Raw genomic sequence first — 109,969 nt, 5'->3', positions numbered from 1 at the left:
GCGGCCTTGTCGTTCACACCGCTGTAGATGACGGTCGGGGCGCCGGGCCACATGTGGCCGGGGGCGCGGAGGGTGAAGCCGCCGTGCTCGCCGTCCATGGCCGCGCGCTTGCTGTCCGGGAACGCCGGGTCGTTGTTGCCGTAGTCGTGGTGGTCGATGATGTCGCCCGCGCCTGAGTCACCCTTGGAGGCGCAGCAGTTGACACCGCTGTGGGCGTTGACGATGCGCGACGGGTCGGCGGCCTTGACGGCCTCGGTGAGCTTGCCGGTGTCCTCGCGGTTCCACTCGCCCCAGCCCTCGTTGAAGACGATCCAGCCGATGAGGGACGGGGAGTTGTGGAGCAGGTCCATCTCCGCCTTGCCCTCGGCGATGAACTCCTGCTGTCCGGCGGTGGTGCGGAAGTCACCGGAGACGAAGTCCTGCCAGACGAGCAGGCCCAGCTTGTCGGCCTGGTAGTACCAGCGCGGCGACTCGACCTTGATGTGCTTGCGGACGGCGTTGAAGCCGAGGTCCTTCTGCGCCTTCAGGTCGAAGGTGATGGCCGAGTCGGTCGGCTGGGTGTACAGGCCGTCCGGCCAGAAGCCCTGGTCGAGTTCGGCGAGCGAGAAGATCGGCTTCCCGTTGAGGACGATCTTCTGGTAGCCGCCGACGTCCTGGATGGCGACCTTCCGCATCCCGAAGTAGCTCTTGACCGTGTCGGTCTGCTTGCCGCTGGTCAGCGTGACCTTGAGGTCGTAGAGGTACGGGTCGTCGGGCGTCCACAGGTGCTGGTTGCTCACCGGCAGGTGGAGCAGGGTGTTGGCGGGGCCGCTGACCGAGCCGACCACGTTGCCGTCGGTGTCCTTGGCGACGGCCTTGACCAGCGTGCCGGCGGGTGCGCCGGGTGAGTTGACGGTGACGGCGAGGGTGCCGCTGTCGATGTCGGGGGTGGTGGTGACGGTGTCGATGGAGGTGGTGGCGACCGGCTCCATCCAGACGGTCTGCCAGATGCCCGACGACTGGGTGTAGACGATGCCGCCGGGGTTGGCGGACTGCTTGCCGAGCGGCTGGTCCGGGCCGGCGGTGTCGGTGGCCGCGACGACGATCTCCTGCGGGCCGGTGCCCTTGAGGGCGTCGGTGATGTCCGCGGAGAAGCCGGTGTAGCCGCCGGTGTGCTCGGCGACCTTCGTGCCGTTGACCCAGACGGTGGCCTTGTTGTCGACGGCGCCGAAGTTCAGCTTGAGGCGCTGGCCGGAGCCGATCTTCCAGCCCTTCGGGACGGTGACCGTGCGCCGGTAGAACATGTGGTCCTCGTGCCGCTCCAGGCCGGAGAGCATCGACTCGACCGGGTACGGCACGATGATCTTCTCGCCGAGGTCCTTGCCGAAGACCGGCTGCTCACCTGCGGCGGCGCCGGCGAACTGCCAGGGGCCGTTCAGGTTCACCCAGTCGTCGCGCACCTGCTGCGGGCGGGGGTACTCGGGCAGCGGGTGGTTCTTGTCGACCTTGTCGGTCCACGGGGTGGTGAGACGGTGGGCGGAGTTGTTGGTGGCGGTGCGGAAGATCTCCGGCACGGTCTGCCCGCCGGAGGTCAGGCCGCCCGTGCCGTCGTAGCGGACCCGGACCTGCTGGCCCTTCTGGATCGGCTCGGAGAGCTTGACGATGACCGAGCGCTTGTCGTCGGAGGCGGTGGCGACCGACTTGACGGGCATCGGCGTGGTGTCCGACTCGATCGTCAGGTGGCTCGCGACGCCCTGGACGTTGCCGACCTTGGCGTCGAAGGTGGCCTGGACCTTCAGACCGTCCTGGGCGACGGACAGGGCGACCGGGTAGACGCTGAAGCCGGCGGGCGGGGTGAAGGCGCTCTCCGGTACCAGCTGCTTCGGCAGCGCCGGGCTCGACCAGCGGAGGAACATGTTGGCCCCGCCGATGTCCTGGAACATCTCCAGGCGGAAGTCGTGCCGCTCCCCGGCCTTGAGGTGCACGACGGCGCTGGTCTGCTCGTTGTCCCAGTCGGGCACCCAGTGGTCGATGACGGGCGCGCCGTCGATGAAGAGGCGGAAGCCGTTGTCGCCGATGGCGTAGAAGGTGTAGTCGCCGTCGGCGGGGGCCTCGATCTGACCGGTCCAGCGCGCGGTGGTGTTCTCCTGCCGGCCGGTCGTCTCCTGGAACGTCGACGCCAGCCCGGGGAGGCTGATCTGCGGGTCGAGGGCGACGCCGCCGAGCTCGGCGAAGTCACGCGCACCCGGGGCCGACATCCGGTAGTACTCGCCCTTCAGGCCGTGCACCTGGGTGGCGGGGTCGGCGGCGGCGGCGAAGGTCGCGGTTCCGTCGGCGGCCTCGGCGGCCGAGGTACCGGGGACCAGGCCGACCACGGGCAGCGAGAGTGTCGCTGCCAGCAGCAGCGCCCACATCCGGCCTCGGTGTCGGGTGGCTGGCTGTCGTGTCATGCGGTGGCTCCTCACACGGGGGGACTGGAGGGTGGTGGGGCATTCCCGGGCGGTGGTCCGCCCGTCCCGGGGATGCAGAGGTTTCGCCGGTGGACACCGGGTGCGCTCCGCCGGGCGGGGTGCCCGACGTGCGGCTGCGGCACGGTGATTCCGGCGGGGACACGGCAGGGACGGGCTCGACCACGGTGGAGGCGGGGTCGGAGGGGGCGTCCTTCCAACGTTGGAAACGTTGCTGCCAACGGCATAAGAGCACGCGTCAGGATTCGTGTCCAGGGGTCTGACACAGTTCGCCCGAAACCGGCACCGACGCGCCGCCGAGGCCGCACCCCTGACCGGGAGGGCCCGGGCCAGCGCTTACGCGGTGCTCGGAGCACTCGCCGCAGTGGTGTGACGCCGGCCTCCGAACGGCGGCTCAGGTCACGGTCGGGAAATGTTCCGGAAACCGGGAGAGCGATCCCTTGGCACACTCGCTCCCGATGTGTATAACGTTGTAAACGCCAGCGACCCGGCACCCCGGAAATCGCCCGGCGGCACTCGGAACCACCCGAACCATCGCACTGTCAGCTGGCATCAGCACAGGTCGACCACGTGCCACCCGACGTACAGCCGCCGCCCGGATCAGACCGGTCGGCGCCGAAGACGGCTCCAGCCCCTCAGGACCGAACCCACCCTGCGGTCCCACCCCCGCCTCCAAGGAGTGTCGTGAGCATGACCATTCGCAGATCTCGTACCCTCACCGCCGCCTGCCTGCTCACCGTCGCGGCCGCCCTCACCGCCTCCGGCTGCGCGAAGCAGGAGAGCACCAACAACTCGGCCTCGAACTCCAGCGCGGGCGCCCAGGTCGTGGCCTCACCGAGCGCCGCCGCCGGCGGCGACGCGGCAGCCGGCGGCGGCTGCAACCTCCAGGCCTACGGCGCCGCGAAGCTCGACCTCAAGGACGCCGTCGTCGGCTTCTCGCAGTCCGAGAAGGAGGCCAACCCGTTCCGCATCGCGGAGACCCAGTCCATCAAGGACGAGGCCGCCAAGCTCGGTGTGAAGAAGCTCCTCACCACCAACGCGCAGTCGCAGCTCCCCAAGCAGATCAGCGACATCCAGGACATGCTCAACCAGGGCGCCCAGCTCCTGATCATCGCCCCGCTCAACTCCGACGGCCTGGAGCCGGCCCTGCAGGCGGCCGCCGCCAAGCACGTCCCGGTCATCACGATCGACCGCAAGCTCAACGCCACCGCCTGCAAGGACTACCTGACCTTCATCGGCTCCAACTTCGTCGAGCAGGGCAAGCGCGCCGCCGACTCCCTGGTGAAGGCCACCGGAGGCACCGGCAAGGTCGCCGTCCTGCTCGGCACCTCGGGCAACGGCGTCACCACCGACCGCACCAAGGGCTTCGTCGACCAGATCGCCGCCACCGCCCCGGGCCTGCAGATCGTCGCCCAGCAGACCGGCGAGTTCGCCCGCGACAAGGGCCAGCAGGTCACCGAGCAGCTGCTCCAGTCCCACCCCGACATCACCGCGATCTACGCCGAGAACGATGAGATGGGCCTCGGCGCCGTCACGGCGATCAAGGGCGCGGGCAAGAAGCCCGGCACCGACATCAAGATCGTGTCGGTGGACGGCACCCGCAACGCCGTCGAGGCCCTGGCCGGCGGCGAGTACAACGGCGTCATCGAGTCCAACCCCCGCTTCGGCCCGCTCGCCTTCGCGACCGCGCAGAAGTTCTTCGACGGCACGGGCATCGCGGACAACGTGATCATCACCGACCGCGCGTACGACCCGGACAACGCCAAGTCCTCCCTCGACGGCGCCTACTGACGGGAAGCCGCCGCACGACCGCCGTCCGGGTGGTCGACGAGCAGCCGGGCCGTACGCGTCCGCACGGCGACGTACGGCCCGGCCCCTCCTCTCCCGAACCCCCAGCCCAGCCCTGGAAGGCCATCACCATGGCACCACCCCCAGCCGTCCCGGCGAAGACCGCACCGGCGGCCACCGACTCACCGACCGCCCCCGTCCTGGAGGCGATCGGCGTCAGCAAGCGCTTCCCCGGCGTGGTGGCGCTCGACGACGTCTCCTTCACCCTGCGCGCCGGCGAGATCCACGCCCTCGTCGGCGAGAACGGCGCCGGCAAGTCCACGCTGATCAAGGTCCTCACCGGCGTGCACCGCCCCGACGGCGGCGAACTGCGCCTGGGCGGAGCGCCGGTGGCGTTCGGCCGCCCGTACGAGGCCCAGCAGGCCGGCGTCGCCACCATCTACCAGGAGGTGAACCTCGTCCCCCTGATGAGCGTGGCGCGCAACATCTTCCTCGGCCGGGAACCGAAGACCCGCTTCGGCCTGATCGACTTCAACCGGATGCACCGGGAGGCCGCCGAACTGCTGGCCGGCCTCGGCGTGACGGCCGACGTCCGGCGCCCGCTGGACACCCTCGGCGTCGGCACCCAGCAGATGGTCGCGCTGGCGCGGGCCGTCTCGGTCCAGGCCCGGGTCGTGGTGATGGACGAGCCCACCTCCTCCCTGGAGCCCAGGGAGGTGGAGACGCTCTTCCGGGTGATCGGCGAACTGCACGAGCGCGGGATCGCCGTCGTCTACGTCAGCCACCGGATGGACGAGCTGTACCGGATCTGCGAGCGCGTCACCGTGCTGCGCGACGGAAAGCTGGTGCACACCGGCCCGCTGGCCGAGCTGAACCGGATGCAGCTGGTCGCGATGATGCTCGGCCGCGAGCTCACCGAGGTCCGCCAGAGCGGCGTCACCGCCTTCGGCGACGGGCACCACTCCGAGCGCGAGCCCGTGCTGACCGCCACCGGCCTGACCCGCGGCCACGAACTCCACGACATCGACCTGGCGTTGCGGCCGGGCGAGGTGCTCGGCCTCGGCGGCCTGCTGGGATCCGGCCGGAGCGAGACCGCCAAGGCGCTCGCCGGAGCCCTGGCCCTGGACGGCGGCGAGATCCGGGTCTCCGGGCAGCCGCTGCGCCGGCACAGCCCCGCCGCGGCGATCCGGGCGGGCATCAGCCTGCTGCCGGAGGACCGCAAGGCCGAGGGCATCGTGCCCGGCCTCTCGGTACGCGAGAACATCGTGCTCGCGGCGATGCCCCGGCTCTCCCGGCTCGGCGTCGTCTCGCGCGCCAAGCAGGACAAGATCGTCGAGATCTTCATGAAGCGGCTGCGGATCAAGGCCTCCAGCCCCGAGCAGAAGGTCGGCGAGCTGTCCGGCGGCAACCAGCAGAAGGTGCTGCTGGCCCGCTGGCTCTGCCTGGAGCCCAAGGTCCTGCTGCTGGACGAGCCGACCCGCGGCATCGACGTCGGAGCCAAGGCCGAGGTCCAGGCCCTGATCGACGAACTCGCCCGGGAGGGACTGGCGGTGCTGCTGATCTCCTCCGACATCGAGGAGCTGATCGAGGGCGCCGACCGCCTCCTGGTGCTGCGCGGCGGCGCGGTCGCCGGCGAGCTGACCGGGGAGCAGGTGACGGAGGACGACCTGCTGGCCGTGCTCGCCGCCCACTCCCCCGACGCCGCGGCCGAACCCACCGCCCACCCCTCCCCCGCCCGTGACGGCCACGACGCCCCCGACGGCCAGGACGGCCCCCGATGACCCACGCACCCCTCACCCTCCCCCGGACGGCCGCCGCCCGGCCGGACGTCACCAGGCTGCTCCAGCGGTACGGCGTCTACCTCGCCGTCGCCGTGCTCCTGGTGTTCAACGCGCTCTTCACCGACCACTTCCTGACCGTCGCCAACCTGCGCACCCAGCTCGTCCAGGTGTCGCCCGTGGTCATCGTCGCGCTCGGCATGGCCCTGGTGATCGGCACCGAGGGCGTCGACCTGTCGGTCGGCTCCACGATGGCGCTGGCCAGCTCCCTGCTGCCGCTCTACCTCGGCTACGGCCTGGTACCGGCGCTGCTGGTGGCCCTGCTCGCCGGGGTGGTGGTCGGCGCGGTCAACGGCTCGCTGGTCTCCCTGGTCGGGCTGCAGCCGATCGTCGCCACCCTCGCCCTGTTCGTCGGCGGCCGGGGCCTGGCCCTGGTGATCGCCGACGGACGCCTCAAGCAGATCGAGAACACCGACCTGCTCGGGCTCGGCACCGACAGCCTGCTGGGCGTCCCGCTGGTCGTCCTGATCGCCGGGGTACTGGCGCTGGCCGTCGCCTTCCTGGTGCAGCGCACCACCTTCGGACGGCAGTTGGTGGCCGTCGGTGGCAACCGGGCGGCCGCCGCGCTCGCCGGCCTGCCGGTGCGACGGGTCCTGATCGGCGTCTACGTCCTGTGCGGCGCGCTCGCCGCGCTGGCGGGCGTGCTGGCCACCGCGCGGCTCACCGCCAGCGACCCGTCCGCGCTCGGCAATCTGATGGAGCTGTCCGCGATCACCGCCGTCGTGGTCGGCGGCACCCCGCTGACCGGCGGCTCGATCCGGGTGCTGGGCACGGTGACCGGCGCGCTGCTGATGCAACTGCTGCACGCCACCCTGGTCAGCCACGACCTGCACGACTCCACCGCCCAGATGGCGCAGGCCGCCATCATCCTCGTCGCCGTCTACGTCGCCCGGGAGCGTCGATCCCGATGAACCTCCTCTCCACCGCCACCGCCAGCGCCACCAACGCTCCACGGCCGGGCCCGCGGCCGGCCGGCACCGCGGCCAGGGCCGCCGGGCTGCTGCGCCGCCAGGGCGTGCTGGCCGTCCTGCTGCTGGTCGTCGTGGTCTCCTCGTTCGTCTTCCCGGCCTTCGCCAGCGTGGACAACGCCCGCAGCATCACCGTGCAGGTCTCCTTCCTGTCGATCGTCGCCCTCGGCATGACCATGGTGATCATCACCGGCGGCATCGACCTCTCGGTCGGCTCGGTCTTCGCCCTCGGCGGCGTGCTGGCCGCCTGGGCCTCCCAGTGGGGCCCCGTCCCGGCGCTGCTGGTGCCGCTCGCGGTCTGCGGCGCGATCGGGGCGGTCAACGGACTGCTGGTGGCCAAGGCCGGGATGGCTCCGTTCATCGTCACGCTCGCCTCGCTGCTCGCCGCCCGCGGCCTGCTGCTCGCGCTGACCGACGAGGGCGCCACCACCTACCTGGTGCCGCGCGGCTCGGTCTTCGCCGAGCTCGGCCAGGGCACCGTCGGCGGCTTCGGCTACCCCGTCCTGATCGCCCTGCTGCTCTTCGGCGTCGGCGGCCTCGTCCTCCAGCGGACCTCGTTCGGCCAGGCGATGTTCGCCGTCGGCGGCAGCAGCGACGCCGCCACCCTGATGGGCCTCCCGGTGGCCCGCACCAAGGTGCTGGTCTACGTGCTGAGCGGGCTGCTCGCCGGCCTCGCCGGGGCCCTCAACGCCGCCCGCCTCTCCTCCGGCGTGACCATCATCGGCGTGGGCATGGAGCTGGACGCCATCTCCGCCGTCGTCATCGGCGGCACCCTGCTGGTCGGCGGCGCGGGTTCGGTCTCCGGCACCCTGTGGGGCGTGCTGCTGCTGGCCGTGATCCAGAACCTGATCAACCAGATCGGCTCGCTCAACTCCTCGTACCAGTCGGTGGTCAGCGGCGGGTTCCTGATCCTGGTCGTCGTCACCCAGCGCTATCTGTCGAAGGTCCGCCGGACCTGAGCCCGCCCGGCCCCGGCACCGAGGACTCCCGGCACCGGCCCCCGACGCCACCGGCGGCCGGGCCGGTGAGCCGGACCGGGGCCGGGCACCGCCGCGCCGCCTCGACGGCCGGCCGAAGGAAGGAAGTTTGTGGGCGCCAGCCTGAAGGACGTCGCGCAGCACGCGGGCGTATCGGTCAAGACCGTCTCGAACGTGGTGAACAACTACCCGCATGTCACACCCGCGATGCGGGAGCGCGTCCAGGCGGCGATCGACGAGCTCGGCTACCGGCCCAATCTGATCGCCCGCCACCTGCGCAAGGGCCGGACCGGCATCATCGCACTGGCCGTGCCCGAACTCGGCAACCCCTACTTCGCCGAACTGGCCGGCGCCGTGATCGACGCGGCCGCGCGCCACGACTACACGGTGCTGCTGGACCACACCGGCGGACGGCGGGAGAAGGAGGTGCTGGTCTCGCAGGGGTTCCGCGCCCATGTGATCGACGGGCTGATCCTCAGCCCGATCGAGCTGGAGGCCGAGGACCTGCTCGGCCGCTCCGAGGACGCGCCCCTGGTGCTGCTCGGCGAGCGCGAGTACGACGCGCCGTACGACCAGATCGCCATCGACAACGTCGCCGCCGCGCGCAGTGCCGTCCGCCACCTGACCGGCCTCGGGCACCGGCGGATCGCCTTCCTCGGGGCCAGGCGGGAGAGCGCTCGCCGCCCGGCGCACCTGCGCCTGCGCGGCTGGCGCGAGGAGCTCGCCGGAGCGGGACTGCCCTGCGACGACTCGCTGGTCGCCGCCACCGACGGCTACGGCCGGGTGGACGGCGCCGCCGCGATGAACGCGATCCTGGACCGGGGCGAGCGGCCCGACGCCGTGTTCGCCTACAACGACCTCGTCGCGCTCGGCGCGATGCGGGTGCTGACCGAACGCCGGCTGCGGGTGCCGCAGGACGTCTCGGTGGTCGGCTTCGACGACATCGAGGAAGGCCGCTTCTCCCCCGTCGCCCTCACCACGGTCTCGCCCGACAAGCAGGCCATCGCCAGACTCGCCGTCCAGCGGGTCGTCGCCCGGCTGGCCGGCACCCCGGGGCTGGAACCCGAACACATCCAGCCCGGCTACACCGTCACGGTCCGGGAGTCGACGGCCCGCCGCACCTGACACCCACCGCAACCGACCACTCGCCGCTCACGGCGTACCGCCCCTCCCCGAGGACTGACGATGCCCCAGCCCGCACCCCACCGTGAACCGTTCGGCAGCACCCCCGACGGACGTCCCGTGGACCTCTGGAGACTGGAGTCCGCCTCCGGCGTGAGCGCCGAGATCCTCACGTACGGCGGCATCCTCCACCGCCTGTCGGTACCGGACGCGGCCGGACACAGCCGCTCGGTCGTGCTCTCCCTGCCGGACGCTGCCGCCTACGCCGCGCCCGGCCCGTACTTCGGCGCCCTCGTCGGGCGCTTCGCCAACCGGATCGCGGACGGCCGCTTCAGCATCGACGGCCAGAGCCACCAGGTGCCCGCCAACGACCAGGGCCACACCCTGCACGGCGGCCCGGAGGGCTTCGACAGCCGGCACTGGCTGGCCGAACCGGCCGAGGACCGGGCCGCGCTGCGGCTCACCCTGCTCAGCCCGGACGGCGACATGGGCTTCCCCGGCGCGCTGTCGGTGAGCGTTCGGTACGCGCTCGACGAGGCGGGCACCCTGTCGGTGGCCTTCGAGGCCGTCACCGACCGCCCGACCGTCGTGAACCTCACCAACCACGCGTACTTCAACCTGGGCGGCGCCGGCTCCGGCGACGTCCTCGGGCACCTGGTCGAGGTGGACGCCGCCCACTACCTGCCGGTCGCGCCGGACGCCATCCCGTTCGGCCCGCTCCAGGCGGTGGCCGGCACCCCGTTCGACCTCACCCGGGCCCGGCAGGTCGGCGAGGCCATCGCGGCCGAGGACCAGCAGCTGAAGAACGCCGGCGGCTTCGACCACTGCTGGGTGCTGCGGCCGGCGGCCGAGCCCGGCGCCCTGCGCCCGGCGGCCCGGCTGAGCGACCCGGCGAGCGGCCGCGTCCTCCAGGTGTGGACCACCGAGCCGGGCGTGCAGGTGTACACCGCCAACCGGCTGGACGGCACCCTGGCGGACGCCGACGGCCACCGCCACCCCCGGCACGGCGGCATCTGCCTGGAGACCCAGCACCTGCCCGACTCGCCCAACCGGCCGGAGTACCCGAGCACCGTCCTGCGCCCGGGAGAGCGCTTCACCAGCCGGACGGAGTTCCGCTTCCCGCACCTGTCGCAGGCCCGGCCGGAGCCGGCTGACGGCTGACGGGCGGCCGGACTGACGGGTGGCCGGATGACGGGCTGCCGACTGACCGACGGCAGGCAGGCAGCGGGTGGGTCAGCGCTGGTCCGGCTGCGTGCGGAGGTGCCCGGCCGGACGGCCTGCTGCGGTCCTTCCGCGGCGGGCCGGCGTGGGGTGAGGGCCACCGGTGCGGCTGCGGGGCGCGACCCGTCCGGCCGGCCGAGGGGCAGTCTGCGGCAGAGGTTCTGTCAGATCCTTTGACAGCGGGTCGAGTTGGGATTGTTGACGCGGACATTCAACGATGTAAAACTACCCAGCGCGGTCTAGACCCGTAGTTCAGAGAGCGCTCTCTCCCCGTAAGGCAGCCCCCACTCGCCACGGATCAGAGGAGATCAGCGGTGCGACACACCCTTGCCCGGGTGGCCTTGGCCACCCTCCTGACCCTGTCCACGATCGGCCTCGGCGCCTCGGCCGCCACGGCCGCCGACCGCACGGGCGAAGCCCCCGCCACCGGCACGGCCCAGACCCTGTCACCGGGACTCACCGACGCGCTGCGGCGGGACCTCGGCCTCACCGCCGACCAGGCCGCCCGCCGGCTGGCCCGGGAGGACCGCGCCGCCCGGCTGGCCCCCCAGGCCGAACGCCTCGCCGGCCAGGCCTTCGCCGGCTCCTGGTACGACGCGGACCGGGAGTCCCTGGTGGTCGCCGTCACCGACGCGGCGCGCAGCGGCGCCCTGCGGGCGGCGGGCGCCGAGACGGTCGTCGTCCGGCACTCGCAGGCCGAGCTCGACACCGCCAAGGCCGCCATCGACACCCACTCCCGGGCCGCCGCGGCCCCGGCGGGGGTGAGCAGTTGGCGGGTCGACCCCCGGCGCAACAGCGTGGTGATCGAACTCGCCCCCGGCGCCGGCCAGGACGCCCGGGTGGCGGCCTTCGTCGCCGCCGCCGAGCAGGCCGGCCCGGTGGCCGTCGAGGAGCAGACCGCGGACCACACGCCGCACACCCTGTCGGCCGGCGTGGTCGGCGGGGACCCGTACTACATCAACGGCAACACCCGCTGCTCGATCGGCTTCGCGGTGCAGGGCGGCTTCGTCAGCGCCGGGCACTGCGGCGGCGCGGGGAGCAGCGTGGTCGGCTGGGACGGTTCGGCGATGGGCTCGTTCGCCGGCTCGTCGTTCCCGGGCAACGACTACTCGTTCATCCGGATCGGCAACGGCTGGTGGACCGTCCCCGTGGTCCTCGGCTGGGGCACCGTCAGTGACGTGCTGGTCCGCGGCTCGTGGCAGGCTCCGGTCGGCTCCTCCGTCTGCCGCTCCGGCTCCACCACCCACTGGCACTGCGGCACCGTGCAGGGCCTCAACGAGACGGTGAACTACAGCGCGGGCGCCGTCTACCAGGTGACCCGCACCAGCGTCTGCGCCGAGCCCGGCGACTCCGGCGGCTCCTTCATCACCGGGGACCAGGCGCAGGGTGTGACCTCCGGCGGCTGGGGCAACTGCAGCAGCGGCGGCCAGACCTGGTTCCAGCCGGTGAACGAGATCCTCTCGGTCTACGGCCTCTCGCTGGTCACCGCCTGACCTGCTGAGGCCCGGGAATCCGGGTCTTGAACCCTTCGTGCCTTGAGATCACCGGACCTTGACGTCCTCGGATCTTGAGGTCCCCGATCCCCGGCTGTGGCGGACCCCCGGAGTCCGTTCCCACGACAGCCGGTAGGAACGCCGGGTGGGCCCGCCGATCAACCGGCGGACCCACCCGGCGCGCCATCCGGCAACTAGTCTGCCGCCTGAGCGACTTGCGGCGATGACCTGGGACAGGATCTCCGGGTGCGAACGGCGGGTGTTAACGTCCCTCCCGTGGCGGAGCACCAGGATCAGACCAGAGCGGCCTACGACGAGGTCGTCGAACTGTACGCGTCGATGTTCGCCAACCAACTGGAGACGCAGCCCTTCGCGCGGTCCATGATCGCCACCTTCGCCGAGTTGGTGCGCGGGACGGGCAACACGCGGGCGGCCGACCTCGGTTGCGGGCCCGGACATCTGACAGCCATGCTGCACGACCTGGGACTGGACGCCTTCGGGCTCGACCTCTCCCCGGCCATGGTCGGCCACGCCCGGCGGGCCCATCCCACGCTGCAGTTCGACGAGGCACGGATGGAGGCCCTGCCCGTGGAGGACGACGCGCTCGGCGGTGTGCTGGCCCACTACTCGATGATCCACACCCCGCCCGGGGAACTACCGGCGCTGCTCGCCGAGCAGGCGCGCGTCCTGGCACCGGGCGGCCTGCTCCTGGTCTCGTTCTTCGGGACCGAGGGGCCCGAGCCGGTCCGCTTCGACCACAAGGTGACCCCCGCCTACAGCTGGCCGGCCGACCGGTTCGCCGAGCTGCTGACCGGGGCCGGGCTGGTCCCGTTCGCCCGGCTGCTCCACGACCCGGCCTCCGAGCGGGGCTTCCTCGACGCCCACCTGCTGGCCCGCCTCGGCTAGCGCCTGGCCTTCGTACGGATCGGCTCACGTCGGCGGTGTTCATGGTTTCGCGCTTCGGGAGGTGCTCCGGCAGCAGCACGGCGACGGGCGCGTCGGCCGGTGCCCTAGCCGTACCAGCGCGGTGCTGCCGTCACGGATGACGTCGTCCACGCCGAGCCGATGAGACCCGCCGTCCGACCCGGTCTACAGGCGGCGCAGGAGCGAGACGACCTTGCCCAGGACGGTCGCCCGGTCGGCCGGGATGGGGTCGTAGGCGGGGTTGCGGGGCATCAGCCAGGTGTGGCCGTCGGCGATCCGCAGCTGCTTGACGGTGGCCTCGCCGTCCAGCAGGGCGGCCACGATGTCGCCGTGCTGGGCGGTGTCCTGGCGGCGGATGGTCACGTAGTCGCCGGGCAGGATGGCTGCGCCGGTCATGGAATCCCCGTGTACCTCCAGGATGAACAGCTCCCCTTCGCCGACGAGGCTCCGGGGGAGGGTGAAGATGTCCTCGGTCTCCTGTTCGGCGGTGATGGGAGCTCCGGCGGCGATCCGGCCGAGCAGCGGCAGGTCCACGGATGCGGACCGCAGCTGCGAGTCGTCCCGGGCAAGGGCGTCCCAGGGGTTGTGGCGGACGCGGTAGGCACGGGGGGTGTGCGCGTCGCGGACCAGGTGGCCCTTCTTCTCCAGGGCCAGGACCTGGTGCGAGACCGAGGAGACGGAGCTGAGTCCGACGGCATCACCGATCTCCCGCATGCTCGGAGGGTAGCCCCGCTGCTCGATGGTCGAGTCCACGAACTGCAGGATCCTGGTCTGCCGGTCGGTCAGTCCGTCACTGTTCTGCCGGACACCTGCGGGGCGGCCGGCTCGGCCGCCTCCGGTCTGGGCGCTCGCCATGGCTCCTCCTCCGTTCGATCTTGGTCGGAGACTACCCCCGCCCTACGACATCGGCGCAGCGCACTGGCGCGGTTCACGGAGGCCCGCCCCGCGTCGACGCCGTCGAGGTCCGCGCCGGCGGTGTCAGGCGGCACGGTGTCCCGGAGGGTGTCGCCGCCCGGTGCAGCGCCCCAGGTCGGCGGGCAACGCGGACGTGGAGCGACCACATGGCAGCCACATCAACGGACGAGCAGGGGCCACTGCGGCCAGGACATCTCGACCCGCCGGTTACGCTCCGCCGGACCTGTCGCGGTGCTTGGCTGTCTCCAGGCCGACACAGGCCGACACATCGGTGCCGACCGGCCTGGCCTACGGCTGACCGCACTCGGAACCCAACCAGTCAGACCGAGTTGCCTGACCGCCGATGTCGCCAACGGGCTATCACCACGAAGGAGTTCACACCATGACTGCCCTCCCCTACGACGCCGTGCTCTGTGACATCGACGGCGTGCTGCGGCATTGGCCGACGCCCAGACACGCCGACCTCGACCATGACCATGGGCTCCCACCGGGCACCCTCGCGGCAGCCGCCTTCGCGCCGCCTCGTCTGCACCCCGCCATCACCGGGGAGATCACGGATGAGCAATGGCGCTCGGCGGTGACGGCGGAGCTCGCCGGCGCATGTGGATCGATGGACCGCGCCCGGAACGTGGTCACCGCCTGGTCCGATCTCATGCCACGCGTCGATCAAGAGGTCGTGTCACTTCTCGCCAGGGTCCGCGAAGTCGCGACGGTGGCCCTGGTCTCCAACGCGACCACACGACTGGAGTCGGATCTGGCCCGGCAAGGGTTGGGCGACCTCGCCGATGCCGTGGTGAACACCTCCCGCATCGGTGTCGCGAAGCCCGATCCGCGGGTCTACCTCATCGCCGCTGAACGGGTCGGCGCCCCGGTCCACCGCTGCCTGTTCATCGACGACAGCGCCGCCAACGTAGTCGCGGCCCGCGAGGTGGGGATGGCTGCCCACCACTACCGCCGGATCGAAGATCTCCAGGATGCCCTGTGCCCTCTCCTCACCACAGAGACCGCCCACCCGCAGAAGGGGTGAACAGCAGGGACTCGACCCGCTCGCCCGCCGAGCCGACACCCTCGGGCTCACCAGCCACTCTCAACTGCTCGTGCCCGCCGCCCCGGAGAGGGCGACGGGCACGGACGGGCCGAACAGCGGGTCAGGTCAGGCCTCCTCCGGGTCCGGGCCCGGCCGATCCGGGGCGGGGGCGGGTGCTGGTGCCTCGTGGCCCCGGTCCTGGGCGGGGACGGCGGCCGGGCTGCCGGGCTCCGGAGCTACGGTCGGCGGCTGCTCCGCGCCGGGGTACGGGGAACCGGGGTACGGAGAGCCGGGGTAGCCGGGGTAGGCGGGGGCAGGGTAGCCGGGGCCGGGGTGGAAGCCGGCGGCCTGGGCGAGTGCGACGTCGAGGCTCTCTCGGCGGATCCTGCGGTCGACGTACAGCAGCGCGTTGGTCACCGGGATCAGCGGTGCGCCGGCGACGCCCGCCACCAGCAGACCCGTGCAGAGGCTCGCCGACAGGCCGATCAACGATCCGGGGCCGGGATTCCACACCCCGTCCGCCCCCGTCCCGCCGAAGGCGAACAGCAGCACGACGCCGAGGGCGACGAACGGCAGCATCAGGAGCTGGGCCGCTGCCGAGCCGACCAGGCTCACCAGGTACGGGATGCCCAGGCTGCGCCACCAGGCGCCCTCGTTGAGGTGCCAGGCCCGCCGGAGGGCGGCCGTCGGGCGGATGTCCTCCAGGATCAGGACGGGCATCTGGAGCACCAGCCTGACCTGCGCGTACATCGCCAGCCCGGCAGCTACCGCCGCCAGCGGGAGCAGCAGCAGCGAGAGCGTGTCGGCTCCGGCCAGGCCCGCGATCACGGTCGGCAGCAGGCCGACCGCCAGCACGCCGACCGCGGTGAGCGCCAGCAGCAGGAAGGAGCCGAACACCCGCCACAGGTACGGGCGCGCCTCGGCGGCCAACCGGCGGGCGGTCACCGGGCGGCCCAACACCGCGTGCTGCACCACCTTCGTCCCGGCGGCCGTCGCGACGACCTGCGTCGCCAGGGTGAGGACCACGAGCAGCAGCCAGCCGCCACCGGCCACCCCGATCAGCGTGGCCAGCTCTCCGCCGGTCACCGCACGGTCCGGATCCCGTTGGGCGTCCTCGATCAACCCGGACAGTGCGGCATCGGCGAATACCGCGTAGGCCGGCACGACCAGCAGCGCAGCGACCGTCACGCCGATCAGTTGGTGGTAGAGGACTTTGCCGTACCGGCTGACCACGGCGACGACCGCGCGCAGGATGTCACCCACCCCGAGCGGGCGCAGCGGGATCACCCCGGGCTGCGGTGCGGCGGGGGTGTAGGGCGGGCCCTGGGGGCCGGGCCATCCCCAGCCGGGTGCGGCCGGCGCGCCCGGCGGGCCGACGGCGCCAGGCGTGGGTTCCCGGTCGGCATGGTTCACTGCGTCATCCCCCTCTTGATCAAGCACGTGGAGCGCCGCAGCCTACCGCTCTGCCGAGCCCCCTCGACCACTCGGCCCCCGCCTGGTCCGCATACCGTCCGACCGGGCACGAACGCACCTCGGGCGGGGGCGTACGACCGCCGTGACCAGCCGCACAGCGGTTCGCCGCACCGGTGCCCGCGCCTTGGCCGAGGACTCCACCGACGTACGCGGGCGGACGGGGCCTTCCCCCGGCGCTTCGCGGATCTCGTCCATGAAGTCCTGGCTCGCCCCCCCCGGGCCGGTGTCCGTAGGGCGGACTGCGGCGACGTGGAGGGCCGGTCGGCCCGCGGACAGCGGCGCCGGACGGGCCTTTCGGGCGGGAGCTGACGCCTGGTAAGAAGGTCGGCATGATCTCGAACTCCCTTTCCTCAGGCGCCCAACGAATGGCGGCCGCGGGCCGCCGGCTGCTCGGGTTCGGCTACTGGGGCCCACTCCTCCTGGTGGTGGTGGTCGGTCGGATCACGATGACGCCGCGGGACTCCGGGCACGAGTGGCTCGTGTTGGCGGCGGCGGGTGCTGCAGTCCTGGTGCCGATACTGACCCTGCTGTTCGGCGCGGCCAGGACTCCGGCAACGGCGGTGCCGGCCGCGGGTCCGACGGAGGCGGCCGAGTCGCCCGCTGCCCGATGGAGCCTGCGGCGACCCCAGCGGCCGGGCAACAGTGTGCTGGTGGGCTGCCTGCTGGCGAACGGCGCGCTCGTGCTGGGGTCCAGCGTGCCGGGCGGGGACTACAGCCTGCTGGGGGTCGGCATGGCAGCACTCGTACTGCTGCCCTTCGCCTGGCTCGTCTGGCAGGTGGTGCAGATCTGGCAGCCGGCGCCGGCCGCACCGCGTCCGGCCGGACGGGCAGGCGCGAAGCAGCGGCTCGGCCGGTGGCGTTGGGCGGCCGCGCCGTTGCTGGTCGGCGCCACTGTGCTGCTGATCGGCAGCGGTATCCCGCAGGAGGCACGCTTCGCGGTTGCCCGGCCCGCGCTCACCTCGTTCGCCGAGCGGGCACTCGCGACGGGCTCGATCGGCACTGCTCCGGCCTGGATCAACGGATACCCGCTCCAGGATCTCGAACTGGCCGACGGTGGAGTGAAGTTCGCCGTCAGGGGCGCCGGTCTCCTCGCCCCCCACGGCTTCGCCTGGTTCCCGCCGGCTGGCCCCACCAAGCACCGGATCGAGTACACCGAGGTCGGCGGCGGATGGTACAGCTGGTCGGGCGCCGACCACATCTGAGCGGCCCGTTGTCGGACCGGTCCGGTGGACGTGGGTCGGGCCACAACGGTTTCGTCGGGTGATGACACCCACCCCCGGGCACGTCATTCGCCTGCGGCGTCCTCGTTCTCCCAGCGCAGCAGGTCGCCCGGCTGGCAGTCGAGCACCTCGCAGAGCGCGGCGAGCGTCGCGAAACGCACCGCCTTGGCACGGCCGTTCTTGAGTACCGCCAGGTTGGCGGGGGTGATCCCCACCCGGTCCGCGAGTTCACCCACGGACATCTTCCGCCTGGCCAGCATCACGTCGATGTCGACGGCGATGGCCATCAGATGACCTCGTCCAACTCGGCCTGCATCTGCACCGCTTGGACATCGCGCGCGACGGCCTGGACGAGCAGCATCCGCAGGACGAGCACGATGAGCGCGACCCCGAGGATGGCCACGCCGATCCCGCCCATGATCACGGTGACCCCCGGGTCCTCCCGCTGGCCCGGGGCGTTGATGGCCGTGACCGCGAACCACACGAGGGCGGCCGCCACGATCGCGCCGATCACGCCGTCCACGTACCGGAAGGCGGCAGACGAGAACACGGTTCCGCGCCGCACCATCGCCACCAGCCGCCATACACAGACCAGGGCGACCTGGGCGGACGCCAGTCCCAGGATCGTGATCAGGCGCAGCGGGGTCAGCGGGAGCGTCCCGTCCTCCGGGTCGGTGGCCAACGCCCACACCATCAGCGCCTGTACGAACACGGTGCCAGCGAGTACCACCACGAGCACGGCGCGCAGCGCACGCACGGTCAGTTTTCCCATGACCCATCCCTCCATCGAGTTACGATGGGAATCTATCGAATATCGATAGGCAATGCAAAGGTCGGAGCGGAGGGCGAGCGGGCAGGCGGGCAGGCGGACAGGCGGACAGGCGGACAGGCGGACAGGCGGACAAGCAGGGGCGCCGGCCGGACGGGCCGTACCGGGCACCGAGTCAGCGCACGCAGACGCCTTCGATGGCGATCGCGATCAGGAGGTCGGCTTCGGCCGGGCCGTCGACGTCCTGTTCGGTGGCCAGCGCGATGGCGCCGACGAGCTTCAGCAGCCGGCCGATGGTGATCTCGGGACGTACGGCGCCGGCCTCGCGGGCGCGGGCGAGGAGGGCGTCCCCCGCCTCGGTGATCATGTCGTGGCAGGTCTCGCCCAAGGCCGGCTCCTCCGCGTCGCGCATCAGCGACGTCCCCAGGCCCCGGTTGGCCACGGCATGCGCGCCGACCGCGTGAAGCCACGTGGACAGCGCCCGGCCGGGATCCTGTTCGGCGAGCAGATCGCGGGCCTTCGCGCACAGAGCCTGCACCCGGTCCCGGAAGACCGCCTCCAGGAGCGCCTGCCGCGAGGGGAAGTGGCGGTGCAGGGTGGCCGAGCCGACCTGCGCCCGGCGGGCGACCTCCTCCAGGGAGGCGTCGGCGCCATGCTCGGCGATCAGGGCCCCGGCGGCCGCCACGATCCGGTCGACGTTGCGGCGGGCGTCGGCGCGCAGCGGCCGGCTCGGCGGGGCGGCGGCATCCCTGGGCACGGGCGCTCCTGACGGGTTGAAAAACGGGGTGGTCCTCCATATCGTACCGAGGAGAGAAATGGAGGACCACCCCACTTATGGGCGGCCCCCTTCCGCGTGGACGCGACGGAGAACAGGCGTGAAGCAGACGCAGAAGACCGCCCCGGCCTCGGAGGCGACCGGCCCGCAGGGCAGGACCGAGACTCGGCACCTGCTCAGCGGTGCGGGACGGATGAACGCCCGCCGCACGCACGGCCTCGGACGCATCGGCATCTGGGCCGAGGACTTCGACCACCTCCCGGCACCCGGGATCCGCCGGGCAGCCGCCATGATCGAGGACCTCGGCTACGGCACCCTGTGGTTCCCCGAGACCGTGGGACGCGAGGCCATGGCCCAGGCCGCGATCCTCCTGACGGCCACCCGCCGCATCACCGTGGCCGCCGGCATGACCGACATCTACGCCCGCGACCCGGTCACGGCCGCAGCCGCGCAACGAACCCTGGAGGAGGCCTTCCCCGGACGGTTCCTGCTCGGCCTGTGGGCCGGCCACCCCAGCCTGGCCGAAGACGTCCGCGGCCACCGCTTCGCCCCGCCCCTGGCCACCATGCGCGCCTACCTCGACGCGGTGGACGCCGCCCCGTTCGGGCCGCCCCACACGGCGGCCTCACCGCATCGCGTCCTCATGGCCCTGGAACCCGCCATGGTCGCCCTTGCCAGCGAACGCGCCCGGGGCGCGACCGTGCTGGGCATGCCCGTCGAGTACACCCGCACCGCCAGGGCCGCGCTCGGGGACGACCGCCTCCTGGCCGTCACCCAGTTGTGCGTGCTCGGCCGCAACCGCGCGGACACCGCCGACCTGGCCCGCAGCACGGCCGAGGCAGCCCTCCCCAACCGCCGGGACCTGCTGCGAGAACTCGGCCACGAGACCCCCGAGGCACTCGACGACCGACTGGTCGACGCCCTGGTGGCTCACGGCCCCGCCCAGGACATCGCCCAGCGCGTCCACGAGCACCTCGCCGCCGGAGCCGACCACGTCAGCCTCCACCTCACGACCGCCGCACCCGATTCACCGCCCGAACGACAGTGGGAGAGGCTCGCCGCCCACCTCCCCGTCTGAAGCGGCACAGCGGCGCCCTGGCCTTCCGACCGTGGATGAGCCCTCGCGGATCCCGTACGAGCTCCCGCGTCCCCCGTCCAACAGCTTGCACAGCCCCTCGTCGGGCGGAGCGTTCGGGCGTGACGGGCCGTCAGGACAGCGCGGTGTGCAGCCTGATGGTGGTGCCGGCCTCGGGGGTGGAGCGGATCTGGACGAGGTCGCAGAGCTGCTGGACCAGCCAGAGGCCGCGGCCGCCGACCTGGTCGATGGTCGGCCTCGTCCGGCCGACCAGGGGGTCCTCGATGTGACCGGAGTCGTGGAACTCGCAGATCAGGTCACGGCCCTCCACCCAGGTACGCAGCGTGCCCCGCCCGCCGCCGTACTTGATGCTGTTGGCGGCGACCTCGGAGGCCGCGGTCAGCAGCTCGCGAAGGCGCGCGCCGTCCAGGCCGTGCTCGGTCGCGCAGGCCGTGATCTTGGCCCGCACGGCCGCCAGCCCGCCCTGCTGGTAGGAGAGCTCCTCGTAGGGGTCGCACGGGGAGGTCAGCTCGGCGAAGGCGTAGGGCTCGTCGACGAAGGCGCTGTTCGGTCCGTGGGCGCCCTCGTTGAGGAGCAGGGGGTGGCAGCGTCCGGCCGCTTCCAGCACGGTGGGCTCCAGTGCGGCGGTGTCGTAGGGACAGAGCAGCCACCAGGCGGGCGACTGCGTGAACGCGAGGTTGAGCAGCCACTCGTGGTAGTGGAGTTCGCCACTCTCCGCGGCGGAGCGGTCACTCCACGGGGACTCGCTGATCCCGCGGATCGAGTGGCCCTCGGCCGCGTGCTTGGCGAGCCAGTCCCGCCAGGCGGGGATCAGCCGCCCGGGGTTGCGGCCGAGCGCCGCAACGTCGAGGAAGGAGACGCCGGCCGCCGCGTCGGTGCCCTCCAGCTCGGTGCGCAGCATGCGTTCCTTGGGTTCGGCCACCGACACCAGGACCAGCTCGCTGCCGGCGTGGGCGTCCTGGATGAAGGACATGGCGCCGGTGAGGAACTGCGCGTCGCCGTCGTACGGGTACAGCTCGTGCCGGAAGGCGGAGTCGCTCCCGTCCGTCCCGGCGGTCGTGGTGCCGCTGTCGTTCATGGCGCCAGCTCCACCGGAATCTGCGGGGCGTCGTACCCCAGCAGCGACCAGCACCGCCGGAACGTTTCGTTGGCGCTCTCCACCACGATCCTGCGGCTGGGGTCTTCCCGCGCCACTTCGGCAAGGGCTCGCATGCCTGCGGCGTCCATCAGGTCCAGGTCCTCGCATTGCAGTCGCACGGTGGCAGATCGGGCGACGAGTTCGCCGAGGGCCGTCCGGAATGTCGCGGCGCCTTCCGAGTCCACCACGCCACTCACTTTCCAGCAGTCCGTTCCCGCGCTGAACATCCGAAAATCTGGCATCAACGTTCGCATGCCCAGTTGCTGCGGATGTACACCGGAGGCCTGCTGGATGGATTCGGTGTGGAAGCTGTCCCGGTGGTAGGCGCAGACGACGACGGCCGTCCCGGAGGACACCAGGTCGTCCAGCCCGAGTTCGTGCCGGGCGATCTCCTGCGGGCTCGCCCCGGCGGGCCACACGCGGTCCATCCGTGCCAGCACCCGCAGGGCACGGAAGCCCTCCCGGCAGGCGGTGTCCGCCTCGCGGCGCACCACCCCGAGCATCATCGCCGCGTCCCACCCGGCTCCGGCCGCCCGCTCGACCGCGGGATCGACGACGGTGCCCTGCGCCACACCGCCCAGCAGCCAGCGGGTCTCGGGCGCTCCGATGACCAGCACCTTGTCACCGAAGAGGGCGCCGTCCGCGGCGAAGGCGCGGGCCGTGCCGGTGAAGTCGTCCTCCGGATCGACCAGCCAGCAGACGTGATCGCCGGTTTCGAGCGGATCGAGGGTCGGCACAGCACGTGCGCTCCTCATCCCTGACCTCCTCCACCCCGTTCCGGCGGCAGCCTACCGGAGGCTTCCGTCACCGCGCCGCGTCGGGGCGGTGACGGAAGCCCCGCGTCGGCCGGATCTGCGCGAAGCCGGGGGTGACCGGGCGAGCGCGCCCCGTGACCGAACACCTGCGCCGCCCGGCAGGCCGGACGTCTCCGGATCGGACGCTTCCCGGGCCTGCCGGGCGGCCGGGTCAGCCGGCCTTCAGCAGCAGTTCGGCCAAGCGGTCCGGCACGGTGATCATGCAGTCGTGGCCGCTCTGCAGTTCCCAGACCTGCGACGGGGTGCCGTTGGGCTGGGTCGCGGGAACGGGGCGGCGGGCGACGCCCTCGGGCGTGCTGCCGACGCAGTGGATGTGCGTCCGGTGGACGGCGGCCGCGGCCGGGTTGTCCAGCCGGACCGGCTGCTCGAAGCAGCGCGCCGACTCGTCCGAGAGAATCGTGCGCAGCCAGGCCGCGTCCGCCGGGTCGGTGACCCCGAACAGGCCGACGGGTGCCGGCCCCTCCGGCAGAGGCGGGACACGCCAGGGGGCGTCGGAACCGGCGGCGAGGTCGAGCAGGTGCCGGGTCAGGGGCATGACGTCGAGCACGGACTCGCCGTCGGCCGGAACCATGGCGTCGAGATAGACCAGGCCGGCGAGACGGTCGGGCACCCGGTCGGCCACTGCGGATATGACCATCCCGGCGTAGCTGTGGCCGACCAGCACCACGTCGGCGAGGTCCTCCCCGACGAGGAGACCGACGACGTCGGCGACGTGGGTGTCGAGTCCCACCTCCGGGCCGAGCAGGTGCTGCTTCTCGCCGTGGCCGGTGAGCGAGGGGGCGAACACCCGGTGCCCGGCCCCGGTCAGCAGGGGAACCACCCGGTCCCAGGCGCGCCCGTTGTGCCAGGCGCCATGGACAAGTACGAAGGTCTTCTTTCGCGGTGAACTCATGAACAGGACGCTACTGAGCCGACAGGTACCTTTTGGTACCCTTCGGCTCATGCGCGACTCAGCGGGCAACGTCTACCTCGCCGACTGCCCGGCCCGGCTGGCCATCGAGGTCATCACCAACAAGTGGGCCGTCGTCGTCCTGTTCGCGCTCAGCCGCAGACCGTGCCGGCACGGTGAACTCGTCGATCTCGTCGGCGGCATCTCGCGCAAGGTGCTCACCCAGACCTTGCGCAAGCTCCAGGGCTACGGCCTCGTCGAGCGCCGCGCGTACGCCGAAGCACCTCCACGGGTCGAGTACAGCCTGACCGAGCTCGGCCTGACCCTTGTCGAGCCGATCGCCGTCCTGACGGACTGGGCGAGGTCGAACGGCGAGGCCATCGTCAGCTTCCAGGAAGCAGCGGAGGGCGGACCGGCGTCCGCCGGGTGACCGCGACGGCGACGGGCGACGGCGATGGGTGACGCCCGTCGAGCCGGACCCGAGCGGCCGGAGAGCCTGCCCTTGACACGAAAAAGTGTGAGTGATTGAGTACTCACACAAGACGGCCGCCACCAGCCTTCTTGCGACAACCCTCTCGACCAAGTACCAATGGGCCAACACCAATGGGCCAACGACTGCGGCCCCAGCCCTTCGCGCAGCAAAGAGTGAGTGATCAATCACGCATTCTTGTATCGATCGGATCCCGTCTGCCGCACCGTCGGCCGACCCCTGATGAGGAGCATCCCCATGAACGACGCCCAGGACCGCACTCCCGCCGCCGCCTCCCAGCCCCGCCCGGCGGACGTCGTGTCGCCCGTGCCCTCCACCGTCACCGAGGCGGTGCTGCCCGGCATCGTGGACCCGGACGGCATCCAGCTGCGCGTCCGGCCCGCCCGACCGGCCGGTCCGGGGCAGGTGGTGCTGGCGATGGAGGCCGCCGGAATCTCGTTCGCCGAGCAGCAGATGCGTCGCGGCAAGTACTACGACCAACCGCCCTTCCCGTTCGTCCCCGGCTACGACGTCATCGGGCAGGCCGTCGACGTGGGAGAGGGCGTCCCCCGTGACGTGCTGGGGCGGCGCTTCGCGGTCCTGACCAAGACCGGGGCCTGGGCCAGCCACGTCACCGTCGACGCCGGCGACCTGACCGAGGTGCCCGGCTCCGTCGACTCCGCCGACGCGGAGACCTTCGTGGTCAACGGCATCACCGCCTGGCAGATGCTGCACCGCCTCGCGAAGATCCGCCCCGGACAGAGGGTCCTCGTGCACGGGGCCAACGGCGGCGTCGGCTCGACCCTCGTGCAGCTCGCCCGCATCGCCGGCGCCCGGGTCGTCGGCACCGCATCGGCCAGGCACCACGACGCCGTCCGGTCCCTGGGCGCGACCCCCGTCGACTACCGGGCCCCCGACCTGCACGACCGGTTGCGCGCACACGCCCCGCAGGGCTACGACGCCGTGTTCGACCATGTGGGAGGCGAGGGCATCATCACCTCCTACCGCCTGCTGGCCGCCGGGGGAACCCTCGTCTCCTACGGCACCGCCTCGACCCGGGACGCCCAGGGCTCCTCGAAGGCCCCCGTCCTCAAGCTGTTCGCCCGCCTGATGCTCTGGAACGCCCTGCCCAACGGCAAGGGCGCCCACTTCTACAACATCTGGGCCGGCCGACGCCGGCTCGGTGCCTTCCGTACCAAGCTGCGCGCCGACCTGACCCAGGTCTTCACGCTCCTCGCCGACCGGGAGCTGACCCCTCAGGTCGCCGCACGCCTCCCGCTCACCGAAGTCGGCCGAGCGGTGGCCCTCGCCGAGTCCGGCACCGTCGTCGGCAAGGTCGTCCTGGTGCCGTAGACGGGCGAAGGCCCGGAACAGACGATTCGTGTTCCCCGGTGCGATGAGTTCCGGCAGTCGGCCCGGTATGTACTCGTGGGCCCGCCGAAGGGCCCGCAGACGCAGACCGACGAGGAGCAGACCATGACCACCCACCGGAGCACGACCGCGGCCATGCCCGTAACCACGACCACGACCACCGACGAGTCCCGAGCAGCCGACGAGGCGGCCATCCACGCCGTACTGGCGGGCATCTACCACGCGTGGGACTCCGGCGACGCCGACGCCTTCGTCGCGGCCTACGCCGAGGACGCCAGCGCGATCCTGCCCGGCAGCCACCGCGGCGGCCGGGAGGAGATCCGCCGGAACATGGCCGACGGCTTCGCCGGCTTCCTCAAGGGCTCGACGACCACGAACCGGGTCGGCCGGCTCCGCTTCCTCGGCGCCGACGCCGCGGTCGTGGTCAGTGAGAGCGGCATCCTCCTCCCCGGCGAGACCGAGGTGCCGGCCGACCGCATCGTCAACGCGACCTGGGTGTTCGAACGGCGTGACCGCGGTTGGCTGGTCGCGGCCTACCACAACAGCCCGGCCAGCGCGGGCTGACCGGCCCCCTCGGGTTGGCGCCCCTCAGCCCTGGAGCTCGGGCGCCAACCCGAACGCGGCGAAGATCTCGACGTCCTGGAACACCGAGTTGCGACTGATCCCCTCCGCCGTGACCGTGAACACCTGCAGCGTGTGCATCTCGTAGGCCCCACCCGCCCCGCGCACGTAGGCGGCCACCGCGGGCTGCCCGTTCGCCGAGACAGGGAGCACCCGCCAGTCGGTGCCGGCCTTCGCGAAGACCCACTCCATGAACCGCCCGTAGGCCTCCCGGCCGACGAACCAGTTGACCATCGGCGGCATCTCCATCAGCACGTCGTCGGTCAACAGCCGCTTGATCGCGGCCACATCGGCCCTCAGGAACGCCTCCACGTACCGGTCGACCATCACGCGCCGCTCCGCCTCGGACGGCTCCTCGATCCGTGCCTCGGACATCCCGGCCTCGCCGAGCCGGGCGCGGGCCCGCTGCAGCGCGCTGTTCACGGCCGCCGTCGTGGTGTCGAGGATCCGCGCGGTCTCGGCGGCCGGGAAGTCGAGCACCTCACGCAGGATCAGCACCGCACGCTGACGGGCCGAGAGCACCTGCATCGCGGCGACGAAGGCGAGCCGCAGGCTGCCCCGGGCGGCCAGCGCAGCCGCCGGATCGGCATGCGAGACCCACGCGTCCGGGAACGGCTGCAGCCAGGTGACGTCCGCGCCGAAGACCAGTGGCCGGCCGGGGTCGCTCGGTTCGACCAGACCGGACGGCAGTGGTCGGCGGCTGCGGCCGTCCAGCGCGGTCAGGCACGCGTTCGTGGCGATCCGGTACAACCAGGTCCGGACCGAGGCCCTGCCCTCGTCGTACTGCTCCCGCGCCCGCCAGGCCCGCAGGTAGGTCTCCTGGACCAAGTCCTCGGCATCGTGCAACGAGCCGAGCATCCGGTAGCAGTGAGCGAGGAGCTCCGACCGGTAGGGGTCGATCCGCCGGCCGAACTCCTCCGTCGTCGCGCCTGACAAACTCGTATCCTCTCTCGATGGACCTGACCCGGCCGGACAGCCGTACGACGGCGACCCGGCAGCCCGGCGGAGCGCGGGCAGGGGGCCGTGGGCAGGGGGCAGCGGACCTGCCCCGGGCGATCAGGCGCGGGCGATCAGGGCGTACCGCTCGTCGTCGACCGGCCCGCCCCACAGGTCGGCGTCAGCACTGAGCGGTTCGACCCGCAGATCGGTGACGAACGGCCGCACGACGGCTGCCAGGTCGTCCGCGCCGATCCCCCCGCTCCAGGGCAGCACCTCCGCCCCGGCCACGTACGGCGGGCCGCTCTGCCCGGACACCCGCCACCGGCCCTCGACGAGTACCAGCCGCCCGCCCGGCCGAAGCCGCCCCAGCCACTCCCGCAGCGCGGCCGACGGGTCGGGCAGGGTCCAGACCAGGTGCCGTGACAGCACGACGTCGAACATTTCGTCACCGGTCGGCGGCGCGGCCGCGTCACCCACCAGGAACCGCCCCTGCAGGCCCGCGTCCGACAGCTTCCGCCGGGCCCGCTCGACCATTCTCGGCGCCAGGTCCACACCTGTGACCCGCTGCCCGGCCTCGGCCAGCAGCAGGGCCAGGGAACCGGTTCCGCACCCGACGTCGAGGACGTCGGCGGGACCGGCCGGTACCCACGCCTCCAGCCGCCGCCTCCACGCCGCGCGCGTGGGCCCGGCCCGCAGACCGTGGTCGGGCTCATCGTCGAAGGACGCCGAGGCCGCGTCCCAGTAGTCGGCGATGGCAGCGCGGTGCTCACTCATGGCCGGCATCCTCGCACCCCCGACTGACAGTCCCGCACATCCGGGCCCGAGGACCCCGGGGCTGCGGAGGGCACCGGTCGGGACGGCGGCGGGCAGGGAACACCAGGTGCAGGCAGGCTCGGCAGCACCTTGCCCTCATCCGTGGCACGGATACCACCTCTACCCAGCCGGACACACGTTCCTCGACGCCCAGCACGCCCGGGCCGCGCCGGCATCCCACCCGGCCCGAAACGACGGCCACCCACGGGACGGGGCCGGGCAGCGCGCGGCGCGCCTACGCAGTGACTGCCTCGACGCCGAGTGCGCCGCTGAGCAGCTCCAGGTCCATCGCGTTGATCCGCAGCCGCAGTTCGCTCTGCGCGCCACGAACGGTGATCACATCGGTGTACCGCCGGGTGACGGGCGGTGCCACCTGCTCCCACACCAGGGCGACCGGCCCGGCGAGCGGCTGGGACTTCCCGCTGATCCGACGGTACGTCAGCTGGGCACCGCCCTGGCCGTCCGGGCCAAGGAGCAGGAATCCGGGCGCGGGACGCGCGCCGCCCTCGAACTGCACCAGCAGGTGCAGTCCGGCACCCCGGCGGAACCGGGCCAGATCCTGCGCGGCGGTGTGCGGCTGCGACAGGCGCAGCACCCGGGCGAGGCGGTCGAAGCTCCCCTGCCGCGCTGCCGCCGTCGGCTGGGTGCCTTCGACGTGTGGCATCGCGCTCGCGGGCAGGGTCGCCTTGGCGAGCATCGTGGCGGGTATCCAGAGCGCCATGAACACCAGGGTGAGCAACACCCCGAGTCCGTAGCCCTCGATCGCTCCGCCGACTCCGAAGCCGAGCGCGACGACGAACAACGTCCCCACCAGCACCGAAAGTTGGAAAAGCCTGCCGTTCGCCATCGCGCCACTCCTCGGTCAACGGCGCCGATCTCCGCCGACGCGCGCGAGATCCTACGCTGGTGCCGTTCCCATCCGGCCGTCGGGGCGGGGCAGTCCGGCTGAGGTCGCCTCACGGACAACGTCCGACGCGCCGACCGCCGACCCTCGTCCCGCATGCCCGGGACTCCTCCAGGGAGGACGGGCGGACCGAAGGGAATACCGTGCCGGGGGTGTGGTTACCTCAGTCGACGTACCAGGGGGTGAGTGATGGCGAGGGCCGCCGGGCCGGCCGTGGAGCCGACGCTGCGCGGGCGCGCGGGCGAGCTGGAGGCCGTCCTGGGCGAGCTGCGCCGGGTCGCGCGGGGCGGGGGCTCGCAGCTGGTCGTGGTCGACGGGGAGCCCGGCATGGGCAAGACCGCGTTCCTGCGCGCCGTCCGCGAACAGGCCGAGCGCGGGGGTTTCGCCGTGGGCGCCGCCCCGGCCGGGGAGGGTGACCGCACCACCCCGCTGGCCACCCTGGGGCTCGCGCTCCGGGCGGGCGGCCGGGTGCCGCTGCTCGACGCCGAGAGCTTCGGGGCGCTGCTGCCGCTCGTCGGGCAGCCGCTGTGGCTCGCCGAACGGCTGGCCGCCCTGCTGAAGGACGCGGCCGCCGCCCGGCCGTTGCTGGTCGTCCTCGACGACGTCCACTGGGCGGACCCGCTCAGTGTGTTCGTCCTGCGCATCCTGCCGGCCCGGCTGGCGGACTCCCGGGTCGTGCTGCTGCTCTGCGGCAGGCCGGTGCCCGGCGGGCCTGCCGACCAGGTCGGCTCGGCCGCCGAGGAGGGCGGCGCCCCCGTGCTGCGGCTGGTCCTGGGGCCGCTCACCGAGGAAGCCGTCCTGGAGGTCGCCCGCGACCGGCTCGGCGGGCCCGCCGACCGGCAGCTCGCCATGCGGCTCTCCGAGGCCCGCGGGGTCCCCTTCCTCGCCGTCCAGATCGTGGCGGGCCTGGTGGAGGCCGGCGGCGCCGGCCCGGACGGGGGCGGGCTGCCGCCCGGTCTGCTGGCGGGAGTCCGGCGCCGCCTCGCCCCCGCGTCGGAGCTGTGCCGGTCGCTGCTGCGCGCGGGCGCCGTCCTCGGCCCGTCCTTCGCCCTCGCCGACGCCGCACACCTGCTGTCCGAGCCGGCCGTACGCCTGCTGGCGCCCCTGGAGGAGGCCCTGGCCGCCGGGCTGCTCACCGACGACGGGCAACAGGTCCGGTTCCGGCACGACCTGCTGCGCCGCGCCGTCTACGAGGACGTACCGCCGTCGGTACGTCAGCACCTGCACCGGAGCGCGGCGGAGCGCCTGCTGTCTGACGGCGGCGCCGCCGCGCCGGCGGCCCCGCACGTGCTGGCCTGCGCGCGGCCCGGCGACACCGAAGCCGTCGAGGTACTGCGCCGGGCGGCGTTCGAACTGCTCGACACCATGGCCGTGACGTCCGCGGGCCTGATCCGCCAGGCGTACGACCTCGCCGGGGACGATGCGGGACTGCGCGACACGCTCGGCCGGGACGTGGTCGACGTACTGATCCAGGCCCGGCAGTTCGGCACGGCCGAGGACTTCGCCGCCACCCTGCTGGCGCAGGCCGCGCCGGAGACCGAGGCGGGGGTGCGGCTGCTGCTGGCCCCCCAGCTGTGGGCCGACGGACGCCGCGCCGACCTCGCCGCACTCGCCCGGGACGTGCCCTCGGCGCCGTCCGCACTGCGCCGACGGCTGGCCGCCTACCGGGTCTGGGCCAACGAAGGCCCGCAGGAAGGCCCGCAGGAACCGTTCGGGGAAGCCCCGGGGGAAACCCGGCCGGACTCGGCGGCGCCCGACCCGGTCGCCGCCGCCGTCGCCGCCGCGGTGCGGGCGCAGCGCGCCGAGGCCGCAGGCCGCTATGCCGAGGCACTGGCCGGCTACCGCCGGGCGCTGGAGCTCGGTGCGGGCCGCTCCCGGGAGGCCGGCGCCCTGCCGGCCGCTCCGCTGCTGGTCCGCACACTGGTGATGCGGGCCGTACTCGGCGAAGTGGACGAAGTCCTCGCCGAGACGGAGACGGCCGGGGGCGTGCCGGGGCTGGACTCCTGGGCCGCCGCGCGGCTGGCCGCGGGCCGGGCCCAGGTGCTGCTCGGGGCAGGCCGGTTGGCGCAGGCCGCGGAGTCCGCCTCCCGCGCGCTGCGACTCGCCGGGGAGATCGGCGACCCTTCGGTGGCACCCGAGGCGCGCCACGTCCTCGGCCGGATCGCCCTGCTCCAGGACCGGCGGTCGGACGCCCGCGCCGAACTTGCCGCCGCAGGCGGCCGCGCGGCCCTCCCGGTACTGGCAGCCCTGCTCGCCGACGCCGAGGGGCGGCCGGACGCGGCCGCCCGGCTGGTACGTGCGGCGGCGGACACGCCGCTCCCGTGGCGCGAGGAGTTCCTGGTGGAGGCCGCCTGCTCGGCCCACCATGCGGGCGACCGGGCCACGCTGGAGGAGGCCGTGCGGCAGGTGGACGTCCTGGCCGACCGTAACCCGGGCGCCGGCTGCCTGTCCGGGGCCGCCGCGCTGGCCCGCGGCCTGGCGTCCGCCGACTTCGACGCGGCCCAGCGCGCCCTGGCGGTGTCGTCTCGCCCGCTGCTGCGGGCCCGGGCGTCGGAGGAGGCGGGCCGGGCCGCCCTGGCGACGGACCGCGCGGGCGCGCTGACACTGCTGGAGGACGCCCTGAACCGGTACGAGGAGGCGGGCGCGGTGGCGCCCGCCGCACGGGTCTGGCGCCGGCTGCATACCGCCGGAGTGCGCCGCCGGGGCCGCCGGGCGGCCACCCGGCCCGCCACGGGCTGGGAGTCGCTGACCGCCACCGAACGCAAGGTGGCGTGGCTGGTGGCCCAGGGCCACACCAACCGCTCAGCAGCCGCCCGCCTCGTGGTGGCGCCGAGCACCGTGGGTACGCATCTGCGGTCGGTATTCGGCAAGCTGGGTGTCACCTCGCGGGTCCAACTCACGCTTCAGGTGGTGGGGATGGACGGTCCGGCGGCGGGTGTGGACTCCTCGACAACCGGCGCGGACGCCGGAGCGACGGGCGCGGACGGCGCAACGACGGCGTGAACGGCGAAGGGCCGCCCGGTCCGCGTCCCGTGCGGGGCGTGGACCGGGCGGCCCGTTCGGCGGGGCGGGTCAGCGCGGGTTCCGCGCCGCCTGCTCGACCACCGAGGCCACCAGCGCCGGGTGCGTCGCCGTGATGTCGTGCGCCGAGCGGACCCGCCAGGTCCTGGCGTGCGCCCGGTCGGCCATGAACTCCTGGACGGCAGGCGGGATCGCCTTGTCCTCGGTGGAGATGACGGCGTAGGCGGGGACGGACGCCGGGGCACCGTACTCCGCCCGGTCGCTGAGCGTGTTCGCCGCCACCGGACGCTGCCCGGCAGCCGCCACCGCCGCGTCCCGGGCGGTGCGGTCCCCGGCGAACACGGCACGGAAGCCGGCCGGCTTGACCAGGAGCTCCGGCCCGCCGGTCGCGTGGAGAAGCACGGAGGTGGTGTCGGGGCCGAGCAGACTGCCGGGGTAGAGGGAGTTGAGCTCGCCCACGCTCTCACCCTTGGCCGGGATGAAGGCGGACGCGTACACCAGGGCGCGCACGTCCGGGACCTGCGCGGCGACCTGACTGATGACCATTCCCCCGTAGGAGTGCCCCACCAGGACCACCGGCCCGCCGACGGAACGGACGACGTCGGCGAGGTAGGCGGTGTCCTCGGCCAGACCGCGCAGCGGGTTTGCCGGAGCCACGACCTGGTAGCCGAGGCGCTGGAGCCGCTCGACGACGCCGCTGAACGCGGAGGCGTCCTCGAAGCCGCCGTGCACCAGGACGATCGTGGGCCGGGGCCCCTCGCCGGCGGCGGGCGCGGCCGCGGCGGTACCGCCGAGCACGGCGGTAGCGGCCACGAGCGCCCCGGCCACCACGGTGCCCACGGTGGCCTGCAGCAACTTCGTACGGTTACGGGTGTGGTTGCGGGTTTGGTTGCGGGTTTGGTTGCGATTGCGGTTCATGAGTCGTTCCTTGATCGTTCGATGCTGTCTGAGGATGCCGGAGGAAGCGCCGGCGGTTGACTGACGGGACCTGCCGATGACCGGGACTCGGGCGGCTTTGCCCCGCCTGGAGGTTGACGGCTCATCAGTTCCCGGCCGCCGTCGTGGCCGAGCAAGGCCGCAGGAGCGGCGCCACTGCCGGGGGTTGCCCTGCCGGTGGCGCCGCCCCCGCCGGGTGCCGGTCACCGTCGGCGGGGTGAGCACAGCCAATCGCCTGCGGACCGGACACGGCATCGGACGAATGCGGGAACCCTGCCGACCGGCCTGAACGGCCCGGCCGCCCCGGCGCTCCGTTTCCTCATGCATTCGTGGGAGGGCCACGCCACGACCGCACTCGCGCGACGTCGCCGAGGTCGGGCGCGGACGATCGTCTGCCGACAGCCGAGCCCCAGGAGACGTGGTTGCGTGCGCGGTGGAGTGGGGGTCGGAGGACGGCGCGCCGGTGGCTGAAGTAGCCACGGAAGGAGCTGTCGGGCTTCGGCACGTGGTGCCCGCTGACGGGGTGGCGGCGGATGCCGGTGGCCATCGAGGACTCGCCGGCTGTCCGGACGGGGCCGATGAGCGGCCGGACGCGTCGATCTCGTCGAGCGGCCCTCGATGGCGAACGCCGATTCCTGCGGCCCGAACCTCCGGACCGTGTACGTCCGGACCAGCGGGCGACGCTTGCCGCCCTGCTGCAGGGCGAGTTGCAGGATCCACCGTTCCGGCCCGGCCGGGACGTGCAGCGGGCGCAGGGCGGCGACCGTCACCGGACCGGCTGGTTCAGCGCATCCAGCCGGGCTCCCTGATGCCACCGAACCTGTTCCAGGCCCGGCAGTGCGCCCGGGATTCGGGGCCCATCTCCTCCCAGGCCGGCCGCAGATCGAACCCCTGGTCCCAGGCGTTGAGCAGGGCCTCGAAGAATCCGGTGGCGATGGCGGCGACCGTCTCCTCGCTTCCGACGGCCAGCTCCCGCTCCAGGACCCGCAGCACCAGCCGGCGCTGGGCCGGCGTCAACTCGTCGGCCCGGTCGGCGAACGACTGCCCGATGCGGCCCAACCGGATGGTGCCGGGTAGCCAGTCGGGGTCGCGCAGTGCCGCCACGTGATCGTCAGCAGCCAACGGTTCGACCTCGGCGAGCAGTTCTCCCAGCCATGGCGGCGCGAAGATCACGAACCTTCCCCTCCTCGTAGGAGGCCAGCATGCCGCAACCGCCGGTCGACCGACCAGGGCTTATCGGCGGGGCCATGACGGCCGGCCCCGGCGGCCGGCCTCAAGGAGAGTCCGGTCTCAGGGAAAGTACAGCGCCGCCTTCTCCAGGACGTGCCTCGTGAACAGCCCGCCGACCGTCACCCCGCCCCGGTACATGCTGACCCGGTCGACACCGGGAACCGCCGTCTGCACCGTGATCGGCCGGCCGTTCAGGGTCGTGCCGAGGAACCGGGCGTCCAGTGCGGCCCACTCCGCAGCGGACTGCTGGACGCTGCCGCTGACCAGGGCGGGCAGCACCGAAGCCGCGTTGCGGGCGCCGGGCAGACCGCTGCGCAGGTGCTTGCTGTAGTCCATCGCCCACCCCGTGAACCCGGCGATCGAGGACTGGTCGACCTCGGGAACGGCGGCGGCGAGGACGAACAGCTCGACCTTGGTGCCGAGCCACCGTGCCCGGCGGTCCGAACGGCTGCCGATCAGCACGCGATGGCCGCCCCAGGAGGTCGTGGTCACCACGCAGCCGTCGCCGCGCAGCCGCTCGCCGAGCCCTGCCAGGTACGTGGCGGCCGCATCGGCCGGCGACTCCTCGTCGATCTGCTGCTCCGTCATGTACTGATCCTGCATCACGAGTACGACATCCGGAAGAGCCGGACGTGACGGGCGAGCGGATACCGCATCGGCGGCGTTGCCCGACCGCTCGTGGTGGTGGATTACCGCGAAACAAGGTGCACGACGCCGCAGGGGCCGTAGATTCGTTGCTACAAACGGTGATTGACGAAGCGGTGGGAGTACCTGTGGGAAGCAGCACCTTCGGTTCGGACAGCGGTGTGGAATCGACGATCGCCCTGCTGGGGGCGCGACTGCCCGCGGTGCGGGAGCAGCGGCGGCGGCTGGAGGAGGAACTCGCGGCCGTCATCGCCCAGGAGAGCTCGATGACGAGTGTCCTGGACGGCCTGCGGGCCCTGTCCGGCACGCCCCTCGACGGGCAGGACGAGCCTCGGGACACCGCACAGCCTGCGGTCGAGGCCGAGGAGGCTGCGGCCGGTGCCGGGGAGGCTCCGGTCCAGAGCACTGCGGCGGACAGCCTCTCCGACGGCCCGGCCGACGCCGAGACGGCCTCCCCCGAGCCCGCCGCGAAGCCCGCGCGCAGGACCACCGGACGGGCCGCGACCGCTCGCCCGGCCGCGAAGAAGGCGACCACCACGAAGGCCACCACGACGAGGGCCACCGCCAGGAAGGCAACCGCCGGAAAGGCGACCGCCACGAAGGTGGCCGCGACGAAGACCGCCGTGCCCGGGCCCGAGCAGGACGCGACCCCCGAGCCGTCCACGGAAGCCACAGCCGGGAAGGCGGCGCCGAAGGCCACCGCACCGGACACCGCCCCCGAGGCATCGAAGCGGAAGGTGCCCACTCCCCGGAAGGCCGCGCCCGAGCAGGCGGTCGATGCCGACGTCCCGGCGCCCGCCAAGGCCCCGGCGGCGGGCCGCCGGCGGCTGACCGACGTGGACGAGGTCCTGTCGGTGCTGTCCCGGGCGACGGACCCGCTGCGCGCCCGCGCGGTGACCGAGCTGCTGGGCCTGGATGCCGTCGACGCGAACATCAAGGCGATCCGCACCAGGCTGGAGCGCCTCGCCAAGGGCGGCCAGGCGCAGCGGGCCGGGCGCGGCCTCTACACGGTGGCCGGAGCCGCGGGCTGAGCAACCGGTGGGTGGCCGGTGCCGGCCGGTGCGAGTCGCCGCCGGCGTCGGCGGTCCCCGGCCGGGGACGGCTTCGCCCCGCCGCCTGAAGACCGGTGACAGCGTCCGCGGATGTGTGCCGTGACCTGCGACGGATGCCGCCTCACAGCCACGGGACGGTGGCGGAACAGCCGCGGAACAGTGGCGGGCGGGGAACAGGTGCCGTCCGGGTGGCGGGCACGGCGCGTTGGCAGCGTCCTGGCCGTGCCCGCACGGCAGACTGTGAGCGGCACGCGAGGAGGTCGTATGGCTGAGGGTCCGTTGCTGTCCGTGCGGGGAATCTCCAAGCGTTTCGGCACGGTGCAAGCTCTGACGCACGTTGATCTGGAGGTTTCCGCAGGCGAGGTGGTCGGCCTGGTGGGCGACAACGGCGCCGGTAAGTCGACGCTGGTCAAGGCGCTGGCAGGGGTGTCACCGGCGGACGAGGGTGCCATCACCTGGCAGGGCCGGACGGTCGGGATCCTCAGGCCGCACGACGCCCGGGCGTTAGGGATCGCCACCGTCCACCAGGACCTGTCGCTGTGCGACAACCTCGATGTGGTGGCCAACCTGTTTCTCGGCCGCGAACTGCGCAGGTTCGGGCTTCTCGACGAGCTGGAGATGGAGAAGCGCTCCCGTGTGCTCCTCGACAGCCTGTCGATCCGGATCCCCAGTGTTCGGATCCCCATCGCCTCGCTCTCCGGCGGGCAGCGCCAGGCCGTGGCGATCGCGCGCTGCCTGCTGGGGCAACCGAAGCTGGTGATCCTGGACGAGCCCACCGCGGCTCTCGGTGTCGAACAGGCCGCGCACGTTCTCGAACTCGTCCTGCGCCTGCGCGAGAACGGCCACGGCGTGATTCTGATCAGCCACAACCTCGACGACATCCGGGCGGTCTCCGACCGGATCGCCGTACTGCGTCTGGGGCGCAACAACGGCGTGTTCAGCGCGAAGTACACCAGTCAGGAGCAGATCCTCGCGGCCGTCACCGGCAACCAGGCCATGGCCGTCGCCCTGCAGCACAGCCTGCTGCCGCAGGCCCTGCCCGAGCAGAGCGCCGTCGAGGCCGCCTCCCGCTACCTGCCGGCGCACGCGGGCGTGGGCGGGGACTGGTTCGACGTCATCCCGCTGCCCGGCGCCCGCGTGGCCCTGGTCGTGGGGGACGTCGTCGGCCACGGCCTCAACGCCGCGGCCACCATGGGCCGCCTGCGCACGGCCGTCCACAACTTCTCGGCGCTGGACCTGCCGCCCGACGAGATCCTCAACCACCTCGACGACCTCGTCAGCCGCATCGACCAGGACCAGGAGGCCACCGCGGGCAGCGCCGCCATCATCGGGGCCACCTGCCTGTACGCGGTCTACGACCCCACCGACCGCACGTGCGTCCTCGCCCGCGCGGGCCACCTCCCCGCCGTGCTCGTCCATCCCGACGGCACCGTGCACATCCCGGAGACGCCGGTCGGACCGCCCCTGGGGCTGCGCGGCCTGCCGCACCAGAGCACGGAACTGAGCCTGCCCCAGGGCAGCCGGCTGGTGCTCTACACCGACGGGCTCGTGGAGACCCGCACCCGAGACATCGACGTCGGCCTCTCGCTCCTGCGCGGCGCCCTCGCGGACACCCACGGCACACCGCAGGAAACCTGTCAGGCCGTCCTCGACGCGCTGCTGCCCGGACAACCGGCCGACGACGTCGCGCTCCTCGTCGCGCGCACCCGCGTGCTGGCGCCCCAGGACATCGCCGCCTGGCAGGTGCCCGCCCAGCCCGAGGCGGTCGCCGAGGCCCGCGCCAGAGCCGTCCGGCAGCTGAGCCTGTGGAATCTGGACCAGCTCGCCTTCGCGACCGAACTCATCCTCAGCGAACTGATCACCAACGCCATCCGCTATGCCACCGGCCCGATCGGCATCCGGCTGGTCCGCGACCGCTCGCTGATCTGCGAGGTGTCGGACGGCAGCAGCACCACCCCGCACCTGCGCCACGCCGCCGCCACCGACGAGGGCGGCCGCGGTCTGTTCCTCGTCGCCCAGCTCGGTGAACGCTGGGGCACCCGCTACACCAGCAGCGGCAAGATCATCTGGTCCGAGCAGCGCATCCCCCACACCGCCACCTGAGCCGACCCGGGAGACCCGGACGGCCCGCGCGGGGGCTGCCGCACGGGGCCGCACGGCACTGCGGCGGGAGTCGCCTCCCGCCGCAGCGTGACGGTCCGTGGGGTGGGCGTCAGGCGATGGTGCAGGGCGAGCCGTTGAGGCTGAACGCGGTCGGCTTGCCGGTGTTGCCGGTGTGGGTGGCCTGGAAGCCGATGCCGGTGGAGGCTCCGGGTGCCAGGGCCGCGTTGTAGGCGAGGTTCCGGGCGCTCACGGCGCCGGAAGCGGGCGAGAAGGTCGCGTTCCAGCCGGAGGTGATGGTCTGCCCGGCGGGCAGGGTGAAGGCCAGCGTCCAGCCGTTGACCGGGGTGGCACCGGTGTTCTTCACGGTCACGGCCGCCGTGAGACCGGTGTTCCAGGCGCTCGTGGTGTAGGAGACGCTGCACGCGGCGCCGCCCGGGGGCGTGGTGACCGGCGGCGTGGTGGGCGGGGTGCTGGTCGGCGGGGGCGTGGTGGGCGGAGTGCTGGTCGGCGACGGGCTCGGCTGGCCGGCCGAGTCCAGGCCGAGGAAGGCGATCGCCGCGGCCGCCATGCCGGTGGCGGGCAGGGTGTGCCCGGCGCCCTGCACGCTGACGGCCTCGAACGGCGCCTGGACGGTGTTGGCGCCGTAGCGGGTCCGGGTCCAGGCGGACTGCGGGTGGTCGGTGAGCACGGGCGTCTGGCTCAGGCCGAGGACGTTGGTCCACTGCTTGATCTCTTCGCCGAAGTTCGGGTAGCGCAGGGTGGTGTCCTCGGTGCCGTGCCAGACCTGCATCCGGGGCCGGGCGCCGGTGTAGCCCGGATAGGCGCCCCGGACCAGGTCACCCCACTGCGCCGGGGTCCTGCTGACGGTGCCGTCCGCGCAGGGACCGTTCCAGCTGGAGCCGTCCGTGGTGGCGAAGCAGCCGAACGGCACGCCCATGAAGGCGGCGCCGGCCTTGAAGACGTCCGGGTAGTCGCCGAGCAGGACGTTGGTCATCATCGCCCCGGACGACGCACCGGTCACGTAGACCCGGCCGGCGTCGGCGGAGTGGCGCTGGACGGCGCTGCGCACCATCGAGACGATCCCCACCGGGTCGCTGCCGCCGTCGTGCGTGAGGGCCTGCGGCGAGGAGACGTCGAAACAGCCGCCGCTTCGGGTCGCCGACGGGTACACGACGATGAAGCCGTAGCGGTCGGCCAGCGAGGCGAACTCCGTCCCGGAGAAGAACGCCGGCCCGGTACCCGTGCAGTAGTGCACCGCCACCAGGACGGGCGCGCCCGAGGCGGGGGCGCTCGCGGGCACGTACTCGTACATCCGCAGGTTGCTCGGGTTGGAGCCGAAGCCGGTCACCTCGGTGAGCTGGGCGGCGGTGGCCGGGACGGCGAGGGCGAAGAGCGCCGCGATCAGCGGGGCGACGCCGGCGAAGAGCACCGTGAGCAGCGTCCGGAGCGGCTTTCGGCGCCTCGTGGGGGGTGTGGCGGGGGTACGGCGTTCGTACATGTCCCTGTCCTCTCTCGATTCTCGGTGGAGCCGGGGCCGCCGGGTGGGGCGGCCGGGTGGGCCGGCTGCTGGACGGGAGGGTGGGGCCGGCGGGTGGGGCCGCCGGCCCCGGCATGGGGGGCCGGGCCGGGTGGGCGCTGCACCCGGCTTCGGGCGGGGTCAGCCGCGGCGGGCCGGTGTGTCGAAGCGCCAGCCCCGGGCCCGGAGCCGGGGGATGATCCGGTCGACGGCCTCGACCGTCTGGCTGCGGTCGCCGCCGCCGTCGTGCAGCAGCACCACGGCACCGGGCGTGATGCCCGCCTCCACACGCCGGACGAGCTCGTCGGTGCCGGGCGGCTCCCAGTCCGCGATCGCCAGCCGCCAGCCCAGCGGCTGCATCCCGAGCTGCGCCGCAACCGCCGCAGTGGCACCCCAACTCCCGTACGGGGCGCGGAAATAGCGGATCGGTGCGCCGGGGGCGACCCGTCGCAAAAGGGCGCTGGTCCGCTCCAGATCCGCGCGGATCCGCTCCGGGGCCCAGGCACCCATGTCGTCGTGGTGCATGGAGTGGTTGCCCAGGAGGTGGCCGTCGGCCACGATCGCGCGGACCAGCTCCGGGTACTCCTGGACGTGGTCGCCCCAGAGGCAGAACACGGCCCGGACGCGGTGCTCGCGCAGGACCTCCAGCAGCCGGGGGGTGTCCACCGGGTTCGGACCGTCGTCGAAGGTGAGGGCCGCCGAGTGACCGCCGTGCCCGGTGGAGTCGACGATCGCGGCGGTGGTCCGGGCGGCCCCGGCGGGAGCCGCCGCCGTCGCGGGGCCCAGGCCGAGGGACGGCCCGGCGGCGAGCGGCTGCGCTGCGACGAGCGTGGGAGTGCGCGGGTCAGTGGACAAGAAGGGTCCCAGGATGGTGAGTCGTGAGGAGCGGGCGAGCCGCTCCGGGCGGTCCGGACGGCGTCTGCGGCACCGTGCAGACACCGTGACACGGCGCAGCGGCGCGAGGCATCCGACAGGCGTCGGGACAACGGCGTCCGCCGTCCGACCGGCGCGCGTCGGGCTCCCGGCGGCACGGAATCCGGACACGGACGGGGTCCCCGGGCCCGGCGCGTCCCTATACTCCGCCTGTGAAGGGCTTGCTGCTGCGCCTGTCGGCGCTCGATCCGGACGCCGCCAGTGCCGTCCGGGTGATCGCCCATTTCGAGGCGCTGCTGCGCGGCGGGGCCCTGGACCCGGGCATGCTGGCGCGCTCCACCGCCGGCCTGGCCGAGTGCCCGGCCGGGGTGGAACTGCCGGATGGGCGCATCGTCCGCCACGGGCCCGACGGCGCGGCGCTGGCCGGGGCACCCGAGCGGGTGTCGGGAGAGGCCGTGCCCGGCGACGCGGGGCGGGTCTGGCTGGAACGGCCGGGCGGGCCGGGCCCGTTCGACGACCTGGTCCTGGAGTGGATGGCGATCGCCGCCCGGTTGCTGGGCGGTCCGCCGCGCAGCGCCGAGCCCCCGCACGTGGCCGATCCGGCCCTGGTGGAACTGGTGCTCTCCGAACGTGAGGCGGTCGAGGACCGCGCCCGCGCCCTGCGGCTGCTCGGCCTCTCGCCGGACCGGGCGCTGCGGGTCGTCGCGGTCACCGTCACACTGGAGGCGGGCGAGCGGTCGGGACCGGCCGATGCCGGGGTGGAGGCCGTGGCGCTGCTCGGCCGGGGTGCGTTGGCGGGGGCGGTACGGGTCGCCAGGGTGGGGCGGCTGGGTGTCGTCCTGGTCCAGCCCCGGGACGGCGGCCTGTCACCGGCCGGGGAGCTGCGGACGGTGCTGGGCGAGCGCGCCGCGCTGCGGGAGTCCGCCCGGGCGGTGCGGGTGGGGGTCGGGGGCGCCGCCGAGCCGATGGCCGCCGGGGTCTCCTGGGCGCAGGCCCGCTCGGCGTTGCGCTTCGCCGGCGCCGGCGGGACGGACGAGGCACTGGTGGACCACGACGAGCTGGGGCCGGTCGCGTTGCTGTCGCGGATCCCCGTGGAGGACCTGCGCGCCGAGCCCGACGTACGCGCGCTGGCGGACCTCGCCGGACGGGAGGGCGGTGCGCTGGGCCTCGCGGCGCTGGCGGCGTTCTGCCGCACCGGCTCCCTGCGGCAGGCAGCGGCCGGGCTGCACCTGCACCACAGCTCGGTGGCGGCCCGGCTGGCCCACGTGGAGGACGCGCTGAGCTGGCGGCTGCACGAGCCGCAGGGCCGCTTCCGTGCCCAACTGGCCCTGTACGCGCTGCGGCTGAGCGCCGACGTGGAGGACTGAGGCGCCCCCGCGCCCTCGCCCGCACCCGCACCGGGCGGCCCTCAGCGGGTGAGGGCGTCGCCCAGCACCGCGAGGGCCTCGGCCGTCATCCGCCGCACGACGGCCGCGTGGCCGACCATCGCGGCGCCGTGGAAGGTGCCGGGGAAGACGTGCAGTTCGGTGGGCACTCCGGCGGCCAGCAGGGCGCGGGCGTAGTCGACGCCCTCGTCGTGCAGCGGGTCGTGCTCCATCACGGCGACGTAGGCGGGCGGCAGCCCGGTCAGGTCGGCGGCGCGGGCCGGTGCGGCGTACGGCGGGACGTCCGTTCCGCCGGGCACGCCGGGGCCGAGGTAGGCGTCCCAGCCGATCCGGGCGTTCTCCCGGTTCCAGACGGGTGTGTCGGTGCAGCGCAGGGCGCTGGGGGTGGACTGCCGGTCGTCGACGGCGGGGCTGTGCAGGTGCTGGAAGCAGATCGCCGGGCCGCCCCGGTCGCGGGCGAGCAGGGTGAGCCCGGCCGCGAGGCCGGCCCCGGCACTGTCGCCCCACAGGGCGATCCGGTCGGACCGCAGACCGTCGGCGGCGGCGCGGCCGGCCACCCACTCCAGTGCGGCGTAGCAGTCCTCCAGGGCCGCCGGGTAGGGGTGTTCGGGTGCCAGGCGGTAGTCGACGGCCACCACGAGGACTCCCAGCTCACGACAGAACCGCAGGTTGTCCCCGTGGTCGACATCGAGGTCCCCGATGACGAACCCGCCGCCGTGCAGGCTGCACAGGACGGGCAGCGGGCCGCTCACCCCCTGCGGACGGTAGGTGCGCAGCGCGACGTCGGGGGCGCCGGGCGGGCCCGGCACGAGCAGGTCCTCGACGGTGACGCCGGTGTGGTCGGCCCGCTCCACGGTGCCGGCCAGCTCGGCGGCCTGGGCCGCGCGGGCGGCGCCGAGGTCGGTGAGGTCGACCTCCACGGACATGGCCAGGGCGGCGGCGAGCTCGGGGTCGAAGCGGTACCGCATGGTGGCTCCCTCGCCGGCGGGGCCCGGCGGGCGGGTTTCCCGGGCCGGTGGGTGCCAACCGTACGCCGCCCGCACCGGTTCCACGGCCCGCTCGGGGCCGGTGCCCGTCGTCCTGCGGCCTGCGGATGCCGGGCGACGGGAGCTACGTTCCAGGGCTGTCGGAAGCCCCTGGACGGGCGTCCTCCGTGAGCGCCGCCGTGCTCGACGGCGAAGCCTGACCTCCCCGCGCGCGGGAGCCCCTCCCGGCAGGAGGGCGTCCGGGCCCGGGCTACGCGGTCTCGTCCGCGTTGAGGCGCTGGAGCAGGCCGAGCAGGGTGGCGCGGTCCGGGGCGGCCAATGCGGCGAAGCAGGCGGCGAGCACCTCGTCGGCGATCCGGTGGCCGGCCGCGAGGACCTGCTCGCCGGCCGGGGTCAGGTGGTGCGCGATGCGCCGGCCGTGTCCCGGCCGGCGTTCGACCACGCCCTGGGCCAGCAGTCGGCCGACGAGCGTGCCGAAGGCCTGCTCGGTCTGGAAGGTCGCTGCGGCCAGCTCGCGCGCCGAGGCGCCGGGTGTCCGGCTGATCGCACGCAGGGCGTCCCACTGGGCCAGCGTGGTGCCGGCGGCCGAGAGGGCACTGTCGAGGGCCCGGTGCTGCCGGTACTGGGCCTGCTTCACTGCTCTGCCGAGTTCTTGCAGCTCACCGTTCATCGGACCAGTCTACGACACAACCAAGCTAGCTTATATAAAGATATTTAGTTACTCTCGGGGCATGACCACCGATCATCACGCGGCATCCACGCACCCCGAGCTGTCCATCACCCGGTCCGAGGCCGGCGCCGGCCGGCCGGTCCTGATCCTGCACGGCGGCGGGGGCCCGGCCACCGTCGCCGGCCTCTCCCAGCACATCGCCCGCACCGCACACGCCATCACACCCGTGCACCCCGGCTGGAACGGCACCCAGCGCCCCGAATGGCTCACCGGCATCGACGACCTCGCCCTCGCCTACCTCCACCACCTCCAGGACCGCCGCCTGCGCGACGTCCTGGTGATCGGCTCCTCGCTCGGCGGTTGGATCGCCGCCGAGATGGCGGTGCGCGACACCGCCGGAACCATCACCGGACTCGTCCTGATCGACGCTGTCGGCGTGCACGTCGAAACGGAGCCGATCACCGACTTCTTCGCCCTCGACGCACGCCGGGCGGCCGAGCACTCGTGGCACGACCCGGACCGGTACCACGTCGACCCCGCCGATCTTCCGGCCGACGAACTCACCCGGCGGCAGGGCAACATGGCCACCATGCGCACCCTCGCGGGCGCCCCCTACATGCACGACCCCAAGCTGCTTCGACGACTCGGGCGCGTGCAGGTGCCGGCCCTCCTGGTCTGGGGCGAGAGCGACCGCATCGTCACCCCGGCATACGGTGCGGCGTACGCCGACGCCTTCGCCGACGGCACACTCGAAATCGTCGCCCGGGCAGGCCACCTCCCGCAGATCGAACAGCCGGAAGCCACAATGGCCCTGATCGACGCCCACTTCCACCGGACGGGCGCCGCTTCAGCGGTGCCCAGGTGAACCAGCACCGCAGGCCGGCCCGATGACCCGTCGCGGCGTCGATCCCGGCCGCCAACCGTGCCGGTCGCAGCCACCGCCGCCGACCTCGGCCGGCCCTTCGGTCACAGGGCCGCGAGCAGGTTGCGGAGCGGATCCGGTACCCGCCCGGGGTCCAGGGCCTCGGTCAGGAGACGGCCGTAGCGGATCTTGCGGCCCTTCTTGGTACCGAGGAAACGCCGCATCTGCCCCTCCGGCTGCCGGCCCCGGTGGGCCGGCTGGCGCACGAAGGTCCGCCAGGCCGGGAGATCGCCCTCGGCCTCGACGACCTCCTCGACCTGTGCCACGCCCAGTGCGCGGATGAGTTCGTCCTCCAGATCCGACACACACACGAAGAACCCGTGGCGCGGCGCGCGGGCCCGCTCAAGGGCGCGGTCGAAGAAGCTCTGCTCGCCCTCGTCGCACAGTCCGGCCAGGCGCAGGCCCAACCCCGGCGGCCCGAGGAGGCCGGCGTAGCGGCCGACGTTCATCGCGCCGCCCATGGACACGATGCACACCCCCTCCGCAGCCAGGTCCCGGCCGTGGCGCGCGGCCAGCGCCTCGACGGCCGCGACGTCGCTCGGCCCCTCCAACAGCACCGCGGTGCGCACGCACAACCGCACCGCCAGCTCACCGGCCAGCTCACCCGGGCCGCCCGCCACCCAGCCGGTGACCGCATCCCGGAACCCTCGCATATCCGCCATGGAGTGATCCTGCTCCTCGTCGGGCAGCCGTCGCACGGATTAATCGTCAGGCCGCCCGCCCGCCCCCTCCGGACGGGCGGGCCCCTGCGGACCGCCGCCCGGCGGGTGCAACGCCGCTCCCGGCTACAGAAGGACCAGCAACTTGGTACCCGTCACCAACTTCCGGTTCACGGAGGTCGACTGGACGAACACGGTGTACGCCGGGTTGTCGCCCGGCTTCACCGAGACCTCCGACTCCGGCAGGCCGAGGAGCCGGCGGGCTGCCGGACCGGAGAACACCCTGCCGGTCATCCGGCCGGTGGCCGGGTCCTTCTCCGCCACGGCCAGCTGCTTGCCGCCCTGGACCTTCTCGCGCTTGGACAGCTCGTAGAAGGCGCAGCCGGTCTTGTAGGAGTGCCCGGCGCCGGTGACGAATTCCCGGATCGGCGTCTGCTGGTCGACCGGGATCAGGATGTACTTGCCGGTGTCCAGGGCGTCCAGACTGGCCTTCACCTCGGCGGTGCTCAGGTCCTGGCCCATCGCGAACAGGTTCCTGGTACCGCGCACGCCCTGTTCGCGCCCCCGCAGGAAGCTCGTGGCAGCCGTCTTGACCGTGCCGATGGCCTCCTCGACGCCCTGACTGGAGTCCGCGTCCCAGATCGCGATGTTGCCCGCCGGGAAGCCGTACTCCTGAGCGGTGCGCTTGGCCAGGGAGTTCGGGACCAGAATCGCCGAGGTCCAGTGCTCGGGGAGGTCGTCCATGGCGCTCTGAATGCGGCCGAGCCACGTCTTCAGGACCGCGCTGCCCTGGCGGCCGCCCATCCGGATGTGCATCTGGCCGGTCTCCGAACACCCCGAGGCGTTCTCCTCGCCGTCGGTGACGACGACCTGGAGGAAGGAGTGCTCGCCGTACCCCTCCCAGATGTTCTTCAGGTCGTCGACGGACTTCACGGCGGCCTCGATCAGCGCCGTCGCCCCGTTGTCGACCTTGTAGAGGCCGCGCAGGGACGGCAGGTGCTTGACGTCCATGTCCCAGACCAGGTTCTTCACCTCATGGTCGAAAGCGTAGAGACTGATCCGGGTCTCGTGACCGAGCCGGTCGGACTCCTCCTGAAGGCCCTTCACGAACTCGTCCACCACGCGAACAAGCTGCGCCTCGTGCTTACGCATCGAGCCGGAATTGTCGACCACGAGCGAGACGTGGTTGACCTTGTGCTTGATCCTGCTCGCAGACATGTCCCTACCCCTTTTCAACGCCGTTCCGACGCCATTCCGGCGCCCCCTCCAACGTTGTTCCCACCCTACGAGGCGGCACTGACAATGCCCTCCGGCCCGGAGTCCGACGAGGTGGCGCTCCGCACCGAACGGCTCACTGTCCTCCCCGCTCACCTGCCGAGCACGAGCGCTGACCGGCTCGCAGGGCCGCCGTGACTCAGTCCCCCGTGAATCGCATGACCAGGGAACCTTCGAGAAGGCACGACTTCCCCATGTTCCGGAGCTTCACGAAGATCTCGGACTCGGCTGCCGTCAGCCCGGAACCCTCGATTCTGTCGATCTCCGCCAGCATGAGTTCTATCCAGTACGAGTCGAAAGTGTGGGACGAATGCGAATCGAGCCTGAACAGGGTCGGGAACCGGTCCGGCCCCAACCTCCGCACAGCGGCCCAGATCTCACCGTCCTCGCAGAACTCATCCAGAACCTCGTCCCGCGAAATCCTCTTTCCCTTACCCCGACGCCGGCCCTCCTTCCTTTCTCCAACCGTGTGCGGTCTGACAAGCGCCACCGCGAACCCCAAGACGAACTCCAACGGTCAACAGGTCGAACAGCGAGGTCGGACGGAGCCTGTCCCTGCCGAGGTACGCGGCCCACGACTGTCCGACCCGACGCCCAGTACGGCGGCGAGCAGCCCGCGCGGTGCCCGCGGTGCCGAACCAGCGGCCACACCTGAGTACGGGTACTCAGGACAGGACGCTCCCCGGCGGGGCAGGATGCTGACGATCACTCATCGACCGTGCTGGAGTCCACCCGTGAAACGCGTTCTTCTCGCGGCCGCCGCAGCCCTCCTGCTGACCGCGACCGGCTGCGGCAGCGTGCACACGGCCGGCTCCGGCCCCGACGCGGGGGCGAGCCGGTCCGCACAGGCCGAGCAGGCGAAGCAGGCCGCCGGGGAGAAGGCGCAGCAGGTCCTCGCGGAGCACGACCAGCACTACCCGGAGGTCGCGAAGGGCTGCGCGACCGCTACCGAGCCGCCGAGCCCGTCCCCCGCCGCCTCCGTCTCCGTCTCGCTGGACCCGGACGCCGCCAAGTACGCCGAGAACCACGCCTACAAGCAGACCGCGCAGCTGACCGCCCCCGCCCGGTGCCGCGGTGACGCGCACGCCGCCCGGATCCGTGCCGCCCTGAGCGCCCGGAAGGCCGAGGACGCGACGGGCGTTCAGAGCGTCCTGGTGTCCCTCGGCTACCCGAAGGAGTCGATCAGGGTGACCGCGTCCGGCGGCCCGGCCGGTTTCACGCTGGAGGTGCCCGGCGCCGGCCCGTGCATCGAGGGCCGGGCCGGTGGCGGGGTCCTCTCGGTCGAGGCGCACGGGTACTACCTGGAGGGCGGCTGCACCGAGCCCAAGGGCGGTCACTGAGCCACCGTCACCGCGTCGGCCGGCCGGCCGTCCCCGTCGCCGCCCCCGCCCCCGCCCCCGTCCCCGTCGCCGACGTTCACGACAGGCAGGGCCCGCGGTCGCCTGCCTGCGTGCTGTCCACGGCGGTCAGCGGCGGTGCCGGGCCACCGCGTCCTGGCCGGCGGCGGCCCGGACCAGCTGACGGGAGCCGCGGTGACGTCCGTGCGCGCCGAGCCAGACGATCTCGACGGCCGCGAGGAACAGCAGAGCCAGGAGCAGGAGCATCATGTTCGGGGCCCTCCACAGGTGACTGGATGTGCCGTCCGCCTTCCCCCGATCGTTCGCGGCACACCCCGGTGCGGCTGGATGAGCGGGCTGAAGCGCCCGTTCCGCCCTGGGGCAGTCGGGCGGCGGTCGCTCGGCGTGCGAGGGTGTCGTCATGTTGATCGCGATGGCGGGACTGCCCGGTGCGGGGAAAAGTTCGGTCGCCGAGGCACTGGGGCGGAAGCTGGCCGCTCCGGTCGTGTCGGTGGATCCGATCGAAGCGGCGATGTGGCGCGCGGGAGTGGCGCGCGGCGGGCCCACGGGCCTCGCGGCCTATCTCGTGGCCGAGGCCGTGGCCGGCGGTGTGCTGGCCCTGGGCCAGGCAGTGATCGTGGATGCGGTGAACGCTGTGGAGGCGGCGCGGGGGCAGTGGCGGGCCCTGGCGGATCGTCATGGCGTGCCGGTGGTGTTCATCGAGGTGGTGTGCTCGGATCCGGTGGTGCACCGGCGTCGGCTCGAGGGCCGGTCGCGCGGGATCGAGGGCTTCGCCGAGCCGACGTGGGAGGTGGTGGAGCGGCGGCGGGCGGAGTTCGCCCCGTGGGCCAACGAACGGTTGGTGCTGGACAGCGTGGCCGACCTGTCCCTGAACGTCGCGACGGCCTCGGGGTTCCTGGCCTCGGTGCGGTGACGGACCGGGCGGACACCCCCGCGCGGATGGCTCCGCCTGTCCTGCGGTCCGGGACAGTGCTCCGGTGACATTGCTCCGGGACCGCGGTCCGGTGACGGCGATCTATGGTGGCAGCGAGATGCGGATCACCCGGTGATGCCGAGTGCGCGGCACCCGAGCCCCGGGGACGAGATCGGAGCGAACGATGAAGGCAGCCCGGTTCAGCGGGTTCGGAAGCCCCGATGTCCTGGAGATCGCCGATCTCCCCGAACCGCACCCCGGACCGGGCCAGGTCCGGATCGCGGTGCGCGCGGCCGGCGTCAACGCCAGCGACTGGAAGAAGCGCCAGGGCCTGATGGACCAGGAGCTGCCGCAGACCCTGGGCCACGAGGCGGCGGGTGTCGTCGACGAACTCGGCGAAGGGGTTTCCGGTGTGGCCGTCGGCGACCGCGTCTTCGGCCTCTCCGGCGGGGGCGCGGCCCAGGCCGAGTCCGCGGTGCTGGACCACTACGTGCGCATTCCGCCCTCGCTCGACTTCGCCACGGCCGCAGCACTGCCCTCCGCACTGGAGACGGCCGCCCGCGCTCTCGACCAGCTCGGCGCGGGAGCAGGCTGCACGCTCGTGGTCAACGGTGCCTCCGGCAGCATCGGCAGCGCCGCCGTCCAGCTCGCGGTGGCGCGCGGGGCACGGGTGATCGGCACGGCCGGACCGGCCAACCACGACTACCTGCGCTCCCTCGGGGCCGAACCTGTCAGCTACGGCGAGAGCATGGCCGAACGGGTCCGCGCGCTCTCCCCCGGCGGTGTCGACCTGGCCCTCGACGTCGCCGGCAGCGGCGTACTGCCCGAACTGATCGGACTCACGGGCGCCGCCGCGAACGTCGTGACGATCGCCGACCACACCGGCGCGCTGGAGCACGGCGTCAGGTTCAGCCGGGGCGACACCGGCCGCGCGCTGTACGTGCTCGACGAGATCGGCCCGCTGATCGAAGCCGGGCGATTCACACCCCCCACCGTACGGACCTTCCCGCTCACCGACATCGCCACGGCGCACCGCGTGGGTGAGGCAGGCCACGCGCGTGGCAAGCTCGTCCTGCTGGTGGACCGGGCCGACGCCGGCGCCTCCTGAGGCCCCCGGGCGTACGCCGCCCGGGCCGGGGTCCACACGCTCCGCCGGCCCGCCGGGACGTCTGCCGTCGCCCGGCGGCTCAGGGCCGGGTTTCGGGACCACCCGTGAAGACGTCGATCAGTCCGAACGGTGCGCGGTCGCCGAGGCAGAGGTCCAGGATCTCGTGCGCGTCCGCGTAGAAGGCCTCGCTGCGCGGGAACAGCGCCTTCTCGTAGGCGGCGAGCGCCGCTTCGGTGTCGTCGGGGTGGGCCGCAATCGCCTTGCCCAGTTCGGCGCCGTCGAACATCGCCAGGTTCGCGCCGTCGCCGGACGGCGGCATCAGGTGCGCGGCGTCACCGAGGAGCGTGACCCCGGGCACGCGCTCCCACCGGTGCCCGTCCGGGAGGGTGTGGATCATGCGGGCGACCGGGGCGGTCTCACCGTCGGTGATCAGTGCGGTGAGCTCCGGGGCCCACCCTTCGAACTCGGCTGCGATCCGGGTGCTCGCGGCGGCAGCGTCGGTGAAGTCGATGCCGGCGATCCACTCCGCCGAGCGGTTCAGCTCGACGTAGGTGTGCAGGATGCCTCCCGCCTCCCGGTGGGCGACGATGCCCTTCCCCGGGGTGAGTGCGTACATCGCGCCCTGCCCGACCGCTGCGGCCGTCGCGGGGTGCCGGTCGTCGACGTCGTACAGGTAGGTCTCGACGAACGTGGTGCCGGCGTACGAGGGCGTGGCGTCCGAGAGCAGCGGCCTGATCCTCGACCAGGCGCCGTCAGCACCGACGAGGAGGCCGGTGACCGTGGTCGTGCCGTCGGAGAGGGAGAGTTCGTGCCGCCCGTCGCCGAGGGACCGGACACCGGTGACCTTGCAACCCCACCGGACCACCCCGTCGGGCAGGGAGTCGAGCAGGATCCGGCGCAGATCTCCGCGCAGCACTTCGGGACGGGCCATCGAGTCGCCGCCGGGGATGCCGAGGAGCAGTGCGCCGTGCTGGTCCAGCACACGTGTCGCGTCGGCGCCCTCGTGGATGATCGCGTGGAACTCGTCGGTGAGGCCGGCGTCCGCGAGCGCCCGCTGTCCGTCGTCCTCGTGGATGTCGAGCTGGCCGCCCTGCGTGCGGGACTCGGGCGAGGGGTCGGCCTCGTAGACCGTGGCGGGGATGCCGTGGACGTGCAGGACGCGCGCGAGGGTGAGACCGCCCAGGCCCGCGCCGACGATCGTGACGGATGTCGTCATGGTGGTTCCTTCCCGAACATGAATGGAACTCTGTTCCATTCCTCCATGTTGGAACGCTGTTCCAGATGTGTCAAACTTGGCACCATGGCGAGCAGGGCTGAACGCGCGGACCGGCGCACGGACGCGCTCTCGAAGGAGCGCATCGTCGAGACCGCGATCGAGATCCTCGACGCCGGCGGCGAGGGCGCGCTGACCTTCCGCGCGCTCGCGGCCCGCCTGGCCACCGGGAGCGGGGCGATCTACTGGCACGTCGCCAACAAGGACGACCTGCTCACCGCGGCCACCAACGACGTCATCGCCCGCGTCGTGACGGAGACGGCCGGGGACGCGCACCCGCGGGAGGCGATCCGGGCCGTCGCCCTGGGAGTCTTCGACGCGATCGACGCACACCCGTGGGTGGGCGCCCAGCTCTCCCGCGCGCCGTGGCTGGTCGCGATGCCGCAGATCTTCGAGGGCATGGGCGGCCGGCTCCAGGCGCTCGGCGTCCCCGAACGGGCACAGTTCGACGCCACCCTTGCGCTCGTGAGCTACACCCTCGGCGTCGCCGGGCAGAACGCCGCGAACGCCCGCCTGCACGCGCCCGGCACCGATCGAACGGCCGTCCTCGGCGCGGCCGCCGCCCAGTGGGCGCAGCTCGATCCCGCGCGGTACCCCTTCGTGCACCGGGTGGCGGCGCAGCTGCCCGAACACGACGACCGTGAGCAGTTCCTGGCCGGCATCGACCTCATCCTGGCCGGCATCCAAGCCCCCCGGCACTGAACCGACCCGGGCACGCCCGCTCGGACGCGTACGAGATCGAAACATCAACTACGCCTTTTGAGGCTGCCTTTGGGAACTGTTAAGGGTCTAGACCTATTGGTCTGGACATATTGGACTAGACCCTTGACGCGGATCTGAGTGACTGTCAACGTACGAATGCCAAGTAGGACAGCCTTCAACGAAGCGCCCGGAGGACGTCGCCCGCGCGGACACCCCAACCTGTCCCGAGGTGGCGCACCTGCCAGCGCTTCACGGCTGCGGGCACCACTTGCCCTCGCGGCACCCCCACCGGCCACGCGGGATTCACCCCCGTGGCTCGTTCGCGATCGAAGGGATCTCCACCATGGACGCGAAGTCCACCAAGCGCGGCTTCGGAGCAAGCCTCGCCACCGTGCTGCTGCTCGCCGGGATTGCGGCCCTCGCCAACGGCACCTCGGCCCAGGCGGACGCCAACACCACCTCGGCGGTCAGCTCCGGCCCCACCGCCTTCACCCAGGCGGTACCCGCCGGCCAGCCCTCGGAGTACAACAAGCCGCTGGAGCGCTGCGCCAACGGCGTCAACCACCCGATCAGCGGCGCCAACCCCGTCCTGAGCGAGCCGGCGACCACGCGCTTCACCAGCAACGTGGCACTGTCGCAGTACGTCACCTTCAGTGGCAACCAGTGGTACGGCAACTACCAGTTCGTGTTCACCAACACCTCCTCGCAGACGCTCTCGACGGACTGCGCGGTCCTGGTCTTCCAGGCGCCCTCCGGCTCGGACAACCACGGCTACACCGCCACCCAGCAGTACGGCCACCCCCAGCAGGACTACCTGGAGGTGCCGCGCGGCAACGGCGTCTCCTTCTACATCGCCCGGATCGACTTCCACGACGTACCGCTGAACGAGCGTCAGGTCGGGCCGGGGCAGTCCTTCACCTACTCGCTGGGTGTCCTCCCGAACTCGGCGATCACGCTCGACCAGATCCGCGACTCCCTGAAGTTCACGGCCGATCTCGACCTCGCGGCCAACGACTCCCTGATCAAGCACTACGGCACCAACCGGCTGACCAACTGACGGCGCGGGGGCCGGGTCGACCGCACACCCGCGGCGTGCGGCACGTCTGCGCGCGCCGCGGGGCGGCGTCCCCGGCGGTCCGGCCCCCGCTTCATCTCCGTAGCCTCCGCAGCCCCCTCAGTCCTCGGTCAGCCGCTTTGCCCAAGAATGGAGCGGACCTTGTCGCACCGCCCAGCGAACCGGCGCGCCGTCGTCGGGTTCACGGCCGTGGCACTGGCCGCGGTCGCGGCCGGGTGCGCGAGCACCTCACAGCACAGCGCTCCCAGCGCACCACCCCAGCCGCCTCAGCCCCAGTCGCTCCAGGCCGAAGGGGTCGCCTCCCAGGAGTTCGGCCTGCTCGCCGGCAGCGGCTGGGCCCAGGCCTGGAGCCTGTGGAGCGAGAGCGCCCAACAAGCGATCTCCCAGGCCGACTTCGTGCGCCTCAACACCGAGTGCCCCACGGCGTTGGGCGTCCCCTACGTGATCCGTCACAGCACCACGGTGGACCAGAACACCGTACTGATCGCGTGGAACCGGGCCGGCACCACCGGCAGCAGCACGCTCGTCCACGAGTCGGGCCGGTGGCGCTTCGTCCCCGACGACGAGTCGCTGGCCGAGTACCGGCTGGGCCCGGACGCGCTGGTCCAGCAGCGGAAGGCGGCGGGCGCATGCCGGGCAGACTGACCGCCGACCTCCCGCGCAGCACGTCGCGGCTCTCCGGGCCGGTGCGACGCCTGCTCACCCTCGGGCTGCTGACCTTCGGCGTGCTGCTGGCCCTGGCGCTGCCCGCCTCGGCCCACGCCGACCTGCTCTCCTCCTCCCCCGCCGACGGCGCTGTCCTGGCGGCCGAGCCGCAGCAGGTGGTGCTGGTGTTCTCCGAGGAGGTCGTGCTGGGGCTCAGCTCGGTCCGGGTGACCGGCCCCGGCGGGCAACGGCTGGACAGTGCCCCCGCCCAGGACGCGAACGCCGAGAGCGAGCGCCTCACCGTCGGCCTCCGCCCCGACCCGCACCCGGGCACCTACGTACTCGACTGGCGCGCCACGACGGCCGACGACGGCCACACCACCACCGGAACGCTCACCTTCTCCGTCGGCTCGCCCAGCCACCCCGCAGCGTCGGGCGCCCCCGTGACCCACGACCGCGTCACGGACGCGGTGCTGGACGCGGCAGCCTGGCTCGGATTCGCGGGCCTGGCCCTGCTCGTCGGCGGCACGGCGATACGCCTCTGCCACCCGTCCTCCAGGGGCACCGAAGCTACCGAACCTCGTTCCGGCAAAAGGGAATTGCAGGGTGCGCGCTGGCCAGGCGCACTCGGGTGGGGCGTCCTGCTGGCGGGGACCGTCATCCAGCTGTTCGTCTACGGCCCGGCCACTCAGGGGTACTCCGCCGCCAAGGTGTTCGACCGTGCCCTGCTGAGCACGACGCTCGACACCCGCGAGGGGCACGCCCTGGTCGCCCGCATCATCCTGCTGGCGCTCGTCGCGGCGGTGGGCGAGGCGGTGCTCCGACGCCCCTGGGGCCTGGCCCCGGCCGTCCTGCTCACCCTGGGGCTCGGTGCCACCTGGAGCCTGGTCAGCCACGCCTCCACCGGGGCGTGGCAGTCGGCGGCCCTGGTGGTCACCACCCTGCACGTGACGGCGATGGCCGTCTGGGCGGGCGGCCTGTTCGGGATGGCCGTCCTGCTGGCCCGGGTCGGATCCGAGGCGGGCCTGAGCACTGAACAGCGCGTCACTGCCGCACGGTTCACGCGGCTGGCGCTGTCCTCGGTGGGGGTTCTCGTCGCCACCGGCCTCTACCAGGCCTTCCGCGAGGTGAGCGGTCTCGGCGAGCTCACCGGAACCTCCTACGGCAGACTCCTGCTGATCAAGACCGGGCTGCTCGCGCTCATCCTCCTCGTGGCTGCCGCCGGCCCCACCGGCACGGCCCGCACGACGGGGAACGGTCCGCGCGCCCTGCGCCGCGCCGTCCTGCTCGAACTCGTGGGCATCAGCGCCCTGCTGGTCGTCACCGTCGTACTCACCAGCACTCCGCCGGCCCGCGACGCGGCAGCCCCACCGCGCACACCTGCCGTGACCGCACCCTGAGCACCGGACCCGCAGCCGGCGGGACAGGCACCGGGGGACGGTCCGGCTACGTCGAGTGGGCCCGTTCGGTGGATGTCAGCCCATGCTCTTGGTGCCGTCCAGGGCCTCGCGGATGATGTCGGCGTGACCGGCGTGCTGGGCGGTCTCGGCGATGATGTGGAGGAGGGTGCGGCGGGCGGACCAGTCGGTGTCGGCGTCGAACCAGGGGGCCTTCGGCAGCGGGTGGGAGGCGTCCAGGTCGGGCAGGGTGGCGACCAGTTCGTCGGTACGGCGGGCCACCTCGGCGTAGTCGGTGAGGACCCCGGCAAGAGTCTCGCCGGGCAGCAGGTTGAAGCCGTCCAGGCGGTGGGCCCAGTCCTCCTCGGTCATGGCGGTGAAGTCCGGCATCGCGGACGGGCCTTCCAGGATGAAGCCGAACCAGCTCTTCTCGACCTCGGCGACGTGCTTGATCAGCCCGCCCACGCAGAGCTCGCTCACCGTGGGGCGCTCGACGGCCTGCGCGTCGGTCAGCTCGTTGGCGGTGAAGCGGAGGAAGAACCGGGCCTTGCCGAGTTGTTCGAGCAGGTCGGCGCGCTCGCCGGTGAGGGCCGGGGTCGGGAGCTGGGTGGTGGACTCGGTCATGGTCTCTCCGCCTTCTTGTGCGTGGTGCTGTTTTCTTCGACGAGAGACACGATAGGAGCCGTCTAGGTCAGTTCATGACCTAGATCAACCCCCGGTTGCGGACTTTCCGACCGGGCGGCCTGTTCGTGGCGGACCCACAGGTGGGCGTGGTCTGACGGTGGGTCAATCACGCACCTGGGCTTGCCGGGTGGGATGCGCGTCGATGGGCGGCGTGCCGTCGGACTTGTCGGCGCCCAGGGCCGCGAGCAGGCGCAGCCCGTCCTCGGCGGGGCTGCCGGGGACGGCGGACATCACCAGCAGCTCCATGCCCGACTCGTCCGGCAGCGCGAAGTTCTCCTGGTGCAGTTCCAGCAGCCCGACCAGCGGGTGCCGGTACGCCTTGCGTCCATGGGTACGGGCCCGCACGTCCGCGCGGGCCCAGAGACGGCGGAAGCGCTCGCTGCCCATCGCCAGCTCGCCGACCAGCGAGGCCAGGCGGGGGTCCTCGGGGTACTTGCCGGCGGCCAGGCGCAGGTGCCCGACCACGTCGAGGGTGCAGTTCTCCCACTCCGCGTAGAGGCCGCGCTCGGCTTCTTCGAGGAAGATGTGCCGGGCGGTGTTCAGGCCCGTCGCCGGCCGGCCGTAGAGGAGCCCCGCGAGGTGGTTCCCGGCGAGCACGTCCATGCGGTGGTCCATGATCAGCGCGGGTGCGTCGGCGACCAGGCCGAGGATGCGCAGCAGCTCCGGCCTGATCCTCCCGCCCGGCGCCTTCGCGCGGCGGCGGCGTTGCCGGGCGAGCCGGCGGAGGTGCCCGTGCTCGGTCCCGTCGAGGCCGAGGACGCGGGCGAGTGCGTCGAGGACCTGCTCGGAGGGCTGGGTCGCACGGCCCTGCTCCAGGCGTACGTAGTAGTCGACGCTGACCCCGGACAGGTGCGCGACCTCTTCGCGGCGCAGCCCTTCGACCCGGCGCCGGCTGTCGGTGGGTATGCCGACGGCCGCCGGATCGACCCGGGAACGCCGGGTCCGCAGGAAGCCCGCGAGATCGTCCATGCCCACGAGTATGCGCCCCGGTGGTGTCCGTGAGGGTGGCCCTGCCGATACCAGGAAGTCCGGTCCGACGGAAGCGGCGCCCCTGAACGACGGGCGCCCCGGCGCCCAGAATCGGTGGCACCCGATCCGAAGGAATTCCCATGAAGACACTGATCGTCCACGCCCACCCGGAGCCGAAGTCGCTCAACGGCTCGCTGAAGGACCTCGCGGTGACCACCCTGGAGGCCGCGGGGCACGAGGTGCGGGTGAGCGACCTGTACACGATGAACTGGAAGGCGGTCGTGGACGCCGCGGACTACGGCCCCGACGCCTCGAACCCGCTGAAGGTCGCCCTGGACTCGGGCCGGGCCTTCGAGGCCGGGACGCTCACCCCGGACGTCCTCGCCGAGCAGGAGAAGCTGCTGTGGGCCGACACGATCATCTTCCAGTTCCCGCTGTGGTGGTACTCGATGCCCGCGATCCTCAAGGGCTGGGTGGACCGGGTGTTCACCTACCGCTTCGCGTACGGCGTCGGCGAGCACAGCGACACCAAGTACGGCGAGCGCTTCGGCGAGGGCACCCTCGCGGGCAGGAGGGCCCTGCTGTCGGTGACCGCCGGCGGCCCGGAGTCGCACTACGGCCCTCGCGGGATCAACGGCCCCGTCGACGACCTGCTGTTCCCGATCCAGCACGGCATCCTCTACTACCCGGGCATCGAGGTGCTGCCGCCGTTCGTGCTGTACGGAACCGACCGGTTGACCGCCGAGGAGTACCCCGACGTCGCCAAGGCCTGGGAGCAGCGCCTGCTCACCCTGGAGTCGACCGAGCCGATCGCGTTCCGGCGGCAGAACTTCGGCGACTACGAGATCCCCTCACTGCACCTGAAGGAGGGTCTGGAGCCTTCGGGCCGCTCGGGTTTCGGGCTGCACGTGCGCGGCTGACAGCCGAGCGCGACGGCGCGAACGAGGCAGCTTGTGGACTGCCGGACGCGCCAGGCAGGGCAGCGGCGGCGGTAGCGGTAGCGGTAGCGGTAGCAGCAGGGAGGACGGGTGAAGGCCGGCCGCGTCGGTCCGGACGCGGCCGGGTGGCCCTGCGGGTCGGTCAGCTGTAGTAGGCGATCTTCCCGTCGAGGACGCCCATGGCACGGTGCAGTGCCGCCACCCGCTGCTCCAGGGCGGCCCGGCGCTCACGGAGGAAGACGACCCGGTCGTGCGGGGAGTGGTCGCCGCGCAGGATGGCGACGAAATCCCGCAGGTCCGCGATGCCGAGGCCGGCCTCACGGAAGCACGTGACCAGGCCGATCCAGAAGACGTCGTCCTCGGTGTACACCCTGTGCCCGCCGCCGGAACGCCGGATCGGGCCGATCAGTCCTTCGCGCTCGTAGTAGCGCAGGGTGTCGATGGACACGCCGGTACGGTCCGCGGCCACGGCCGGGGTGAGGGTCAGGGTGCTCATGGGGCTCCTCGTGGGTGACCGCGCTGTCGTGCCGGCGCGCTTCGGCGAAGCGCGCCAGGTGTTCGTCGGCGAGCCGCACACGGCGTGCGGCGAGTGCCTCCTCGACCTGCTCCACCCGGCTCGCGCCGACGACGGGAGCGATCCCCTGCCGCATCAGCCAGGCGAGGACGACCTGGTTTCCCGTGGTCGGGAGTGCGCCCGCGACGTCGTCCAGGACCGCGAGCACCCGGGTGGTCCCGGGGTGATCATAGGTCTGCGGAAGCGGCTTGTCCGCCCGCACGTAGGACCCCCACAACAACGAGCTGTACGACCCCACGGCGAGCCCCTCCGACCGCACGAGGTCCAAGTCCTCGGCGGTGAGCAGGCGGTGGCCGTCCTCCGCCACCGAGGCGAGCGGGCGCGGCTGGACGAGCGAGCGGCGCGGCCGCAGAGCCGTCCACGGTTCCACGTCAAGAGCGGTTGTGGCGGACCGCGCGACGCCCCGGACCCGTACCCACTCCTTCTTCCGGGATCTGTCACAACCCGCCGATCTCCGGTGCACACCGGCGGGAAGATCGTTAGAACGTGGTCATGACCGCTGCATCCGACATCACCGCTCCTGGCTGGCCGCACTGCGGGGAGGGGGCATCCGCCGATGATCCGGTGGGCTGCCGGGGCATACGGGTGGCCGCCGGCGGGCCCTGCCTGCGCCACCTGCCACCCGCCGACTACGCCGCTCACCTGGGCGCCCTCACCGCCGGCAGTGATCTCGACCTGCGCGGCACCGGCATCGACGAGAACCTGCTGAAGGATCTGCTCGGCGCCTGCACGGACCCGGCGACCGGGAGAGCCCGCTTCGGCCGTACCGACTTCACGCTGGCCGCCTTCACCGGCGACGCCGACTTCCGCGGGGCCACCTTCACCGGCGACGCCACGTTCAACGCGGCCACCTTCACCGGCGACGCCCGGTTCGACGGGGCGACCTTCGAGGGGTTGCAGCACTTGGGTCCGCTGGTCTGTGCGGGCAGGATCGGTTTCGACAGCGCCCGGTTCACGGGGGCTCAGGTCACCGTCGAGGCCGCCGCCTCGTACGTGACGTGCGAGCGGGCGGCGTTCGAGGGGTCCGCCGTGCTGCGCCTCCGGTGCGCCATCGTGCATCTGAGCCGCGCGTCGATGTCCGCCCCGGTGGCTCTGCAGGCCTGGCCCGTGCCGTTCACCGCCCGGGACGGCAGTGCGCTGGACGAGAGCCTGGTCTCCGCCGGTGGCCCGCCCGGCGTCCGGCTGGCCTCCCTCGGCGGGGTGGACGCCGCGCAGCTCGTCCTCACCGACGTGGACCTGAGCCGGTGCCAGTTCACCGGGGCGTTCCACCTGGACCAGATCCACATCGGGTTCGGGTGCCGCTTCGCGGCGCCGCCGGCCGGCTGGCGGCGCCGAGGCGTGCTGCCCGCGAGGTGGTCCCGGCGCAAGGTGCTCGCCGAGGAGCAGCACTGGCGTGCGCAGGTGGACGGGGCACGGGCACGGGGGTGGCCGGCGGGCCCGCATCACGGGGTGCCGGAGCGGGGCGCCGGCCCGGGTGAACTGGTGGGGGTGTACCAGCAGTTGCGGAAGGCGTTCGAGGAGGCGGGCAACGAGCCGGACGCGGCGGACTTCTACTACGGCGAGATGGAGATGCGCCGCAACGACGGCCGGCGTCCACGCGCCGAACGCCGGCTGCTGGGAGCGTACTGGCTCGCGTCGGGGTACGGCCTGCGGGCCTCGCGGGCGCTTTCCTGGCTCCTGGCCGCGATGGGCGCAAGCCTGCTGCTGCTGGTCCTCTTCGGGCTGCCCGACGACGCCCCCGACCCGGAGACCACCGGGACCTACGACAGCGGCACCGTACGGACGACGACCCGGACGCCCGACCCGGTGCTGACCCTGCCGTGGGGCGATCGGGTCACCGGGGCGCGGGCGGAGAAGGCGGCCCTGGTGGTGGTGAACTCGGTGGTGTTCCGCTCCAGCGGCCAGAACCTCACCCTCCCCGGCACGGCCGTCGAAATGGCCTCACGGATCGGCGAACCCGTCCTCCTCGGCCTGGCCGCCCTCGCCGTCCGAGGCCGTGTCAAACGCTGAACCCACACCATCGGGCCGACTGCGACCCCGACACCAGGCGTGGCCCCGACCCCGGCCAGGGCCACGGCCAGAGCCGGACTCCGTCCCCGGTCAGCGGACGACGTCGAAGACGTTCATCTGCAGGCCGTTGGCGTACACGGCGTGCTCGACCAGCTTGAGCTTCTGGGTGTCCTTGTCCGTGGCGGGGAACAGCCGCTTGCCCGCGCCGAGAAGGAGCGGGAAGACGAGCAGGTGGTAGCGGTCGATCAGGCCGGCGTCGGCGAGGCTCCGGGTCAGGGAGGCGCTGCCGTGGACGATGATGGGGCCGCCCTCGGTCTCCTTCAGGGCGGCGACCTCGTCGAGGGAGCGCAGGATCGTGGTCGGGCCCCAGTTCGAGACCAGGTCGTCTTCGGCGAGGGTGGTGGAGACGACGTACTTCGGCATCACCTTGTAGTCGGCGAACTCCTCCATGTCCGGCCACACCGGGCTGAACGCCTCGTAGCTGGTCCGGCCCAGCAGGATCGCGGCCGACTCCTTCTGCTCCCGTCCCTTCAGGTCGAACGCCTCGGGCAGGAACTCGACGTCCTTGAAGGTCCATCCGGAGTTCCGGTAGCCGGGTTCGCCGCCCGGGGCCTCCACGACACCGTCGAGCGAGATGAACGCGGTGCTGATCAGGGTGCGCATGAGTCTTTCCTTGCTGTCTCGTGTCGGTCTTCGACTACTTGTGGCTGTTCCTGGGCCCTGAAACTGCCGCTGGCGCTGCCGCTGTGACTGTGGGCTGTGGGCTGTGGCTGTCAGGCGAGGAGGCCGGTCAACCACCGCTGCCAGGCCGCCTCGGCCCCGTCCCGGTCCGGGTCCGGCCCGAACAGGTGATGGAACATCAGCGCCACGCCGGAGCCGTGGTGGAAGGTGTAGATCCCGTCGGCGGCCCGGACTTCGATCCGCTCGTCGTCGGACCAGACGACCTCGCCGTCCAACGGCGGCAGGCCGGCCGGCTCGGCGTACGCCCGGGCGCCCACCGCAGGCGTGGCCGGCAGCGACAGCGCCCGGACGAGCACCGCCCCCGTCTCCAGCGGTGTCCGCCCCGGCGACGGCGCCACGGCGAAGACGGGGGCCCCGGCGCGTCCGGCGAAGTGGGCGAGGTACTCGCGAAGCGTGTGCAGGTGGAAGGGCCAGCCACGGCGCAGGGCGTCGTACTCGTCCTGCCAGTCGTCGCCGAGCAGGCCGCTGTGGACGACCCGGAGCACCGTACTACTGCGGTCCCTTCCCTCGATCAGGTACTCGAAGGCCATGAACCGGCCGTCCTCCCCCTCGGCGGTCCGGCTGGCGAAGCGCTTGCCGGGCTCATGGGCGGTGATCACCGCCTCCTCCCGCCGGCCGCCGATGTCCATGGCGGCGACCCCGCCCTCACGCGGCTCGACCTCGTTGCGGCCCATGAACCAGGAGTCGATGCCCGGCCCTGTCGCGATCGCCTCCCAGACCTGCTCCGGGCTCGCGGGCAGCGTCGTCTCGAACGTGATCTCGAACGGGTGCGTCATGGTCGTCCCTCCTGTCCTGCTTCGGGTCCGTGCCAGGGTGTGACCCCGGCCTCCTGCGGCGGGCCGGCCGAGGCGACCGGACTGCCGGGTGCGCCGGGTACGTCGGGAGTGCCGGGGTGGGGCGCGGGGATCTGGTGGATCCCCACGACCACGCGGTTCCGCCGCCCTCCCGGGGCGGACTCGTCGTGATAGCGGCCGACCAGGCCGGCCACCGCCTGGGCCAGCTCCTCGGCGAAGGCCGTCCGGTCGGCTGCGGAGGCGAACCGCACCTCGGCGTCGATGCCGAAGCTCGCGACCCGCTGCTTGACCCGGGCCGCTCCGGTCAGCAGCATCCCGACCTCCTGCACCAGCCGGGCCCCCAGCGCCAGCAGCCAGCGGGCGGAGAGCTGGTCGGGAGCCCGGGAGGGATCCGGGCTGACGGCGGCCAGGGCACTGGGCGAGATCACGTAGGAGACGGCGGTGGCCCGGTACACCCGTTCGGTGACGTTGCCCTTGCGCCGCTCCTCGGCGAGCTCGACCAGCCCGTGACGCTCCAGCTCCTTCAGGTGGTAGTTGACCTTCTGCCGGGGCAGCCCCAGGCGGACGGCCAGCATGGCGGCCGAGCCGGGCTCGGCCAGGGCGGCGAGGATCCGGGACCGTATGGGGTCCAGGGAGGCCTCGGCCGCAGCGGGTTCTTCGATCACAGCGACGTCCAGCACCCCTCCAGGGTCCCTCCGACAGAAAAACTTGTCAAGGAAGAAAATACTGTCGGCGGGTCGCGGCTCAGGAGTACCTCGCCGGCGGCCGGGGGCGGATGCCCGGCGAGGACGAGGACGAGGACGAGGGAGGGGCGAGCGATGGAACGGCCGAGGCCCCCGGCGCTGCCGGGGGCCTCGGTGCTGCGTGTACTCAGGCGGGTGCTCGGACACAACGGATGGGCCGAGCGACATCGACGCCCCGGACCTCGTGGCGGGCGGCAGCTCTACTGGTGCGCGGCCTTGCGGCGGCGCAGTACCAGGAGGGTCCCGGCTCCGGCGGCCAGGACGACGGCGCCCGCGGCTGCGATCGGCAGGGTGCTGGAGCTGCCGCCGGTCTCGGCGAGGCCCTTGCCGGCCGCCGGGGCCGACTTGGAAGCCGTGCCCAGAGCCGGGGTCGCGCTCACTGCGCCGGCGGCCGTGTCCGCGACCTTCATTTCACCCAGGTAGTACCCGACGTACTGGGTGCAACTGTTCTTCTTGCTGCTTGCGGGCTTGGGTACGGAGCCGTTCTCGAAGACCTCGGACGCACCTCCCTGATTGCCCCCGTAGAGGCCGACCGGAAGGGCCGTGGTCGCGGTGATGCGCACCGAGACGGTGAGCTTCCCGCCCTTGGCGATCTTGTGGCTCCCGGTCATGACGGCGCGGGAGTCGTTGAAGTAGGCGGGTGCCCAGTCCGCGCCGGGAGTGCGCACCTGGACGGTGAAGAGGTCCTTCGTGAAGTGCTGGATCGGCGTGGTCGGCTCCTCCTCGGTGAGGTAGAGGTAGGTCTCGAACTTCTCGATGTCCACGCCGCTGGTGTTCTCCCACGTCGTGGAGACCTCCTGCGCAGGACCACCCTTGACCAGGGTGGTGCCCCACAGGCCGGTTCCCGTGACCTTCAGCTCGCCGGAGTAGACACCCCCGTTGCAGCGGTCGTAGTCGATCGAGGGGGACGGCAGCGGCACGCTCGGCCGGCTCGTGGGCGTCGGCGCGGCGCTGCTCGCCGCAGCACTCGGGGAGGCCGTCACCGTCGGGGTGGCCGTCGCCGTCAGTGAGGCGGTCGGACTCGGGGAGGCCGTCGGACTCGGAGAGGCCGTTGCCGTCGGGGAGGCGGTCGGACTCGGAGACACGCTGACCGCGCCGGCGCTCGCCGACCCGATGCTCACGCCGATGGCGAGTGCGAGCAGGGTGGACGAAGCCAGCATCCTGGTAGTGCGAATTGTCATTGCTCCGACTTTTTGGTTGATTATGTCTGAATTGGGCCCGCGAATGTCCGGGCGGTCCCAGATCATAGCGACGCGGCTCACCCCGGCGGCCGACGGGGCGTCAGTTACTGAATATGCCAGAAATGTCCGGCCGTTCGCCGGCACAGGATTGTTCCGGAGGCAGTACCGATGGCAGACGAAGGGGAAAAGGAACCCGAATCCCCCGTGCCGCCCACCTGTCGGCCCGTCAGGTACGGGTGGTGATCATTCCATCAGGTCTGCGTCCTCGGGGGTCCACGGGAAGCGCAGCCAGGGGCAGTTGGCGGGCACGTCGCGCTCCGGCTCGAAGCCGAGGACCGCGTCGACGAGCGACCGAGGGGGCAGGTACCCGTGATCGATGACGGCAGGCAGAGGTCGCAGTCATGCAGGCCCATCATCTCGTTGACCACCTGGGCCGAAAGGATATCCAGCAGCTTCTCGGCGAAGCCCGCTGGTGTCGGGCCACTCCTCCAGGGGCATCTCGCCCGTCAGCCGGCCGATATTGGTCCGCTCGCAACGGGGCCGGAACACCGGCCAGCCGTATCCCCCGGTCACATCGGTGAATATCTCCCGGTCGTCCGAGTAGACGTTGGGAGTGAGATCGCCACAGAAGGTCATCGCACGGTCCTGCCACCTCCGCGGCGGAGGGTGTCCCGGTCCGCCGCCTCCCACGGCGGTCGGACGAGCTGAGCGCCGGGGCCAGCCACCATGGTCGGGAGCGGCCGCCAACGGGCGGGGACGTCTCGCATGACGAGGGCGCAGTCCAGGGTCGCGCTCCCCGGCGGGAAGCGGTCCGGGTCGTCGAAGAAGGACGAGGTGGCGGAGCGGACCCGGCCGGCCGACACCTGCCAGGCGTCCGTGTGCAGCTCCATGCCGTCCAGGTGTCGGCCGGAGCCGGTCGCCGAGTAGCCCTTCACCCCGGCCCGGAAGAATCGGGAGGCCTCGGCGAGATCGGCGAAGAGCCCGCTTCCTCGCAGCTCGTCGGACAGCTCCACGGTGACGTCCGCCCGCATGTCACCGTCCCGTGTCGCGAAGGCGACACGCACCTGGGCGGGTGTCTCGTGCACCGCGAAGTCGGCGCGGCCGTGTTCGCCGGGGAAGATCCGGCCTCCGGCCCAGGCGTTGACCCGCGAGGCGGTGTCGCGTCGTGGGATGTAGACGCCGGTCTCGACCCCGTCCGGCCCGTCCCATTCGACGGCGATCCGATGCGCCGCGTTCTCGCTCCGCAGCCCCAGCGCCCTGGGGTCCGGACCGGCCGGACACTTCCCAGCCGCAGCAGGCAGATACCCGCGACCGCGTGGCCGTGCACCAGCTGCGGGCGCAGCGGTTCGGGAAGAAGGCGTGCCGCCGCGTCCGGGGCGACCCGGTAGTTCACCAGGAGCCGTCGTTCGATGACGCTGGACAGACGCGGTTGCCTCATGCTCCCTCACCCCGCTCTGCGGCACGCCACTTGGTGTGGCGAAGGACGATCTGCTCGGGGCAGACGACGCTGAGGAACCGGCCGATGCAGGTCGCCAGGCGCTCTTCGACCAGGGCGTACAGGATCCGATTGCCGTCCCGGCGCTCGGTGACCAGTCCGGCTCCCTTGAGCACGCCGAGATGCCGTGAGATGGACGGCGCGCTGATCGCGAACCTGCTCGCGATCTCACCTGCCGCGAGCTCGCCGGCTCTGAGGTCCTCAAGGATCTGGCGCCTCGTCGGATCGGCGAGGGCGCGGAAGGCTCCTGCCTCGTCCTGAGTTTCTGTCATGTCAGCTATTTAGCACATTAGCTAAGTATCTAACAAGAAGTCAGGGCCGCCACGATCGGTGATTTGACGAGCGGCGTTCCGGTTGCCGATAGTCGTCGGGGCGACCTGGTACGAGTCAGCGGCTCGACCGGGGGCGCCAACTGCGGGCCGGGGAGGGCGACGTGAACGCTGGGATCTGGATACTGCTCGTCCTGCTGGCCGTCGCCGGAGTGATCGGCCGGCGGCTCCACCGGTACCCGGGCGGCTGGAAGTACGCCTTCGCCCCCGAGCACGACGCCGCCCGCCGCGACCTGGGCACCGCACGGGACACCCTGCGCGACCTGAAGCGGTCCGCGCAGAAGGAACTCGCCGGCGCACGGGCCTCCGCCGAGGCCGCCGCCACGGCCCACCGGCGCCGAGTACGCGAAGCCGAGGAACACCTCGCCTACCTGCGCGAGCCCGGGCGCGGTGGATTCCGGGCCGAGATCGACGGTCTCTCGCTCTACGAACACGTCCTCGCCGTGAACACCGACGACTGGCGCGGTGATCTTCCGCTGCACGACATCTCCGTCCGCTCCGACCACTCCCCGACCGCCGGCCACGTCTACCTGGTCGCTCCGAACGGGCGTCAGCACCTGTTGACCTACCCCGTCGCGGACATCGGGGAGGAGTACGTCCGCAGGTTCGTCGTCGACGTCCACAACGCCGTCTCGGACGCCAAGGCGTTCCAGCAGGAGCGGGCCTCCCTCATCCGGCAGGCCGGAGCCGACCTCCGGCGCATCCGGAGCGACACCGGCGAGCGCGCGGAGGCCGAGCTCCGCCTCGGCGAGGTAACGGCCCGGCAGGGCAACGACATCCGCATTCCGAGGGCGCGACAGGACCTCGACGCGGCGCAGGACCGCTGGCACGCGTTGACCGGTCACCGCCCCCACTGACCGCCGGGACCCGCCAAGATGTACCGCTCCTGGAGCCGGATCGACCGCACCCAGACGCCGGCCGCCTACGCCCACACCGTGCTGGTCCGCCCTTCGTCTCCCACCGTCGGCGGCGCAGCGCTCAGGACCGACGCCGTGCTCGGTTCGGTCGACTGCGGCCGGGACACCCCGCCGACCTGCCAGGTACTTCCGAACGGCACCGCCCTCCGGTCCGAGCGGGTCCCGCTGGCGAACGGACAGCTCATGTGGGTCGTCATCGCCATCCGCCCGGACGGCCGCCGGGTCAGGGTGAGCGCGACCAACTCCGAGCACCCGATCACGGATTCGAGCCACCCCACCCGCGCCGAACCGCCCTTGACCATCGACCAGTTGCAGGCCATCGCCCTCAGCCCGCACTGGGACCGTCAGACGCGGTGAAGCGCTCAGGGCTGCGGACAAGGTGGCGGGTCGACGCCGCGCCGGGGCCGGGCGGGCCGCCAGGACGATGTCCGCCACCCCGGCACCGGCCGCCTGCGCTAGTCTCCGGCAATGCCAAGGATTGATCGAACTCTCGTCCGGGACCGGCGGGCCGGCTCCGCCCTCCGCATCCGGACGGTTGCAGGCATTGTTCTCGGCGTCGCCGCGCTGGCCGGCTGCGCCCCGACCCCTGCCTCTCCGCCTCCCTCCGCAGGTCCGTCCATATCCGCGAGCGTCCCGACGAATGCAGCGCCGCCGGCCTCGACGCCGGTCGCCCGAGCCTCCGCGACAGGTCCGTCGGCCGCGTCGCTGTCCTTCGACTACCGCGCGCTGGGCATGGAGGAGTACATCGACCAGACACTCCTTGTCGACAACGACGGGGACACCAGCGTGGTACCCACCCTGGTGATCACCGCGGTGGACGGTGCCGGCAAGGATCTGCCCGACGTGCAGGTCACCACGGCCTACGGAAGCGACCGGGGAGATCTCGTCATCCAGCCCGGTGGGGGCTACGACGTTCTGACCTTCCACGGGACCGACGCCGGACTCGCCGCCGATGTCAGGGTGACCGTCAAAGACCTTGTCCCGACGGACTTCTCCGTGAGTGCGGCGGCGGTCGAGGCCAAGCCGGCGGACGCCGCAGGCCGGCCGCTCACCAAGTTCGACGCATTCGACCAGGTCATCCTGAAGAACCCGAACGACACGGCCGTCGCCGTCCGCGTCGTCTATCTGGTCTACGACCAGCCGTCGGCGGGAGCGTCCCAGCAAGCGATCGAAGTGGTCCCGATCGGCGGGTTGACGACGGTTCCCGCCGGGGGCACGACGTCCGTGGCTGTGTCGGGAGACGCCAGGGCGGCCGTCCAGAAGTACTCGGACGGACCAGCCGTGAGTGTGAAGACCTGCTTCTCCCGGTAGCCGGTAACCAGCCGACTGGACGACCGGACGACCGGCAGTCGGTGGCCCGCTCGCAGTCGGGCCGACGGCCCCCGCCCTCGGCCCGCTACTCCCCGTCGCCCTCCCGGACCGAGCGGACCGAGCGGACCGACACATCCCCCGGCCACAATCGGGTAGGCGCCCGGGGGCGGACGAAGTCCGCCCGGACATCAGGACGGCGCGGCAGAGCGGACCAGGCGCCGGGTGGCTCTCACCTCCCGGCCGCGCCCCCGGACCGCCGTCAGCCGTCGTCGCCCGCTACCGAAGGAGCCAGGATGACCCGCCCGACCGACCCCGTACCGCCCAACCCCACGCCAGCACCCGGGCCCGGTGGCCCCGGACCCGGACCGTTGCCCGGCCCCGTCCCCGGTCCCGGCGGGCCGGACCCGGTACCGCCCGCGCCGCCCGGCCCGTCGGAACCCGACCCCTGGCCGGACCCGGTTCCGGCTCCGCCGCCGCACCCCGGTCCGGGGCCGCTGCCCGGCCCCGGCCCCACCCCGGCGCCCGTCACCTGAGGCGGACGACGGGAAGGACCGCCCGGCTCTCCGCACCACCGGATTGCCGGATTGCCGACGGTGATGCGGGGTAGCCGAGCGCCATGCTGACGTTCGGAGTCGAAGAAGAGTATCTGCTGATCGATCCCGTGAGCGGGGTGCCGGTGCCCCGGGCCACGGAGGTCCTGGCGGCCGCCGACCTGTTGCCGACTCTGCAGCCCGACGAGGCCCAGCACGAACTGCTCCAGGTGCAGGTGGAGGTGGCCACGCCGGTCTGCGAGGCCCTGGACGAGGCCGCCGCCCACCTGGAGCGCCTGCGGGCGGCCGTGAACACCGCCGCACGGGAGGCGGGCTGCCGGATCGCGGCGGTCGGTGCGGCGCCGTTCGCCGGTCTCACGCCCGTCCCCGTCACCGACCGGGCCCGCTACCGCTCGGCACGGGCCGAGGCGCCGCAGCTGGTGGACGACCTGATGCTGAACGGCATGCACGTCCACGTCGGCATCCCGGACCGCGAGCAGGGCGTGGCCGCCCTGAACAGGATCCGGCCCTGGCTGCCCGTTCTGGTCGCGCTGGCCGTCAACTCCCCGTTCTGGGAAGGACGGGAGACCGGCTTCGCCGGCTGGCGGACGATCCACTTCGACCGCTGGCCGGCCAGTGGACTGCCGCCGGCCTTCGCCGACGCGGCGGACTACGAGCGGCGGACGCAGGCGCTGGAGGACGCCGGCCTGATCCGCGACCGAGGCGGCCTGTACTGGCACGCCCGGCTCTCCGAGCGCTACCCGACCATCGAGATCCGCGCCACCGACGTCCAACTGCGCGTAGAGGATGCCGAGTTGTTCGCCGGACTCATTCGTGCCCTGGTGGCCTCCGCGCTGGCGGACGAGCGCCGGGGGACACCGCGTCCGCAGCCCGACGAGGAGATGCTCCGCGCCGCCACCTGGCAGGCCGCCCACAACGGGCTCGACGGTCCGCTGGTGTCGCCGACGGGCGGCCCGGCCATGGCCGCCGAAGCCGTGGTCAAGGAACTCAGGGCGTACGCCGCGCCCGGTCTGGCCGAGACCGGTGACACCGAACGGATCGACCACCTGCTCAGGGAGTTCCTGGCCGCCGGGACGGGCGCCGACCGTCAGCGCCGTGCCTGGCAGGAGGGCGGCCGGGCGGGCCTGCTCGGTCTCCTGCTGGAGTAGCCGTCGTCCGTCGGCCTTCCGGGTGCGCCCGTCGGGGCCCGGCGGCGAAGCTGCGGCAGTTCCCGCCCGACCGCGGACTGGGCCGCCCGGGTGGACTCCCGGGCGGCCCGGTCGCGCCTTCGGCAGGGCCGCCCGGGAGTGGGCTCGGGTGGACACATGGCTGACGAACCCTCGCCCCTGAACGAGGGCGAACGACTGATCGAGGAGTTCCTCACCACCGGAAGGACCCTGGAGCCGGCCGACGTACCGAATCTCGCTGAGCGCTACACCAGGTCCCTCGGCATCGGCACCAGCACGGTCTACCTCGCCGACATCCAGCAGCGCCGGCTGTTCCCGCTCGACGGCGGCGACTGCGTCCAGATCGACGGGACCATGGCCGGCTGGGCGTTCCGCACCGGCTCACTCCGGGTCACGGAGGACCTCGGGGACGGCCTGACCGCCTGGTTCCCCCTGGTCGACGGCGCAGAACGGCTGGGTGTGCTGAGAGTACGGACGGACACGCTCAGCGCCGCCGCTCTGCGCCACTGCCGGCTGCTCGCCGCCATGCTGGCCATGGTGATCACCTCCAAGCGGGACACCAGTGACAGCTACGCGCGGGGCACCCGGGCGCAGGAGATGAGCCTGCCGGCCGAGATGCTCCGGGCATTCCTGCCGCCGCGTACGGTGTGCACGGGCGAGGTCATCTCCACCGCCGTCCTGGAACCCGCCTACGACCTCGGCGGCGACGCGTTCGACCACAGCCTGTCGGCCGGTGTCCTGCACGCGGCCGTCATCGATGCGATGGGCCACGACCTGGCGTCCGGGCTCACCGCGGCGGTGACCCTCGCCGGCTGCCGCAACGCCCGCCGCAACGGCGCCGACCTGCCCGAACTGGTGGCGAGCATCGACGAGGCCCTGACCAGGTGGCTCCCGGACCGCTTCGCGACGGGTGTGCTGCTGCGGCTGGACATCGGCACGGGCACGCTGCACTGGTCGAACTGCGGCCACCCGCCGCCCCTGCTGATCCGCGGCCAGGAGGTGGTGAAGGACGCCCTGGTCACGGCTGCGGAGCCGCCGCTCGGCCTCGGCGCCCTGACCGGAACGCCCAGGCGGATCAACACGGCGGCGCTGGAGCCGGGAGACCGGGTGCTGCTCTACACCGACGGCGTGGTGGAGGCGCGGGGCGCCAGGCGTGAGCTCTTCGGCCTGGAGCGCTTCGCGGACTTCGTGATCCGGGCGACCGCGGCGGGCGAGTCGGCGCCCGAGTCACTGCGCCGGCTGATCCACGCGCTCCTGGACAACCAGGACAGCACGCTGACCGACGACGCCACCATCATGATGATCGAGTGGCAGCCGCCCGGACCGCCGAGCGCGGCGGGCGCCCGCGAACCGTAGGCCGTCTCCGCCCGAGGAGAGCGCCTGACCGGCCGGCCGGACGCCGCAGGCCTATCCCGCAGCCGGCGCGTTGCGGTCGAGGAACGCCCGCACGTCCGGCAGCGCCCCGTCGGTGAGCACGGCCGCGCCGTGGTTGACCCCCGGGTAGACCTTCAGCTCCTTCACCGCGGCGACGGCCGTGGCGTGCAGCTGTCGGGTGAAGTCGGGGAACTTGCCGTCCTGGGTCTCCACCCCGAAGAAGGTCGGCACCGTGGAGGTGGCCACCGCCCGTTCGGCGCTCGACTCGCCCGGATAGGACAGCGGCGAGCTGAGTGACACGACCGCGACGACCGGCAGCGGGCTGGTCGCGCTGTCGGCCGCGGTTTCGAGCGAGGCGCTGGCACCCTTCGAGGCCCCGACCAGCACCACCTTGGAGACGCCCTTCGACTTGAGCTGCCCGATCGCGGTGCGCACGTCGTCGGGCCCCCCGCCGCCCACCATGTAGCCGAGCACCGCGTAGCCCGCCGCGGTGAAGGTGGCGTAGTGCGGCAGCCAGTCGCAGAGCGAGCCGCCGGCCTGGGGCGAGAAGACCACACCGACCTTGGCGTTCCCGGCGTCGGAGTTCCGGAAGTACGCCCCGACCGGGCCGCTCCGGGTACTCAGGTCGAGCGAGCCGGCCGCAGCCTGCGCCGCGGTCAGGCAGCCGTGGGTCGCCGCCGACGGGGTCGGCCCGGCCGAGGAGGTGCCGGACGAACCGCACCCGGCGACCAGGACGACGGCGGTTGCGACCCCGACTGCGGACACACCGATGCGCTTCATCGAACAATCTCCCCCTGGCGGTGACACGCGTTCCCCGAACGCTAGGGGCACCGGCGATCAAGCGTCAATGGTCTGAACCAACCTCCCGCCGGTCGGCCCCCGGGGCACGGCCCGCGAGGGAGGCTGCCGGGCGGCGGGCCGCCGGGCGCGGGTGGCAGGATTGGTCCCTATGGACGTCAGGAGCAGGAACCACGTCGTGGTGACGGGCCGGGACGACGGGCCGGTGGTGGTGCTGGCACACGGGTTCGGCTGCGACCAGAACATGTGGCGACTCGTCGTACCGGCCCTGGCCGAGGAGTTCAGGGTCGTCCTGTTCGACCACGTCGGGGCCGGTCGCTCCGACCTCTCGGCCTGGAGCGAGGAACGGTACGCGAGCCTGGACGGCTACGCCGACGACGTCCTGCAGATCCTGCGGCTCCTGGACCTGGGGCCGGTCACGTTCGTCGGCCACTCGGTCAGTTCCATGATCGGTGTCCTGGCGGCGGTCCGGGAACCGGACCTCTTCGCGGGCCTGGTCCTGCTCACCCCCTCCCCCTGCTACATCGACGACGACGACGCCGGGTACCGCGGCGGGTTCAGCGCGGCGGACATCGACGAACTGCTGGAGTCACTGGACTCCAACTACCTCGGCTGGTCCGGTGCCATGGCTCCGGTGATCATGGGCAATCCCGAGCGCCCCGAACTCGGCGAGGAGCTGACGAACAGCTTCTGCCGCACCGACCCGGCCATCGCCCGCTCCTTCGCCGGCGTCACGTTCCGCTCCGACAACCGGGCCGACCTGGCCGAGGTGGGCGTGCCGACCCTGATCGCGCAGTGCTCCCACGACGCCATCGCCCCGCCCGAGGTCGGCGCGTTCGTCCACGCGCAGATCCCCGGCAGCGAACTGGTCACCCTGACCGCGACCGGGCACTGCCCGCAACTGAGCGCCCCCGAGGCCACCGCCGAAGCGATCATCGCCTTCGCGCGGGACCGCCCGTGACGGCCGGGTCCGGTGACGAGGACCGGAGAGGATGCGGGCCCGTACCCGAGGACGACGAAGCGGCACGCTTCTCCGCCCTGCTGGAGGACAACGCCGAGGACCTGTACGAGAACGCTCCCTGCGGCTACCTCTCCACCCTCATGGACGGCCAGATCGCCAAGGTCAACAAGACCCTGCTGACCTGGCTCGGCTACCGCCGCGAGGACCTGGTGGGCCGCCGGCGCTTCGCCGACCTGCTCACCGTCGGCGGGCGCCTGTACCACGAGACGCACTTCGCGCCGCTGCTCAGCCTCCAGGGGGAGATCGGCGGCATCGCCCTGGAGCTCAGAGCCGCCGACGGCAGCCGCCTGCCGGTCCTGGTCACCTCCACCGTCAAGTCCGGCGAGGACGGCAAGCCCCTGCTGATCCGCACCACCCTCTTCGACGCCCGCGACCGCCGGGCCTACGAGAGCGAACTGCTCCGCTCCCGCCAGGCGGCCGAGCAGGCCCGGCACGAGGCGGAGGAGGCCCGGCACGAGGCCGACCAGGCCCGCGCGGCCGCCGAGGAGGCCTACCGGTTGATCGAGGCCGACCGGGCCCGGCTGCAGCGCCTCACCACCACCCTTCAGCGCAGCCTGCTGCCGCCCTCGCTGACCGGACCGGCCGGGGTGGAGGTGGCCGCCCACTACCACACCGCCTCCGCCGACGAGGTGGGCGGCGACTTCTACGACCTCTTCCCGCTCAGCCGCGGCAGCTGGGGCCTGTTCCTCGGCGACGTCTGCGGCAAGGGCGCCGCTGCGGCGGCCGTCACCTCCCTGGTCCGGTACACCCTGCGCGCCGCCGCGGTGTACGACCCCGACCCCGCCGCCGTGCTAGCCAACCTCAACACCGTCCTCACCCACGAGTACAACGGCACCGACCCGCGCTTCTGCACCGTCCTGTTCGGCGTCCTCACCCCCGATGCCGAGGGGAGCGGGTTCAGCCTCACCCTGGCTTCCGGCGGCCATCCCCCGGCGATCCTGCTGCGCGGCGAGGGCGGCGCCCGCCACCTGCCGACCCCGGACGGCCAGCTCATCGGCGTCATCCCCGACGCCCACATCGCCACCACCACCGTGCACCTCGGCCCGGGCGACACCGTCCTGCTCTACACCGACGGCCTCACCGAGGCCCACACCGCGCCCCTGGCCACGCCCGCCGGAGGCGGCCGCTACGGCGACGACGCCCTGCTGGACTTCACCGCGAGACTGGTGCCGACCACCGCGTCCGGCGCCATCACGGCCCTGCGGAAGCTCCTCGACGCCCTGGGGGGCGGTGTGGACGACGACACCGCGCTGCTCGCCCTGAGCGTTCCCCACCCGGGCGGGGAGCCGCGGCGATGACCGAGCCCTGCGGAGCCGCCCCGGCCGGTGACCGTACGCGGCCCGCCGCCGGGGCGGGTTGCGGGTGCGGGTGCGGGTACGCGTGCGCAGTCAGGCGGCGGCCCGGAGAGGGGCGAGCAGCGCCGTGTCGCTCTGCTCCCAGCGGGTGAGGGCGTGCCGGGCGAGACGGTCCTCCAGCAGGAGGCTCGCGGCGAGGCCGAAGGCGATGTCCTCCTCCAGGTCGGGTTCGTCCGCCAGCAGGGCGTCGATGACGCCGTGGCGCACGATCTGTTCGTGGACGGCGTCGGCCTCGATGTGCTCCTGGTAGAACCGGGTGCCCGCAGGCCCGGCGCCGAGGCGCTCCAGGGCGGCGGCCAGGCGCGCGGAGCCGGGCGAGGAGGTGATCTCCACGCCGGCGAACTGGCCGACCAGGGCGCCCCGGTGCGCGCGGTGCAGCGCGAACAGCGACATCAGGTTGACCACGGCCAGCGCCGGTGCGGGGGCGACGTCCAGGTAGCCGCCGTAGGACCCGTCCAGGCCGAGGTCCTCCATCATCTCGGCGAACAGCCGCGAGTGGGTCCGCTCGGGGTGCCCCGCCCCGTACTCGTCGTACTGGACCGCGACCAGCGCCGCCTGGGCCGCGCCGTGCAGACGGGGAATGATCCAGCTCTGGGGGTCGGCCTCCTTCAGGTGGTAGAGGGAGCGGAGCACGAGGTACTCGCGCGCCTGCCAGCGTTCGCCCTCGCGGAGCAGGAAGTAGGAGGGGCCGTCGCCGTCCGCGGGCTCCACCAGCAGCAGGCGCAGCTGCTCCGCCAGCGGCGCCGGCGGCGCGGTCCCGATGCGCAGGGCGTCCAGGAAGGTGTCCTCCAGGCTTCGGCGCAGGGCCAGGACGGCCGGGTGCCACTCCCAGGCCGCGTCCACGCCGGCGAAGCCGCGGTAGTGCAGTTCGTAGCAGAGGTAGAGGGCCAGTTGGTGGTCCTCCCCCCACGGGTCGGCCGCGGCGGCGGCGCCGGACGGCAGGGTGGCGCCGGGCCCGGGGGCGGTGGTCAGCAGCGTGAGCAGGCCCCGGGTCAGGGGCCCGCGCGGCTGCGGGAGGGCGGGGCCCGGACCTGCGGCGGTGACACCCACGGAAGACCTCCAGAGAACGGCGGCGGCTCTGACCGGCCCCTACCCCCGAACCGGGCGACGACGCACAGGTCCCCGGGCCGGCGCGGTCGCCCGGCCGCCCCGGGGACCCGGGGGTCGGTGGAGCATCCGGTTCAGGGCCGGACCTCGGGGCGGCGGGCCAGCCACGTCTGGCGGACCGAGCGCACCACGAGGTCGTCACGGTGGCGCACGTCCTGGGCACCGCCGTCGAGGAGGGTGTCGAGGGCCGTCAGGTCCGCGGCGGAGACCAGGCCGTCGACGGCGCCACGGACCCGGTCGAGGACGAGGTGCGCGTAGCGGCCCGTCCCGGCGGGCAGCGGGGCGCGCAGTTCGAAGCGATCGGTGCGCTCCTGTTCCACGGTGAGCCCGGCCGCTGCCAGCAGGACGCCCCAGTCCGCACCCATGTGCGGCAGCCGCTCGGCGTGCAGCGCCGACAGCGCCTCACGGCAGCGGGCCTCCAGACCCGGCCCGTCCGTGACGGCGTCGTCGGGCAGGAACCTCGGCATCCCGTCCAGCTCGGCGACGGCCAGCAGCCCGCCGGGGCGCAGCGCGTCGCGGATCCCGGCCAGGGCCCGGGCGGGGTCGTCCAGGTGGTGCAGGGAGGCGGAGGCCCAGACGAGATCGGCATCCTCGATGCCGGGCAGGCCGGCGCCCGCGTCCGCCTCCAGGGTGCGGACCCGGTCGCCCAGGCCCTTCGCGCGGGCCGCCCCGGCGAGCCGGGCGAGCATCGCGGCGGAGCTGTCGACCGCGGTCACCCGGGCGGCGGGGAAGCGCGCGAGCAGCGCGAACGTACCGGTGCCGGTGCCCGCACCGAGGTCGACCACGTGGGTGACGGCCCCGGTGGCGAGGTCGGCGATGCGGTCGGTCACGGAGGTGAGGTGTGCCGCGAACAGCTCGGCGTCGAGGTCGAGGATCTCCGCCGGTCCGTCGTCCGGGTCGGCGCCGGGGGTGGAGCCCACGGACTCCTGATGGGCGTGGGTGTGGGTGTGGGTGTGCGTGTGGTCATGGGCGTGAGCGGCGTGCGCATGGGCGTGGGACGTCATGGGACCGACCCTACGAAGTCATTGCCGGATCCGCATAGGATCTTGCCCATGACGCAAGACAGTGACGCCCTGGACAGCCTCGTACGCAAGCGGATCCGGGCCCTGAGGTCCGCGCACGGCTGGTCCCTGGACGATCTCGCCGCCCGCTGCCACCTGAGCCCCTCCACCCTCAGCCGGATCGAGACCGGGCACCGCAGGATCGCCCTCGACCAGCTCACCGCGATCGCGCGTGCCCTCGGCACGTCACTCGACCAGCTGGTCGAGACCGCCGACGACGACGTCGTCTCCAACCCCAGCCACCACGCGGCACGCGGCCTGACGCAGTGGACGCTGCGGGAGGATCCCGGCGTCACGGTGGCCCGGATGCGGCTGACCGACCCGCCGCCGGACGGCCCCGCGGCACTCAAGGCGCACCCGGGCCGGGAGTGGTTCACCGTACTGTCCGGCACCGTCGTCCTGCTGCTGGGCGAACGCCGGCTCCGGGTCGAGCAGGGGCAGGCGGCGGAGTTCCCGACGATGGTCCCGCACGCGGTGGGCGCCGTCGGCGGCCCGGCCGAGATCATCGGCATCTTCGACCGGGAGGGCCGCCGCACCCATCTGCCCGGACGGACGTCGGACCGCGGTGCTCCGGCCGGACCGGCCGCTCACCGGCCCGGACCCGCGTCGGCCTGAGCCGCCGGGCAGCCGGGCAGCCGGGAGTGACCTCCGGTCGATGCAGAACGGCGTCACGCCAGGACGCGCTCTTCGGGATCAGCCCCACCCGGGGCGGGAACCGTCGGCGCGCCGTCGGCCCCGCCGAGGAGCTCAACGGCTGCCAGCGCGGCCCGCGTGCCGCGTTCGGCCGGCCACCCCTGCGGATCCTCCAGCGTGGAGAGCCAGTAGCCCCGCAGGACCAGGTGCAGGAGGTCGGCCGCGATCTCCCGGCCGGGCAGCCCCGCCGCCGCCACGAACCCCCCGAGCGACTCACGGTGCGCCCGGGCCATCGCGCCCACCTCCTCGGCATCCCGCCCGTCGGCCGCCGGACCCGCACTGACCGTCTCCATCAGCAGGCGGCGCATCACCACGTCCCCGCCCGTGTCGGCGCACATCCGCCGCACGAGCGCCGGCAGCCGCTCGGCGTCGGGGACTCCCTTCAGCTCCTCCTCCGCCGCGCGCCGCCACTCGCCCTCCGCGTGCCGCAGCGCGTTGATCATGAGACCGGCACGGCTGGGGACGTAGTTGGTGATCATCGCGGTGGATCCGCCGAGCCGCTCCGCGACCGCACGAATGGTGACGGACCGCAGACCGCGCTCGCGCGCGACCTCGACGGTGGCCGCGGCGATCTCGTCCAGCCGGCGTTTCGCGTCTACCTCGATCGGCATGTCACGCGTCCTCAGCGGGTGTTGACCTAGGGGTTGGCAGCCGCAATGTTGTCATAGAACGGTGTTTCACAACGTCGGTGCAGCGGGCTGGACCTGAGCATCGCGCGTCAGGGCGTCAGCCGGAACCGATGCGGGCGGGCGGACGGACGGACGGATGCCACGGCAGGGCTCCCATGATCGCACCGACGGCGGTAGCGAGGAGGGCCCAGGCGAAAGCCTGCCACGAGGCCTCCGACCAGGTCGTCAGCTGGATGTCGGCCCACCAGAAGTAGGGCCGCATACCGACAAGGGTGAACCCCAGACCGAGGGCGGCCAGGACGACCGCCGAGGGCAGGGACGGCCGGCAGTCACGCCACAGCAACCACGCCAGCCACAGCGTCGGCACCAGACACAGCGTCAGAACGCCCGGTAACTTCCCCAGCAGCTCGCCGCCGCCCAGCCATGCCGCGAGCCGGACCCACAGCAGGATGAGCCCCTGGCGGAGCAGCAACCGGGCGATCAGCCGGCGGCGCCCGTCGGGAGCGATGGCGCTGAGCAGCTGTGTGCCCAGGCCCGCCAGTACGGCCGCGTAGCCGACGGCCACCGCCACCGGCAGGCCCAGGGTCGCGGAACGGGATTCCTTCGGGACGGCGACGGACTGGTGGACCGGGTACTCCTGGAGCGACCAGCTGCCGTCCTGGGTGCCGCGCACCAGTCCGCGCCCGGGGTAGTTGGCGAGCACCACCCAGCCGTCCGGGGTGGTGACGACCAGCAGTTCGGCGGAGTTTCGGTACCTGTTCCCGGTAGGTGCTGCGGACGGCTCCGCACCGACCGCTCCGGCGACCGACGGCGAGCTCTCCGGCACGCGGCGCCGCGACGGCCCGGGGTCGAAGGCGAGGCGCCACTCCCGGCCGCCGTCCTCGCTGACCTCGATCGGTGCGGTGGAGCCGAGCAGGCGGAAGCAGCGCAGGGGCTCGGCCGCCGTGCAGGGAGCGTCATGCGGCCGGCCACCGTCGGGATCGACGTCGCCGACGTGCACCTCGTCGGCCGGCGTCCAGGTGGCTCCGCCGTCCGGGGTCGTCCAGCGATCCGAGTAGGAGCCCAGCACCGGGAGGCCGCCCGGGCCCCACTCCAAGGAGTAGGCCGAGGGGCCGGTCTCCGACGTGGCCACCATCGCGGCCACGGCCAGCGGCACCACCGCCACCGCCAGCCACTGCCACGGCCGCCGCGTCACGCGCGCCCGTGTCCACAGCCACCAGCTCACCGCCAGCACCGGCAGGGCCAGCAGATCGGTGCGGTCGCCCTGGATGCGGCTCGGCACACCGGTCGACGACCAGATCCTGGAGGCGAGCTCGCCGCCCGCCGCACCGGACTTCGCGACGACGAACATCACCGCCGTACCCGTAAGCCCGACGATCGCCGGCCAGTCACCGCGCAGCCGCAGCAGCGGGGCCAGCAGCAGCGCCAGGACCACCGGCGAGACCAGCATCCAGGCCAGGTCACTGACCTTCCCGGTGACCGCACCCGGCCAGAGCCGTTTGCCCACATGGTCGTTGAACAGCAGCACCAGGACCGCGGTCAGCGTCCCGGGATGCCCCGCCCACCGAACGACCGCCCGCACCGCTTCCCGCTCCCCCGGCTTGCGCATGCCCCCGAGTCTCCCCGGCCCAGGACACGGACACGCCACGCGCGCATGCCAATCCGGACATGGCCGGGCCGGACCGTCTCCCCGGTGCCGCTCCCCCGCGGCGTCAGACCGCCGGAAGTGTCAGCACACAGGTCGCGCCGCCCCCGGGAGTGTCCTGGACGGCGAACCGGGCGTCAGGGCCCGCCAGCAGGCCGCGCAGCGCGGGGGCCTGCGGCAGCGACCCGCGCCGCGCCTCGCCCAGCAGCCTGCCACCGCGGTCCGCCACCCGGATCCCGACCCCGGCGGGCCGTCCGCCCGCGGCCGCCTCCGGCGCCGCGCTGATGGTGACCCTCGTGCCGGCGGGGCACCGGCGGAGCGCGTGGTCCACCAGCTCCGTGAGGGCCAGGCGCAGCTGCGTCCCGTCGACGGCCACCGGCGGGAGGCCCCGGGGCAGTTGCAGGCGTACGGCGGCACGATCCGGACGGTCGCCGACCGCCGAGCGGATGGCTTCGGCCACGTCCGCCGCACCGGGAGCCGGCGCCGGGGTGCCCGCGCCCGTCGGACCCGTCCGTGCTCGCCGGAGGGCCCACTGTGTTCCCGGTGCCATGACGGCCCTGCTTTCCTGACTGAGCCTGTGGACGGCACTGCGTGAAGACGGCACTGCGTGTGGCCGGCACTCGTTGCGCGAGGACGGACCTCGGGAGCGGAACCACTGGTCCGAGGAACGGCCTGACCGGACGTCGGCCACCGCGCCACGCTGGGCTGATCCCGGCGTGGGACGTCAGGTTACGGTGTCGCGGCACGTCCCCGCACAGGCGGGGTACACGACCGGTCGACCGATCCACAAGAGCCCCGGACGGGCCGTGGGAGCGTCAGGAGGCGGACCTCCTGCCGAAGCGCTTGGCGAGTGCCGGGTCCGACTCCCACCACAGGCCGGTCCCGCCGTGCTGCTCGCCGGCGGCGTCCCCGGCCGGGACGGCAAGGACGGCAGGGGTGGCAGGGGTGGGGTCCGGGGCGGTCCGGAGTTCGGGGTCGCTGTCGGCCCGCACCCGGAACAGCAGGCCGGGGACGACGCGGAACAGGGCGCCGGTCAGCAGGACGAACCCGACCACGTAGATCCCGGGGACCGCGATGCCGGCCAGGACCGGGATCAGGAGGGCGACCCCCAGTCCGGTGCCCCGGGCCGTGACCCGGGTGTCGCGGCTCTCCAGCACCTCCACGGTGACCGTGTTGGAGGGGGTGCGGTCCTTCGCGGTGACCCGGACGGTGTGGACTCCGGCCGCCACCGGGAACCGTGCGGTCGTCCCCTGCTTGACGTGACCGACCCTCACCCCGTCGACGACCACGCCGAACGTCCCTGCCCGGCCCAGCCCCGGTGGCTCCGCGTGCACCGCGACCGTCCCGGCCATCAGTCCCCCTCGTTCAAGCTGATCATGTGTGAAACCGCGCCCATGGTAGGGCAGCGCCCGGGGGAACACCCGGGCGGGCCACGGCAGGCCCACCCGGGCCCCGGACCTCAGGCCGCGTACTCCTCACACGTCAGGTGCACCGGATGCAGCGGACCCGCCTGGCCCCGCGAGGGGTGGAGCGGACGGACGGCCGCCGGTCCGGGGTGCGGGTGGCCGTGGTGACCCTGGACGGACCGCTGGGCGGCCCGGGCCAGCGAGCGGCGTTCCGGGTGGCGGCCGGCCGGGATCTCGGGGAGCAGGGTCAGTTCGGCGACCAGGCCGCGGACGCTGACCACCCGCCACAGGGAGGGGAGCAGGCCGTCCTCCCCCACGAACGCCGGGGCCGTCGTCGGCTCACCCCCGGCCAGGCGGTAGCGGATGGCCACCGGCTGGACGGGGGCGCCCGCCTCCAGTGCCGCCTGGAAGGCGGCGGGCCGGAAGCGCCCCCCGCCCCGCCCGCACCAGGTGCTGCCCTCGGGGAAGACCACCACGTGCTCGCCGCGCCTCAGCGCCGCCGTGATCTGCTCCACGGTCCGCGGCAGGGCCCGCAGGCGGTCGCGCTCGATGAAGATGGTGCCGATCCCGGCGGCGAGCCGGCCGAACAGCGGCCAGCCCCGGACCTCGGTCTTGGCCAGCATCCGGCCGGGCCGGACCGCCTCGATCAGCAGGACGTCGAGCCAGGAGACGTGGTTGGCGACCAGCAGCGCCCCGAGGTCGCGGCCGTGGTCGCGGCCGGTGACGGCCGAGGCGGCGCGGGACGGGCCGGCGGCGCGGATCCGCACCCCGAGGGCGGCTACCAGCAGCCGCGACCAGCCACTGATCAGCCGGTCCGCCGGCATCCCCCGCTCCTGCCCCTGGCCCATGTGCCCGCGCTCCCGCGCTCCCGCCGGGCGGGCGAGCAGCGGCGCGAGGGCGAGGCCGACGGCCAGCACGGCGGCCAGGACCAGGCATCGCAGCACCCGTCGCGGGACGGACACCCCGGACACCGGCCCGCTGACGCAGTCCTCGGGTGTGCAGGGCGCGGACGGCAGCCAGCCGCTCATCCGGCACTGCCCCTCACCACAGCCGGCCCGGACGTGCCGGTGGCGGGTTCGGACGCGCCGGCCGAGAGGAAGTGGCGCAGGTAGCGGGGGTCGGTGCGGTCCAGGGACAGCAGCACGTACAGGTCGGCGACACCGAAGGCGGGGTCGAAGGCGGGGTCGCCGCAGACCCAGGCCCCGAGCCGCAGGTAGCCGCGCAGCAGCGGCGGCAGGCTGCTCCGGGCGGGGCGGGCGATGCCGGTGGGGTCCCAGGGGCGCAGCGGGCGGACCCGGTACTCCTCGGGAGCGAGGTGCTTGGCGGCCACCGTGTCCCAGATTCCGGCGGCGGTGGCGCCGCCGTCGGCCAGCGGAACGGAGCAGCATCCGGCGATCCAGGTGTTGCCGGACTCGACCAGGTAGCGTGCGAGGCCGCCCCACATGAGGTTGATGACGGCGCCGGTGGCGCGGTGGTCGGGGTGGATGCAGGAGCGGCCGACCTCGACCAGGCTGCCGCGCAGGGCGGCCAGGTTACCGAGGTCGAACTCGGTGTCGGAGTAGAGCCGGCCGGCCCGGGCGGCACGCTCGGGCGGGAGCAGGCGGTAGGTGCCGACGACCTCGCCGGTGCTGTCCTCACGGACGATCAGGTGTTCGCAGTGCTCGTCGAAGGCGTCGACGTCCAGGCCGGGCCGGGGGCTGTCCAGGCGGGCTCCCAGCTCCTCGGCGAACACCAGGTGGCGCAGGCGCTGGGCCGCACGGAGGTCGGCGTCGGTGCGGGCGATCTGCACGCGGTAGCCGGGGGCCGGTGCCGTGGTGCGCTGCGGCGGTGCGGTGCGGGCGGCGGGCAGGGGCGGCGTCAGAACGGGAGCAGTGGTCATGTGGACTCTCCGGATACGCGAGCGTGGGGGCCGGTGTGTGCAGCCGAGGTTCCGGCTCGCCGGTCGGACGGCTGCCCCGCAGGGGTGGCATCCGTATGTTTCGCGGAGCCGGCTGGCGCCCGGGTGGCCATTCGGGAGAGCGGAGATGTGCACCTGCTGAAGGGCTCGCCGAGGGCCCGCCCGGAGGCCAGGAGTGCCCGGGTGGTCAGCAGTTGGCCATCTCGCGATGGGGGTGGCGTGGCCTGCGCGACATGCCGGCCTGGGAGCGCGCCGCCGCCGTGACACCCCCCTCCGATCGGGGTGCAACTCTCTGGTTGCACTCGCGGAGGCCAATGTGCAACTCTGGAGTTGCATTCAATGCTGACGAAGGAGCCCCTCATGAGCAAGGACCGGATCGAGCGCGAAACCCTGATCGAGGCGTCCCTGGAGCAGGTCTGGACGCTGGTGGCCCAACCCGGGTTCTGGGTGGCCGACAAGGCGAGCCTGCCCGGCACGGTGGCCCGCGAGGGCGAACTGATGGTGGCGAAGAACCCCGGGCACGGCGACTTCCCCGTCCGGGTGGAGGAGGTCCGGCCGCCGACCTACCTGGCGTACCGCTGGACCAGCGCCTTCCCCGGCGAGGAACTGCGGGAGGACAACAGCACCCTGGTGGAGTTCACGCTGACCGCGGAGGGCGACCGGACGCGGCTGCGCGTCGTGGAGAGCGGATTCGCGACACTGGCCTGCTCCGACGAGGTGCGCAGGCAGAACCTGAAGGACCACAGCGGCGGCTGGCCGCTGGAGCTCGACGCACTCAGGAAGCGCGCCGAACAGCCCACCGCATGACGGAACCACACCGCGGCGACGTCGAGGCGGCCAACCACCTCCCCGTCGCACCGGTCGACCCGACCGAAAGGAAACCCCCTGTGGACACCACAGCACTTCGCAGCGCCTACACCGAGCTGCTCGACGCGGCGGCCCTCCCCGGCCTCGGCGACGCCGGCGACAGCGGATGGAACGCGGATCAGATCCTGGCCCACCTGCTCAGCGTCGACGCCGCGATCGCGGCGGTCGCCCTCGGCGTCGTCTCGGGCTCACGCCCCTCCTTCGACAACCGCACCTCTCTCGACCCCTGGAACCTCGACCGGATCATCGCCGGGCACGCAGGCCGGACGGACCTGATCGAACACACCCGGAGCCAGGCGGCCGTCCTCTGCGACATCGCCGATCAGCTCGACGAGGCCGCCGCCTCGGTTCTGGTGCCGTCACTCATGCTGTCCAACGGCGCCCTCGTGGTGGATCGGCCGATTCCGCTCGGAGGCCTCGTCAACGGTCTCGCCGACGACCACGTGCCGGTGCACACCCGGCAGCTCCTGGACCTTCGCACCACCGGGGCGGCAGGCGCCTGGGACACACCCGCGGCCTGACCGGACTCGTGACGCCGGGTCAGGCCCGTCCGATCTCCGTCCACGCCCGGAGCTTCTCCGGGTTGCGGACCGCCCAGATGTGGGTGACCCGGCCGCCGGCGAGGTCGAACGCCGCCACGGTGACGGTCACACCGCCGTGCTGGGCCACCAGGCCGGGCCGGCCGTTGACCGTCCGCTCCAGGAGCGTCAGACCGGGGGCCTTCGCGGCGATGTGGATCAGGTACTCGGCGATCCGCTCGCTGCCCTCGACCGGGTGCAGGACGGCGCCGACCAGGCCGCCGCCGTCGGCGACCATGGTGGCCTCCGGGTCGAGGAGGCCGACGAGGGCCTCGATGTCCCTGGCCTCCCAGGCCTTCTTGAAGTGCCGCACCAGACCGGCCTGTCCGGCCGTCGGCGCCGCCGGGCCCGGTGCGGCGCCGACCCGCCGGCGGGCCGAGGACGCCAGCTGCCGGCAGGCCGCCGGCGTCCGGCCGACGATCGCGGCGACCTCGGCGAAGGGGTAGCGGAAGACGTCGTGCAGGATGAACGCCACGCGTTCGGCCGGCGTCATCGACTCCAGGACGACGAGGAAGGCCATGTTCACCGACTCGTCCAGGGTGACCCGGTCGGCCGGGTCGGCCGCCTCGGCCCCGCCGCCGCCCGCCCGGCCGCTGAACCACTCCGTACGGTCGGGCAGCGGCTCGGGTATCCACTCGCCGACGTAGCGCTCCCGCCGCACCCGGGCCGAGCCGAGCATGTCCAGGCAGATGCGGCCGGCCACCGTCGTCAGCCAGGCGCCGGGCGATTCGACGGCCTCCTGCTGCTGCCGCGACATCGCGTACCAGCGGGCGCAGGTCTCCTGCACGGCGTCCTCGGCCTCCGCCAGTGAACCGAGCAGCCGGTAGGCGAGATTGATCAGGTGCCGCCGCTCGCCGAGGATCGTGCTCAGGCCCGGCTCGGACCGGTCGTGCTCCGCCTCGGACTGGGTACTCATCTGCGGCCGCTCCCTGGTTCTGCTCGTCTTCTCCGCGTCCGGCTCCGCTCCCGGCACGTCGACGGAGCAGCGCACCGGAATGCGGGGCCGGCGCTCCGCCTCACATTTCGCGGGCCCACGTCGTCGGACTACCGAGACACTACCGATCCACCGCCGCGAGGCAGAAGAGGGGACCGCGTCATGAGCGCACGGACGACGGCAGGACAGAGCAGGCCCACGTTCTTGCAGGTGGCGATCGCCCTGCAGACCTTGGCGATCTTCTTCCAGGCGTCCACCGCCGGACTGCTGCTGTCCTCGTCCCACGGCGAGGTGCTGCACAGCGTCGGGGCGCGGGTGATGTACGGCGCGTCGATGGTCTACGTGCTCGCGGCGATACTCGCGTGGCGGCCCGGCGGCGGGACGCCCCGCCCGATCCTGTACTCGTCGGGCTTCCTCGTGCTCGCCTCGGTGCAGGTGGTGCTGGGCGTGGCGCACGTGCCGACGCTCCACGTCCCGCTGGGTGTCCTGATGTTCGGCCTGAGCGTGCTGGCGCTGGGCCAGGTGCTGTCCACCCGCCTCCCGCAGCGTTCCGGCACCCGGGCATAGCCGCCACGCGAACGGGGAGTGCGGGCCCGGAGCGGACGACCGGCCCCCCCTCGGCCGGAACTGCCCGCCGCCGCGCCGCGTCCATCGGGGGTATGAGCGAAGAACGCACGACCCGGGCCCCGCGTGCGTGGTCGGAGCGCCGGAGCGGCGGCGGAGGCCTCCTCGGCGGGCTCGGCGCGACGGCCGCGGCGCTCGTGTGGGCACCGCGGGCGGCGTTCAGCATCGACGGGGGGTTCGAGGGCCATGCCCGCGACCTGAGTGTGCTCTTCGTCGATCTGCCGCTCATCCTGACCGGCGGCGCACTGGCCCCGTTCCTCGGCTGGGCGCTGACCCTGCGCTGGACGCACCGGCCCCGGGTCGCGGTACTCGTGGGCGTGGTCGCGCTCCTGCTCGGTCTGTGGGGGCTCACCGAGTGGTGGACCCCTCGTCAGCACCCGGACCCGGCCTACGGGCCAGGGATCTGACTCCCGGGCCGGGGCGGCCAGCCCGGTCTCACACGCGGCGGACTTCGACGAGTTCGGTCCGGCCGCCGACCTCGACCAGGCCGCCGGGCAGCGGCCGGGTCAGGATCCGTGATCCGACGCCCTGTCGGATGTCCAGCGGGCGTCCGAGCTCGGCGGTCAGCACGATCGCCGCCGCACCGGTCGCCTCGTCCTCCACGATCGCGCCTCCCCGGCGTGGGAACGCCCGGGCCCGCACCCGCCCCGCCTGCTCGTCCGCCCAGGCCCAGGCGTACAGCCAGCCGGTGCCCGGCGGCGGGGCGGGCAGCGCGTCCACCTCGGCGACCGTGCCGTACCGGCCCGTTCCCCGGCCGGCGGCCCAGGCCGCGGGCGCGGCGATCCAGTCGAACTCGCCGTCCCACCGGCAGCGGACGTCCCCCGCCGGCGGCCGCAGCACCCCGGGGGCGGCGTGGGTGGTGCGCAGCAGCCACGCCGTTCCGACCAGGGGGTGGCCGGCGAAGGACATCCGCAGGCCGGGGGTGTAGATGTCGAGCGTGCCGCCCTCCGGATCGTCGACGAAGACCGTCTCACTGAAGCCCAGTTCGGCCGTCAGCGCGAGCCTGGCCGGTTCACCGGCCACGGCGGCGCCGTCGAGCACGACGCCCAGCAGGTTCCCGCCGCTCCCGTCAGGTCCGCAGAAGACGCGCAGGACGTGAAGTTCTGTCATGGGGGAATTCAACAGCACGGTCGTGTGCCGACCGCCCCGGGAGCCGGAGCGGGTCCGGCCCCCCGGCAGGGTGCCGGGGGGCCGGGCAGCCGTCAGGCCGTGCGGCCGAAGCAGCGCTCCAGCTCGTCGACGGCGTAGAAGTAGCTGCCCTTGGAGACCGGACGGCAGCCCGGCTTGAAGGCGGTCTGCTTCTCGTTGTAGAGCATCCGGACGAGGAACTTGTCGTCCTTGCGGAAGAGGTCCCACTGGATGTTGGCGCCCATCGGGGCGACCGACGCGCCGCGCCACGCGTTGCCGGCGTAGGTGTACGGCGCGGCCTCGGTGACCTGCTGGGTGCTGCCCGGGAGCTGCATCAGCGCGGCCAGCGGGATGATCTCCTCGGCGTGCGTGAAGCGGAGCTCGGCGCCGAGGGTGCTCGTTCCGGCGCGCTTGTCCTCGACCTTGCGGAAGAGGTCGTCGAGCAGGACGCCGGCCATCTTGTAGGTGATGTCCGCGCCGGCGAAGCCGGGGCCCGCCTCGTAGAACTCCTCGTTGTTGTCGACGTAGCCGAACCAGGCGGCATCGTCGGCGCCGATGTAGCGGCCCATGTGCCACTTGCCCTCGTCGGTCAGGTCGGCCGTGACGACGTAGAGGTTGAAGACGGCCTGCGCCGCCGTCACCTCGTCCTCGGCGTACGCGAACTCGCCGGCCGCGATGCGGTCGACGAACGCCGGGGTGAAGGTGCGCTCCAGGACCCGCCGGGCAGCCGCGTGGGTGCGCGGCTGGTCCCGGACGGCGGCGAGCGTGGCGGCGAGCCGCTGGTCCTTCTTGACGTAGTCGGTGTAGTCCTTGTTGACGGCCGACTTGTGGAAGTACAGCGTGGCCGGGTCGGTACGGGCGGCGCCCACCGCCGGGGCGACGGCCGGCTTCTCGTCCACCAGCCCCTTGACGAACTCCGTCCCGGACTCGATCGCGCGCTGCTGGCCGGAGCTGACCACGTCGATCCGGTTGGTGCTCGCCGGGTTCCCGGCGTCGGCGGCGATCCGCTTGAACAACCCGGGCAGCCGCTCCTCCATGCGCTCGGCGGTGTCCTGGAGCGCACGCCGGCCCTGGCCGCTCAGCTGGCCGTAACCGACCTTGGCGTTGGCGTCCAGCACCGACTGCACCTCGGCGCCGAGCCCCCGGCCCACCTTGGTCAGCGCGCCCTCGTCCGAGGCCTGCTGCCAGAGCTTCAGCAGCAGGTCACCGTCCTCGCTGTCGCTCAGCGCGCGGGCGCCGTGCCGCGAGACGGTCTGGGTGAACACCGCGGCGTACCCGGCCGGGGGGCGCTGCAGGTCGGCAGGCTTCTGGAGGGGCCGGTACGGCGCCTTCGTGGTGGCGCCGGCGGCGGTGTCGAACGCTCCGTCGGCGTGGGCCTGCGCCGGTGCGGCGGCCACCACGGAGAGCAGCACGGAGGCGGCGATCGCAGCGGCGGTGAAGGTCGTGCGGGGCATGGGGATTCCAGGGAGTTCGTCGGGGCTGACGGGAGTCGGGGTGAGCCAACACCTGCCGCGTGGCCTGGCGGGGCTCCACGCCTGGCGTGCGGGTGTACGGACGGTCAACTCCTGACGGACGCGGGCACCCGGCCGGGCGGGGACGAACAGGCCGGGCAGCCCGCCCGCCCCCGCCGGTCCGTCCCCGGCCGGTCCGCCCGGCGCGTTCCTCCCGGCCCGGCGAGCGGGCCGGGCGTCAGGTCCACTGCCCGGTCGTGAAACCGCTCGCGGGCAGCGGCTTGCCGATCAGGGCGAGCGGGACGAAGAAGTTGACCTGTCCGATCGCGATGGTCAGCGTGGCGAGGGCGGTGGGATCGTAGTGCCGGGCCGCCTCGGCGTAGAGCCCGTCCGGGACCCGCTCACCGTGCGGGGAGGGCAGGAGCACGGCCTCCACCAGGGCGAGTGCCACGCGTTCGGCGTCGGTGAAGCAGTGCGCGTCCCGCCAGGACGCCACGGCGGTGATCCGCTCCTCGCCCTCCCCGGCCTTGCGCAGCAGGCTGGTGTGCAGGACGGTCAGGTAGGTGTTTCCGACGATCTGTCCGGCGCGCAGCTGCACGAGCCCGATGGTGCCCCGCGGCACCGACCGGTTGCCGGTCGCCTTGAACAGCCAGGCTGTGACCTCCTTCAGCTCCGGGACCAGCTCCGTCGGGTCGGACATCCGCGAGGCCGGCGGCTGCGGGGCGGAGGGGCTCGTCGTGGTCGGAACGGCGTTCATGGCCGCACTTCCTTTCGGGGTTCGTGAGGATCACGTTGCCAACACCCCTGTGACGGAGCCCGGCCGACGAATGTGACAGGCCGTGCCGCTCCTGCCCTGCCGCCCCGCAGGGTCAGTGGCTGCCGCCGTTCTCCGCGACCCAGCGTCCGAGGGAGACCAGGGTGCTCTCCACGCTCTCCGCCATGTGTGCGCGCAGTGCCTCCAGTTCCGCGCGGGTGCTGCCCAGCACCGGGTCCAGGCCGAGCAGCTGCCAGGACTGCTCCGCCACGGTGCCGGCCCCGAGCGGACGGAAGGTCCATTGCCACCGGACGAGCCCGTCCACGACGAAGGCGAACTCCTCGCCGGGTTCGGCCGTCACCACCTGCGAGCGGCTGGTCCACTCGTGGTCGCCGCGCCGGTTGCGTCCGGCGAACCAGGCGCCCGCCCGCGGGCCGGCGCCGTCCTCGTAGCTCGCGCCGCTCGCGCTCGGACTCCAGGTGCCGATCATCGACACGTCACTGACCAGGTCGTAGAGCCGGGACGGACCGGCCGCGATCCACGCCTTCCGGGTGAAGCGGAAGCCGGCGGGGTCGAGGTGTCCGAGGATGTCGCGGTCGGGGGTCGTGATGCTCACAGGATCTCCCTGGCTGGGCGGGGCCCGGCGACCGCCGGGCCCCGGTGGTGGTGGCGGGTGGTCAGCCGCGCGGGCGGATGCGCGCGGTGAGCAGGTTCGGGTCCTGCTCGGTGAGGTAGGCGGCGGAGGTCACGTACACGGTGTCGCCGCGCACGGCGACGGCCGTGGGGTTCTGCAGGCCGTCCCGGGCGCCGAGCACGATGCTGTGGGTGCCGTCGGGCTCCACCAGGGCCACCTGGTTCGACTGGTCGAGGGCGGCGACGATCCGGTCGCCGCGGCCGACGAAGGCGAAGTCGTCGATTCCGGGCAGCTGCTCGGCCCTGGTCTCGGCCGGGCCGGCCGTGCCGTTCCTCCGCAGCGGGATCCGGAGCAGGGTCCCCCTGTCCATGTTCGACACCCAGACGGCGCCGTTGTGGATCTTCAGGCCGTTGGCGCCGAGGAAGCCGGCCGGGGCAAGCTCCGGGCCGTCCGCCCACAGCGTCGCGTCGCCGCCGCCAGCCGGCACGCGCCGGACCTCCCCGCGGACGGAGTCGGTGACGTAGAGCAGGCCGGAGTCCAGTGCCAGGCCGTTGGGCAGGCCGTCGGCGGGCAGCGCGGCGATCCGCTCGGGGGCTCCGCCGGGGGTGAGCCGCCAGACGCCGGTCAGCTCGGCGGTGCCGGTGGCGTACAGGAGGTACAGCGTCCCGTGAGCGTCCCTGACCAGGCCGGTGACCAGGGGGAACCCGAGGGCCGGGGTGTGCGTGCCGCCGTCGGCGGGAGCGGGCAGGGTCGCCAGCACCCGGACCGACCCGTCGCGGGTGACCCGGGCGATCTGGCGGGCGGCGGAGAAGGCCAGGTCGACGCTGCCGTCCGGCTCCAGGGCGATGTTCTCCGGCATCCGGCCGCCGGCCAGGTCGAAGTGCTGGACGATACGAGCGTCCGACAGGTGTGCGGACGGGGGTGCGGTGGCGGCCGTCGCCGAGCCGGGCCAGCCGACCGTGAGAGAGGCCGCGGCGACGGCGGCGACGAACAGGTTCCGTGCGAACTTCTCCGGCACGTTCATTCCTTGCGTCGAGAACGGGGTGGAGGTGGCCGACAGGTGCCCCTGGACCACTCGGGCCCCACTGTGCGTCCGTCCGTCACGGGGCAGCCAGCCCCGGTGCTGCCTATCCCCGGCAGGGGCAGGCTGCGCCTGCCGCCGGGAGGGGATACTCGGGCCATGGACGAACACGGACGGCTCGGCGCCTTCCTGCAGGCGCGTCGGTCCCGGCTCCAGCCACAGGACGTCGGGCTGGCGACCTACGGCGACCGCCGACGGGTTCCCGGGCTACGGCGTGAGGAGCTGGCGCTCCTGGCGGGGGTCAGCGCGTCCTACTACACCCGGCTGGAGCAGGGAGTCTCCCGCCACGCCTCCGCGGAGGTGCTCGACGCCATCGCCCACGCGCTGCGCCTGGACGAGACGGAGCGTCACCACCTGCGCGACCTGGCCACCGCCGGCCAACACCGCGGCGCCGTCCGCCCGCCTCCGGCCGAGCGGATCGCCCCGGCCGTCAGCGACCTGGTGCGGGCCCTGCACGAGGTGCCCGTCGTGGTGACCGGACGGCGCAGCGACGTACTGGCCTGGAACACGCTGGGACACGCGCTGCTGGCCGGGCACGTGGACCGGAGCGGCCCCGAACGCCCGGCGGAGCGTCCGAACATGGCGCGGCTGGTCTTCCTGGACGCCCACACCCGTGAGCTGTACGCCGACTGGCCGGCGAAGGCCCGGGCCGTGGTCGGCAACCTGCGGCTGGTCGCGGGGCGGCACCCCCAGGACACCCGGCTCACCTCGCTCATCGGCGAACTGGCCACCCGCAGCCCCGAGTTCGCCGGCCTGTGGGCCGACCACCGGGTGCGGGCCTGCGACTGCGCCGAGTACGAGCTGCGGCACCCGCTGGTCGGGTCCCTGACGGTCCGGCAGCAGACCCTGACCGCGCCGGCCGCAGCCGAGCAGTCCCTGGTGACGGTCACCACCGCACCCGGGTCGGCCTCCGAGGCCGCGTTGCGGCTGCTCGCCCGGGCCGTCGCGACCGGGGCCGCCGCACTCCCGCCCCGCCGCGAGGCCGCCGGCGCCCGGGAGGGCTGAGCTGCGCCGCCCTGGTCAGGGACGCGGCCAGGGGCGGCCGCCCAGGCGTTCGATGCCGGCGTTGAAGCGCTTGAGGCAGGAGGCGAACACGGCGATCTCCTCGTCCGTCCAGTCGGCCATCACCTGGTCGAGGCTGTCGATGATGCCCGTCCGCTCGTCGTCCAGCATCCGGACGCCCTCGTCGGTGATCCGGAACTTCCTGGCCATCCCGCCCTCGGGGTCGGGGATCCGCTCCACCAGCCCGGCCCGCATCGCGGCGGTGGTCTGCCGGTTGAGGGTGGAGGCGTCCAGGTCGAAGGCGTCGCTGAGTTCGCCGATCGACATCGGCCCCTGGACGCGGATGCGGCTGAGCAGGATGTAGGCGCTCCGCTCCAGCTGGCTGTCCTTGCGGCGGCCGCCGCCCTGAAGGCCGTGACGACTGAGGAGCATCTGCTCGTACTCGACCTCGTGGGTGGGTCTCACCATGATCCTGCCGCCTCCTCACCGATTGCCGGTGCCGCACGTCCCGGCCCGGCCCTCCCATCCTCTCACAGCGTTGTGCATCGGCCATTCTCTGTGCGCCATACACAAAGCATGTATGCTGCACTTTCTCTGCACCTCCCTGCCCTACAGACAGTTCAGGAGTTCCTTGATGGACGCCTCACCACGACCAGCACCCGGCGGCGTCGTCGCCACCCTGGCCTTTGCCGGCACGGTGGCCGCGGTCATGCAGACCCTGGTCACCCCGCTCATCGCGGAACTGCCGCAGATCCTGGACACCACGCCCTCGAACGCCGCCTGGGTCATCACCGTCACGCTGCTGGTCTCGGCCGTCTGCGTCCCCGTCTCCGGGCGCCTCGGCGACATGCTGGGCAAGCGCCGGATGCTGCTGGTGTGTTCGGTGCCGCTGGTCGTCGGCTCGGTGGTCTGCGCGCTCGCGTCCTCCGTCGTCCCGATGATCATCGGACGCGGCCTGCAGGGCATGGGCATGGGCATGGTGCCGCTCGGCATCGCCCTGCTGCGCGACGTGGTCCCGAAGGAGAAGCTCAGCTCCTCGATCGCCCTGGTCAGCGCATCCATGGGCATCGGTGGCGGCCTCGGCCTGCCGATCGCCGCGGCGGTCGCCCAGTACGCCAGCTGGCGGGTGCTGTTCTGGGGCGCGGCCGCCCTGGCCCTGCTGGTCTCCGCTCTCATCTGGTTCCTGGTCCCGGACGTCCCGGCCACCGCCAAGGGCCAGCGCTTCGACCTGCTCGGCGCGCTCGGCCTCGGCGTCGGCCTGGTCAGCCTGCTGCTCGCGGTCTCCAAGGGCGCCGAGTGGGGCTGGGCCTCCGCGACGACCGTCGGGCTGTTCACCACCGCCGTCGTCGTGCTGGCGGCCTGGGGCCTGTGGGAGGTACGCGCCAAGGACCCGCTGGTCGACCTGCGCACCACCGCCCGCCCCCGGGTCCTGTTCACCAACATCGCCTCGGTCTTCGTGGGCTTCGGCATGTACGCCAGCATGCTGATCGTTCCCCAGCTGCTGCAGTTCCCGAAGGCCACCGGCTACGGACTGGGCCAGTCGATGCTCGCCGCCGGCCTGTGGATGGCGCCCGGCGGCATCATGATGATGCTCGTCTCCCCGCTCGGCGGGAAGCTCACCAACGCCCGCGGCCCGAAGGTCACCCTGATCAGCGGCGTCCTGGTGATCGCGGCCGGCTACGGCCTGTCGCTGGCGCTGCTGGGCTCGGCCTGGGGGCTCATGCTCGTCACCATGGTGACGAGCAGCGGTGTGGGGCTCGCCTACGGCGCGATGCCCGCCCTGATCATGAGCTCCACCCCCCTGGCCGAGACCGCCGCGGCCAACGGGTTCAACACCCTCATGCGCGCCCTCGGCACCTCCATCGGCGCCGCCGTGATCGGCACCGTCCTGTCCCAGATGAACACCACCATGGGCGGCCACACGTTCGCCTCCGAGAGCGGCTTCCGGACCGGCCTGCTGATCGGCCTCGGCGTCGCCCTCGTCGCCGCCGCCGTCGCGGCCCTCATCCCCGCCCTGCAGAACGACGCGGCCGCCGACCGGCCGGCCGCCCCGGCCCCCGAGCGCGAGACCGCGGCGGCCGAGATCTGACCACCCGCAGGCACCGCCCCTCCGGCCGCCCGGCACTTCGCCCGGCGGCCGGAGGCATGAGGCGGGCCGCACCGACCAGCACGCGGGGCGCGCCGCTCAGGGCGCGCCGCTCACTGCCAGCCGACCAGGTGCGGGTCCCCCGCGTCCTGCCGGTCGGCGTCCGAGGTGGGGATGACGCCGAGCAGGACGGGCTGCGCTCCCGGGGCCAGGTCGACCCGGTAGAGCTCGGCCTCCCGCGGATCCGAGCCCATCGCGGGGAAGACGGTGGACAGGTAGGCGAGCGAGCGGCCGTCCGGGGACAGCACCGCGCTCTCGACGTACCGCTGCTCCCGGGGCAGGAGCGCGGTGACGGTGTCCACCCGGCCGAAGTCGGCCGCGAAGCCCAGGAGCAGGAGGTTGTCCCGGGTGTTGCAGAGCAGGGTCTGCGCGTCCGTCCACAGCCGCGGGGCGCAGGTGGGCACCTGCTCGGAGCCGGGCAGGACGGGGTTGCCGTTCCCGGACGGGCCGATCGTCATCGGATCGACGTACTGCGGCCCGTAGCTCGCGGCCGGGGCGTCCCGACGCCAGAAGCCGGTTCCGGCCGCGACGGCGCCGCCCGGGGCGGCCACCACCTGGTCGGGCTTGGATTCCATCGGCCGGGTGGTCCACGCCCGGCCGTCGGCCAGCGCGAAGTCCGGCCCCGGCGCGGTGCCGTGGGCCTGCGGAGCGTCCCCGGGCCGGAGCAGGTCACGGCTGAGCACCTGCCGCCCGTCGGTCTCGTACCAGAGAACGGAGGTGCCCGCCCGGAACGCGGGAGAGCGCCCCTCGACCGGCTTGCCCGCGACCGGCTTCCCGCCGGGCAGGGTGAAGGCGGTCGCCACCGTGCCCTTTCCGCCGGGGCCCGGGACCGTACCGGCGACCAGGCCGAACCCGGCGTCGAAGAGCTGGCGGTCTGCGGAGGCCGCCATGAGTGTGGACGTTCCGCAGAGCGGCTCGACCACCGCACCGTCGGGGAGGGCCGCCGACCGCTCGGCGACCCTGGTGCCGTCCGCTGCCGAGTAGGCGACCACCGTGACCACGTGGACCTTGGTGTCCGGAGAGGTGGTCGACCGGGCCGCGAACCGGTCGCACCAGGCCACCACGACACCGCCCGGGCCGACGAGTTCGGCGGCGGCCGTCGGGGAGGGTCCGGCGGCCCGCGGCGCGGAGCCCGCGCAGGCCGAGACGGCCAGCATCAGGGCGGCGGCTGATGCCAGGCGGGATCTGACGGTCTGGAACAACACGGGGCTCCCGGGGATCGGCCGAACGACCCCCAGAAGCTAGCAGTAGGATGATCAGTCCGAAAAAGGCCGTCGTGACGCCCCGGCACACCTGTTCCGTCTCCACCGGCCCGGGCCGGCCCCGAGTCCCGCCCGGCCCGCCCGGCGCGGCGGATACTGGAAGGGGGGCGTACCTGTGGCGGACAGTCAGGAGTGTCATGGAGTTCGGTCGGCCCGGGCCCAGGATCGAAGTACCGGCGGCGCTGGCCGACTCGCTGGCCGGCGCGGACCGGCAGGTATGGACGGCCGGGCTGCCGGCGCTGGCCGAGGAGTTCCTCGACCGCTGGGAACTGCGGCCGGACGGGCCGCCCGCGCACGGCGTCGTCGCCCTCGTCCTGCCTGTTCTCCGGTCGGACGGCTCGCCCGCGGTCCTCAAACTCCAGCCCGTCGACGAGGAGACCCGGGACGAGGCACTCGCCCTTCGCACCTGGGGCGAACGCCACGCGGCCGGTGTGCTGGACAGCGATCCGGACTCCGGGACTCTGCTGCTCGAACGCCTCGACGCCGCCCGGTCCCTGGCGACGGTGCCCGACGACACCGCGGCCCTGCAGGGCCTCGCCGAGCTCCTCGCGCAGTTGACCGCCGCCCGGGCGCCGGCAGGTCTGCGCCGACTCGCCGACATCGCCCGCGGCATGCTCGACCAAGTCCCGTCGTCCTCGGGCCTGCTGGCGGACACGTCCGAACGCCGGCTGCTGGCGGCCTGCGCGGCCGCCGTACGGGACCTGCTGGACGAGCCCGGCGACCGGCTCCTGCACTGGGACCTGCACTACGACAACGTCCTCGCGCCGCTGCCGTCCGGGCAGGCCCCGGGGCGGTCCCGCTGGCTCGCGATCGACCCCAAACCGCTCGCCGGCGACCCGGGCTTCGAACTGCTGCCCGCCCTGCGGAACCGGTGGAGCGACGTCGTCGCCACCGGGGACGTGCCCCGGGCGGTGCGCCGGCGCTTCGACCTCATGACCGAAGTGCTCGGCCTGGACCGGCGACGGGCCGCGGGCTGGACCCTCGGCCGCGTCCTCCAGAACTCCCTCTGGGACATCGGGGAGGGCGCCGCCGCGCTCCGGCCCGAGCAGGCAGCCATCGCCCTGGCGCTCCTCGGCACCTGAGGCCTCCCGGCCCGCCGGCCCGGCCCGGCCCGGCACCGGTTCCGTACTCGCCGGTAATTCGCTGCTGCCGAACCCTGGACAGCCGGGCGGGACTGGTTCACGATTCAGCACCATGATCCCTGCCCCGATTCCCCGGGAGTCCGCGCACTCCGCACTCCTCGACGCCGTCCTCGGCGTGGCCGAGGAGACGGCCGCGCTGCTGCGCGAGTGCCCCGGCACCGATGTGCCGATCCCCGGCGCGCAGTGGACCGTGGGCGAGGCGGCGGCCCACCTCGCCCTGGCCAACGAACTGATGGCCGCCCTGGCCGCCGGCGAGCAGCGGGCCTACGGGGACGGCACGCCGTCCGGCCTGGCGGCGGCCAACGAGGCCTCGCTGGGCGCCTTCACCCAGCGCGACGGCGCCGTCCTCGCCGAGGAGATCACCCGGCACGCCCGTGCCTTCGGCGAGGCGTTCGCCCGCAGGCCCGCGACGGCCCGGGTGCTCACCCCGCTGGGCCCGATGGACCTCGCCACGCTCGGTTCGTACCTGCTCGCCCACATGCTCGGCCACGGGTACGACATCGCCGTCGCGCTGGGGCGGCCGCACATGATCGACCGCCACCGGGTCGAGCTGACGCTGCCGTTCCTGATGACCGCCATGCCCCGGGTGGTCGACCCGGGTACCGCCGCGGGCCACACCGCCCGCTACGACCTGCGGCTGCGTGGCGGCGCCCGTTTCACGGTCACCTTCCGCGCGGGCGTGCCGGAGGTCTCCCCCGGGCCGGCGCCCCGGGCCGACTGCACGATCCTCACCGACCCGGTGGCGTTCCTGCTGCTCGCCCTCGGCCGGTGCGGCCCGTTCTCCGCGCTGGCCCGCGGCAAGGTCCTCGCCTGGGGTCGCCGGGCCTGGCTCGCGCCCGGCTTCCCGCTGCTGTTCAGGGCGCCGTAGCGGCCCCTGCGGTGCCCCGCCCCGCAGGGGCGGTCAGCAGGACCGGTCAGACGAGCGGTGACCCGGTGAGCCGCTCCGCGAGGGTGGTCAGCGCGGGGCCGAGCGGCAGCGCGACCTTGGCCGCCGCGTAGGGGTCGCCACGCGTCGCGCCCTGGTTCACGATCACGACCGGTTTGCCGGCGCGGTCGGCGTGGCGGACGAAGCGCAGGCCGGACATGACCGTCAGGGACGACCCGAGGACGAGCAGGGCCCGTGCGGCGTCGACCAGGTCGTAGCACTGCTGGACGCGCGGCTTGGGGACGCTCTCGCCGAAGAAGACCACGTCGGGCTTGAGGACTCCCCCGCAGGCCTCGCACGGTGCGACGCGGAAGGCCCGCACCAGCTCGTCCGGGAGCTGGACGTCCCCGTCGGGGTTGAGCTGCGCGCCGGCGACCGTGGGCCGGAAGGCGTCGTTCAAAGCATGCAGCCGCCGGTCGAGGTCCTCGCGGCCGCTGGTGCGCCGGCAGCCGAGGCAGACCACCCGGTCGAGGCCGCCGTGCAGTTCCACGGCGCCGAGGGTGCCCGCCGCCCGGTGCAGTCCGTCCACGTTCTGGGTGATCACGGCCGAGACGTGGCCGGAGCGCCGCAGCCCCTCCACCGCCCGGTGGCCGGCGTTCGGCTCCGCCCGGGCGATCGTCCGCCATCCGATGTGGCTGCGCGCCCAGTACCGTCGTCGGCCGTCCTCGCTCGCCGTGAACTCCTGGTACGTCATCGGCGTGTGGCGGCGCAGACTGCCGGTGGCACCCCGGTAGTCGGGAATGCCCGACTCGGTGGAGAGGCCGGCACCGCTCAGGACGGCGACACCCCCACCGGCCAGCAGGCGCTCCACCTCCTCCAGGCCCGCGCTCTGCGGCGCGGGGCCGGTCTCGGGCCTGCCGCCGGTCTCGGTCCCGCCGGGTGTCGGATACGGGTGCATGGAAGCAGCATAGGTCGGCCGACGGCCGGACCACGGATCCCCGGTGGGGCCGATGGGGGCCCGGTGCGCGGGCGGCTACCCCGGGCGGCCCGGCCGCAGGGCCGTCAGCCAGCTGTGCCCCGGGTGCACCCTCGCGAGGAGGCCGGCCAAGGTCCGCCGCTGGGCGCCGTCCAGCAGCGGCAGCGTGCCGGTGAAGTCCCGCAGATCCTTGGGGCGCAGCGCCTTGGCCTTGAACAGCAGCGCCAACTCCGGTGCGAGATAGGGGATCCCGTCCGCGGTGTGGCGGATGACCTCGGTGTACGGCAGGCGGATCGACGGGTCGCGGCGGCAGATCCAGGTGGCGCCGTCGTGCGGCTCGCGGAACACGTCCAGCAGGTACTGCCCGGTCGACGGGTCGCGGACCCAGGTCTGATGGGTCAGCTCGAAGAGCTCCGGGGTGGTGGCCTCCCAGACCTGCCCGGACGCCACCACGTCGAACTCGAACTCGGTGAGACGCGCCCGGATCCCGGGGAACAGCGCGGCCGGGACGGCGATCTCCAGGTCACTGTGCTCGCGGGTCTGCCCGCCCCTGAACAGGTCCAGGGCCCAGCCCCCGGCGACGCACCAGGGCGCGGCCACCCCCGCCAGCCGGGCGGCCGCCTGGGCGGGCGTCCAGGCGGCCGTCCACCTGGCTTCGGCCTCGGCCTCGGTGAGTTCGACGCCGCCCGGGGGCAGTGCTTCGGTCATCCGGCCAATCTAGCGGCCGCACCGGCCCCGTGGGGGCGCTGCGCCGCCGAGCACCGCCGCCTCGCTAGTGCGCACCGTCCAGGCGGGCCCGCTGCTCCGCCGTCAGCTCCAGGTCGACCGCGGCCAGGCTCTCCTCCAGTTGCGCGACCGACGACGCACCGACCAGCGGGACGATCGGCAGCGGACCGCCCAGCTGCCAGGCCAGCACCACCTGGTTCACGGTCGCGCCGCACTCCTGCGCGACCTCGCGCAGCACGGCGAGGCGGGCGGGCGTCCCCGGGTGGTCGTAGTCCGGCGGGATCGGCTTGTCCGCACGGGCGTAGGCGCCGCCCAGCAGTGGCGAGTAGGCGACCAGGACGAGGCCGGGCTCGGCCCGCAGGTAGCTGAGCAGCTCGGCGCCGGCGTGGCCGAGGCTGCCGTCCTCGAACAGCGGTGAGGGCACGTCGGTGCGCGGCCGCAGATGGCTGTGCTGGTACTGCAGGACCTCGTAGCCGGGCAGCCCGGCCGCCGCCGCGAGGGCGCGGGCCCGCTCCACCCTCCACACGGCGTGGTTGCTCGCCCCGAGCAGCCCGATCGTGCCCTCCGCGACCAGGTCGGCGAAGCCCTCGACGCTCTCGCCGAGCGGCACGGAGCGGTCCTCGATGTGCGCGTACAGCAGGTCGATCCGCTCGACCCCGAGCCGGTCCCGGCTGCGTTCGGCGGCCTCCCGGATCACCTTCGCGGAGAGCCCCTCCGGGTTGTCGGCGTAGCCGGTGCCGGGTGCCAGCGGCCGCGCCCCCAGCTTGGTGGCGATGACGATCTCCGCGCCGATGCCGCGGCTGCGCCGCCACCGCCCGAGCAGTGCCTCGCTCTCGCCGCCCTGACCGCCGTCGAACCAGTAGGCGTAGTTGTCGGACGTGTCGACGAACGTCCCGCCGGCCTCGGCGTAGCGGTCCAGCACCGCGAAGGAGGTCTCCTCGTCGGTGTAGGTGCCGAAGAGCATCGCGCCGAGGGCGAGCACGCTCACCTCGCGGCGGGTCCGCGGGTCGGTGCCTATCGTGCGGTATCTCATGGTCTTCCCCTCCGGTGCGGCCCGGATCTCCCGGGACTGGACAGGAGTCTGCGACCTGGACCGCACTCCAGGTCAAGCCCGTCGCGGAGCAGGACAGCGGCCCTGGCGGAGGCGACAGAGCACCCACCGGGCTCGCCCCGGCCGGCAGCGCGGGCAGTTCGTCCAGCCAGCGGAGTGCGCCGGGCGGGCGGCCGGTGCGGTCCAGCAGGACGGCGGCCGACCCGGCCGCCCGGGCCGCCGAGCGCCTCGGACAGCAGGCGGGCGGCGGGCCCGATCGCCGGTTCGACGCCGGAGCCGAAGTCCCGGAGGGTGTCGTCCCCGTCGACGGAGAGCGCGAGGATGGGCAGCGGCATGGGTGGGCTCCGTCCGGTCGGCAGGCCGGGCCCCACCGGTGGCAGACGTCCGTGCCGTCGGGAGGCCCGGGCTGGGCCGCGGGTCGCCGGGCCCGCTCCGGCTTCTCTCCCGAGGGCCGATCGGCTAATTTGTTCTTTGGAATGACAAATAGGCCCGGTGCCACGCGCCGAAGCCACCGAACAGTCGAAGCAGTCGAACAGAGGAGACAGGCCATGACGGCAGAACCGCCCCGCAACTGGGCCGGAAACGTCACGTTCGGGGCCGCTCGGGTGCACCGGCCGTCCTCGGTGGCCGAACTCCAGCGGATCGTGGCCGGGGCCGGGAGCGTCCGGGCGCTCGGTACCGGCCACTCCTTCAACCGCGTCGCCGACACCGACGGCGACCTGGTGCGACTGGACGGCCTGCCCGGCCGGGTGGAGATCGACCCGGCGGCACGGACCGCGACCGTCGCGGGCGGCCTGCGGTACGCATGGGTCGCCGAGCAGCTGCACGCCGGCGGCTTCGCGCTCGCGACGATGGCCTCGCTGCCGCAGATCTCCGTCGCGGGCGCCTGCGCCACCGGCACCCACGGCTCGGGCCACGGGCAGCCGGGCCTGGCGGCGGCGGTCACCGGCCTGCGGATGGTCTCGCCCGACGGCGACCTGGTCGAGCTGCGGCGCGACGCCCCCGGTGACCGGCTGGACGGCGCGGTCGTCGCCCTCGGCGCCCTCGGCATCGTCACCGAACTCACCTTGGACATCGAACCCGCGTACGACATCGCCCAGTGGGTCTACACCGGACTGCCCCTGGACCGACTGACCGAGTCGTTCGACGAGGTGTCGGGCTCGGCCTACAGCGTCAGCGTCTTCACCGACTGGGCCGGCGGCGAGGCGCAGGTCTGGCTCAAGCGCCGCACCGACACCGACGGCGCCGGGCACCCGGGCCCGTCCTGGCTGGGGGCTCGGCTCGCCGACGGCCCGCAGCACCCGATCCCCGGCCTCTCCCCCGCAGCCTGCACCACCCAGGGCGGCGTCCCCGGCCCGTGGCACGAGCGGCTGCCCCACTTCCGTCCCGACTTCACGCCCAGCAGCGGCGCCGAGCTGCAGTCCGAGCTGCTGCTGCCCCGCGCCGCCGCCCCCCGGGCCTTCGAGGCGCTGCGCCGGATCGGCCACCGGATCGCGCCCGTCCTTCAGGTCTCGGAGATCCGCACCGTCGCCGCCGACGACCTCTGGCTCAGCCCCGCCCACCGGCGCGACTGCGTCGCCCTGCACTTCACCTGGACCGACCGGGCCGAGGACGTCCTGCGCGCCGTGGCCGCCGTCGAGGCGGAGCTGCTGCCCCTCGGCGGCCGCCCGCACTGGGGCAAGCTGACCGCCCTCCCCCTCACGGAGGTGGCCGCGCTCCACCCCCGCGCCGACGACTTCCGCCGCCTGATGGCGGACCACGACCCGGCGGGCAAACTGCGCAACGCCTTCGTGAACGGCCTGTTCTTCTCCTGAGGACGCCCCTCAGGCCGCCGGAGGGGACCGGTCACGACGAGGCGCCCGCGCACTGCCTCACCGGACAGGTCGGACCGGCGGCCTCACGGGCGCCCGCTCCGGGGCCGGCCGGGGAACGTGACATGCTCCGCGAACCGCTCCGGGAACCGCCACGATTCACGGCGTTTCAGGCTGGTGGGCAGCACCTCGATCGTGATCCCGTGCTCCAACTCGATCTGCAGGTCGCCCACCGGCCTGGTGCGCACGGCCACGACCAGGGGTGCCTTCCGGTCGAGGAAGGACCGCAGAACTCCCGTGCCAACGTCGTACGCCAGCCACTCGTCCTCGTTGTGCCCCCTGCCGTCCTCCTCCCGGCGGGCGGCGGGGGTCAGGAGGTCGTCGGAGCCGACGAAGATCCGGTCCTGCTGGACGACCCGGAACGGGCATTCGAGGTGGAGCGCGAACCGGCTTCCGGTCACGGTCTCCCCGCCTTCGAGAAGGACCGACGAGACATCGGGGCCGAAACCGATCAACCCGGTGTGGCCGACCCGGCCGATCGACGTGCAGGGAACGCCGACCAGGCGCCGGAGAATCGTCGCGGCATCAGGTGAACCGGGTGAACCGGGCCCTGGCAGCCCGTCCCCGTCCGCCGACGAAGTCATGTCGCTCCTCTTCCCGGTCCGGCGCCCAGCGTAGTGCGGACGGCACTCGGCCTGCGGGCACCCAGGACCGAACGGAAAAGGGTGCCGTGGCCGGAGGCGGAGCCGGCGACGTTGCCGGCCCGCCCTCCGGCCACGGCACCCGGCGGGGCCGGCTCCGCGGAGCCGGCCTCCGCCCCGCCCCTCCGGCGCGCCCGGGAGAAGCGGGGCAGGCGCGACGGACGCGGCAGGGTGGAGTCGTGGTGGGCGTACGGGGCTGAATGCGGTGGGACTACCTGAGGTGGGGCTACATGAGGTGGAAGTCGGCGTGCAGGCGCCGGGTGTGGTCGACCGTGCGGACGGGGCCGGTGAGGGTGACCTCCGCGGTGAGGCGGGGGTCGGTGCTGGAGGCGGCGAAGCGCAGCTCCAGCGCGCCGGGCTCGACGATGCGCAGCCCGTCCCGTCCGGTGAAGGAGGCCAGGTCGGCGGGCACGGTGACCGGGACGCGGCGGGCTTCGCCGGCCGCGAGGGTCACCCGCAGGTAGCCGATCAGGCGCTGCACCGGCTGCACCACGGAGGCGACCGGATCGTGCAGGTACAGCTGGACGATCTCGGTGCCCTCCCGCTCACCGGTGTTGCGGACGGTCAGGGCGAGGTGGAACTCGCCGGAGGTGTCGGCCTGCTCGTTCATCACCACCAGGTCGGACCACTCGAACTCGGTGTAGGACAGGCCGTGCCCGAAGGCGTAGGCCGCCGTGGGGTCGGTGCTGGAGACGTCGGTGGCCTCCCCCAGCCGGGCCGCCAGGTAGGTGGACGGCTGGACGCCCGGGCGGCCCGGGACGCTCACCGGGAGCCGGCCGGCCGGGTTGACCCGCCCGCTCAGCACCCGGGCGACGGCGCCGGTGCCCTCCTCGCCGGGGAAGAACGCCTGGACGATACCGGCCGCCTCGGTCACCGCGCGCCCGAGCGCGTACGGCCGCCCGGCCAGCAGGGTGACCACGACCGGGGTCCCGGAGTCGAGCAGTGCGTCCAGCAACTGCTGCTGAACGCCGGGCAGTTCCAGCGACTCGGCGTCGCAGCCCTCGCCACTGGTGCCGCGGCCGAACAGGCCGGCCCGGTCGCCCAGGGCGAGCACCACCACATCCGCGTCCCGCGCCGCGGCGAGCGCCTGCGCGAAGCCGTCGGTGTCGGCGGTGTCGATGCCCGCGCCGGGCGCCGTGACGATCTCGGCGTCGGGGAACTCGACGGCCAGCGCCTCGCGCAGGGTGGGCAGCCGGACCCCGAGCGGGACGTCGGGATGCTGCGAACCGACGTGCACGGGGAAGGCGTAGCAGCCGAGCACCGCGGTCGGCTCCTCGGCGTTGGGGCCGACCAGCGCGATCCGGACGGTGCGGGCCAGCGGCAGCGTGCCGTCGTTGCGCAGCAGCACCACGGCCTGCTCCGCGAGCTCCCGGGCGAGCGCCCGGTTGCCGGCGGGGTCGAGGTCGACGGTGCCGCGCAGGGCGGCCGGGTCCGTCAGGTCGGCCCCGGCGAGGGCGGCCGGGACGGGGCTCCAGTCGGCGTCGAGCAGGCCGAGTTCGGCCTTCTGGCTCAGGACGCGGCGCAGCGCCCGGTCGATCAGCTCCTCGGGGACGAGGCCGGCGGTCACCGCCTCGACCAGCGGCTCGCCGAAGGTCTTGACGGTGGGCAGCTCCACGTCCACGCCGGCGGCGAGCGCGGCGCGCGCGGCGCCGGCCCAGTCCCCGGCGATGCCGTGCAGGGTCTTGAGGAAGGCGATGCCGAAGTAGTCGGCGACCACGGTGCCGGTGAACCCCCAGGTGTCGCGCAGGAGTTCGGTGAGCAGCCGGTCGTCGGCGGCGGACGGAACGCCGTCGGTGTCGGTGTAGGCGTGCATCACCGACCGCACGCCGCCCTCGCGGACCGCCATCTCGAAGGGCGGCAGGATGACGTCGGCGCGCTCGCGGGTGCCCATGCCGACCGGGGCGAGGTTGCGCCCGGCCCGCGAGGCGGAGTACCCGGCGAAGTGCTTGAGGGTGGCGACGATTCCGGCGGACTCCAGGCCCTGCACGTATGCGGTGCCGACGGTGCCGACCAGGTACGGGTCCTCCCCGATGGTCTCCTCGACCCGCCCCCAGCGGGCGTCCCGGACGACGTCCAGGACGGGGGCGAGGCCCTGGTGGATCCCGACCGCGCGCATGTCGCGGCCGATCGCGGCGGCCATCTCGCGGACCAGCCCGGGGTTGAAGGTGGCTCCCCAGGAGAGCGGCACCGGGTAGGCGGTCGCCTGCCAGGCGGCGAAGCCGGCCAGGCACTCCTCGTGGGCCACCGCGGGGATGCCGAAGCGGTTGGCGTCGGCGATCCGGCGCTGGGTGCGCAGCAGGGAGAGTGCGCCGGTGGCCGGGTCGACGGGTGCGGTGCCGAACGGCCGGGTGAGCTGTCCCAGCCCGTACGGCAGCAGGTCCGCGAGGTCGGTGGGGGCCTCCATCTCGTGCTGGTAGGGGGCGACTTCGCCGCCCTCGTCGGAGGCGCCGACCCAGACCCCGAACAGTTGGGCGATCTTCTCCCGGAGGGTCATCTCGGCGATCAGGGCTTCGGCGCGTTCCGACGGCGCGAGCGCCGTGTCCTGCCAGGCGGGTGCGCCGGCGGCCGGCAGGGAGTCGGCGGCGGGGGCGGTGTCGGCGGGGGTCTCAGCCGTGTACACGTTGTGGTTCATTTCCCTCCGACGCCCATCAGCCCCTGGACCAGGGCACGGCGGGCGAACAGGTAGACGAGCAGGATGGGCAGCATCGACAGCACCACCGCGGCGAGCAGGCCGGGCACGTTGATGCCGTACTGGGTCTGGAAGTTGTAGAGCCCGAGGGTGATCACCTTGGTGTCGTCGGACTGGGTGAGCACGAGCGGGAAGAGGAACCCGTTCCACGCCTGGAGGGCGGAGAAGACGGTGATGGTCGACAGGCCGCCCTTGGACAGCGGGAGCACCAGCTGGAGGAAGACCCGCCACGGCGGCGCGCCGTCCATGGCCATCGCCTCGTACAGCTCCGGGGTGATGTCGCGCATCACGCCGGTGCAGATCAGGGCGCAGACCGGCAGCGAGAACGCCGCGGTCGGCAGGATCACGCCGATCAGGTTGTCGTACAGGCCGGCTTTGCTGATCACGTAGAACATCGGCACGATCACCGCCTGCGCGGGGATCGCCAGGCCCAGCAGGAACAGCCGGAAGACCAGGTTGGTGGCCCGGCCGCGACTGCGCACGATCGCGTAGGAGAGCGGCGGCACCACCAGCAGCACGATGGCGACCACGCTCACCGTGACGATCACCGTGTTCAGGAAGTACTGGCCGAAGCCGCCGGAGAAGTCGTCCAGGTAGTTCTGCAGAGTGAGGTGCTTCGGCAGCCCGAGCGGCCCGCTCTGCGCGTAGTCGGCGCGGGTCTGCAGGGTGGCGGTCAGCAGCACGTACAGCGGCAGACCGACGACGGCCAGCCAGACCAGCGAGCCGAACCCGGCGAGGACGTTGGGACGGCGCCTCATCACAGACCCTCCGAGGTGCTGCGCATCTTGTCGTACCCGGACAGGCGCACGACGAGGAGCGATATGACGGTGGCCACCAGGACGAGCAGCAGCGCGATGGCCGAGCCGGCGCCGAAGTCGAAGCCCTTGAAGGCCTTCTGGTACATGTAGTAGGCGCTGATCGTGGTGTCGGTACCGGGCCCGCCCTGGGTGAGGATCAGCACGGTGTCGAAGGTGGTGAGACCGCCGACGATCATCAGGATCACCGAGGTGATCATCGCGTTCCGCAGTTGCGGCAGCGTGATGTGGAGGAACTGCCGCACCCGCCCCGCCCCGTCGATCGCCGCCGCCTGGTAGAGCACCGGCGGGACGGCCCGCGCCGCGCCCTGGTAGATCAGCGTGTGGAACGGCGTGAACTGCCAGGTCCCGACGAACACCAGCACGCCGATGGCGGCGTTCTGCGAGCCGAACAGGTTGCCGTCGCCGAACAGCCACTGCGCCTGCGCCGGGACACCGAAGTTGGGGTCCAGCAGGGCCCGCCACAGCACCGAGACGGCGGTGGCGGAGAGCAGCAGCGGCACGAAGAAGATCGCCGACAGGACGGCCCGGTTGCGCTGCGGCCCGGCCGCCCAGACGCCGAGCAGCAGCGAGACCGGCGTCTGGACGGCGACCCCGAGCAGGGTGAGCAGCAGGCTGAGCCAGAGGCTCTTGGCCATCACCGGGTCGTGGATCAGCGCGACCCAGTTGTCGAGACCCGCGAACTCGGGTGCGGACAGGCCGTCCCACCGCATGAACGACAGTGCGGCGACCAGCACCAGCGGGATGACGGCGAAGAGGACGAAGAAGAGGGTGGCTGGGACTGCCCAGAGGAAGCCCGGGCGGGTCACCGCGGTGCCGGCCCGGCCAGGGGCCCGGCGCCTGCTCACCGTGGTGGTGATGACGTTGCTGGTCATGATGGAAAGAGCTCGATTCAGCTCGTCGGCAGGGCCTGCATGGCCTTGATGAAGCCGCCCTGGTCGATCTGGCCGTTGAAGAACTGCTGCACCGCCTGGTGGATGGGCGTGGTGGCCGCCGGCGGGTACGCCTGGTCCCAGGACAGCTCGAACGACGGCGCGCCCTTGACCAGGTCGAACTGGAATCCGGAGTACTCCGGGTTCGCCGCGGTGTTCAGGAAGCCGGAGGTGTTCGTGGTGGTCGGCAGGTTGCCGATGGCCAGCTGCGCCTTGACGAACTCGTCGGAGTACTGGAGCTTGAGGAACTCGGCGACGGCCTCGGGGTGCTTGGTCTTCTTCAGCACGGAGTAGAAGTTGTTGGTGTTGCCGACGACGTTCTTCGGGTCGCCCTTGCCGCCGGGCACGGTCGGGAAGGCGCCGTAGCCGAGGTCGCTCTTGGTGAAGTCCGGGTTGGCGTCCTGCTGGGTCGAGTACTCCCAGGAGCCCATCAGCTCGAAGGCCGCCTTGCCGCGGGCCAGCAGCGCCGGGGAGCCGCCGTCGGTGAACTTCACCGAGTCGTAGTTGGTGCCGAACGCACCGGCGTCGATCAGCTCCTTGAGCATGCCGAGCGCCTTCGCGCTGTCCGGGCCGGCCCAGGCGTTCTTGTCGCCGTTCAGGGCGGTCTGGAACAGGCCGGCACTGCCGGCGCCGGGGCCCGCGATGCGGTCGTAGAGGTACTCGAACCACATCAGGGTCGGCCACTGGTCGCCGCCGCCGAGCGCGATCGGGGTGATGCCCTTCGCCTTCAGCACGCGGACGGCGCCCAGCAGGTCGTCCCAGGTCTTCGGCTCGGTGAGGCCCGCGTCCGCGAGGACCTTCTTGTTGTTGAAGAGCAGGACGGGCTGGGTGCCGCGCATCGGCACGCCGTACGACTTGCCGTCGATCACGGCGGTGTTGAAGACCGACGGGAGGAAGTTGCTCTTCAGGCCCGGGTCCTTGGCGATCATCTCGTCCAGCGGCATCAGCAGGTCCGCCTTGACGAACGGCTTGATGGAGCCGCCGCCCCAGTTGAAGAAGACGTCCGGCGCCTGCTTGGTGTTGATGATCGTCTGAAGCTTCTGCTGGTAGTCGGCGCCCGGGATCGTGTCCAGGACGACTTTCACCTTGGAGGTCTTGTTGAACGTCTCGACAAGCTGGTTCTCGACCTTGTTCGTGGCGTCGCCGTAGACCAGGACGTGAATGGTGTCGCCACCGCCGGCGGCCGAGCCGCTGCTGCCGCAGGCCGTCAGGCTCAGGCCGAGCAGGACGGCCGTGGCTGCGGCGGCGGCGCGGGGGAGCTGAGCGGATCTCTTCATCGCAGTGCCTCTCGAAATGTTTCGGCTTCGTTGCCGAAATTCTCTGTGCGCTGCGACGCTAGGACCCCCCAGGGGAGCGGTCAACCCTCGGTGGCGGGGTTATCAAAGCGTGACCCTGGCGAGTGGCCTATGCTGCACGCCATGCAGGAAGACGAGGAGACGGGCCGCGTGACCCTGGCCCAGGTGGCGGAACAGGCCGGCGTTTCGATCTCGACAGTTTCGAAAGTTCTCAACGGCCGACAGGACGTGGCCCGGCCGACCAGGGTCCGGGTCGAGCAGCTGCTGGAGATCCACGGCTACCGGCGGTCCGGCCGGAGCGCGGGTGAGGCCCCGCTGATCGAGCTGGTCTTCCACGAACTCGACAGCCTCTGGGCGATGGAGCTGATCCGGGGCGTCGAGAACGTGGCCAAGGAGCACGGCGCCAGCGTCGTGCTGACCGAGAGCGGCACCCGGCACTCCCCCGGCGAGGACTGGATCGAGGGCGTGCTCCGGCGGCGCCCGCTCGGCGTCGTGCTGGTCTTCTCCGCGCTGCCGCTGGAGTTCAAGCAGCAGCTCCGGTCCCGCGCCATCCCGTTCGTGATCATCGACCCGGCCGGCGACCCCGAGCCCGACGTCCCCTCGGTGGGGTCGGCGAACTGGTCCGGCGGGCTCGCCGCCACCCGGCACCTGATCGAGTGCGGGCACCGGCGGATCGCGATCATCAGCGGGCCCGGGGACATGCTCTGCTCGGTGGCCCGGCTCGACGGCTTCCGCTCGGCCATGACCATGGCCGGCCTGGAGGTCGACCCCGAGCTGGTCACCTTCGGCGACTTCCACGTCGAGGGCGGCTACCGCCGCGCGATGGAGCTGCTCGCGCTGCCCGACCGCCCCACCGCCGTGTTCGCGGGCAGCGACCTCCAGGCCCTCGGCGTCCTGGAGGCGGCCCGGGTGCACGGACTGCAGGTCCCGCGGGACCTCTCGGTGGTCGGGTACGACGACGTCGCGATCGCCCGCTGGATCAGCCCGGCGCTGACCACGGTGCACCAGCCCCTGCGTCAGATGGCCGAGGAGGCCGCGCAGATGCTGATGCGACTGCGGGCGGACGAGAACACCGCCACCCGGCTGGAGCTGGCCACCAGCCTGGTGGTCCGCAAGAGCACCGGTCCCCCGCCGAGCGCCTGACGCCCTCCCCGCGGACCGCGCTCATCCGTGATCGCGGTCTCCGGGGTGACGGACGAGGTTCACCGTGGGCACAGGTGCGTTTTTGCGCTCAAAATATTTCGGTGCCTGAAGCAGAACGTTTCGGTTGCTTCTCCTGGACTGAAACGGCTCCGGTGGCGTCCCCGACCTCTGCGGGACGCCACCGGAGCCTGTTGCCGCCGGGCGGCTGTCAGACGATCGGGCCGTAGTAGCCCCCGAGCAGCTGGAAGTGGTTGCTGTCCGGGGCGCCGTGCTCGTCGACGAACTCGGGCGCGCCCTTGATCTCGTCCTTGGAGCGGTTCACGTACACCACCTTCTCCTCGTGGTCGATCCGCTCCACCGTGCCCGCCGGGAGCAGCACCTGCTTCCCGAAGATCCACGGCCCGGTGTCCACCACCAGGTAGGCGGCGTCGACGTCGACGGAGTGCCGGTCGACCTTGCCGATCCGGCCGTCCCTGGCCTCGACCGCGTAGCCGATCAGGTCCTGGCCCTCGATGTAGCCGCTGTCCGCGCTGTGGCCCCACAGGTTGCTGTCCATCGTGTCTCCTCGCTTCGTCCTCGACGACGTGTCACCGTGCCCCTGTCGCGGGGCGGTCTCCGCGTCCGGCCTGCCTGCGCCCGTGCCGGGCGGGCCGGTCCGTGTCCCGGTCGTGCCGTGCCTGCCGCCCGTCACCCGCGCCGGCCGGCGTAGGCCGAGCTCGTCAGGGCGATCAGCGCCGCCGCCACCCCGACCTGGAGCAGGTGCCGGACCCAGTCGATCCCGTCCGTGTGCCGGACCCCGATCGCCGAGGCGAGCGCGTTGCCGACGACGGCGCCGACCACGCCCACCAGGACCGTCAGCCACAGCGGCACCGGCTGGCGGCCCGGCAGTACGAGCTTGGCGAGCAGTCCGATCACGAGACCGGCGACCAGCGCCCACAGGAACGTCATCTTCTTCTCCTCGGCCGTCCAGGCCCCGGCTCGTCCCGGGACAGGGGCCCGCCTGCCCTGCCCCGGCCGAAGCATGCGCGCCGGCGCGGGGCCCGGCCGGCGCGGTCGGCGCGGACGACCGGGCATGCGGGGGGCCGGACGGGACAGACGGACGGGTGGTCACCGCGCGGTGGCCGCAACGGATCCGGGAAGGACGCAGGATGACGCAGATCGAGGAGTCGGTCGAGGTGGACGTACCGGTGTCGGTGGCCTTCGGGCAGTGGACGCGCTTCGACGAGTTCCCGCAGTTCATGCAGGGGGTCGTCGGCGTCCAGCAGCGGACACCGGAACTCACCCACTGGGTGGTCCGGGTGGCCGGTGTCGAGCGGGAGTTCGACGCCCAGCTCACCGAGCTGATCCCGGACGACCGGGTCGCCTGGACCACGGTGGCGGGCGATCTCAAGCAGGCGGGTGTCGTCACCTTCCACCGCCTGACCGACGCCAGCACCAAGGTGATGCTGCAGATCGACACCAGGCCGCACGGCGTGCTGGAGACGGTCGGCGAGGCGCTGGGTTTCGTCCAGCGGAAGGCGATCGACGGCCTGCGGGAGTTCAAGGAGCACGTCGAGGCACATGCGCAGCGGCCCAACGGTGGTGACGGTCCGTCGGAGTGACGGCCGGTCGGTGTGAAAGGCGGCGGGGCGGGCAGACGCGCAGCGTCCGCACGCCCCGCTCCCCGAGGACGATCCATGGCAGACATCACCGAACTCCCGACGACCGGAGAAATTGGCGGACCTTCCCCTCGCGTCCTCCGCCTCGTCCTGCGCTATCGCTCGGACGACCCCTACGCCGTCTCGCTGTGCTTCCCCGGCCCCGCCGTCCTCGACGGCCTCACGGTCGAGGACGGCGGGTCGATCGAGGACGGCATCGAGTGGACCGTCGGCCGGGACCTGCTCGACGAGGGCACCCGCGCGCCGGCCGGCAGCGGGGATCTGCTGGTCCGGCCGGAGGCGCCGGGCCGGGTACGGCTCGACTTCCTGTCCGCGACGGGCACCGCCACCTTCCGGATGGCCGGGGCGGATCTGCGCCGCTTCCTCGACGCCACGAAGGAACTCGTCCCGCCCGGCACCGAGACCGCGCTCATCGACTGGCCCGCCACCGCGGACGAGTTCCTCAGCCGCATCGCCTGAGACCCGCGCCGCGCCGCGCACGCACGCGGCGGCCCTGGTGGCGTCCTCCACCCGCAGGCGACCCGGACCGTACGCGGCCCTCCCGGTGACAGCACCGGGA

General features: G+C 73.0%; 107 protein-coding genes and 2 pseudogenes (1 of these 109 cut by a window edge). 48 read left to right on the top strand and 61 right to left on the bottom strand.

Annotated elements, in window-relative coordinates; all coding sequences use genetic code 11:
* Nucleotides 1–2,429, bottom strand: partial view of a LamG-like jellyroll fold domain-containing protein gene (locus tag ACFUK0_RS06755; protein ID WP_380246985.1) — the 5' portion only. The gene continues 847 nt to the left of window position 1, outside the view; the window shows 2,429 of its 3,276 coding nt (coding positions 1–2,429); it begins with the start codon at nt 2,427–2,429; the stop codon falls past the left edge of the window.
* 708 nt (nt 2,430–3,137) lie between these two features.
* Here ACFUK0_RS06755 and ACFUK0_RS06750 point away from each other — a divergent pair.
* The 8 genes from ACFUK0_RS06750 to ACFUK0_RS06715 all read left to right on the top strand — a co-directional run bounded on the left by ACFUK0_RS06750 (nt 3,138) and on the right by ACFUK0_RS06715 (nt 12,760).
* Complete coding sequence (locus tag ACFUK0_RS06750; RefSeq protein WP_380246986.1) at nt 3,138–4,238, top strand: ABC transporter substrate-binding protein; 1,101 nt, start codon at nt 3,138–3,140, stop codon at nt 4,236–4,238.
* A 128-nt stretch (nt 4,239–4,366) separates the two neighbouring features.
* Complete coding sequence (locus ACFUK0_RS06745; protein WP_380246984.1) at nt 4,367–6,016, top strand: sugar ABC transporter ATP-binding protein; 1,650 nt, start codon at nt 4,367–4,369, stop codon at nt 6,014–6,016.
* The gene (locus ACFUK0_RS06740) at nt 6,013–6,984 is read left to right on the top strand and encodes an ABC transporter permease (RefSeq protein WP_380246983.1); all 972 of its coding nucleotides are present in this window, start codon (nt 6,013–6,015) and stop codon (nt 6,982–6,984) included. Before ACFUK0_RS06745 ends, ACFUK0_RS06740 begins: the two co-directional genes overlap by 4 nt.
* Nucleotides 6,981–8,000 (top strand): ABC transporter permease, encoded by a 1,020-nt coding sequence (locus ACFUK0_RS06735; RefSeq protein WP_380246982.1) that lies wholly within the window; start codon nt 6,981–6,983, stop codon nt 7,998–8,000. Before ACFUK0_RS06740 ends, ACFUK0_RS06735 begins: the two co-directional genes overlap by 4 nt.
* 129 nt (nt 8,001–8,129) lie before the next feature.
* Nucleotides 8,130–9,143 carry a LacI family DNA-binding transcriptional regulator gene (locus ACFUK0_RS06730; protein WP_380246981.1) on the top strand — a complete coding sequence of 338 codons (1,014 nt, stop codon included), beginning with the start codon at nt 8,130–8,132 and terminating at the stop codon, nt 9,141–9,143.
* A gap of 60 nt (nt 9,144–9,203) precedes the next feature.
* Nucleotides 9,204–10,301: an aldose epimerase family protein gene (locus ACFUK0_RS06725; protein ID WP_380246980.1), complete on the top strand. Its 1,098-nt coding sequence runs from the start codon at nt 9,204–9,206 to the stop codon at nt 10,299–10,301.
* Between the two features lie 374 nt (nt 10,302–10,675).
* Complete coding sequence (locus ACFUK0_RS06720; RefSeq protein ID WP_380246979.1) at nt 10,676–11,854, top strand: S1 family peptidase; 1,179 nt, start codon at nt 10,676–10,678, stop codon at nt 11,852–11,854.
* A gap of 276 nt (nt 11,855–12,130) precedes the next feature.
* A complete protein-coding gene (locus ACFUK0_RS06715) occupies nt 12,131–12,760 on the top strand; it encodes a class I SAM-dependent methyltransferase (RefSeq protein ID WP_380246978.1) in 630 nt (209 codons plus the stop codon).
* Between the two features lie 183 nt (nt 12,761–12,943).
* On the opposite strand, the gene lexA is transcribed toward ACFUK0_RS06715, so the two are convergent.
* Nucleotides 12,944–13,633, bottom strand: coding sequence for a transcriptional repressor LexA (gene lexA, locus ACFUK0_RS06710; RefSeq protein ID WP_380246977.1), 690 nt, complete (start codon nt 13,631–13,633; stop codon nt 12,944–12,946).
* Nucleotides 13,634–14,075: 442 nt separating this feature from the next.
* Between lexA and ACFUK0_RS06705 the strand changes: the two genes are divergently transcribed.
* On the top strand, nt 14,076–14,720 hold the full coding sequence (locus ACFUK0_RS06705; RefSeq protein ID WP_380246976.1) for an HAD-IA family hydrolase: 645 nt from the start codon (nt 14,076–14,078) through the stop codon (nt 14,718–14,720).
* Between the two features lie 126 nt (nt 14,721–14,846).
* On the opposite strand, the gene ACFUK0_RS06700 is transcribed toward ACFUK0_RS06705, so the two are convergent.
* The gene (locus tag ACFUK0_RS06700; protein ID WP_380246975.1) at nt 14,847–16,133 is read right to left on the bottom strand and encodes a hypothetical protein; all 1,287 of its coding nucleotides are present in this window, start codon (nt 16,131–16,133) and stop codon (nt 14,847–14,849) included.
* Between the two features lie 389 nt (nt 16,134–16,522).
* Between ACFUK0_RS06700 and ACFUK0_RS06695 the strand changes: the two genes are divergently transcribed.
* Complete coding sequence (locus ACFUK0_RS06695; protein ID WP_380246974.1) at nt 16,523–17,395, top strand: hypothetical protein; 873 nt, start codon at nt 16,523–16,525, stop codon at nt 17,393–17,395.
* A gap of 83 nt (nt 17,396–17,478) precedes the next feature.
* On the opposite strand, the gene ACFUK0_RS06690 is transcribed toward ACFUK0_RS06695, so the two are convergent.
* The 3 genes from ACFUK0_RS06690 to ACFUK0_RS06680 form a co-directional block, all read right to left on the bottom strand.
* Nucleotides 17,479–17,700 carry a helix-turn-helix domain-containing protein gene (locus tag ACFUK0_RS06690; RefSeq protein WP_380246973.1) on the bottom strand — a complete coding sequence of 74 codons (222 nt, stop codon included), beginning with the start codon at nt 17,698–17,700 and terminating at the stop codon, nt 17,479–17,481.
* The gene (locus ACFUK0_RS06685; RefSeq protein WP_380246972.1) at nt 17,700–18,185 is read right to left on the bottom strand and encodes a DUF2975 domain-containing protein; all 486 of its coding nucleotides are present in this window, start codon (nt 18,183–18,185) and stop codon (nt 17,700–17,702) included. The genes ACFUK0_RS06690 and ACFUK0_RS06685 overlap by 1 nt, the downstream gene beginning before the upstream one ends.
* Nucleotides 18,186–18,357: 172 nt before the next feature.
* Nucleotides 18,358–18,939 (bottom strand): TetR/AcrR family transcriptional regulator, encoded by a 582-nt coding sequence (locus tag ACFUK0_RS06680; protein ID WP_380246971.1) that lies wholly within the window; start codon nt 18,937–18,939, stop codon nt 18,358–18,360.
* A 118-nt stretch (nt 18,940–19,057) separates the two neighbouring features.
* Here ACFUK0_RS06680 and ACFUK0_RS06675 point away from each other — a divergent pair, with 118 nt between their 5' ends.
* Entirely contained in the window at nt 19,058–20,035 is a 978-nt protein-coding gene (locus tag ACFUK0_RS06675) for a TIGR03620 family F420-dependent LLM class oxidoreductase (protein WP_380246970.1), read from the top strand.
* A 130-nt stretch (nt 20,036–20,165) separates the two neighbouring features.
* Here the strand turns inward: ACFUK0_RS06675 and ACFUK0_RS06670 are convergent, their stop codons facing one another.
* The 3 genes from ACFUK0_RS06670 to ACFUK0_RS06660 all read right to left on the bottom strand — a co-directional run bounded on the left by ACFUK0_RS06670 (nt 20,166) and on the right by ACFUK0_RS06660 (nt 22,898).
* Nucleotides 20,166–21,131, bottom strand: a complete 966-nt coding sequence (locus ACFUK0_RS06670) for an anti-sigma factor RsbA family regulatory protein (protein ID WP_380246969.1) — start codon at nt 21,129–21,131, stop codon at nt 20,166–20,168.
* Nucleotides 21,128–21,928, bottom strand: coding sequence for an MEDS domain-containing protein (locus tag ACFUK0_RS06665; RefSeq protein WP_380246968.1), 801 nt, complete (start codon nt 21,926–21,928; stop codon nt 21,128–21,130). The genes ACFUK0_RS06670 and ACFUK0_RS06665 overlap by 4 nt, the downstream gene beginning before the upstream one ends.
* A gap of 229 nt (nt 21,929–22,157) precedes the next feature.
* The gene (locus ACFUK0_RS06660) at nt 22,158–22,898 is read right to left on the bottom strand and encodes an alpha/beta fold hydrolase (RefSeq protein WP_380246967.1); all 741 of its coding nucleotides are present in this window, start codon (nt 22,896–22,898) and stop codon (nt 22,158–22,160) included.
* 49 nt (nt 22,899–22,947) lie between these two features.
* Here ACFUK0_RS06660 and ACFUK0_RS06655 point away from each other — a divergent pair, with 49 nt between their 5' ends.
* The 3 genes from ACFUK0_RS06655 (at nt 22,948) to ACFUK0_RS06645 (ending at nt 25,299) form a co-directional block, all read left to right on the top strand.
* Nucleotides 22,948–23,325, top strand: coding sequence for a winged helix-turn-helix transcriptional regulator (locus ACFUK0_RS06655; RefSeq protein ID WP_380246966.1), 378 nt, complete (start codon nt 22,948–22,950; stop codon nt 23,323–23,325).
* A gap of 297 nt (nt 23,326–23,622) precedes the next feature.
* Nucleotides 23,623–24,717 carry a medium chain dehydrogenase/reductase family protein gene (locus tag ACFUK0_RS06650; RefSeq protein WP_380246965.1) on the top strand — a complete coding sequence of 365 codons (1,095 nt, stop codon included), beginning with the start codon at nt 23,623–23,625 and terminating at the stop codon, nt 24,715–24,717.
* A gap of 123 nt (nt 24,718–24,840) precedes the next feature.
* Complete coding sequence (locus ACFUK0_RS06645) at nt 24,841–25,299, top strand: SgcJ/EcaC family oxidoreductase (RefSeq protein ID WP_380246964.1); 459 nt, start codon at nt 24,841–24,843, stop codon at nt 25,297–25,299.
* A gap of 24 nt (nt 25,300–25,323) precedes the next feature.
* Here ACFUK0_RS06645 and ACFUK0_RS06640 read toward each other — a convergent pair whose 3' ends face one another.
* The 3 genes from ACFUK0_RS06640 to ACFUK0_RS06630 all read right to left on the bottom strand — a co-directional run bounded on the left by ACFUK0_RS06640 (nt 25,324) and on the right by ACFUK0_RS06630 (nt 27,955).
* Nucleotides 25,324–26,292 carry a sigma-70 family RNA polymerase sigma factor gene (locus ACFUK0_RS06640; RefSeq protein WP_380246963.1) on the bottom strand — a complete coding sequence of 323 codons (969 nt, stop codon included), beginning with the start codon at nt 26,290–26,292 and terminating at the stop codon, nt 25,324–25,326.
* Nucleotides 26,293–26,412: 120 nt separating this feature from the next.
* Nucleotides 26,413–27,069, bottom strand: coding sequence for a class I SAM-dependent methyltransferase (locus ACFUK0_RS06635; RefSeq protein WP_380246962.1), 657 nt, complete (start codon nt 27,067–27,069; stop codon nt 26,413–26,415).
* Nucleotides 27,070–27,343: 274 nt separating this feature from the next.
* Complete coding sequence (locus ACFUK0_RS06630) at nt 27,344–27,955, bottom strand: hypothetical protein (protein ID WP_380246961.1); 612 nt, start codon at nt 27,953–27,955, stop codon at nt 27,344–27,346.
* 246 nt (nt 27,956–28,201) lie between these two features.
* Between ACFUK0_RS06630 and ACFUK0_RS06625 the strand changes: the two genes are divergently transcribed.
* Entirely contained in the window at nt 28,202–31,015 is a 2,814-nt protein-coding gene (locus tag ACFUK0_RS06625; RefSeq protein WP_380246960.1) for an AAA family ATPase, read from the top strand.
* A 69-nt stretch (nt 31,016–31,084) separates the two neighbouring features.
* Here ACFUK0_RS06625 and ACFUK0_RS06620 read toward each other — a convergent pair whose 3' ends face one another.
* The 3 genes from ACFUK0_RS06620 to ACFUK0_RS06610 form a co-directional block, all read right to left on the bottom strand.
* Nucleotides 31,085–31,951, bottom strand: coding sequence for an alpha/beta fold hydrolase (locus ACFUK0_RS06620; protein WP_380246959.1), 867 nt, complete (start codon nt 31,949–31,951; stop codon nt 31,085–31,087).
* A gap of 801 nt (nt 31,952–32,752) precedes the next feature.
* The gene (locus tag ACFUK0_RS06615) at nt 32,753–33,142 is read right to left on the bottom strand and encodes a hypothetical protein (protein ID WP_380246958.1); all 390 of its coding nucleotides are present in this window, start codon (nt 33,140–33,142) and stop codon (nt 32,753–32,755) included.
* Nucleotides 33,143–33,259: 117 nt separating this feature from the next.
* The gene (locus ACFUK0_RS06610; RefSeq protein WP_380246957.1) at nt 33,260–33,787 is read right to left on the bottom strand and encodes a hypothetical protein; all 528 of its coding nucleotides are present in this window, start codon (nt 33,785–33,787) and stop codon (nt 33,260–33,262) included.
* A 185-nt stretch (nt 33,788–33,972) separates the two neighbouring features.
* On the opposite strand from ACFUK0_RS06610, the gene ACFUK0_RS06605 reads away from it, so the two are divergent.
* Both ACFUK0_RS06605 and ACFUK0_RS06600 read left to right on the top strand, forming a co-directional pair.
* Entirely contained in the window at nt 33,973–34,875 is a 903-nt protein-coding gene (locus ACFUK0_RS06605) for a hypothetical protein (RefSeq protein ID WP_380246956.1), read from the top strand.
* 111 nt (nt 34,876–34,986) lie between these two features.
* Nucleotides 34,987–36,999 (top strand): SpoIIE family protein phosphatase, encoded by a 2,013-nt coding sequence (locus ACFUK0_RS06600; protein WP_380246955.1) that lies wholly within the window; start codon nt 34,987–34,989, stop codon nt 36,997–36,999.
* Nucleotides 37,000–37,108: 109 nt separating this feature from the next.
* Here ACFUK0_RS06600 and ACFUK0_RS06595 read toward each other — a convergent pair whose 3' ends face one another.
* Nucleotides 37,109–38,497, bottom strand: a complete 1,389-nt coding sequence (locus ACFUK0_RS06595; protein ID WP_380246954.1) for a PHB depolymerase family esterase — start codon at nt 38,495–38,497, stop codon at nt 37,109–37,111.
* Nucleotides 38,498–38,656: 159 nt separating this feature from the next.
* Nucleotides 38,657–39,370 (bottom strand): polysaccharide deacetylase family protein, encoded by a 714-nt coding sequence (locus tag ACFUK0_RS06590; RefSeq protein WP_380246953.1) that lies wholly within the window; start codon nt 39,368–39,370, stop codon nt 38,657–38,659.
* A gap of 230 nt (nt 39,371–39,600) precedes the next feature.
* Here ACFUK0_RS06590 and ACFUK0_RS06585 point away from each other — a divergent pair, with 230 nt between their 5' ends.
* Complete coding sequence (locus ACFUK0_RS06585) at nt 39,601–40,755, top strand: PucR family transcriptional regulator (RefSeq protein WP_380246952.1); 1,155 nt, start codon at nt 39,601–39,603, stop codon at nt 40,753–40,755.
* A 41-nt stretch (nt 40,756–40,796) separates the two neighbouring features.
* Here the strand turns inward: ACFUK0_RS06585 and ACFUK0_RS06580 are convergent, their stop codons facing one another.
* Complete coding sequence (locus ACFUK0_RS06580; RefSeq protein WP_380246951.1) at nt 40,797–41,741, bottom strand: alpha/beta hydrolase; 945 nt, start codon at nt 41,739–41,741, stop codon at nt 40,797–40,799.
* A 268-nt stretch (nt 41,742–42,009) separates the two neighbouring features.
* Nucleotides 42,010–42,429 carry a MarR family winged helix-turn-helix transcriptional regulator gene (locus ACFUK0_RS06575; RefSeq protein WP_380246950.1) on the bottom strand — a complete coding sequence of 140 codons (420 nt, stop codon included), beginning with the start codon at nt 42,427–42,429 and terminating at the stop codon, nt 42,010–42,012.
* A gap of 61 nt (nt 42,430–42,490) precedes the next feature.
* On the opposite strand from ACFUK0_RS06575, the gene ACFUK0_RS06570 reads away from it, so the two are divergent.
* A complete protein-coding gene (locus ACFUK0_RS06570) occupies nt 42,491–43,294 on the top strand; it encodes an alpha/beta fold hydrolase (RefSeq protein ID WP_380246949.1) in 804 nt (267 codons plus the stop codon).
* Between the two features lie 101 nt (nt 43,295–43,395).
* Here ACFUK0_RS06570 and ACFUK0_RS06565 read toward each other — a convergent pair whose 3' ends face one another.
* From ACFUK0_RS06565 to ACFUK0_RS06555, 3 genes are all read right to left on the bottom strand, one after another.
* Nucleotides 43,396–44,013 carry a TOPRIM nucleotidyl transferase/hydrolase domain-containing protein gene (locus ACFUK0_RS06565; RefSeq protein WP_380246948.1) on the bottom strand — a complete coding sequence of 206 codons (618 nt, stop codon included), beginning with the start codon at nt 44,011–44,013 and terminating at the stop codon, nt 43,396–43,398.
* Nucleotides 44,014–44,136: 123 nt separating this feature from the next.
* Complete coding sequence (locus ACFUK0_RS06560) at nt 44,137–45,228, bottom strand: vWA domain-containing protein (protein ID WP_380246947.1); 1,092 nt, start codon at nt 45,226–45,228, stop codon at nt 44,137–44,139.
* A 196-nt stretch (nt 45,229–45,424) separates the two neighbouring features.
* Nucleotides 45,425–45,799: a hypothetical protein gene (locus ACFUK0_RS06555; RefSeq protein ID WP_380246946.1), complete on the bottom strand. Its 375-nt coding sequence runs from the start codon at nt 45,797–45,799 to the stop codon at nt 45,425–45,427.
* 220 nt (nt 45,800–46,019) lie between these two features.
* Between ACFUK0_RS06555 and ACFUK0_RS06550 the strand changes: the two genes are divergently transcribed.
* Complete coding sequence (locus tag ACFUK0_RS06550) at nt 46,020–46,625, top strand: hypothetical protein (protein ID WP_380246945.1); 606 nt, start codon at nt 46,020–46,022, stop codon at nt 46,623–46,625.
* Between the two features lie 126 nt (nt 46,626–46,751).
* On the opposite strand, the gene ACFUK0_RS06545 is transcribed toward ACFUK0_RS06550, so the two are convergent.
* The gene (locus ACFUK0_RS06545) at nt 46,752–46,892 is read right to left on the bottom strand and encodes a hypothetical protein (protein ID WP_380246944.1); all 141 of its coding nucleotides are present in this window, start codon (nt 46,890–46,892) and stop codon (nt 46,752–46,754) included.
* Between the two features lie 151 nt (nt 46,893–47,043).
* Between ACFUK0_RS06545 and ACFUK0_RS06540 the strand changes: the two genes are divergently transcribed.
* Nucleotides 47,044–47,556, top strand: coding sequence for an AAA family ATPase (locus ACFUK0_RS06540; protein ID WP_380246943.1), 513 nt, complete (start codon nt 47,044–47,046; stop codon nt 47,554–47,556).
* A 184-nt stretch (nt 47,557–47,740) separates the two neighbouring features.
* Nucleotides 47,741–48,664 carry an NADP-dependent oxidoreductase gene (locus ACFUK0_RS06535; RefSeq protein WP_380246942.1) on the top strand — a complete coding sequence of 308 codons (924 nt, stop codon included), beginning with the start codon at nt 47,741–47,743 and terminating at the stop codon, nt 48,662–48,664.
* A 79-nt stretch (nt 48,665–48,743) separates the two neighbouring features.
* On the opposite strand, the gene ACFUK0_RS06530 is transcribed toward ACFUK0_RS06535, so the two are convergent.
* Nucleotides 48,744–49,880 (bottom strand): FAD-dependent oxidoreductase, encoded by a 1,137-nt coding sequence (locus ACFUK0_RS06530; protein WP_380246941.1) that lies wholly within the window; start codon nt 49,878–49,880, stop codon nt 48,744–48,746.
* Between the two features lie 84 nt (nt 49,881–49,964).
* Here ACFUK0_RS06530 and ACFUK0_RS06525 point away from each other — a divergent pair, with 84 nt between their 5' ends.
* From ACFUK0_RS06525 to ACFUK0_RS06510, 4 genes are all read left to right on the top strand, one after another.
* Nucleotides 49,965–50,639 carry a TetR/AcrR family transcriptional regulator gene (locus ACFUK0_RS06525; RefSeq protein ID WP_380246940.1) on the top strand — a complete coding sequence of 225 codons (675 nt, stop codon included), beginning with the start codon at nt 49,965–49,967 and terminating at the stop codon, nt 50,637–50,639.
* 343 nt (nt 50,640–50,982) lie between these two features.
* Nucleotides 50,983–51,696: a hypothetical protein gene (locus ACFUK0_RS06520; protein ID WP_380246939.1), complete on the top strand. Its 714-nt coding sequence runs from the start codon at nt 50,983–50,985 to the stop codon at nt 51,694–51,696.
* Nucleotides 51,697–51,855: 159 nt separating this feature from the next.
* Nucleotides 51,856–52,359 carry a hypothetical protein gene (locus tag ACFUK0_RS06515; RefSeq protein WP_380246938.1) on the top strand — a complete coding sequence of 168 codons (504 nt, stop codon included), beginning with the start codon at nt 51,856–51,858 and terminating at the stop codon, nt 52,357–52,359.
* On the top strand, nt 52,344–53,759 hold the full coding sequence (locus ACFUK0_RS06510) for a copper resistance protein CopC (protein ID WP_380246937.1): 1,416 nt from the start codon (nt 52,344–52,346) through the stop codon (nt 53,757–53,759). Before ACFUK0_RS06515 ends, ACFUK0_RS06510 begins: the two co-directional genes overlap by 16 nt.
* Nucleotides 53,760–53,834: 75 nt before the next feature.
* Here ACFUK0_RS06510 and ACFUK0_RS06505 read toward each other — a convergent pair whose 3' ends face one another.
* Nucleotides 53,835–54,380, bottom strand: coding sequence for a DinB family protein (locus ACFUK0_RS06505; protein WP_380246936.1), 546 nt, complete (start codon nt 54,378–54,380; stop codon nt 53,835–53,837).
* A 162-nt stretch (nt 54,381–54,542) separates the two neighbouring features.
* Entirely contained in the window at nt 54,543–55,409 is an 867-nt protein-coding gene (locus tag ACFUK0_RS06500; RefSeq protein ID WP_380246935.1) for a helix-turn-helix transcriptional regulator, read from the bottom strand.
* Nucleotides 55,410–55,549: 140 nt separating this feature from the next.
* On the opposite strand from ACFUK0_RS06500, the gene ACFUK0_RS06495 reads away from it, so the two are divergent.
* The gene (locus ACFUK0_RS06495) at nt 55,550–56,329 is read left to right on the top strand and encodes an NAD(P)H-dependent oxidoreductase (RefSeq protein WP_380246934.1); all 780 of its coding nucleotides are present in this window, start codon (nt 55,550–55,552) and stop codon (nt 56,327–56,329) included.
* 160 nt (nt 56,330–56,489) lie between these two features.
* On the opposite strand, the gene ACFUK0_RS06490 is transcribed toward ACFUK0_RS06495, so the two are convergent.
* Both ACFUK0_RS06490 and ACFUK0_RS06485 read right to left on the bottom strand, forming a co-directional pair.
* The gene (locus ACFUK0_RS06490) at nt 56,490–56,843 is read right to left on the bottom strand and encodes a MerR family transcriptional regulator (protein WP_380246933.1); all 354 of its coding nucleotides are present in this window, start codon (nt 56,841–56,843) and stop codon (nt 56,490–56,492) included.
* A 34-nt stretch (nt 56,844–56,877) separates the two neighbouring features.
* Nucleotides 56,878–57,294: pseudogene (locus ACFUK0_RS06485) on the bottom strand (aldo/keto reductase); the annotation flags it as partial.
* Between the two features lie 119 nt (nt 57,295–57,413).
* Here ACFUK0_RS06485 and ACFUK0_RS06480 point away from each other — a divergent pair.
* Nucleotides 57,414–58,931, top strand: a complete 1,518-nt coding sequence (locus ACFUK0_RS06480; RefSeq protein ID WP_380246932.1) for a pentapeptide repeat-containing protein — start codon at nt 57,414–57,416, stop codon at nt 58,929–58,931.
* A gap of 90 nt (nt 58,932–59,021) precedes the next feature.
* On the opposite strand, the gene ACFUK0_RS06475 is transcribed toward ACFUK0_RS06480, so the two are convergent.
* From ACFUK0_RS06475 to ACFUK0_RS06450, 6 genes and pseudogenes are all read right to left on the bottom strand, one after another.
* Complete coding sequence (locus tag ACFUK0_RS06475; RefSeq protein WP_380246931.1) at nt 59,022–59,594, bottom strand: dihydrofolate reductase family protein; 573 nt, start codon at nt 59,592–59,594, stop codon at nt 59,022–59,024.
* 110 nt (nt 59,595–59,704) lie between these two features.
* Entirely contained in the window at nt 59,705–60,448 is a 744-nt protein-coding gene (locus ACFUK0_RS06470) for an SRPBCC domain-containing protein (RefSeq protein ID WP_380246930.1), read from the bottom strand.
* Nucleotides 60,445–61,146, bottom strand: coding sequence for an ArsR/SmtB family transcription factor (locus tag ACFUK0_RS06465; protein ID WP_380246929.1), 702 nt, complete (start codon nt 61,144–61,146; stop codon nt 60,445–60,447). Before ACFUK0_RS06465 ends, ACFUK0_RS06470 begins: the two co-directional genes overlap by 4 nt.
* Before the next feature lie 263 nt (nt 61,147–61,409).
* On the bottom strand, nt 61,410–62,390 hold the full coding sequence (locus ACFUK0_RS06460; protein WP_380246928.1) for an LAETG motif-containing sortase-dependent surface protein: 981 nt from the start codon (nt 62,388–62,390) through the stop codon (nt 61,410–61,412).
* Between the two features lie 632 nt (nt 62,391–63,022).
* Nucleotides 63,023–63,828, bottom strand: a pseudogene (locus ACFUK0_RS06455) (DUF2071 domain-containing protein).
* Nucleotides 63,825–64,157, bottom strand: coding sequence for a metalloregulator ArsR/SmtB family transcription factor (locus ACFUK0_RS06450; RefSeq protein ID WP_380246927.1), 333 nt, complete (start codon nt 64,155–64,157; stop codon nt 63,825–63,827). The pseudogene ACFUK0_RS06455 and the gene ACFUK0_RS06450 overlap by 4 nt, the downstream one beginning before the upstream one ends.
* 161 nt (nt 64,158–64,318) lie before the next feature.
* Between ACFUK0_RS06450 and ACFUK0_RS06445 the strand changes: the two genes are divergently transcribed.
* The 5 genes from ACFUK0_RS06445 to ACFUK0_RS06425 all read left to right on the top strand — a co-directional run bounded on the left by ACFUK0_RS06445 (nt 64,319) and on the right by ACFUK0_RS06425 (nt 69,515).
* Nucleotides 64,319–65,071 (top strand): hypothetical protein, encoded by a 753-nt coding sequence (locus tag ACFUK0_RS06445; RefSeq protein ID WP_380246926.1) that lies wholly within the window; start codon nt 64,319–64,321, stop codon nt 65,069–65,071.
* Between the two features lie 18 nt (nt 65,072–65,089).
* Nucleotides 65,090–65,488, top strand: coding sequence for a hypothetical protein (locus ACFUK0_RS06440; RefSeq protein WP_380246925.1), 399 nt, complete (start codon nt 65,090–65,092; stop codon nt 65,486–65,488).
* A gap of 375 nt (nt 65,489–65,863) precedes the next feature.
* Nucleotides 65,864–66,442, top strand: coding sequence for a hypothetical protein (locus ACFUK0_RS06435; protein ID WP_380246924.1), 579 nt, complete (start codon nt 65,864–65,866; stop codon nt 66,440–66,442).
* 616 nt (nt 66,443–67,058) lie between these two features.
* The gene (locus ACFUK0_RS06430) at nt 67,059–68,141 is read left to right on the top strand and encodes a glutamate--cysteine ligase (protein WP_380246923.1); all 1,083 of its coding nucleotides are present in this window, start codon (nt 67,059–67,061) and stop codon (nt 68,139–68,141) included.
* A 156-nt stretch (nt 68,142–68,297) separates the two neighbouring features.
* Nucleotides 68,298–69,515, top strand: a complete 1,218-nt coding sequence (locus tag ACFUK0_RS06425; protein ID WP_380246922.1) for a PP2C family protein-serine/threonine phosphatase — start codon at nt 68,298–68,300, stop codon at nt 69,513–69,515.
* A gap of 51 nt (nt 69,516–69,566) precedes the next feature.
* On the opposite strand, the gene ACFUK0_RS06420 is transcribed toward ACFUK0_RS06425, so the two are convergent.
* Nucleotides 69,567–70,313 carry an alpha/beta hydrolase family protein gene (locus ACFUK0_RS06420; RefSeq protein ID WP_380246921.1) on the bottom strand — a complete coding sequence of 249 codons (747 nt, stop codon included), beginning with the start codon at nt 70,311–70,313 and terminating at the stop codon, nt 69,567–69,569.
* Nucleotides 70,314–70,482: 169 nt separating this feature from the next.
* On the opposite strand from ACFUK0_RS06420, the gene ACFUK0_RS06415 reads away from it, so the two are divergent.
* Both ACFUK0_RS06415 and ACFUK0_RS06410 read left to right on the top strand, forming a co-directional pair.
* A complete protein-coding gene (locus tag ACFUK0_RS06415; protein ID WP_380246920.1) occupies nt 70,483–71,292 on the top strand; it encodes an alpha/beta fold hydrolase in 810 nt (269 codons plus the stop codon).
* Entirely contained in the window at nt 71,289–72,650 is a 1,362-nt protein-coding gene (locus tag ACFUK0_RS06410; protein WP_380246919.1) for a PP2C family protein-serine/threonine phosphatase, read from the top strand. The genes ACFUK0_RS06415 and ACFUK0_RS06410 overlap by 4 nt, the downstream gene beginning before the upstream one ends.
* Nucleotides 72,651–72,740: 90 nt before the next feature.
* Here the strand turns inward: ACFUK0_RS06410 and ACFUK0_RS06405 are convergent, their stop codons facing one another.
* Both ACFUK0_RS06405 and ACFUK0_RS06400 read right to left on the bottom strand, forming a co-directional pair.
* A complete protein-coding gene (locus tag ACFUK0_RS06405; RefSeq protein ID WP_380246918.1) occupies nt 72,741–73,757 on the bottom strand; it encodes an iron-containing redox enzyme family protein in 1,017 nt (338 codons plus the stop codon).
* A 131-nt stretch (nt 73,758–73,888) separates the two neighbouring features.
* Nucleotides 73,889–74,818, bottom strand: a complete 930-nt coding sequence (locus tag ACFUK0_RS06400) for a class I SAM-dependent methyltransferase (protein ID WP_380246917.1) — start codon at nt 74,816–74,818, stop codon at nt 73,889–73,891.
* 48 nt (nt 74,819–74,866) lie between these two features.
* On the opposite strand from ACFUK0_RS06400, the gene ACFUK0_RS06395 reads away from it, so the two are divergent.
* Complete coding sequence (locus tag ACFUK0_RS06395) at nt 74,867–75,490, top strand: helix-turn-helix domain-containing protein (protein WP_380246916.1); 624 nt, start codon at nt 74,867–74,869, stop codon at nt 75,488–75,490.
* A 53-nt stretch (nt 75,491–75,543) separates the two neighbouring features.
* Here ACFUK0_RS06395 and ACFUK0_RS06390 read toward each other — a convergent pair whose 3' ends face one another.
* From ACFUK0_RS06390 to ACFUK0_RS06365, 6 genes are all read right to left on the bottom strand, one after another.
* A complete protein-coding gene (locus ACFUK0_RS06390; RefSeq protein ID WP_380246915.1) occupies nt 75,544–76,179 on the bottom strand; it encodes a TetR/AcrR family transcriptional regulator in 636 nt (211 codons plus the stop codon).
* Nucleotides 76,180–76,294: 115 nt separating this feature from the next.
* A complete protein-coding gene (locus tag ACFUK0_RS06385; RefSeq protein ID WP_380246914.1) occupies nt 76,295–77,806 on the bottom strand; it encodes a hypothetical protein in 1,512 nt (503 codons plus the stop codon).
* Between the two features lie 103 nt (nt 77,807–77,909).
* A complete protein-coding gene (locus ACFUK0_RS06380; protein WP_380246913.1) occupies nt 77,910–78,302 on the bottom strand; it encodes a hypothetical protein in 393 nt (130 codons plus the stop codon).
* Nucleotides 78,303–78,657: 355 nt separating this feature from the next.
* Nucleotides 78,658–79,194 carry a hypothetical protein gene (locus tag ACFUK0_RS06375; RefSeq protein ID WP_380246912.1) on the bottom strand — a complete coding sequence of 179 codons (537 nt, stop codon included), beginning with the start codon at nt 79,192–79,194 and terminating at the stop codon, nt 78,658–78,660.
* 107 nt (nt 79,195–79,301) lie between these two features.
* A complete protein-coding gene (locus ACFUK0_RS06370) occupies nt 79,302–80,276 on the bottom strand; it encodes a lysophospholipid acyltransferase family protein (protein WP_380246911.1) in 975 nt (324 codons plus the stop codon).
* Nucleotides 80,273–81,127, bottom strand: coding sequence for a GNAT family N-acetyltransferase (locus tag ACFUK0_RS06365; RefSeq protein ID WP_380246910.1), 855 nt, complete (start codon nt 81,125–81,127; stop codon nt 80,273–80,275). Before ACFUK0_RS06365 ends, ACFUK0_RS06370 begins: the two co-directional genes overlap by 4 nt.
* Before the next feature lie 378 nt (nt 81,128–81,505).
* On the opposite strand from ACFUK0_RS06365, the gene ACFUK0_RS06360 reads away from it, so the two are divergent.
* On the top strand, nt 81,506–81,952 hold the full coding sequence (locus tag ACFUK0_RS06360) for an SRPBCC domain-containing protein (protein ID WP_380246909.1): 447 nt from the start codon (nt 81,506–81,508) through the stop codon (nt 81,950–81,952).
* Nucleotides 81,949–82,533: a hypothetical protein gene (locus tag ACFUK0_RS06355; protein WP_380246908.1), complete on the top strand. Its 585-nt coding sequence runs from the start codon at nt 81,949–81,951 to the stop codon at nt 82,531–82,533. The genes ACFUK0_RS06360 and ACFUK0_RS06355 overlap by 4 nt, the downstream gene beginning before the upstream one ends.
* A gap of 19 nt (nt 82,534–82,552) precedes the next feature.
* Here ACFUK0_RS06355 and sigJ read toward each other — a convergent pair whose 3' ends face one another.
* Nucleotides 82,553–83,506 carry an RNA polymerase sigma factor SigJ gene (sigJ, locus tag ACFUK0_RS06350; protein ID WP_380246907.1) on the bottom strand — a complete coding sequence of 318 codons (954 nt, stop codon included), beginning with the start codon at nt 83,504–83,506 and terminating at the stop codon, nt 82,553–82,555.
* Nucleotides 83,507–83,686: 180 nt separating this feature from the next.
* Between sigJ and ACFUK0_RS06345 the strand changes: the two genes are divergently transcribed.
* Nucleotides 83,687–84,091, top strand: coding sequence for a hypothetical protein (locus ACFUK0_RS06345; protein ID WP_380246906.1), 405 nt, complete (start codon nt 83,687–83,689; stop codon nt 84,089–84,091).
* A 92-nt stretch (nt 84,092–84,183) separates the two neighbouring features.
* A complete protein-coding gene (locus ACFUK0_RS06340) occupies nt 84,184–84,555 on the top strand; it encodes a hypothetical protein (RefSeq protein ID WP_380246905.1) in 372 nt (123 codons plus the stop codon).
* A 28-nt stretch (nt 84,556–84,583) separates the two neighbouring features.
* Here the strand turns inward: ACFUK0_RS06340 and ACFUK0_RS06335 are convergent, their stop codons facing one another.
* The 5 genes from ACFUK0_RS06335 to ACFUK0_RS06315 all read right to left on the bottom strand — a co-directional run bounded on the left by ACFUK0_RS06335 (nt 84,584) and on the right by ACFUK0_RS06315 (nt 89,133).
* Nucleotides 84,584–85,258 (bottom strand): PhzF family phenazine biosynthesis protein, encoded by a 675-nt coding sequence (locus ACFUK0_RS06335; RefSeq protein ID WP_380246904.1) that lies wholly within the window; start codon nt 85,256–85,258, stop codon nt 84,584–84,586.
* 92 nt (nt 85,259–85,350) lie between these two features.
* The gene (locus tag ACFUK0_RS06330; protein WP_380246903.1) at nt 85,351–86,730 is read right to left on the bottom strand and encodes a histidine-type phosphatase; all 1,380 of its coding nucleotides are present in this window, start codon (nt 86,728–86,730) and stop codon (nt 85,351–85,353) included.
* A gap of 235 nt (nt 86,731–86,965) precedes the next feature.
* Complete coding sequence (locus ACFUK0_RS06325) at nt 86,966–87,484, bottom strand: carboxymuconolactone decarboxylase family protein (RefSeq protein ID WP_380246902.1); 519 nt, start codon at nt 87,482–87,484, stop codon at nt 86,966–86,968.
* A gap of 112 nt (nt 87,485–87,596) precedes the next feature.
* A complete protein-coding gene (locus tag ACFUK0_RS06320; protein WP_380246901.1) occupies nt 87,597–88,097 on the bottom strand; it encodes an SRPBCC family protein in 501 nt (166 codons plus the stop codon).
* 61 nt (nt 88,098–88,158) lie between these two features.
* Complete coding sequence (locus tag ACFUK0_RS06315; protein ID WP_380246900.1) at nt 88,159–89,133, bottom strand: SMP-30/gluconolactonase/LRE family protein; 975 nt, start codon at nt 89,131–89,133, stop codon at nt 88,159–88,161.
* Between the two features lie 162 nt (nt 89,134–89,295).
* On the opposite strand from ACFUK0_RS06315, the gene ACFUK0_RS06310 reads away from it, so the two are divergent.
* Nucleotides 89,296–90,201, top strand: coding sequence for a helix-turn-helix domain-containing protein (locus ACFUK0_RS06310; protein ID WP_380246899.1), 906 nt, complete (start codon nt 89,296–89,298; stop codon nt 90,199–90,201).
* Between the two features lie 15 nt (nt 90,202–90,216).
* Here the strand turns inward: ACFUK0_RS06310 and ACFUK0_RS06305 are convergent, their stop codons facing one another.
* A complete protein-coding gene (locus ACFUK0_RS06305; protein ID WP_380246898.1) occupies nt 90,217–90,666 on the bottom strand; it encodes a MarR family winged helix-turn-helix transcriptional regulator in 450 nt (149 codons plus the stop codon).
* Nucleotides 90,667–90,832: 166 nt separating this feature from the next.
* On the opposite strand from ACFUK0_RS06305, the gene ACFUK0_RS06300 reads away from it, so the two are divergent.
* Complete coding sequence (locus ACFUK0_RS06300; protein ID WP_380246897.1) at nt 90,833–92,287, top strand: MFS transporter; 1,455 nt, start codon at nt 90,833–90,835, stop codon at nt 92,285–92,287.
* A gap of 110 nt (nt 92,288–92,397) precedes the next feature.
* Here ACFUK0_RS06300 and ACFUK0_RS06295 read toward each other — a convergent pair whose 3' ends face one another.
* Entirely contained in the window at nt 92,398–93,546 is a 1,149-nt protein-coding gene (locus tag ACFUK0_RS06295; protein ID WP_380246896.1) for a hypothetical protein, read from the bottom strand.
* 197 nt (nt 93,547–93,743) lie between these two features.
* Between ACFUK0_RS06295 and ACFUK0_RS06290 the strand changes: the two genes are divergently transcribed.
* Both ACFUK0_RS06290 and ACFUK0_RS06285 read left to right on the top strand, forming a co-directional pair.
* Complete coding sequence (locus ACFUK0_RS06290; protein WP_380246895.1) at nt 93,744–94,688, top strand: aminoglycoside phosphotransferase family protein; 945 nt, start codon at nt 93,744–93,746, stop codon at nt 94,686–94,688.
* Nucleotides 94,689–94,800: 112 nt separating this feature from the next.
* Nucleotides 94,801–95,616 carry a maleylpyruvate isomerase family mycothiol-dependent enzyme gene (locus ACFUK0_RS06285; protein WP_380246894.1) on the top strand — a complete coding sequence of 272 codons (816 nt, stop codon included), beginning with the start codon at nt 94,801–94,803 and terminating at the stop codon, nt 95,614–95,616.
* Between the two features lie 46 nt (nt 95,617–95,662).
* On the opposite strand, the gene ACFUK0_RS06280 is transcribed toward ACFUK0_RS06285, so the two are convergent.
* The 3 genes from ACFUK0_RS06280 to ACFUK0_RS06270 form a co-directional block, all read right to left on the bottom strand.
* Nucleotides 95,663–96,571, bottom strand: coding sequence for an NAD-dependent protein deacetylase (locus tag ACFUK0_RS06280; protein ID WP_380246893.1), 909 nt, complete (start codon nt 96,569–96,571; stop codon nt 95,663–95,665).
* A gap of 75 nt (nt 96,572–96,646) precedes the next feature.
* Nucleotides 96,647–97,297 (bottom strand): nucleotidyltransferase domain-containing protein, encoded by a 651-nt coding sequence (locus ACFUK0_RS06275; RefSeq protein ID WP_380246892.1) that lies wholly within the window; start codon nt 97,295–97,297, stop codon nt 96,647–96,649.
* Nucleotides 97,298–97,361: 64 nt separating this feature from the next.
* Nucleotides 97,362–98,348: an aldo/keto reductase gene (locus ACFUK0_RS06270; protein ID WP_380246891.1), complete on the bottom strand. Its 987-nt coding sequence runs from the start codon at nt 98,346–98,348 to the stop codon at nt 97,362–97,364.
* 566 nt (nt 98,349–98,914) lie between these two features.
* Here ACFUK0_RS06270 and ACFUK0_RS06265 point away from each other — a divergent pair.
* Nucleotides 98,915–100,180 (top strand): FAD-binding protein, encoded by a 1,266-nt coding sequence (locus ACFUK0_RS06265; RefSeq protein WP_380246890.1) that lies wholly within the window; start codon nt 98,915–98,917, stop codon nt 100,178–100,180.
* Nucleotides 100,181–100,263: 83 nt separating this feature from the next.
* Here the strand turns inward: ACFUK0_RS06265 and ACFUK0_RS06260 are convergent, their stop codons facing one another.
* The 5 genes from ACFUK0_RS06260 to ACFUK0_RS06240 form a co-directional block, all read right to left on the bottom strand.
* The gene (locus ACFUK0_RS06260; protein WP_380246889.1) at nt 100,264–100,638 is read right to left on the bottom strand and encodes a hypothetical protein; all 375 of its coding nucleotides are present in this window, start codon (nt 100,636–100,638) and stop codon (nt 100,264–100,266) included.
* Nucleotides 100,639–101,104: 466 nt separating this feature from the next.
* Nucleotides 101,105–103,510: a beta-glucosidase gene (locus ACFUK0_RS06255; RefSeq protein ID WP_380246888.1), complete on the bottom strand. Its 2,406-nt coding sequence runs from the start codon at nt 103,508–103,510 to the stop codon at nt 101,105–101,107.
* Nucleotides 103,507–104,325 (bottom strand): carbohydrate ABC transporter permease, encoded by an 819-nt coding sequence (locus ACFUK0_RS06250; protein WP_380246887.1) that lies wholly within the window; start codon nt 104,323–104,325, stop codon nt 103,507–103,509. Before ACFUK0_RS06250 ends, ACFUK0_RS06255 begins: the two co-directional genes overlap by 4 nt.
* Nucleotides 104,325–105,257 carry a carbohydrate ABC transporter permease gene (locus ACFUK0_RS06245; protein WP_380246886.1) on the bottom strand — a complete coding sequence of 311 codons (933 nt, stop codon included), beginning with the start codon at nt 105,255–105,257 and terminating at the stop codon, nt 104,325–104,327. The genes ACFUK0_RS06250 and ACFUK0_RS06245 overlap by 1 nt, the downstream gene beginning before the upstream one ends.
* Before the next feature lie 17 nt (nt 105,258–105,274).
* Nucleotides 105,275–106,591: an ABC transporter substrate-binding protein gene (locus tag ACFUK0_RS06240; RefSeq protein WP_380246885.1), complete on the bottom strand. Its 1,317-nt coding sequence runs from the start codon at nt 106,589–106,591 to the stop codon at nt 105,275–105,277.
* A 129-nt stretch (nt 106,592–106,720) separates the two neighbouring features.
* Between ACFUK0_RS06240 and ACFUK0_RS06235 the strand changes: the two genes are divergently transcribed.
* A complete protein-coding gene (locus tag ACFUK0_RS06235) occupies nt 106,721–107,752 on the top strand; it encodes a LacI family DNA-binding transcriptional regulator (RefSeq protein WP_380246884.1) in 1,032 nt (343 codons plus the stop codon).
* A gap of 208 nt (nt 107,753–107,960) precedes the next feature.
* On the opposite strand, the gene ACFUK0_RS06230 is transcribed toward ACFUK0_RS06235, so the two are convergent.
* On the bottom strand, nt 107,961–108,308 hold the full coding sequence (locus ACFUK0_RS06230) for a PRC-barrel domain-containing protein (protein WP_380246883.1): 348 nt from the start codon (nt 108,306–108,308) through the stop codon (nt 107,961–107,963).
* Nucleotides 108,309–108,439: 131 nt separating this feature from the next.
* The gene (locus tag ACFUK0_RS06225) at nt 108,440–108,700 is read right to left on the bottom strand and encodes a GlsB/YeaQ/YmgE family stress response membrane protein (protein WP_380246882.1); all 261 of its coding nucleotides are present in this window, start codon (nt 108,698–108,700) and stop codon (nt 108,440–108,442) included.
* Nucleotides 108,701–108,900: 200 nt separating this feature from the next.
* Between ACFUK0_RS06225 and ACFUK0_RS06220 the strand changes: the two genes are divergently transcribed.
* On the top strand, nt 108,901–109,353 hold the full coding sequence (locus ACFUK0_RS06220; RefSeq protein WP_380246881.1) for an SRPBCC family protein: 453 nt from the start codon (nt 108,901–108,903) through the stop codon (nt 109,351–109,353).
* Between the two features lie 75 nt (nt 109,354–109,428).
* Complete coding sequence (locus tag ACFUK0_RS06215; protein ID WP_380246880.1) at nt 109,429–109,869, top strand: SsgA family sporulation/cell division regulator; 441 nt, start codon at nt 109,429–109,431, stop codon at nt 109,867–109,869.
* The last annotated feature ends 100 nt before the right edge of the window (nt 109,870–109,969 follow it).

It is taken from the genome of Kitasatospora sp. NPDC057223 (assembly GCF_042669755.1).
Taxonomy (GTDB): Bacteria; Actinomycetota; Actinomycetes; order Streptomycetales; family Streptomycetaceae; genus Kitasatospora.
This window is presented reverse-complemented; position numbering and strand designations above follow the sequence as displayed.

Excerpts from the sequence above, each read along its gene's own strand:
- ACFUK0_RS06750 (WP_380246986.1), top strand. The coding sequence starts at position 3,138 with ATGACCATTCGCAGATCTCGTACCCTCACCGCCGCCTGCCTGCTCACC.
- ACFUK0_RS06745 (WP_380246984.1), top strand. The coding sequence starts at position 4,367 with ATGGCACCACCCCCAGCCGTCCCGGCGAAGACCGCACCGGCGGCCACC.
- ACFUK0_RS06740 (WP_380246983.1), top strand. The coding sequence starts at position 6,013 with ATGACCCACGCACCCCTCACCCTCCCCCGGACGGCCGCCGCCCGGCCG.
- ACFUK0_RS06735 (WP_380246982.1), top strand. The coding sequence starts at position 6,981 with ATGAACCTCCTCTCCACCGCCACCGCCAGCGCCACCAACGCTCCACGG.
- ACFUK0_RS06725 (WP_380246980.1), top strand. The coding sequence starts at position 9,204 with ATGCCCCAGCCCGCACCCCACCGTGAACCGTTCGGCAGCACCCCCGAC.
- lexA (WP_380246977.1), bottom strand. The coding sequence starts at position 13,633 with ATGGCGAGCGCCCAGACCGGAGGCGGCCGAGCCGGCCGCCCCGCAGGT.
- ACFUK0_RS06705 (WP_380246976.1), top strand. The coding sequence starts at position 14,076 with ATGACTGCCCTCCCCTACGACGCCGTGCTCTGTGACATCGACGGCGTG.
- ACFUK0_RS06695 (WP_380246974.1), top strand. The coding sequence starts at position 16,523 with ATGATCTCGAACTCCCTTTCCTCAGGCGCCCAACGAATGGCGGCCGCG.
- ACFUK0_RS06690 (WP_380246973.1), bottom strand. The coding sequence starts at position 17,700 with ATGGCCATCGCCGTCGACATCGACGTGATGCTGGCCAGGCGGAAGATG.
- ACFUK0_RS06685 (WP_380246972.1), bottom strand. The coding sequence starts at position 18,185 with ATGGGAAAACTGACCGTGCGTGCGCTGCGCGCCGTGCTCGTGGTGGTA.
- ACFUK0_RS06670 (WP_380246969.1), bottom strand. The coding sequence starts at position 21,131 with ATGAACGACAGCGGCACCACGACCGCCGGGACGGACGGGAGCGACTCC.
- ACFUK0_RS06660 (WP_380246967.1), bottom strand. The coding sequence starts at position 22,898 with ATGAGTTCACCGCGAAAGAAGACCTTCGTACTTGTCCATGGCGCCTGG.
- ACFUK0_RS06655 (WP_380246966.1), top strand. The coding sequence starts at position 22,948 with ATGCGCGACTCAGCGGGCAACGTCTACCTCGCCGACTGCCCGGCCCGG.
- ACFUK0_RS06650 (WP_380246965.1), top strand. The coding sequence starts at position 23,623 with ATGAACGACGCCCAGGACCGCACTCCCGCCGCCGCCTCCCAGCCCCGC.
- ACFUK0_RS06645 (WP_380246964.1), top strand. The coding sequence starts at position 24,841 with ATGACCACCCACCGGAGCACGACCGCGGCCATGCCCGTAACCACGACC.
- ACFUK0_RS06635 (WP_380246962.1), bottom strand. The coding sequence starts at position 27,069 with ATGAGTGAGCACCGCGCTGCCATCGCCGACTACTGGGACGCGGCCTCG.
- ACFUK0_RS06630 (WP_380246961.1), bottom strand. The coding sequence starts at position 27,955 with ATGGCGAACGGCAGGCTTTTCCAACTTTCGGTGCTGGTGGGGACGTTG.
- ACFUK0_RS06625 (WP_380246960.1), top strand. The coding sequence starts at position 28,202 with ATGGCGAGGGCCGCCGGGCCGGCCGTGGAGCCGACGCTGCGCGGGCGC.
- ACFUK0_RS06620 (WP_380246959.1), bottom strand. The coding sequence starts at position 31,951 with ATGAACCGCAATCGCAACCAAACCCGCAACCAAACCCGCAACCACACC.
- ACFUK0_RS06610 (WP_380246957.1), bottom strand. The coding sequence starts at position 33,787 with ATGACGGAGCAGCAGATCGACGAGGAGTCGCCGGCCGATGCGGCCGCC.
- ACFUK0_RS06600 (WP_380246955.1), top strand. The coding sequence starts at position 34,987 with ATGTGTGCCGTGACCTGCGACGGATGCCGCCTCACAGCCACGGGACGG.
- ACFUK0_RS06595 (WP_380246954.1), bottom strand. The coding sequence starts at position 38,497 with ATGTACGAACGCCGTACCCCCGCCACACCCCCCACGAGGCGCCGAAAG.
- ACFUK0_RS06580 (WP_380246951.1), bottom strand. The coding sequence starts at position 41,741 with ATGCGGTACCGCTTCGACCCCGAGCTCGCCGCCGCCCTGGCCATGTCC.
- ACFUK0_RS06575 (WP_380246950.1), bottom strand. The coding sequence starts at position 42,429 with ATGAACGGTGAGCTGCAAGAACTCGGCAGAGCAGTGAAGCAGGCCCAG.
- ACFUK0_RS06570 (WP_380246949.1), top strand. The coding sequence starts at position 42,491 with ATGACCACCGATCATCACGCGGCATCCACGCACCCCGAGCTGTCCATC.
- ACFUK0_RS06565 (WP_380246948.1), bottom strand. The coding sequence starts at position 44,013 with ATGGCGGATATGCGAGGGTTCCGGGATGCGGTCACCGGCTGGGTGGCG.
- ACFUK0_RS06560 (WP_380246947.1), bottom strand. The coding sequence starts at position 45,228 with ATGTCTGCGAGCAGGATCAAGCACAAGGTCAACCACGTCTCGCTCGTG.
- ACFUK0_RS06545 (WP_380246944.1), bottom strand. The coding sequence starts at position 46,892 with ATGATGCTCCTGCTCCTGGCTCTGCTGTTCCTCGCGGCCGTCGAGATC.
- ACFUK0_RS06540 (WP_380246943.1), top strand. The coding sequence starts at position 47,044 with ATGTTGATCGCGATGGCGGGACTGCCCGGTGCGGGGAAAAGTTCGGTC.
- ACFUK0_RS06535 (WP_380246942.1), top strand. The coding sequence starts at position 47,741 with ATGAAGGCAGCCCGGTTCAGCGGGTTCGGAAGCCCCGATGTCCTGGAG.
- ACFUK0_RS06530 (WP_380246941.1), bottom strand. The coding sequence starts at position 49,880 with ATGACGACATCCGTCACGATCGTCGGCGCGGGCCTGGGCGGTCTCACC.
- ACFUK0_RS06525 (WP_380246940.1), top strand. The coding sequence starts at position 49,965 with ATGGCGAGCAGGGCTGAACGCGCGGACCGGCGCACGGACGCGCTCTCG.
- ACFUK0_RS06520 (WP_380246939.1), top strand. The coding sequence starts at position 50,983 with ATGGACGCGAAGTCCACCAAGCGCGGCTTCGGAGCAAGCCTCGCCACC.
- ACFUK0_RS06510 (WP_380246937.1), top strand. The coding sequence starts at position 52,344 with ATGCCGGGCAGACTGACCGCCGACCTCCCGCGCAGCACGTCGCGGCTC.
- ACFUK0_RS06505 (WP_380246936.1), bottom strand. The coding sequence starts at position 54,380 with ATGACCGAGTCCACCACCCAGCTCCCGACCCCGGCCCTCACCGGCGAG.
- ACFUK0_RS06500 (WP_380246935.1), bottom strand. The coding sequence starts at position 55,409 with ATGGACGATCTCGCGGGCTTCCTGCGGACCCGGCGTTCCCGGGTCGAT.
- ACFUK0_RS06495 (WP_380246934.1), top strand. The coding sequence starts at position 55,550 with ATGAAGACACTGATCGTCCACGCCCACCCGGAGCCGAAGTCGCTCAAC.
- ACFUK0_RS06490 (WP_380246933.1), bottom strand. The coding sequence starts at position 56,843 with ATGAGCACCCTGACCCTCACCCCGGCCGTGGCCGCGGACCGTACCGGC.
- ACFUK0_RS06480 (WP_380246932.1), top strand. The coding sequence starts at position 57,414 with ATGACCGCTGCATCCGACATCACCGCTCCTGGCTGGCCGCACTGCGGG.
- ACFUK0_RS06475 (WP_380246931.1), bottom strand. The coding sequence starts at position 59,594 with ATGCGCACCCTGATCAGCACCGCGTTCATCTCGCTCGACGGTGTCGTG.
- ACFUK0_RS06470 (WP_380246930.1), bottom strand. The coding sequence starts at position 60,448 with ATGACGCACCCGTTCGAGATCACGTTCGAGACGACGCTGCCCGCGAGC.
- ACFUK0_RS06460 (WP_380246928.1), bottom strand. The coding sequence starts at position 62,390 with ATGACAATTCGCACTACCAGGATGCTGGCTTCGTCCACCCTGCTCGCA.
- ACFUK0_RS06450 (WP_380246927.1), bottom strand. The coding sequence starts at position 64,157 with ATGACAGAAACTCAGGACGAGGCAGGAGCCTTCCGCGCCCTCGCCGAT.
- ACFUK0_RS06440 (WP_380246925.1), top strand. The coding sequence starts at position 65,090 with ATGTACCGCTCCTGGAGCCGGATCGACCGCACCCAGACGCCGGCCGCC.
- ACFUK0_RS06435 (WP_380246924.1), top strand. The coding sequence starts at position 65,864 with ATGGAGGAGTACATCGACCAGACACTCCTTGTCGACAACGACGGGGAC.
- ACFUK0_RS06430 (WP_380246923.1), top strand. The coding sequence starts at position 67,059 with ATGCTGACGTTCGGAGTCGAAGAAGAGTATCTGCTGATCGATCCCGTG.
- ACFUK0_RS06425 (WP_380246922.1), top strand. The coding sequence starts at position 68,298 with ATGGCTGACGAACCCTCGCCCCTGAACGAGGGCGAACGACTGATCGAG.
- ACFUK0_RS06420 (WP_380246921.1), bottom strand. The coding sequence starts at position 70,313 with ATGAAGCGCATCGGTGTGTCCGCAGTCGGGGTCGCAACCGCCGTCGTC.
- ACFUK0_RS06415 (WP_380246920.1), top strand. The coding sequence starts at position 70,483 with ATGGACGTCAGGAGCAGGAACCACGTCGTGGTGACGGGCCGGGACGAC.
- ACFUK0_RS06400 (WP_380246917.1), bottom strand. The coding sequence starts at position 74,818 with ATGACGTCCCACGCCCATGCGCACGCCGCTCACGCCCATGACCACACG.
- ACFUK0_RS06395 (WP_380246916.1), top strand. The coding sequence starts at position 74,867 with ATGACGCAAGACAGTGACGCCCTGGACAGCCTCGTACGCAAGCGGATC.
- ACFUK0_RS06390 (WP_380246915.1), bottom strand. The coding sequence starts at position 76,179 with ATGCCGATCGAGGTAGACGCGAAACGCCGGCTGGACGAGATCGCCGCG.
- ACFUK0_RS06385 (WP_380246914.1), bottom strand. The coding sequence starts at position 77,806 with ATGCGCAAGCCGGGGGAGCGGGAAGCGGTGCGGGCGGTCGTTCGGTGG.
- ACFUK0_RS06375 (WP_380246912.1), bottom strand. The coding sequence starts at position 79,194 with ATGGCCGGGACGGTCGCGGTGCACGCGGAGCCACCGGGGCTGGGCCGG.
- ACFUK0_RS06370 (WP_380246911.1), bottom strand. The coding sequence starts at position 80,276 with ATGAGCGGCTGGCTGCCGTCCGCGCCCTGCACACCCGAGGACTGCGTC.
- ACFUK0_RS06365 (WP_380246910.1), bottom strand. The coding sequence starts at position 81,127 with ATGACCACTGCTCCCGTTCTGACGCCGCCCCTGCCCGCCGCCCGCACC.
- ACFUK0_RS06360 (WP_380246909.1), top strand. The coding sequence starts at position 81,506 with ATGAGCAAGGACCGGATCGAGCGCGAAACCCTGATCGAGGCGTCCCTG.
- ACFUK0_RS06355 (WP_380246908.1), top strand. The coding sequence starts at position 81,949 with ATGACGGAACCACACCGCGGCGACGTCGAGGCGGCCAACCACCTCCCC.
- sigJ (WP_380246907.1), bottom strand. The coding sequence starts at position 83,506 with ATGAGTACCCAGTCCGAGGCGGAGCACGACCGGTCCGAGCCGGGCCTG.
- ACFUK0_RS06345 (WP_380246906.1), top strand. The coding sequence starts at position 83,687 with ATGAGCGCACGGACGACGGCAGGACAGAGCAGGCCCACGTTCTTGCAG.
- ACFUK0_RS06340 (WP_380246905.1), top strand. The coding sequence starts at position 84,184 with ATGAGCGAAGAACGCACGACCCGGGCCCCGCGTGCGTGGTCGGAGCGC.
- ACFUK0_RS06335 (WP_380246904.1), bottom strand. The coding sequence starts at position 85,258 with ATGACAGAACTTCACGTCCTGCGCGTCTTCTGCGGACCTGACGGGAGC.
- ACFUK0_RS06330 (WP_380246903.1), bottom strand. The coding sequence starts at position 86,730 with ATGCCCCGCACGACCTTCACCGCCGCTGCGATCGCCGCCTCCGTGCTG.
- ACFUK0_RS06325 (WP_380246902.1), bottom strand. The coding sequence starts at position 87,484 with ATGAACGCCGTTCCGACCACGACGAGCCCCTCCGCCCCGCAGCCGCCG.
- ACFUK0_RS06310 (WP_380246899.1), top strand. The coding sequence starts at position 89,296 with ATGGACGAACACGGACGGCTCGGCGCCTTCCTGCAGGCGCGTCGGTCC.
- ACFUK0_RS06305 (WP_380246898.1), bottom strand. The coding sequence starts at position 90,666 with ATGGTGAGACCCACCCACGAGGTCGAGTACGAGCAGATGCTCCTCAGT.
- ACFUK0_RS06300 (WP_380246897.1), top strand. The coding sequence starts at position 90,833 with ATGGACGCCTCACCACGACCAGCACCCGGCGGCGTCGTCGCCACCCTG.
- ACFUK0_RS06290 (WP_380246895.1), top strand. The coding sequence starts at position 93,744 with ATGGAGTTCGGTCGGCCCGGGCCCAGGATCGAAGTACCGGCGGCGCTG.
- ACFUK0_RS06285 (WP_380246894.1), top strand. The coding sequence starts at position 94,801 with ATGATCCCTGCCCCGATTCCCCGGGAGTCCGCGCACTCCGCACTCCTC.
- ACFUK0_RS06280 (WP_380246893.1), bottom strand. The coding sequence starts at position 96,571 with ATGCACCCGTATCCGACACCCGGCGGGACCGAGACCGGCGGCAGGCCC.
- ACFUK0_RS06275 (WP_380246892.1), bottom strand. The coding sequence starts at position 97,297 with ATGACCGAAGCACTGCCCCCGGGCGGCGTCGAACTCACCGAGGCCGAG.
- ACFUK0_RS06270 (WP_380246891.1), bottom strand. The coding sequence starts at position 98,348 with ATGAGATACCGCACGATAGGCACCGACCCGCGGACCCGCCGCGAGGTG.
- ACFUK0_RS06265 (WP_380246890.1), top strand. The coding sequence starts at position 98,915 with ATGACGGCAGAACCGCCCCGCAACTGGGCCGGAAACGTCACGTTCGGG.
- ACFUK0_RS06255 (WP_380246888.1), bottom strand. The coding sequence starts at position 103,510 with ATGAACCACAACGTGTACACGGCTGAGACCCCCGCCGACACCGCCCCC.
- ACFUK0_RS06250 (WP_380246887.1), bottom strand. The coding sequence starts at position 104,325 with ATGAGGCGCCGTCCCAACGTCCTCGCCGGGTTCGGCTCGCTGGTCTGG.
- ACFUK0_RS06245 (WP_380246886.1), bottom strand. The coding sequence starts at position 105,257 with ATGACCAGCAACGTCATCACCACCACGGTGAGCAGGCGCCGGGCCCCT.
- ACFUK0_RS06240 (WP_380246885.1), bottom strand. The coding sequence starts at position 106,591 with ATGAAGAGATCCGCTCAGCTCCCCCGCGCCGCCGCCGCAGCCACGGCC.
- ACFUK0_RS06235 (WP_380246884.1), top strand. The coding sequence starts at position 106,721 with ATGCTGCACGCCATGCAGGAAGACGAGGAGACGGGCCGCGTGACCCTG.
- ACFUK0_RS06230 (WP_380246883.1), bottom strand. The coding sequence starts at position 108,308 with ATGGACAGCAACCTGTGGGGCCACAGCGCGGACAGCGGCTACATCGAG.
- ACFUK0_RS06225 (WP_380246882.1), bottom strand. The coding sequence starts at position 108,700 with ATGACGTTCCTGTGGGCGCTGGTCGCCGGTCTCGTGATCGGACTGCTC.
- ACFUK0_RS06220 (WP_380246881.1), top strand. The coding sequence starts at position 108,901 with ATGACGCAGATCGAGGAGTCGGTCGAGGTGGACGTACCGGTGTCGGTG.
- ACFUK0_RS06215 (WP_380246880.1), top strand. The coding sequence starts at position 109,429 with ATGGCAGACATCACCGAACTCCCGACGACCGGAGAAATTGGCGGACCT.